Consider the following 111843-nt stretch of genomic DNA (forward strand, 5'->3'; position numbering starts at 1 on the left):
CAGGGTGGCATTCTCCTGCCCTGCGGGAATCACGAAGGCGGTCGGCAGAGGCGCCAAGGTGTAGTCGATCCGCGGCAGCGCCTGATTGCTGCCGTAGCTCACCGAAAGCCCCACTTGCAGGGCCTCCGTCGTGGGCCCGCTGCGGGTCACCCTGAAGGTGCCGGTATTCGCGGTGCCGCGCTGGGCCGTGGCATCCGTGGCTGCGAGAGTGACCACGCTGCTCTGCGATCCCAGGAGGGACAGCTCGGAAGGATCCAAGGCACGTCCGTAGACACGGATCTCATCGAGATAACCTTTGAAGTGATCGACCGCGGGAGCATTCGTGGTTTTGGTCCCGATGTTCAGGGCATTGCTTGTCGTGGGAATCGCACCGCTCGCCGCGACCGTCCCCACGATCTGACCATTCACGTAGAGCCGCATCTCGGTGCCGTCGTAGGTGCCCGCGATATGGGACCATTGTTCGACCGGCGGGAGGTCCACCTCGATCCGACCACGGGTCGCGATCTCCCAGACCAGCGAGCCATTCTCCGCGAGGAGGCGATACTGGTTGTCGTTGTTGCCCTTCTGAACCAAGCGACGGTTGCCGTTCCATTCCAAGGGATAGGCCCAAGCCATCACCGAGATCGCGGCGGTCGGGTTAAAGCCGCTATTCGGCACCACCAATCCCTGATTCTGAACGCCGGTGAATTCGAGCGCGCCGCCGAACTTCCCGTCCGGCTCCCACAGTGGCAGTGGGGCATTCAAGGTGCCCGTGCGGCCGTTGCCGGAACTATCCGCAGCCGTGGTGCCGCTGCCCTCTTCCAGCCGCCACCAGCCGAGGAGTGCCTGAGCCACCGCATTCCCGCTGATGGCGAAGGTGGTCACCGGCTCGCTGGGATCGTTCGAAGGGATCGAAACCGTCGCGCTCTTCGGCCCCGCACTCGAGGGGCTGAAGTTGATCTGGAAGGTGGTGCCGCCCGGACCGGCAAGCCACGCCGACGGCTGCGCCACGATGCTGAACGAAGAAGCTCCCGCTCCGGAGATCGAGATGTGCGGCGCGCCGCCCAGCATGAGCGGGGCATTGCCCAGATTCTCCAGCGTGAAGGTGCGCGAGATCGCAGGACCGCCCGGATCAGCCATGCCGAAGTCGGTGCCATCCGAGTAATCCGTCACGAGATCGCCGCTCTGGATGATGCGGCCATTTCCCGTGATGCGGATCTCCGAGGCCGGAGGGCCGATATCGGTGGTGGCGAAGGCGGTGTTCGAGTAGCCGGAGTAGACGAAGTCACCGAAGGCGGCGACGCGATAGTAGTTCGCCGAGAAAGGATCCGCGGTGGTATCCGTGTAGGTCGTCTCGCCGGGACCGGTCACGCCGATGGCGGTGAAATTGATGCTATCCAGCGAGCGCTCGATCGAGAAGCCGGCCTCATTGTCCGATTGATCGGCCCAGGCGAGTTCCACCTCCGTATTCGAAAGCGCGGTGGCGACCAGACCTGAGGGCGGCAGCACCGTCTCGGGCTCGATCGACTGGATCCACGCGGCGAGCATGGCCACACCTTCCTCATCCACGCGGTTCTTCGCCAGCGGCGGCATCTGCTTGTCGCCCACGGTATTCACCCGCGTGTGCAGGATCGAGCGGGCCAGATCCTGCGGCACGATCACGCGGGCATCGGGATCGCCGAGGTTGTCCACCACCGGACCGTACATGATCCCCTGATCAACGAAGGGCGTCTCGAAGCGGCCATCCCACAACGCCTGCACGCCATCGGGGCGATGGCAGTAGGAGCAGTTCGCATCAATGTAAGAGCGGGCACGATCCTGCAACGAGGCGCTGGTATCGTTGTGGTGCACCAGCTTTTCCAGTGTGGGAATCTCGGCCTCCGCCGGGGCATCATCGAAGAGTCCGACATGACCCCAGGCGCGGAGCTGGTTGTCCGTCACACCACCGGGGAAGAGCATCTCCTTGTTGAACTGCCGCGTGCTGGGCCCAAGCACTCCACCGGCCTGCGGATTGTGGCAGCGCAGGCAATCCTGACGGCTCGGGTAGTACCACGGCTGGCGGCGGCTATCGACATGGAACTTCGCCACCGTGACCGGCGAGGCGGTGTGCGCCGTGACCGCGAGGCCGAAGAAGAGCGTGTCCGGCAGATCCAGCGTGGTGCGGGAGTACTCCGCCCAGGTGAAGCCATCCGAACTGCAGAAGGCGATAAAGGTATCCCCTTCCCGCTTCATGCGCAGCCAGGTGTCCGGGTAGTTCACGCGCGGCTGCGGATCCGCGGGATAGAGCGCCACGGCACCGCCGCCGGTGTTCGCGCGGTACTGGAACTCATAGCCGCCGTCGTTGTTGTTGCGCGCGGCATTGCTGGGGAAGACCAGCGCCATCACATGGCGCGCATTCGCCGCGAGCGTATCGCGAACCATGAGACCGGTCTTGGTATAAAGGTCCGCCTGCACCACGGACTCGATTCGCACGGAGACATCGAAGTCGCCGGTGCGCTGCTGGTGGGCGAAGTGGAATTGATCGCTCGTCCCCCAGATGTCCGTGCCGCCCGCGGTGATGGTGATGACGCTGCCATCCCGCACGGTGGAGCCTGCCAAGGCAGGGCTGCCGATATCCTGGCTGGTGAAGGAGCCCACCGGAGCGGTCGCGATCGGGATGCTTTCGGTGAGTCCGGCATCCAGCAGATCCGCATCGCTCTGGTCCGCACGCCACTTGTAGGTGGCGCCATACACATTGCCATCCGGCTGTTTCACGATCACGCGTGTCTCGAGGCGGCGCTTCGCATTCGGGTCCACGTCGCTGGAGGGGAAGTCGAAGTGCTTCACTAGCACGCTGCCGCTCGGGAAGTTCCACTGCCCGCTCGGCTCGAAGCCCACCGTGCTATTGTTCGGCACGGCGGCGAAGCGGGTCTTGATCGCCCCGTCCGACCAGAAGGGCGCATTCAGCGCGTAGGGGATCAGGCGCTCGCTCGGCGTGAGCGTGGCGAGATTACTGAAAAGACCGGTGGCGCTCAGGGTGCCGGGCAGCGGCGTGCCGGGAGCCGGGCCACCACGGTTCAGCTTGTAGATCTTCCCCTGCGTGGTGCCCATCTGGCAGAGGTAGAGCTCGTTGTTCGCATCCACGCCGAAGGACGAGAGGCCGCGGTAATCGTTGCCGGAGTTGTCCCCCTGGCCATCGGGCATCTGGGCGAGGAAGACCTTGGTGGCGGGCACGGTGGATTCATCGAGGTACCAGACAAAGCCGGTCATGTTATCGCCGAAGATGTATTTGCCATTCAGCTCCGGGAACTCGCTGCCGCGGTAGACATAGCCGCCGACGACGCAACTCCCGACGCCCTCGCTATGGCGGTAGTCGATGATCGGACGCTTGTTGGTGCCGATGAAGGGCGCGGTCAGGTCGCCGTTGTTGCCCTCGATGTCGTTCCACTGGAAATTCAGCCCGGGAGGGTCGCTCGGCTCGATCACGCTGATCTCTTCCCGTGAACCCTGACCCACATCACCGATGAAGATGCGGCCGGTCACCGGATCGATGGTCATGCGGTGGGGACTGCGCAGGCCGAGCGCGTAGATTTCCTCCAGAGCATTAGGCTGGCCCACGAAGGGATTGTCATTCGGCACGTAGTAGCGCGGCCAGGTCGGGCTTACCTCGTTCGCCGGGCGCTTGGTCGGGGCGTGGCTGATGCTGCCGCCGCGCAGGTCGGTATCGATGCGGATCACGCAGGAGAAGAGCGAGAGATCGATGCGCTGCGTGTGCAGGCCGCCGTTCTGGTCATCCCCGTTCGTCATGTAGAGGAAGCCATTCTGCGGGTGGAAGAACAGGCCGCCGCCATTGTGCCAGACGGTGCCGTCCTTCTGGTCGATCACGACGTATTCGCCTGCTTGGGTGGTCTGATAGTTCGTATCCAGAATGAAGCGGGAGAGCCGGTTGCGGGTGGGAGTGGCGGTGGGCGGGCGGTTCTCGGAATCGCCGATCACCGGGCCGAGGTCCCCGGTGCCGCCGACTTGGCCGCCGCGCCAGTTGTACCAGATCCACATCTGACGGTTGTTGGCGAAGTCCGGATGCAGGGCCAGGCCGAGCATGCCGGAGTCATCCCAGCCTTGGGTATTGGCGGAAAGGTCGATCACCAGCGTCTTCGTGCTGACGGTGGGATTGTTCTCGAAGCTCCAGATCTTGCCCTCGCGTTCCCACACGATCAGGCGGTTCGTGCCGGGAATCGCGGTAAGCCCGACCGGACAGACGAAGCTTAGATTCGGAAAGGCCTGTATGGTCGACCAGTTGGCCGGGATCGACGGCGCTTCCTCCGGGAAGGTGCCGTCGTAGAAGGCATCCACATCCGGGCGCTCGGTCAGGCCGTAGCCTTGGGCGTGGGAGCGGGAGCTGAGGAGGAGCAGGGCCGGAAGCAGAAGCACGGCGGCTGCTGCCAATCGCAGGAAGTGGATTGGATTCATGTGGGCGGCGGGGCGGCTGGATGCCTGTTGGGTTTTTGCGGACGCCACGAACCGGAGCCTCGGGCTTCCGTAGATCACTCACCGAAAGACTCCCCGCTTCGCCATGGCGGGAGGACTTGTCGGAGAATCTTGGGAACAAGAAGACAGGGGCAGGGAAATGGGCCGACGGGAAACGTCCGGCAGGGGGCTCCGGGTTTAGTGCATGCTTATGTGACAATCTCGCCCCCTAGGCCAGCCAAGAAGCTATGCGTTTTGCATCCTGCGACTCCGGTTCATGCAATCTTTCAAACGCCAAGCACCGTTCTTACAGACCCACACACCATGCATTAACCATTGGAATCAAACAAGTCACAGCACGATAGAAACCTGAGGCACATGCCATGCTCGACTAAAAGAGGACAACCCCAAATCCCATGAAGACGAGTTCCCGAATCATTACTGCCGTTGGCGTGGCCGCCTTTGTCGTCACCACCACTTCGTGTATGACCACTTATGATGCCTATGGGCGTCCGGTGCAGAGCGTCGATCCAGGCGCGGCTGCTGCCGGTGCCGTCGCGGCCGGAGCACTGGGTTATGCGATCGGTCAGAACAACGATGATCGCCACTACCACCACTATCATGGCGGATACCGCCGGCCCTATTACGGTGGCTACCGACGCGGCTACGGTCGCTGGCGCTAAGCCCGGGTAAGCATCCCCGGGATCTTTATCGAACCCCGAACCTCCGCCGCGGGCAACCGCGGCGGATTTCTTCTTTCATGGAATCAGCTCCAAGCGAATGCCCCGCGCTTCCAGCTTGCTACGATGTCTCTCGTAGATTTCCGTCATGTCGCGGTTGTAGCGGTCCTTGTCTACCTCCCGCGAGATGTTCCGGTCGTGCAGGCGGTGGAGATGGCTGACCATGGGGACATAGACGGGCAGGCCCGCCTCGAGGATGAAGCGCGTGTAGAGCTCCAGATCCTCCGCGGTCGTCATGTCCTCCGCATAGGCGCCCGCCCGCTCGAAGAGCTGGCGGCTGAAACAGACATTCCCTTGGATATAGTGCCGTCCCGAGAAGATCGCCTGCAGCATTTCCTCCGCCGTGCCGAAGCGCCATGCGTAGTAGTCCTTGCCCGGGATGTAGCGGCCCTCATGGTCGATCGAGAGGAAGTCGCTCACCGCCCACTCCGCCTCCGAGGTGGTGAGGGCGTGGACGAAGTGATGCGCGCTGCGCTGCAGCAGTAAATCATCGTCATCCAGCGGCATGATGAAGTCACCGGGAGCCGAGGCTGCCGCGATATTGCGGGCTAGGCCGGGTGGCATGGCATGGGCGGAGAGCGTGATCTGCAAGCGCGGATCATCCCGCTGCGAGGCCAGCCACTCGGCGGTGCCATCGTCCGAGCCGCAGTCGTGGAGGGCTTGCCATAGCTGGATATCCAGCGGGTCCAAGCTGCTCATGCGGACGCTTTCGACATTCTCGCGCAGGTAGCCAAGGCGGTTCCGGGTGGGGGTGAGGATGAGAAGTTGCAAGTTTCCAACAGAGCGCCGCTTTCGCCCGCGTCAACTGCGTGCTATGAAGGAAGATGGCTCAGTTTCCGGACGAATCGAAAGACGGTGCCTTCGAGCGGCAGGAGGATGCCTTCCGGCGCATCGTGGGAAAGGACGAGGATCTCCCGGCGATTCCCGGGCGCTACCATCTTTACGTCTCGCTGGCCTGCCCTTGGGCTCATCGCACGCTGATCGTTCGCTCGCTGCTAGGGCTGAAGGACGCGATCGGCATCAGCATCGCCGACCCGGTGCGGGACGAGCGCGGCTGGGCCTTCCATGAGGGCGCGGGACACGGCCCCGATGAGGCCGAGGGATTCCGCTTCCTGATGGAGGCCTACCGTGCGAGCGATCCGACTTTCGACGGCCGCGTGACCGTGCCGGTGCTGTGGGATCGGCTGGAGAAGCGGATCGTGAACAACTCTGAGGACGACATCTGCCGGATGTTCCAAGACTCCTTCGCCGGACCGGAGGCTCCGAATCTTTTTCCCGCCCAGCTCGCCGCGGAGCAGGAAGCGCTGAGCCGCTATCTCTACGAGAACGTGAACAACGGCGTGTATGAGGCGGGCTTCGCGACGCGGCAGGACGTGTACGAAATGGCGGCCCGTCAGGTTTTCGCCGCACTGGATGAACTGGAGAAGCGGCTGCAAGGATCCAAGTATCTGCTCGGCGAGGTGCCGGTGGAGAGCGACTGGCGGCTATTCTGCACGCTGGTCCGCTTCGACGCGGTGTATCACGGCCACTTCAAGTGCAACCTGCGGCGGATCCTCGACTACCCCGCACTGAGCCGACACCTGAACGATCTCCACGGACTGCCGGGCATCGCGGAAACGGTGAATCTCGACCACATCAAGCGGCACTACTACGTGACGCATGACGACATCAACCCGACGCGGATCGTGCCGGTGGGCCCGGCGGTGGTGTTTGCGGGATGAGTCTCGCCAGAGAGAGGAGCGCCTGCTTGGATGTCGCCGTGTCCGGCACCACGACAGAGCGCCTGTTTCCCGCAGGCGAATGGTCGGAGCGGTCCGCCGCCCATCGCGCGCGGGCCGAGCGCTGGACCGTGCCGGCGAGGGATCGCCGCGCGGCGAACAAGCCGCACCCTGTGGATGATTTCCTCTTCACCTACTATCGCTTCTCCTATGCGAAGATCGAGGAGTGGCACCCGCCGGTCGGCACGGCGCTGGAGAGCGTAAATCCCCTGCCCTCTCATCTGGCGAAGGAACCCTACCGTGCCGATGGCGGGGCTTTGATCGCGGATCCCGCACTGCTTTCGGACAAGGAGCGGGCGCGTTTGCGCTGGATGCGCGAGCTGCTTGTTGCCACGCGGGATCGCCCGGCGGTTTTCTCCTGCCACGGCCTGCACGAGTGGGCGATGGTATACCGCGGCGACGAGATCCGGCATGCCGGGACTGCAACGCTGCGGCTGCCGCAGGCGGAGGTGGATGCGCTGGTGGAATCCCGCCCGCTGCGCTGCACGCACTTCGATGCCTTCCGCTTTTTCCACAGCGCTGCCCAGCCGCTGAATCGCGTGCAGCCGACGCTGGAGGGTCGACCCGGCTTCGAGCAAGCGGGCTGCATCCATGCGAACATGGACCTCTACAAGTGGGCCTTCAAGGCGATGCCATGGCCGGGCTCGGAGCTGCTGCTGGATTGCTTCGAGCTCGCGCTCGAGCTGCGCGATCTCGACATGCGCGCGAGCCCCTATGATCTCTGGACTTTCGGCTTCGAGCCGGTGCGGATCGAGACCGCAGAGGGGCGGAAGGAATATGAAAGGGAGCAGGCACGCCTGGCGGAGAAGGCGGTGCCGCTGCGCGGGAGATTGATCGCGGCGCTAGAGGAGACGCTGGGGATCTGATCTAAATGGGCCCCGGAGGGGTTTGGAGCTTCGCCGGTACACAAGCGCAGCGCAGCCACTGGTTAGTCAGGCTACACCTTGAGCGTCCCGGAGGGCCGCGGGTGGGAAGCGGTTCTCCAATCCATCCTCTAACAGCGACACTTCCGGGGGCCTCCGGGACGCCAATCCTTCGTTCACACCTACCGGTGGTTTCACCACCGGCTAAGCTCCGATGCCCCTCCGGGGCGGGGAGGACAGATCAGAATCACATCCCCACCAGATTCTCGAAATACCACTGCGCTACCCGCCAGCCGCCGAAGAGCCAGACGAAGGAGCCGAGGATCAGGAAGGGTCCGAAGGGCAAGGGCCGGCCGAAACCGATCCGGCCCAGCACCGCGGCGAGGATCGCCAGCAGCGAAGCGGCAAAGATGCTGAAGAACACGCCCGTCCAGCCGAAGAAAGCGCCGATCGACCCCATCAGGTGGACATCGCCGAAGCCCATCGCCTCGCGCGGGATCACCGCCTTGGCGGACTTCCCGTCGAGCGCCTTCACCTCCTCGATGCCGAGCTTGCGGCCGTCCGGCAGTTCGATGCCGTCCTCGCGAATCGTCAGCGTGCCGGTCTTCACTTCCGCGTCATTCAGCCGCAGCTCGCTGCACTCGATGATCAGACGATCGGTCTTGCGGTAGAAGATATCCCACCAGGCGATCTTCTCCTCGCCGATCTCGAAGAGGATCGGATCCTCATCACCCTCCGGCTCGATCAAGCGCCAGGCGACGGGTTCCGTGAACTCCATCTTCTTGTTGCCGAAGGCCATCTTGCCAAGGCGGACGACGACCCAAAGCCCGCAGAAACCGATGATCCAACCGATCACCGATTGCTTGATGCCCGCCAACCAGTCCGGCCGCATCCGGCCCGCCGTGGCCCACTCCGCGAGATCCGGAAGCTGCGGCCAAAGCGCGGCTGCCACCAAGCCCGCGACGGTCCCGGCCCAGGTGAGCGACAGCGGGATCACCATGTGCTCGGCGTCGATGAAGGTGATCGAAACGAAAAGCGCGACCATGACCCACAGCGGTAGCAGGGTGGCCAATTGCAGGCTCGGGTTGCTCAGGGATTCCAGATTGCCCCGCAGGAACCACCAGATCGCCGCGAAAAGCAGGCCGGTAAGCAACTCCACGCCGAAGTAGCGAAAGGAGATCGGAGCCCGGCAGTTCGCGCACTTCCCCCGCAGCCAGAGCCAGCTGACCAGCGGGACATTCAGCCGCATCGGGATCTCCGCCTTGCACTTCGGGCAGAAAGACCGTTTCGGCTCGTTCACGGAGAGCCCGAGCGGAACCCGATAGATCACCACGTTCAGGAAGGACCCGATGCATGCCCCGATCAGGAAGGCAGGCAGGAACCAGATGGAATGTGCCAGAGAAGGGTAGATCAAGGTGAACGCATTCAAGCGGATGAAAGGCATTTCGGAAATCCGAAATTTCGGGGCCATTCGCTGGAGGAAAGAGGGTCCCGGCGCTTATTGCTCCCCGGCTGACAAATCGCGGAGTTCGGACTCGGCCTGCGACAGTGCCCTGCGATCCAGCGCAATCCGGTCTTGGAGATCTATAATCGTGCGCAGATGTGGAGAGCCCAACCGACGCTGTTCTGCCAGCTGGTTCGAGAAAGTCTCTATGCGCTCCCTCAGCCGGGGAATCTTTTCTTCAAGACGATCCTTACGTCTGCGCAGGTTTGCTTCATTGATGATTTCCAAGTCCTGATCGATTTCTCGCTCGAACTCCGCCACCTGCCCTCTCTCCTCTGTCAGAAACTCAGCCGCCTCTTCTTCGCTGAATTGAAACCTCTGGCGGACCGAGAAAGGCAGATCCTTCACCGGCACCCGCACGATGCCCGCGCTGTAGCGGAGCTGCAACCCGGCCGGGGTGACTTTGATGATCCGGGGAGATTCGAGCACGCGACCGTCTGTCAAATTCATCGTAGGCAAGGTTTCGCCCACCGCCTTTGCCCGGATGTGTTCGCGATAGGCCTCGGCATGGCGGGCCCGGCGGGACTGGATCCGGTCCAGCGACTTCCCGGCATCTTCGATCTGCCGTGATAGGTCGGCCGAGCGCGCGCTGAAATCCGCCGCTTGCTTCAGATAGCCAGCCAAGGTTGTGGCTTGCGACTTCCGCTGCTGGTAGCTCTCGAATCTCGTTTCCATCATTGCCACCTCGCGCGTCAAGCGGACGATCTCCCGTTCTTGCCGGGCGATGAGCCCTGCGGATGATTCGATCGAGCCATTGAATCTGGGATCGAGAACCAGCACGGAAAGGAGCAGGAAGGAGACCAACACGAAACCCGCAAGGAAGGTCGCAATGGTGCTCGCACCCCGGTAGCTGGTCAGCATGTCGTCGAAAAGAGGCATGGCTCAGCGCGGGGCTTTCCCGGAAATCTTGTGCTTGCGCTCGAAGTCCGCGAGTTCCTGCTCCGCCCTTTGAACGGCGGACTCCAGCAGGGCCAACTCCTGTTCTTTCTCCCTCACCCCCTCCTGCGCGACTTCCGACGCACGACGGGCGGCTTCCAGCCCGGAGCTATTGTCTGGCACGGGAGTTCGCATCCTTTCGCGCAGCACTGCGATCCGTGCCTCCATCTCCACAATCCGACGTGTCTGCGTCTCTCGTCGCAGCTTCAACTCCGGATCTTCGCCGCAGGAGACCAGCAGCGAGGATAGCCCGAGAGTTAACATGACGGGCAGGAGCCTCATGCCGCCAACAACTTTGCCGCGATGGTGTGCGCGGCGTCAAGCGACGAGGACCGAGCCCAAGCCCACTATCCTTAATGCACCCGCAGCGCCTTGAGGCGCGCGAGCTCCAGCTCGGCCTTGCGGATGGCTTTCTCATCGCTGTCCACCTGGCGGATGAGCGAGACGAGCGTGCGGTAGTTCCCGGTGGGGTTCGGGCGGAGCCGGGCATACTGCTGGGCGGCGACCCGCACGCGATCCTTGAGCGCGGCGATGTCGCCTTCGAGCTGCTGGATCTTCGCTTCGTGCAGGGCTTTCTTTTCCTTGAGCTTATCTTCCTTGCCTTCCGCCAGCGCCTTCTCGACACCCTTTTCGTAGTTCTCGGCGAGGTTCTCCTCGCGATCGATGAAGGCGGCCATCTCCTCATCGTCGAACTGGAAGCGCTCCCACATTTCCTCCGGCAGATCCTTCGCGGAGACGCGGACGATCCCATTCGCATAGCGGAGCTGGATGCCCGCGGGGTTCACCTCCACCACCTGGGGATTCTCCAGGGTGCGGCCGTCCTTGGTGACGATCGTGGGCAGGATCTCGCCCTTGGCCTGTCCGCGTGCCTGCTTGCGATAGGCGGCGACATAGCCCTCATGGCTCTCCTTCAGCGCGGCGCGTTTGGCATCGAGCTTCGCGATCTGCTCGTCCACTTCCTTGAGACGCGTGTCGGTGGATTCCTGGCGCAGCGTGTTCGCCTTCACCGCGTCGCGGAATTTCTTCGACTCACGATAAACATCGTACTTCTCCTGTGCTTGCTCGACCTGCCGGCTCAGCACGCCGATCTCCCGCTGCTGGCGGGCGACCATGGCGCTGCCGGATTCCCACATGCCATTCAGGCTGGGATCGAAGGCGAACAGGGAGAGCCCGACCATCGACACGAGGATGAAGAAGGCCAGGCAGGTGCCGATCACGCCGGCACCGCGATAACTGGTGAGCAGGTCATCGAGGAGTCTCATGGCTTGCCCCCTTGCTTGTAATCTTTCACCACATATTTGCGGCGGTACTCCTGCCCGCTCTTTTCCGCCGCGGCAAGATCCGCCTCCAGTTTCAAAAGCTCATCTTCCTTCTCCTTCAGGAAGGCCTCGGCGTCATCGGCGCTCTGCTTCGAGGTCTCGACGTCCTTGGCGGTTTCTTTCACATCCTCCCGCATCGCGGCCTGCATCGAAGCGAGCTTGGCATCCAGTTCCACGATCTTCTTGGACTGGGCCTCGCGCCGATACTTCAAATCCAGATCTTCCCCGCAGGACGCAAGCAAGAGCGCGCCCATGGAGGAGATGAGCATGACATGGAGGAGTCTCATGTCCCTGAAGTATGTTCCGGCGCGCGGGCGGGGTCAATGGAGGCATGATGAAAAGCCCGTGAAGCAGCCTTGTCCGGGACCGCAGCCTCCCCTAGCAACTGGGGTGTGCCCACCGCCCGCCAGACTGCCACGGACTTTGCCCGCCGCCTGAAAAAGGCCGGGCATGTGGCGTACTTCGCCGGCGGCTGCGTGCGGGATGGCCTGCGCGGCAAGGAGCCGAAGGACTACGACATCGCCACCTCCGCCACCCCGGCGCAGGTCACGAAGCTTTTCCCCGGATCGAACGAGGTCGGTGCGCACTTCGGCGTGGTGATCGCCAAGCAACACGGCACCACCGTGGAGATCGCCACCTTCCGGACGGACGGCTCCTACAAGGACGGACGGCGGCCGGACACGGTGACCTTCTCCACGCCGGAGGAGGACGCGCAGCGCCGCGATTTCACCATCAATGGGCTTTTCGAGGATCCGGACAGCGGCGAGGTGATCGACTTCGTGGGCGGGCAGGCCGACCTGGCGGCTGGCGTGCTCCGCGCGATCGGGAACCCGGCCGACCGCTTCGCGGAGGATTCGCTGCGGCTGCTGCGGGCGGTGCGCTTCGCGACCACGCTGGGCTTCGAGATCGAGCCCGGCACTTGGCAGGCGATGAAGGATCACGCGGCCGGGCTGCTGCGCATTTCCCCGGAACGCATCCGCGATGAGTTCTCCCGCATCATCATGCTGCCGGCGCGGCGGCGCGGGCTGGAGCTGCTGGTGGATTCCGGGCTGATCGAGCACTTCATGCCGGAGGTGCTACCGCTGATCGGCTGCGACCAACCGCCGCAGTGGCACCCGGAGGGCGACGTCTATATCCACACGCGGATCATGCTAGAGATGATCGGCGACGATGCACCGCTGGAGCTCTGCCTAGCCGTGCTGCTGCACGACATCGCCAAGCCGCCGACGCGCACCTACGACGTGGCGGACGACCGGATCCGCTTCAACGGCCACGACTCGCTGGGGGCGACGATGGCGGAGGAGATCCTGCGCCGCCTGAAGTATCCGAACCATGTCATCGAGGATGTGGCCTTCATGGTCTCCCGGCACATGCAGTTCATGAACGTGCAGCAGATGAAGATCTCCAAGCTGAAGCGCTTCATGGCGGCTCCGACCTTTCCCCAGGAGCTGGAGCTGCATCGGGTGGACTGCGCTTCCTCGAACGGCTTCACCGACAATTTGGAATATCTCATCGCGAAGGGTGAGGAATTCGCCGCCCAGCCGCTGATCCCGAAGCCGCTGGTGACGGGGCACGACCTGATCCAGATGGGCCTCCGGCCGAGCCCGCGCTTCAGCGAGATCCTGGAAGCGGTGCAGACCGAGCAGCTTGAGGGCAGGCTGACGGAGCGGGAGAGCGCGCTTGAGTGGGTGAAGGGACTCGCCAGTTGAACCATGGCCGCGATCGAAATCACCGAACGCGTCCACGCCTTCCGCGAGGCCGCCCGGCATCTGTGGAATACATGGTTCCGCATGAACCCGGAGAGCGGTCAGGACTGGGATCTCCGAGATGCCTATAGCGAGGTCTACGTGGCGCTTTTCAATGCGATGGTGAAACATCACCTGCCAGCGGAGGCGGCTTCAATTCCCCATCTCTGGAGCAAGGAATCAGAGATGACCGCCCAATATTGGGTGGAGACCGCTCTCGAGGATCTTCCGATCCTGATCAATCGCGACCTCAACGCTGGGGGCTATTGGGATCACCCGACGAAACGGGTCCGGAGTGACTCAACCAAGCTGGGCCTGGTCGGGATCTTCGATTGGGATGAAGTGGGATTCCGGGATCTCCGATACTTCCGCGTCACGATCCTGGAAGCGGAGGATCAGGAGTTGGTCGGACGGGATGCGCTGGTGGAAGCCAGCGATTGCCGGGTGATTTTTGATAACGGGATCTCCTAGCGACCCGCTGAAAGCCCTGGCAGGGGCAACCGAAATTAGCCGGTGGCGTGAGCCACCGGAATGGCATCGCCAGATATTAAGTCCCGGAGGGACGGCACGGAGGTATTCGTCTGGCGTGGACGCGTCTCCGTCCGGGCCGACATGATCCCTGATCTACTCCGTGTCGTCCCTGCCGGGACTTCCGCGTTCGCGATTGCTGGTCCGGTGGCTCACGCCACCGGCTAATTTCGGTCGCCCCTGCCGGGGCTTGATGACCGGACCATGCAAACGGTGGCTCACGCCATCGGCTAATCTCGGTCGCCCCCGCCCGGGGCTTTCGGCTCACTTCCCTGCGGAAATCCCGCACAATTTCCCGCAAATTCGGCGTGGCGGGTTCGTATTCAGACCCCTACCCTTTCGCCCATGCAGACCGTACCCGTCGAACACAGCGACCCGATCAACGCGAAGATCCTGGCCATTTCCGAGGACCTGGTCTCGGGCTTCCAGCGCCAGCCCTTCCATGTGATCGCGGAGCAGAGCGGCGTGCCGCTGGAGACGGTGCTGGAGCGGATCAAGGCGATGCTGGAGGCGGGAATCGTTCGCCGGGTGCGCCAGACCCTGCTTTCCACCAAGCTGGCCCACGGCGCGCTGGTCGCGTGGAATGTGCCGGAGGAAAAACTGAATGCGGCCTTCGATTTCATGGCGAAGGAGGACCCCTTCTCCGGTCACGTGGTGATCCGCTCGACGGACACGGAAGTCTCCGGTTCCGGCTACCGCCTGTGGACCACGCTAAAGGTGCCGGTGGGCGAGTCGCTGGACCAGCACGCCACCGCCCTGCTGCGCCTGACGGGTGCCGTGGAATACCTGCTGATGCCCGCCAACGGCGTCTTCGCGCTCGGCGTGGGTCACGTGCGCCGCCGCACGCTGGAACCCGGCGACAAGGCCGACGAGCCCGCCGAGATGATGACCACCGCGACCGTGGACCTGACCCCGGAGGAGTGGGAGGTGCTGCTCTGCCTGAAGGAGGAACTAACGCCCGAGGAGATCGTGGCGAACCCGTGGGACGGCCGCGCCGCCAAGCTGGGCATGAGCACGGAGCGCTTCTGCGAGGTGGCCGAGGGCCTGAATGCGAAGAAGGTCATCGGCCGTTTCTCCACTTTCCTCGAGCACGTGAAGCCCTCGTCCACCGGCGAGCGTGTCACCCGTTTCAACGGCCTCTTCCACTGGGCGGTGCCGAAGGGCCGCGAGATCGAGGCCGGGGCCGAGGTGGGCCGCCACTTCTGCATGACCCACTGCTACTGGCGCGAGGGTGGCCCGCAGTTCGGCGACGTGAACATCATGGGCGTGGTGCACGGCACCGAGAAGCCGCGCGTGATGGAGCACAAGGCCGCGATCGACCGCCACTTGGAGTCCATCGGCATCCCCGTCTCCTACACGAATGTCTTCTGGGGCGGCCGCTCGGAGATCAAGCCGTCCGAAATCTCGCCGGTGGTCTACAAGGAGTGGCACCGGAAGCACGCCGCAGGAGCCTGAGAGCACCAGGGGACGAATTCCAAGTCCCTCGCAATCTGCTGCTTGCGGCCGGGCGATCCAAGATGACAATTTCGTCACAAGCGCTCCGTTCCCGGCGGGATGGGGTGCCCCTAAACCTCAGCCCGCATGCAGAAAATCCTGATCGTCGAGGATGAACGCGACATCGCGGACTTGGTGGGCTTCAACCTGGAGCGCGCCGGATTCGAGGTAATGAAGGCACATGACGGCATCACCGGTGCCGACATGGCCATCAACCAGCGTCCCGATCTAGTCATCCTCGACCTGATGCTTCCAGGCAAAGATGGTTACGGAGTCTTCAAAGAACTCCGCCGGGATTCGCGCAGCCGGGACATCCCGGTGATCATGCTGACCGCCCGGGCGCAGACGGAGGACCGGATCCAAGGCCTCGAAGCCGGAGCGGACGATTACCTGACCAAACCTTTCTCCCCGAAGGAGCTGATGCTCCGGGTGCAGGCCGTGCTGAAGCGCAGCGATGGCCCGCCGGGGGCGGTGGAAGTGAGCTACGGGCCCTTCCGCTTTGACAAGAATTCGCTCAAGTTCTACCTCGACGGCCAGCCGGTCGAGCTGACCTCCACGGAGTTCAAGCTGCTGCTCTTCCTCACCGAGCGTGCGGGCCGGGCACAGGACCGGAACGATCTGCTCCGCACGGTGTGGGGATACAGCGATGAGGTGCACAGCCGCACCCTCGACACCCACATGAAGCGTCTCCGTCAGAAATTGGGCGATCATGCAGCGATGGTTGAAACCGTGCGTGGCATCGGGTACTGCGTGTCGTCCCTCTGAGGATGACCGACCCGCTTGTCATTGCCCCGATCCTCGCGGCGCTGTGTGCCTTCGTGGCGCTCGGCGTCACATGGCTGCGGCTGCGGCGCGCGCGGCAGGACTTTTCCGAGGAAGTTTCATCATGGAAGATGAAGCTGGATCTCGACCTGCGGAACGCCCGGAAAGAACGCGACCAGCTGCTGGATGCGCTGGGCGATGCCTTCATGCTGGTGGATGCGGATGCCCGCGTGCTCTTCGCGAACAAGGCGGCGCGCACCCTCTTCCGGGGGCGCGACCTGACCGGACGCACGGTGCACGAGGCCTTCCTCGACCAGCGCTTGGCAGCCGCGCTGATGCGCTGCCTGGAAACCGGCGAGGCCACCGTGACCCGCGCGGTGCTCGGCCAACAGTCCTCCCCCCTCGGCGATCAAGAGCGCCGCGGTATGAACGCCTGGGTGATCGATGCCGCAAGGCTCTCCGACAGCCCGGCGGAAGACCCCACCACCCGAGTCGTGATCCGTGACGTGACCAGCGAATATCAGACCGAGCAGATCCGGAAGGACTTCGTGGCGAATGCCTCCCACGAACTGCGCACCCCGCTCGCCATCATCAATGGCTATCTGGAGAACCTCATCGATGACGACCTCGTCGATGACAAGGAGCTGACGCGCCGCTTCCTGAAGGTGATGCGCAAGCATACCGAGCGCATCTCGCGGATCGTGGAGGACATGCTGGTGATCTCGCGATTGGAATCCGGCGAGGCGGCGGCGTTGAAGGTGAAACCTTTCCGTCTGCGCTCCTGCGTGAGCGACGTGCTGGAGCGGCTGGAGTCCGTGATCCACAACCAGCAGGCGACGATCAAAATCGACATGCCGGATGTGGACATCACGCTGGCCGGCGACCGCTTCTACTGGACGCAGGTGCTCTTCAATCTGGTGGAGAACGCGCTGAAGCAGAACCCGCGCAAGGGCCTGACCGTGACGGTCGGGTGTAGCCGCGATGAAACGATGACGCGGATCTGGGTGAGCGACGATGGCGTGGGCATCCCCAGCGCCGACCTGCCGCACATCTTCCGCCGCTTCTACCGCGTGGAGAAACACCACTCGCAGGAGGAGATCAAGGGCACCGGTCTGGGACTTTCGATCGTGAAGCGGGCCATCGAAGCCCATGGCGGCACCATCCGCGTGACTTCGATCCCCGGCCAGGACACGCGCTTCACCATGGAGGTACCGCGTGAAGCGGAGGCGCGCCTGCAAGCCGAGGCGGAGGCGAATGCCCTTCCGGAGTTGAGCGGTGCGGGTGAGTGAGGACGGGCGCTACAATAGCTTCATCATCGCCTCCGAAGCCGCAGTCCCCTTGCCCTTCTGGCAGGCGAAGACGTGCGTGATCTTCGGTGATCCGCTCAAGCCGATCACGCTGACCGCCTCCCCCATCAATCCCGCGATGGCGGCGGGCAAGATCGCGATACCCGACCCCGCCGCAACCATCAGCGCGACAGCCTGCGCGCGTGGTGACTCCAGGATGATGCGGGGACGAAAGCCCGCGTTGCGGCATAGCTCCCGCACATGACTGGCGAAGGCCGGTGCCGATTCGCTGGAGACGGCGATGAAGGATTCATCCGCCAGTGCCTTGAGCGAAACCGTTTTCCGCCCGGCGAGCTCGTGACCGGCCGGGACGTAGAGCATGAGCGACTCGCGGTGCCAGTTCACGAAGCGGATGCCCGCGGGCCGGTCGGGAGGCTCCAGACCGACGAAGCCGCCATCGAGCCGCCCGTCCGCGATCGCCCGGAGCTGCTCCTGCGGGGAGACATCGTGCAGCATGATCTGCACGCCCGGGTGCTCCTCGCGGAAGCGCCGTAGCGTGCTGACCAGTGCCTCATTCATCACCGCGCTCACGAAGCCGATCCGAAGGCGGGTGACTTCCCCCTGCGCGCAGCGGCGTGCCGCATCCCCGGCGCGCACGATCCGCCGCGGGATGTTGCGGACCTCATCGTAGAAGAGGCTGCCCGCCGCAGTCATCGAGACGCCGCGGGGCTCACGGGTGAAGAGTTCCGCGCCGAGCTTTTCCTCCAAGGTCCGCACGTGCCGGGACAGCGGCGGCTGCGCGAGGTGCAGGCGCTTCGCGGCCCGGGTGAAGGACAGCTCCTCCGCCACAGCGATGAAGCATTCGATCTCACGCAGCGAATAATCCATACCGGATCGGTATCACAATCCGACCAAACGGGTAATTTTAATATGGCTCATCTGAAGGCAGGATTCTCTCATGGCCATCAGCGACACCATCAAGAAAGGCGCGATCCGAGCACCGCACCGCAGCCTGCTGCGCGCCACGGGCGCGATCCAGTCCGAGGCGGATTGGGACAAGCCCTTCATCGCAATCGCGAATTCCTTCGTACAGATCATTCCCGGCCACGCGCATCTGGACGTGGTGGGGCGCAAGGTGCGGGAGGCCGTGCGTGCGGCAGGCGGCGTGCCCTTCGAGTTCAACTGCATCGGCGTGGATGACGGCATCGCGATGGGCCACGGCGGCATGAAATACTCCCTGGCCTCGCGCGAACTGATCGCCGACAGCCTGGAGACGATGCTGCGGGCCCACTGCTTCGACGGCGTGGTGTGCATTCCGAACTGCGACAAGATCGTGCCCGGCATGATGATGGGCGCAGCGCGGGTGAATATCCCCACGGTCTTCGTGTCCGGCGGCCCAATGCGCTCCGGGAAAAATCCGAGCACCGGCCAATCGCTCGACCTTGCCTCCGTGTTCGAAGCGGTGGGGCAACTCTCTTCTCAGGCGATCACCGAGCAGCAGCTTGAAGAGATCGAGCGCAATGCCTGCCCGACCTGCGGGTCCTGCTCGGGCATGTTCACCGCGAACTCGATGAACTGCCTCTGCGAGGCGCTGGGTCTGGCCCTCCCCGGCAATGGCTCGATCCTAGCCACCGATCCCGCCCGCGACGCGCTCTTCCAACGCGCGGGACGAACCATCGTGAGATTGGTGCGCGATGATGTGCGTCCCTCCGACATCCTCACCCGAGAGGCCTTCGAGAACGCGCTGGCGCTGGATATGGCGATGGGCGGTTCCTCGAACACCATCCTGCATACCATCGCCGTGGCGCACGAGGCGGGCATCGACCTGAAGATGGAGGACTTCAACACCATCTCCGCGCAGGTGCCGCATCTGTGCAAGGTGGCACCCTCCGGCAAATACTACATGGAGGACGTGGACCGCGCGGGCGGCATCTCCGCGATCCTGAAGACGCTGGCGACCAAGCCCGGCATCCTGCATGAGGACGCACTGACCGTGAGCGGCCTGACGCTGGGCGAGACGATCTCCACCGCCGAGGTGAAGGATGCGGACGTGATCCGCCCGATCGACAAGGCCTACTCCGCGCAAGGCGGGCTGGCCGTGCTCTTCGGGAATCTCGCGCCGGACGGCTGCGTGGTGAAGAGTGCGGGGGTGAGCCCGGCGATGATGCAGTTCACCGGCACCGCGGTGATCTTCGAATCGCAGGAGGAGGCGAACACGGGCATCCTGACCGGCAGGGTGAAGCCGGGCGACGTGGTGGTGATCCGCTATGAGGGACCGAAGGGCGGGCCCGGCATGCAGGAGATGCTCGCGCCCACCGCTGCGATCGCGGGGCGCGGTCTAGGAGACTCGGTGGCGCTCGTCACGGATGGCCGCTTCTCCGGGGCCACACGTGGCGGGGCGATCGGTCACGTGTCTCCGGAAGCTGCGGCAGGCGGACCGATCGCGCTCGTGGAAGCGGGTGACCGGATCGAGATCGATATCCCGGCACGAAGCCTGAACCTGCTGGTGAGCGATCAGGAACTGGCAGCACGCAGAAGCCGCTGGACCCCTCCCGCCCCGAAGACCCGCAGCGGGTACTTGGCCCGCTACGCGGCGATGGTGACCAGCGCGGATACCGGCGCGATCCTGCAGGTGCCGGTGTGAGGAACCATGGATGAACACGGATCGACAAGCCGATGCGGATGCTCACTCCGCTTTCAGCTCCCGTAGGTTCATCGCATCGATCGCCACCGCCATGCCGGAGCTGTGGACGACGCAGCCGAGTTCACCCACGGAGGGATCGACCGGCAAGCGCAGGCAGGGCACACCATCGATCACGACCTCGGCCTCATTGCCATAGCGGACGAGCTGGACCGTGAAGCCGCCCTTTCGTCCCGCGGTGGCTTCCGCCTTGCCTTCCCTCACCTGCTTCACCAGCTCGGCGGTCGCGCTTTCGCCCAGCCGGGTGAAGCTGCGCTTGGTGGGGATCTCGATCTCGTTGATGCCGGCGCTCAGATAGAGCGTGCGGCCATACTTTACATCATTGCGGATGCGGAAGCCCGCCACGGTCCACAGAGGGGTCCAGTAGCTCATGCGCTCCGCCGCCGTCTTGCGCCGCTTGAGATCCACGAGGTAGAAGGCGATCTCATTGAAAACACCCGGTGACTGGATGTCTCCGTAGCCGCCGTGGATCTCCCATAGCAGGTTCTTCACCGGCTTCTCCGGGGCGAAGCAGTAGTCGTCGTAATCCGGCGGTGACTTCGCGGCGAAGTGGGTGCCATCGCGCAGCACCGCGGGATCATCGATGCGGTAGAACTTCTCCCAGCCATCCTTCACAGTGACGATGCCCGGCAAGAGGTTCGCTCCTTCCTTACCCTTCGCCCGCATGATCAAGGACTCCTTCAGCGCGGTCTTCGCCCAAGTCTCCCACGGCTCCAGCATCTCCGCCTGAAGTTCCTCTTGGAAGCCTTCCTGCTCCGCGATCGCCTTCCGCAGCAGGCCGTAGTCGCCCACGCCCAAGGCCAGCGTGCGAAAGCCGGGGCGGTAGAAGCGCGGCACCACGCCGTCCTTCCCGACATGCGCCAGCACCCGATCCAGAAGGATCTTCGCCTGCGCCTTGTCGCCACGATCCAGCGAGACAATCGCGGCATAGTAGTGGGAGATCGGACCCGGCGGCATGCCGTGTGCCACGCAGCGGTGGAGCGCGGTCTCCAGCAGCTCGTGGTCGTTGTCGTGCCATGCTTGGACCGCGACCAACAACTCTAGGCTCCAAGCACCGATCGGGGTATTGCGTAGCACATACTGCTCGGGGCGGTGGGCGTTGCTGGTGTTGATCCCCAGCTTGCCCGGGCCGAAGCGGAAGGTCTTGCGCTCTCCCTCCGGCGATACCGCCTCGATTTCGCGGAGAGCGTCGTCGTTATCGCCCTGCGCCCGCATTCCTTGGTGATGGTTCCAGTAGTCATCGCCCTTGTAGCGGTCGATGATCCAGCCTTTCAGCAGTCCCGCCTTCGCGGCGGGCCCGTCGGGGGTCGCATCGTTCACGATCACGCCGAAGTCCGGCAGCTTCGACTCCTGAACCTTGTCCACGGCAAGCCGGGATGGATCGAAGCGGCTGATACGGCGTTCGTATTCGGCGTCATCAAGGCGGGATCGGAAGGGATTGTTCTCCTGCTTGGCAGCCTCGGGCTTCGAGGCTTCTTGAGCGATGCTCACGGGGCTACACCAGCACATGGCGAAGGCGAGAAGCGCCGCAGGGGGAGTGATTCGGGTTTCTCCGGGCATATCCCCGAGTTATAGGAATCGATCTGGAGACACCAGCAAAAGGGCGGCACGCTTGCGTCACGAAGCCGGCCGGTGCCGGCGGATCCATTCCGCTCCTTCGCCCGGAATGGATAGCACCATCCGCTTGCCACCGGCTTCGATCGGGACCGAATAATAGCGGACGATGAATCTGCCCTCCTCCATCGGCCCGACACAACTCCACGGGATGAGGATCGGCTTGTGCCCGATGCGAAAGATCGCCCAAGGAAGCATGTAGATGCCTGCCGGGGACAGGGTGACATCGAGGCAGCCATTGTAGTTCGTGAACGGCCGGAGCCGAAGGCTGCGACCGGTGAGATGGAGCCATCCGGTCGGGCGGCGGCAGGATACTTCCCGGCGATCCCCGACCAGCCGCCGAGGCGCGAGATGAGCCAGAGCACGAAGCACCACAACGCCGCGAAGGCAGCCAGGAATCCCAAGCCCATCGCGATGATCGAGAGCTGATGCAAGGCCTCCTTCATATCGTGGCCCGATACTGTCAGGCAGATCGCCGAAATCCAGAGCCTTGAGGTCGGAATCAATCGATCACGCCGACCGGCTCCTCAAGTAGTCCGCTCAGTCCTCTGAGCGGGCGAACGGCCCTTCCCGCCGGTCAGCTCTATCAGGGACAAATCGCCTTGGCGGCTGCGACCCTTTCCCACCAGCAGGCCGCTATGGATCGTTCATCCGCTCAGAGGACTGAGCGAACTACCTTCTCTGCCATAAGACGTATTCTCCCTCCCTGAGTTTCGCTTTGGCCGGATTGTCCGAGATATAGCGGCGAAACCTCTCGAACGCAGACTGACTTCGCACCAAGTGATCGAAGCTCTCTGTCTGCCAGAGCCGTCCCTCTCTTCCCGTCCGTCGATTGATCTCAAGCGAAGTCCATCTCTTCCAAGAAGTCACCTGAAGCTGCATCGACCCCCGATCCATGCCACCCACCAGCACGTGGACGTGATTGGGCATCACCACGAAATCTCCGAGAAGGTAACGCTCCCCGTCGAAGTGATGGAGCGAGTCGGCGACGACCCGAGACAAGTCAGGATCGCGCAACAGGCACTCGCCGTGACAGGAGTCCATTTCGTCGTCTAAGAACCGGGAGAAACGACGCAGCTCGCGCCGGAGATCTTCCGATAGGTTTTCCACCTTTTTTCTCCAATCCGGGTCAGTGGGATTGATCGCATGGGTCCGGAGCCATTGCTCACGCTGCCGAGTCCAGTATTGCGCCTTCTCGCGAGGAATCGAATCGGCGGTCCGCCAAGTGATGAAATAGGTGGAGTTCTCTTGCTCCCAGTGGGGCAGGTGTCCGTTCGTGACCGTGGCCGGATTGGACGGGTCGTAGAAGCGGAATTCCATGGGGAGAAAGTAGTCCGCTCAGTCCTCTGAGCGGGCGAACGGTCCAACAACGCCGGAAGCTATCGCGCAGAGTAGCGGCCTTGGAAGCCTCTATGCGGAAAGAATAACACGGCCGCGGGGGACCATTCATCCGCCCAGAGGACTGGGCGGACTACAAAAAAGGCGGCTCCCTCTCGGAAGCCGCCTTTGTGATTTGTTACCGGGATCAGACCCCCGCGCTGTCGGGCTGGGCCTTCTCGCCGATGGTCTCGAAGACCAGCTCTTCCTTCCCTTCCGGGCAGGAGACCTTGGCAGTATCGCCGGGCTTCACGTCGCCGCGGAGCAGGGCTTCGGCCAGCGGGTCTTCCAAGTAGCGCTCCACCGCACGGCGCATCGGACGCGCGCCGTAGGCCGGATCGAAGCCCTTCTTGACCAGCAGATCGCGGGCGCTGGTTTCGAGCGTGAGCGAGATCTCCTTCTCGCGCAGGCGCTTGAGCAGCTTGTCGATTTCGAGATCCACGATCTGGTCGAGGTCCTTCTTCTCCAGCATGTGGAAGACCACAAGGTCATCCAGACGGTTGAGAAACTCCGGTTTGAAGTAGCGCTTCGACTCTTCCAGGATCTTCTCCTTCATCCCTTCGAAATCCGCGTTGTCCTCCGACATAGCACCGAAACCGAGCGAGGTCTGGCGCTTGATGGTGGAGGCACCCACGTTCGAGGTGAGGATGATGATGGTATTCCGGAAGTCGATCTTGCGACCGAGCGAGTCAGTGACCATGCCTTCCTCCAAGATCTGGAGCAGCAGGTTCATCACGTCCGGGTGAGCCTTCTCGATCTCGTCGAAGAGCACCACGGAGTAAGGCCGGCGGCGGACCGCTTCGGAAAGCTGGCCGCCTTCCTCGTAACCGACGTAACCGGGAGGCGACCCGATCAGGCGGCTGGAGGTGAACTTCTCCATGTACTCGGACATGTCGATCTGGATGAGCGCATCCGCATCGCCGAACATGAACTCGGCAAGGTTGCGGGCGAGATAGGTCTTACCGACACCGGTGGGGCCGAGGAAGAGGAAGGAACCGATCGGACGGCGCGGATCCTTCAGGTCCGCACGCGAGCGGCGCAGGGCCTTCGAGATGGCTTTCACCGCCTCGTCCTGACCGATCACGCGACCTTCCAGCTCGCTCTCCATCTTGAGCAGCTTCTCGGCTTCCTTCTCCTCCATGCGGCGGAGCGGGACGCCGGTCCACTTGGAGACCACGGCCATGATGTCTTCATCGCCGACTTCCACGACGGTTTCCTCCGACTTGGCGCGCCAGTTCTTGAGCGTTTCGTCGAGCGTCTTCTTGATCTGCTTCTCCTTGTCGCGGAGCGAAGCAGCCTTCTCGAAGTCCTGCTCGCCGATGGCACCGATCTTCTCGCGGTTCACCTGTTCGATGTCCCCTTCGAGCTGCTTGATTTCCGGCGGGCGGGTCATCTGGCCGATGCGCGCGCGGGCGCCGGCTTCATCGAGCACGTCGATGGCCTTGTCCGGCAGGTAACGACCGGTGAGGTAGCGGGAGGTGAGCTTCACCGAGGCCTCCACCGCTTCCGGTGTGAACTTCGCCTTGTGGTGGGTCTCGTATTTCTCCTGCAGGCCCTGCATGATCTTGATCGCATCTTCCACGGAAGGCTCGTCCACCTTCACTTGCTGGAAGCGGCGCTCGAGGGCGGCATCCTTCTCGATGTACTTGCGGTACTCGTTCAACGTGGTCGCACCCACCACCTGCAGCTCGGAACGCGAGAGCGCCGGCTTGATGATGTTGGAAGCGTCCATGGCGCCTTCTGCCGAACCGGCACCCACAATGGTGTGCAGCTCGTCGATGAAAAGGATCACGTTCTTCACCTTGCGGATCTCGTCCATCACGGCCTTGATCCGCTCCTCGAATTGGCCGCGGTACTTTGTCCCGGCGACCATCAGCGCGAGGTCGAGGGTGATAACCTTCTTGTCGCGCAGGATCTCCGGCACGTTGCCCGAGGCAATCTCTTGGGCGAGGCCTTCCACGATGGCGGTCTTGCCGACACCGGCTTCACCGATCAGCACCGGGTTGTTCTTGGTGCGGCGGCACAGGATCTGGATCACGCGCTCGATCTCGCTCTCGCGCCCGATCACCGGGTCGAGGTCGTTGTCGCGGGCGAGCTTCGTCAGGTCGCGGCCGAAGGCACGCAGCGCGGGGGTCTTGGTCTTGCCCTCGGCTTCGGTTTCCTCGGTTTCGCCGCCTTCGTCCTCGAAGTTTTCGTCCTCTTCCTCGGTCTCCTCGTCATCGTCGTCGTCCGGAGTGAAGTTCGGGTCGATCTCGGCGAGGATCTCGTTGCGGGTGCGCTGGATGTCCACATCCATGCGGCGCAGGACGCGGGCGGCCACGCCCTCACCCTCGCGCAGCAGGCCGAGCAGGATGTGCTCGGTGCCCACGTAGGAGTGGTTCAGGGCCTTCGCCTCCTTGTTGGCGAGCGCCAGCACCTTCTTCACGCGCGGCGTGTAGGGGATGCTGCCGGAAATCTTTTGTCCGGTGCCGGTGCCGACTTCTTTTTCGACTTCCATCCGGACACTTTCCAGATCCAGCCCCATGCGCTCCAGAACGTTGACCGCCACCCCCTGCCCCAGCTTGATGAGACCGAGCAGAAGATGCTCGGTGCCCACATAACTGTGGTTGAAGCGGTCGGCCTCCTTTCGGGCGAGGGCCAGCACCTGTTGGGCTCTGGGTGTGAAATTGTTCATAGAATTTCAGGATCTGGGTCGTTTCCGTTCTTTTTCCTTGTTGAACGAATATCAGGGGCTTCGAGGGTTTGCAACCGGGAGCGGACGATTTCCGCCCGGATTTGGTCGCGTTCCTCGGGGGTAAGCTTACGGCCGCTGTGTAGCTGGAGGTGTGCCGGTTGGATGTCCATTAGGAGGGCATCACAGGATTTTACGGTTTCCTGAGGTAAAAAGCCCAGATCACCGCCCAGACGCAACAAGGAAAGATGGTTCAGAGCTTCCTTGGAATCAATGATCCACGCATGGCGGAGGACCCCGTAGGCGCGACCGATCTTGTCGCTCACCATCTCCGGATCGTCCTCCAACAACTTGTCGCGGGCATTGCGCTCATGTGTCGCAACCTGGGCGATTACGCGCTCCAACCTGCGTAAAATTGTCTCTTCGCTCTCGCCCAAGGTGGACTGGTTGGAGATCTGGAAAAGATTTCCCAGCGACTCGGTCCCCTCGCCGTAGAGCCCGCGCACGGCCAAGCCGATCTTGTTCACCGCTTGAAGCACCTGACCGATCTGGTCGCTCAGGACCAAAGCGGGCAGATGGAGCATGGAAGACGCTCGCAGGCCCGTGCCCAGATTCGTCGGGCAGGTGGTGAGGTAGCCCAGATCGTGATCGAAGGCGAGCTCCAGCGATTGCTCCAGCTCCTCATCCACGGCGGCCAGCGACTCGTAAGCAGCGCGCAGCGACATGCCCGGGCGGATCGCCTGCATGCGCAGGTGATCCTCCTCGTTCAACATCAGGGCGATCGACTGGCGGCGCTCGATGACGGCGGCACTCCCCTCCCCGCGGGCGGCGTGCTCGCGGCTGATAAGGTGGCGCTCTACCAGCACCTGCTTCTGCACCGAGCTCAGGTCGTCCAGCTCCTGCGAGAAGGCATCCTTCATGCAGGGCAGGTTTTCCACCGCGGGCCGCAGGATCTCCAGCGTCTGGCGGCGTTGCTCCTTCTTCGCCCAGCCGGGGAAGGGCTCGCCCCTGAGATTCCGCGCCAGGCGGATGCGGGAGGTCAGCACGACGGCATTGTCGGCGCCCTCACCGGTCATCCAGTCGGCGGGGTTCTTGATCAGTGTGGTGAATCGCATCATGGCCGTTCGGTGCTGCGGGTGCTGGTCTTGATTTCGATCTGGCGGATCTCGTCGCGCAGGCCGGCGGCTTCTTCGTAATTCTCGGAGGTGATCGCTTGGTCGAGACGGCCGCGCAGTTCCTCCAGCCGCTGGGTGCGTTCGTGGAGTTCCATCAGCCCGGCGGGCACCTTGCCGCAGTGCTTGGAGCCCTTATGCATGCCGCGCAGCATCTGGTTCACCTCCTCCTTGAAGGTGGTGTAGCAGCCCGCGCAGCCGAAGCGGCGGATGCGCCGGAGGTCATCCAGCGTGAACCCGCACTCCGGGCAACGGCGGCCGAAGCCCTGCACCACGGGAGGCACGGGAGCCACCACCTTGCCCGGCGTTTTGCCCAGCAGCATCTCCGCCAGCGCGAAGCCGGTGGGATCGGTCACCCCCTTCTCCTTGGCGCAGTCGTCGCAAAGGGCGATTTTCTTGATTTGCCCGCCCACCAGTTGGGTGAGGTGCACCTTTGCTTTCTTGCCGCAGATGTCGCAGTCCATTGACACCCCAAGCTAAGAGTGCCCGCGCGGAATGCGAAATGAAATCTCCCGGGAAAATCCCGATTTTCTGGCATTAGATTCACGAGCTCCGAAAGCACCAGCGGGAGAGGACTGCCTTTCGCGGCCTAACTGCGGGCATCGCGCACTTGGCCGCGGACGCGTTCCACAGCGGCGATACTCGCCGCACTCCGAAAGAGCCTGCGGCTCCAAGCTACAGGTCCTGAGAACAAAAAAGCCGGGCCGGCGCCGCGAGGCACAGACCCGGCTTTGAGAAAAAATCCGAGCCTCAATCAATCGGCGTGCCGGTGCTGCCGGCCAGTTCCTTGAAGGCCGCGATGAAGCGCTGGGTGACCGGGCCGGGCTTGCCGGTGCCGATCTTGCGGCGGTCGAGTTCCACGGCGGGGATGACCTCCGCAGCGGTGCCGGTCAGGAAGCATTCATCCGCGATGTAAATGTCGTAGCGGGTGAGCTGTCGCTCCAGGACCGGCACGCCCAGTTGGTCGGCCAGCTCCAGGATCACGCGGCGGGTCACCCCGTCCAGCGCGCCATCGCTCACCTGCGGGGTGTGCATCACGTTGTCGCGGATGAGGAAGATGTTGTCGCCGGTGCACTCGGCCACGTAGCCCTGCTCGTTCAGCATCACGGCCTCGAGAGCGCCAGCCTGGATGGCCTCCACCTTCGCCATGATGTTGTTCAGGTAGTTCAGCGACTTCACCTGCGGCATGAGCGCGGCGGGCGCGGGGCGGCGGGTGGCACAGGTGATCACGGCGAGGCCGTTCTCGTAGTGCTCCTGCGGATAGAGGCTGATGGTCGAGGCGATGATGAACATGCTCGCCCGCTTGCAGAGATACGGGTTCAGGCCCAGGCCGCCGGAACCGCGGGTCACCACCAGGCGGATGTAACCGTCATCCAGGCCATTGGCCGCGACAGTCTCCACCACGAACTTGCAGACCTCTTCCTGCGTCCAGGGGATCTCCAAAACGATGGCGCGGGCGGAATCGAAAAGACGGCGGATGTGCTCCTCTAGGCGGAAGACGCGGCGATTGTAAAAGCGGATGCCCTCGAAGACGCCGTCGCCGTAGAGCAAGCCGTGATCGAACACGGACACCTTCGCTTCGGATTCATCCACCAATTCGCCGTCCAGCCAGATTTTCATGGGTAAGGAGGGCGGAGCCTAGGCGGTGGACGGCGGCTGGCAAGCCCGTCGTGAGGCGAACCGGGAATGCACGTCAAACTCTGCCCGCATGGACAAAATCCGTAAAATCCCGCTAGAACCGTTCCAGTGAATCTTGCCGCCTACCAAAGATTGATCGTCGGTTATCATGGATGTGACGCCTCGGTTGCAAAGAAAGCCATCGAGAAAGGCGAGGCGCTGTTGCCCAGCGAGAAGGACTACGATTGGCTCGGAAGCGAGATCTATTTTTGGGAGCATGGACCGGACCGGGCCTTGGCGTGGGCGAAGCAACGGTGCTCCCAAGGAAAACTGAAAAATCCCGCAGTCGTAGGCGCCCTGATCCAACTCGGAAATTGCTTCGATCTCCTCGATACCCGCTACACCGGAATCCTCGCGCCTGCGTTCGAGGAATTGCAGAAACGCCTTAAATTTGACGGAAGGGACCTCCCTCGAAACCACGGGGGTGACGATCTTCTCAGGCGGGATCGCGACTGCATGCTTCTCAATTGGCTGCTACCCCAACTTGAGAAAGAAGCGGGGTCACAACGATTCCAGACGGTCCGCGGGATGTTTCAGGAAGGAGGGGCCGCCTTCGAGGGATCTGGAATCAGATTCAAATCCCATATCCAGATCGCCGTCCGGGATCCGTCTTGCATTATAGGGTATTTCAGACCAGCCTAAAGGGGTGAACCGGGAAAGGAAAGCTGAAGGCGTCGAAGAGCTCTGGAAGAACGCTTCGAAGCGTCTGGAAAAAATGACGCCGGCGCAAGGGAGGCGCACGCTTATCGATTCCGGGATTCTCACCGAGAAAGGCAAGATCGCGCCACCTTACAAACGGGTGGTGGTGGACAAGAAGAAATAACGAGACGCTCGTGTCAGAGGGAATCAAGGCATCTCCCCTTTTTCCGCGCCCTGTTTCTCAGGTTCCGCCCTCGCTTTCACGTCCGTGAGTGCGTTCCAATTCACGCCGCCATAGTCGAGCCGCTGGATCTCGCTGGCATAGACCGCGTCATCGTTCTTCGGGTCGATCTCCGCGGAGAGCTCGGTGAAGATCCGGGACATCAGGATATTCTCCGCACCGGCCTGTTTCTTGAGCTCCTGGCCGCGCTCGAAGAGCAGGCGGGCCAGCACGTCCGGCTGGAAATCCGGGCCCGCCGCTTCCGGCAAGACGCCGCGGGAAAGCTGGAAGCTCAGCACCAGCGCCTTCTTGTTGCGGGTGGAGAGATTCAGGGAAAGCGCCACGATCCGGCGGGCATCCGCCAGCGAGGCGGCACTGGCCTTCGCGGTCGCCACGCGGTTCGACGCATAGGTGGCCAGGTGATCCGCATACTCCTCCCGCTCGCGGTCGAGCATGCCGAGCGCATCGGTGAAGAGCCCCGCGCCCACCTTCGGCGGATCCCAATTGAACTTGGCCGCAGCCGCCTCGTCCGCCCCCGGTGAAAGGGCGGGAATCGCCAGCGCGATCAGGGCAGCTTGCCAAGTTCGGATCATCGGCCATAGGTTTCCGTCCCACTCCGGCCATTGCAAGTGACAAGTCCCCGCGATGATTCGAAACCCGCCCTGCGCCGGGTCCTCCGGGCCTCGCGCCCGGATGAGGCGGGCCAGATCGCCCAGTCCGCTGAGATCCGCACCCATCTGCTGGAGTGGCTGCGGCACCGCGAAGAAAAGGTCATCGCCAGTTTCTTCGCCCTGCCGGGCGAGGCCCTGCTGCTGCCGCTGATGGTGGAGCTGCCGCAGTTCCGCTGGGTGCTGCCGCGGATCACCGGGGACGGGCTCATGGAGTTCCATCACGTTGATCCCGGGTTGAAGGACATCGTGACCGGTCCCTACGGGATCTCCGAGCCCACACCGGAATCCCCGGTATGCCCGCTGGAGGAGGTCGAGATTTTTCTTTGTCCGGGGATTGCCTTTACGCGGAGCGGCAAGCGACTGGGACGCGGCAAGGGCTTCTACGATCGCGCTCTGGCGCAGGCGGATCCCGAGGCAGTGCGGGTGGCAGTGTGCTACCGGGAGCAAGTTCATCCCGAGCTACCAACCGAAGAGCATGATGCGCGGATGCATTGCCTGGCGACGGCGGACGGGGTGGCGGAGTGCTCGCGATCATAGTGAAAGCACCCTCGGTGATTCAATAAAGTGACTTTCCGGTGCTTCGGGCAGTAACGACGGATTTACGGATTCCAACGGATTTACGGATTTCTGCGGGCAAGGAGGCCCGCATTACCCGAAAGTCACATGAACTATTGGAGATGGTATTAGAAGGAGACAAGAGTGCCTACTTCCGGGCCGCAGGCATGAAGACCAGCGATCCTGCCGCGATCGAACTGAGCATGATCAGGCCGACCCTCAAAGTGGCATCCTCCGCCGGGGCCTTCACGAAGCAGTAGAGGTAGAAGCCGAAAACCAGCAGCACCACGAAGGCGCTCACCCGCTTCGCCAAGGTCGTGCGACCGGCGCGGAAGAGGAAGGAAGCGGCGATCGCGGTCAGTCCCATGACGAGGCAGAACCAGAGGGAATTCGCCTTGTAAGCGCGGGCGTTGATCCCGCTCTGGAATCCGGTCCAGACAAGGTGCAGCCCGTAGAGGAACATGAAGAGCCAGCGATGTGCCATATCCCCTACCCCTAACCAAACTTCGTAGGCCTGCAACAACGCTTCTTCATCCGCATTTCACCGCCTGCTCGTAGCCCCTTCATGCCCGGGGACGAGCTTGGCTCCCATGACAAGCGCCGCCGGGGTGGAATCCCTGCCCAAGTATCTCCTCCGATCGGTCACCGAGATTATCTCCGCCCTGCTCGCCATCGCATCCGGGTGCTACGGACTTCTTCTCACCATCTACCTCTTCGTCATGTGGATGAACCTGAGACTGAATTTTCTCCCGCATGCCACGATTGCGCTGCTGGGACTGATCGCGATCGCGGGCTGCTTCCTTGCCTTGCATCTACTGCTGCGCAATTCATCCGTGGCCAGGCTTGGATGGTTCGCCCTCGTGGCGCTTCTCACCGAAATCTTTCTGCGCTCGCCCGAATTCTTCGGGGTAAAAGGATTGATTCACTGAGACTTGTTTAAGCGGATCGGCCGCCGACTCCGACGCCCTCTTCGCACCGCACCGATGAGACCCTTTACTTCTCCGGCGCGGACTGCGGGTCGAACTTGATCGCCGCGAGCCAGAACATCACCGCCCAGGCCCCGCCGAGCGCCCAGCCCGCTGCGACATCCGTGGGCCAGTGCACGCCCAGATAGACCCGGCTCACGCCCACCAGCACCGTGACCAGCATGGAGATCGCCACGATGAAGGTGCGCACCCGCTTCCGCGACTGCGTGCGCGCCAGCAGAATGCCCAGCGTGAGATAGACCAGCGCCGCCATCATCGAGTGACCGCTGGGGAAGCTGGAGTGATGCGTGACGGTGGCATGCTCGACCAGATCCGGTCGCGGGCGATCGAAGCCGTGCTTGAGCAGATTCATCACCACCGAGCCGAGAATCACCGAGCTCAGCCCGAGCAAGGCAAGGCGCCGTCTGCCCGCGAAGAGCGCCACCCCGGTCGCCACCAAGGTCACGCCGGTTAGCAAAGTCATGCCGCCGAGCGCGGTGAGATCCCGCGCCATCTCCTCGATCCGGTCCGAGCCGATGGGATCCGCGGGATTCCCCGGCTTGCGCATCATCAGGAGCAGCTTCTCGTCCAGCTCCCGCGTCTCGTTCTCCCGCACCTCCACGGCGATCTCCAGGAAGGCACCGATCCCCGCGAGTATCAGCAGGATCAGCAAGGGCACCTGAGCCCGCTTGATCCATGGCAACAATGGCAAGATCCGCAGCACCTGTTAGACCCAGCCCGGGACTTTCAATTCAAACTCCGGGATGCGGGCGAAAATCCACTCGCCATCCTCCGTCTCGCCGAAGAAGGCACCCTCCGCTTTCCCGTCGCCGCGGGTCACGTGATAGCTGTTGTAGGAGAAATTCTCGCCGGGCGCGATCACCGGGCTCTGGCCGACGACGCCGTCGCCTTCCACCACCGTGACCTCGCCATCGTCCTCGCGCACGATCCACTTGCGGCCGCGGATGGTGACCCTCTCCAGCGACTCGTTCTTGATCGAGATGAAGTACACGAAGGGGTGCGGACGCTCGTCCGGAGCATCCAGGCTGGGCATGTAGATCACGTCGTCCACCCGGACGGTGAGACCTTCGAGTTGCCTCAAGAGCGGGGTCATGTCCTGCGAACATGCCCGATGCCCGCGGGGCTTGCCAAGGCCCAATCGCGGCCCCGGAGAGCGGCGGGGAATGTCACGTTTTGCTCACGCGTCCTTGGTCCGAGCGGCAGCGATGTCCCTCCCCAATGCCTCACGCGAAGGCCGATGCAACTTGCACGTAGCGGGTTACGCAGCACCCGACTACTACCCCGGCGATCAATGCCTCTTCCGTGACGATAGCGTCGGGAAACCTTTTTAAACCCCGGACCGTTTGTGCCCGCCGCAAATCCCCCAAGGAGGAGCGGCGGACCAAATCAAACCATGAACAAGTATCGCAGAACCCTGCCTCCCGTCCTCGCGCTGAACGCGCTCCTGGCTGCTTCCGCCGCGGCCCAGGTCACCTATCAGCACTACCGCTTCGAGCCGACCCGCATGTATGCGAACGGCACCATCATCCAGTTGTCCGAGTTCGTGCTCTCGAACGGCGGCACCCGCCTGAACCTGGTGGCGAACAATCCCGAGGCGGTGCCCGCGCCGACCGTGGGGCAGAACGGCACGGCCGTGAACATGGTGCCCGTGACCGTGACCGGCGGATCCCGCGCACTCACGGATGCGGAGGGCGCGCTCAAGATCATCGACGGTGCGCTGGGCACCAAGTGGCTCACCGGCATCAATGACAACGGTGGTGCCGCCAAGTTCCTCTACTTCGACTTCACCACACCGGTGACGATCGACTCCTACAGCTTCGCCACCGGTGGTGATACCGCCACCTTCCCGAACCGCAACCCGATCGACTGGAAAGTCTGGGGCCGCAATTCCACCACGGAGGAATGGGTGCTGATCGACCGCATCATCGGCCACCCGAGCAACCCGGCGAACCAGGTCTTCCAACAAAGCTTCCCGGTCACCGGCGAGATCGCACCGACCATCGCCTACTTCGACTATGCCTTCGAGAACTACCCGATCGTCAAGAACGGCACGCCGGTGAGCATCGAGTGGGATGCCTACGACTTCGAACTCGGCGACGAGCCGCAAACGCTTACCCTCAGCCCGGCTTCCAGTCCCGCACCGCAGGTGACGGAAACCCGTGAAGTCACGCCGCCGGCCAATGCCGAGACCGTTTACACGCTCACCGCGGCGAATGGTACGCGCTCCTCTAACAAGAAGCTGACCCTCCGCTCGGTGGCGGGCGGCACGGCGAACCGCCGCTTCTACCGGTTCACCCCGGTCGCCACGCGTCCCGGATCGGACGGGCACCAGCTCTCGGAGTTCTCCTTCTTCCGCAATGGCACCGAGCTGAACCTCTTCGCCACGAACGCCGCAGTCACGCAAGCCACGGGCAGCAACGGCACCAATGACAACCTGCTCAACGTGATCGTGACCAACCCGGGCGGCATGACGCCCGTGGCGGAGGCGGCCCCTCTGCTGGTGGACGGCCTCACCACCACCAAGATGCTGGACCGCCGGATCAAGCCGGTGGTGTTCGAGTTCGAGCAAGCCGTCGAGATCGACTCCTACCGCTTCACCACGGCAAACGATGCCGACCTGCGCGACCCGGTGAAGTGGACCCTCGAAGGCAGCGCGGACGGCATCACTTGGGAGCTGATCGATAACGTCACTTCCTTCAGCTATCCGACCAGCACCCTGCGCTCTCAGCAGAGCCAGGTCTTCCCGCTGCCGGGCACCTCGCTCGACACCAACGTGATCGTGTCCCCCGCCTTCACTTGGACCGGCGCGTTGAACAACGGCTTCGACTGGGGCTACAACTGGTCCGGTGACCGCGTCCCCGGCCTCTCGGAGGATTTCACCATCGCCAGCAGCGCCGCAGTGCGCGGTGCCAACTTGGAGCGTTACGGCCGCACGGTCGTATCGGGGACCGGCTCGCTGACGGTGAACGGACGCGTGCTGAACAACGGCGAATTCACGGTCAGCGGCGGAACGCTGAAGCAGACCGGGAACTACTTCATCGCCGGGGTGAGCCTGCCGGGCACCTTTACCCACACGGGTGGCACGGTGGATCTCACGCTGGACCGCGGCTTCTTCAGCGCGGATACGGCGGCGGCCGGCGGATCGAAGTATCTGCTCTCCGGCACCGGCCAGCTGATCGTGAAGTCCACGGGCAATGGCAACACCAGCGTGGGCGGCAGCATCCTGCACAACGTGCACGTGGGCAAGGCGGGCACGGGCGATCTTTTCGAGATCTCCGGCGGCAGCGCGAGCTTCACCAGCTCGAACAACAACTTCGTCTACCTCTCCCGCACCGGCACCATGCGCGTGACGGGCGGCAGCGCCAGCTTCGCGAACTACAATACCTTCCTGATCGGCTTCGAAGGCGCGGGGAACAACCTGCTGGATATCTCTGGCGGCAGCCTCGCGATCACCGGCAGCACCCCGCTGATGGTCGGCGGCGGTTCCACCGGCGCTGTCACACTCTCCGGCGGCAGCCTGAGCGTGGAGCAAGCGGTGAACCTGGGGCAGAGCAATGCCAACGGCTCCTTCACCATGAGCGGCGGCACCCTGACGGCGGCGAACATCACCTCGACCGTTCGCGGCACCTTCAACTTCGAAGGCGGCGAGATCCGGCTGACGGGCGACCGTCGCGCAATCCTCACGGAGGCATGGTTCCACGGTGCCACCGGCACCACCGCCAGCTTCGATTCCACGCTGAACCGCACGACGATCCGCGTGAGCACGGGCGGCACGCCCTTCTCGCTCTGGGCCGCCGCCGCGGGAATTGCGGAAGGCCAGCGCGGCGCGGAGCAAGACCCGGATCAGGATGGCGTTCCTAACATTCTGGAATTCGCACTCGGCGGCTTGCCGGGAGATTCCGGATCGCGCGGGATTCACTCGCCGGTGGCCACCACCACGGGTGCGGTCATCACGGTGGCCGTTCGCGCCGGTGCCAGTTTCTCGGTGCAGAGCGGTCGTCTCGCGGCCACCATCGATGGCGTGCGCTACGAGATCCAAGGCTCGACGAACCTCGGCAACTGGGACGCCCCGGTGGAAGAAGTCACCCCGGCGCTGACGCAAGGTGTGGACCCGGCACCCTCCGCCGAGTGGGAGCTGCGCAGCTTCCGTCTCGCGGGCACGGCCGGTGAATCCGGCTTCCTTCGTGTGGCAGCCACCGAGGCGAATTGATTTCCAGCCACGCTCATGGCGCTCCAGCCGGTCCCGGTTTCCACCGGGGCCGGCTTTTTGCTGCGGAGTCATACCCCTATCTTGCCCTTGTGTGACGAATTGCTCGCCCTATCTCCCGGCCTCTGCTACCCCCCGCGACGAGACTTTCTCCCCCGGCCCTTCACCCATGTCCCACCCACCCTCAGCCATGAAATCCGGGCCTCTGCGGACCCTCTACCTCACCCTCGCCGTTCTCGTCTTGCTCGCCATCGTTTGCAGTCCGGTATTCACCATCTGGATGATCCGCAAGGAAGCGGCCCGCATCGTCTCCGATCCGCTCCAGGGACTCGCCACCAGCAGTCTGGCCACCATGCAAGCCTCCGAGGGCTTCCTTGAAACCGCCCGCTCCGTGGATGGCAACGGACTCCCCGCGGATGACCTGAGAGCCCTGCTCGAGAAAAGCAGCGGCATCGTCGATTCCCAATATGCCACCCATCAGGAAACGCTAAAGACGGATGAGGAGCGCGCGATCTTCGCCCGGCTGAACGAGCGTAAGGAGAGCTATCGCGCCACACGCCGCTATGTGGTGACCCTGCTCGCGGAAGGCAAGATGGGGGACGCCAACAAGCTTTTCGACACCGAGTGCGTGCCGAAATTCCACGCCTATGCCAACAGCTTGGGCGATCTGGTGAAGCACAACGCCGAGGAGTCCCGGGCTGGTGGTGCGGAGATCATCCGGCTCTGCCACATCCTGCTCGTGGTGCAGGGTCTCCTGCTGGTCTTCTTCTTCGTCTACGGCTTCTTCGTTCCCTTCACGGCGGTGCTCGAAAGGCTCAGCCGCAATCCGATCGAGATCCGGAACTGAATCTCTCCATCACTGACAAGCTCCCCCTTGATCATGGATCTCGCCGACGAATCACCACGCGCCATCGCCGCCTACGCCCCGGAGGAAGAGGGGCGCGGGATGAGCCTGCTCAATGCGATGTACTATGTCTTCAAGCCCTTCCTGCCGCAGGCCGCGCGCTACACCATGCGGAGGCTGCGGGCGAACTACAAGCTGCAGAAGGCGAAAGACTGGCCGATCATGGAATCCGCGGGTGAAACCCCGCCGGGATGGCGTGGTTGGCCGCAGGGCAAGAAATTCGCGCTGGTGCTGACCCACGATGTGGAGGGCCCGGTGGGTCTGGAGCGCTGCAAGCAGCTCGCGGAGATGGAACGCAAGCATGGCTTCCGCTCCTCCTTCAACCTGATCCCCGAGGGCGGCTACGAGGTCACCCCGGAATTCCGGCAGCACTTCACCGATGCCGGCTTCGAGATCGGCGTGCATGACCTGCGCCACGACGGCTCGCTGTACCGCTCGCGCAAGTCCTTCGACGAATGCGCGGTGGCCATCAATTCACACCTGCGGGAGTGGAGCGCGGTCGGTTTCCGCGCCGGCTTCATGTTCCACAATCTGGAATGGCTGAAGACGCTGGATATCCAGTACGATGCCTCGACTTTCGATACCGATCCCTTCGAGCCGCAGCCGGATGGCGCGGGGACCATCTTCCCCTTCGTGGTGAAAGGTCGTCGCCCGGAGGACCGCTATGTGGAGCTACCCTACACCCTGCCGCAGGACGCCACCCTCTACCTGATCCTGCGCGAGCAGACGAACCGCATTTGGAAGGGCAAGACCGACTGGCTGGCCAAGCGCGGCGGCATGGTGCTGGTGAATGTCCACCCGGACTACCTCGCCTTCGACGGCCGCAAGCCGACCATCAGCGAATTCGACGCGAACCTCTACGAGGACTTCCTCTGCTACGTGAAGGAGACCTACGCCGGGCAATACTGGAATCCCCTGCCGCGGGAGATGAGCCAGTTCATCGCGGGCCGGGAGGCGGGTGAATGACGAATGCCGAATTCCCGAATGTCGAATGAGGTGCCTATAAGAATTGAGGCTCCCGCCCGACCGTCGATCGCTCGTTCCACCTTTTCACACGACATTCGTCATTCGGAAATTCCTCATTCGTCATTCTCCGAGCTTTTCTGCCGCTTGCCATGGGCGGACCCGGCCCCTAGGCTGCGCCCCCCGTGACTCCGGAAGAACAGCTCCAGATCCTGACCGCCGGCACCGCCAAGGTCCTCTCCGAAAAGGAACTCCTCGAAAAGCTCCGCCTCGGCAGGCCCCTGCGGATCAAGCTCGGCGTGGACCCCACCGCCCCGGATATCCACCTGGGTCACACGGTCGCGCTGGAAAAGCTGCGCCAATTCCAGCTCCTCGGCCACCAGGCGGTGATGCTGATCGGCGATTTCACCGCGACCATCGGCGATCCCTCCGGCCGCTCGGTGACCCGACCGCCGCTCACCCGTGACGAGGTGCTGGTGAATGCCGCGACCTACACCGAGCAGGCTTTCAAGATTCTCGACAAGGAGAAGACCGAGATCGTCTACAATGGCGATTGGTTCCGTAAGATGTCCTACGAGGACATCCTGCGCCTGAACTCCCGCGTGACGCTCCAGCAGATGCTGCAGCGCGAGGACTTCCGCAACCGCATCGAGTCCGGGCAGGAAGTGCGCCTGCACGAACTGCAATACCCGGTGATGCAGGGCTGGGACTCCGTGGAGATCCGCGCCGATGTGGAGATCGGCGGCACCGACCAGCTTTTCAACATCCTCGTGGGCCGCGACCTGCAGAAGGAAGAAGGCCAGCCGCAGCAGGTGGTGATGGTCGTGCCGCTGCTCGAGGGCCTCGACGGCGTGAAGAAGATGTCGAAGTCCTACGGCAACTACGTGGGCGTGAGCGATGCGCCGAACGACATGTTCGGCAAGATCATGAGCGTGTCCGACACGCTGATGGTGCGCTACTACCTGGTGTTGCTCGGCGAGACGCTCGATCCCGCCGCACACCCGATGGAGGCGAAGAAGGCGCTGGCGGAAAAGATCACGGCGCGCTTCCACGGTGCGGAGGCGGGTGTCGCTGCACGGACGGATTGGGACACGCGCTTCTCGAAGAAGGACCTGGCCGCTGCGGAGCTGCCGGAGCTCGCCATCGCGGAGCTCCCTGCCGAGCTGAACGTGCTCTCCCTCACCGCGCATGGCTTCAAGGCCGCCTTCGATCTGGAGAAGTCGAACGGGGAATTGCGCAAGCAGTTCATCACGACGGGATCCGTGCAGTTGAATGGCGAGAAGCTCGTCGATCCGAATGCCGCCGTGGCAGTGAAAGCGGGCGATGTGCTGAAGCTCTCGAAGAAGCACGCAGTGCGCTTCGTGTAAGTGCTGGAGTGCGAAATCAAGGGTAGCGGAAGGACTCTCGTCCTTCCGGCTGAGGGCGTCTGCGAGCAAGATCCCCCGTTCCGATCTTCGGGGAGACCCTCCCCACCGGAAGCACGAAGTGCTTTCGCTGCGGCCCAGCCGATGCGAAGCTCTCGCATGAATCCGCGCCAGATTCTTGTCGCCGCGATGCTCTTGGGCAGCGTCGCCTCCGCCGATCTCACGGTGATCCTCCCCGACCCCGAGATCTATGCCGACACCTCGGAGGGCTTTCTTATCGAAACGACGCTTCCCGGCACTTTCAAGACCCCGGAAGGAGTGATCGCCGCACTCCTCACCCTAGGTGACCAAGCAAAGAACAAGAAGCTGGAGAACCCCTTCACGCCCGAAGCCCTCCGCGGCAGCTCCCACTTCGAGGGGGCCAAGCCACTTGCCGCCTACTACCGCGGAGCCAGAATCAAAGACAAGGAGTTCATCGTCTCCTTCTCCGGGGAAGCAATGCGCTATCTGAACAACACTGCCGGGATTCAGGAGTTCGTAAAGGGTTCTCTGGTTGCCACCGTCGTGAAGAACTTCCCCGCCGTGAAAACCGTCCAATACGAGATCGACGGCGAGATCGTGACCGATTGGGATGCGTGAGCTCCCCCGCATCCCCCACCTTTTCTCCGTATGATTCTCATGATTCGTGCACTCTCGCCGATCGCGGCGCTGGCGACGCTCACCTTGTCGTCGTGCAATCAAGCCGCAAACTTCTCCGGCCCGGATCCCTTGGGCCCGGACCACCGCCCGGTCGTGGTGCGGGGCAATACCGCGGAGGCCCATCTGGAACGCCACATGCATCTCGACCACTACAACGAGATCGAAGACGCGCCGCCGATCATCAAGGTCGCGGGCGCGAATGCCTCCGCCACCTGGTGACTTAGCTCGCTATCCCTCGAACACCCCGACAATCTCCGCCGCGGAAAGCGCCCGCCATCCTCCTTCCGGAAGATCCGCGGGCAGGGCGATCCCGCCGATGCTCTCGCGGTGCAGGGCGGTCACGAGATTGCCGGTGCGGTGGAACATGCGCTTGATCTGGTGGTAGCGCCCCTCGTGAAGCGTCAGGCGTGCCTCTCTCTCGCCAATGATCTCCAGCTCCGCGGGGAGGGTCGTCAGGTCCTCCGTGTGGAAGTAGAAGCCGCGGGCGAAATCATCCACGGCTTGTTGCAAAATCGGATCGCGCGTCTGCACCCGGTAAACCTTCGCCACTTTGGCCTCCGGTGCCATCAGGCGCTTCGACCAGCGACCGTCGTTGGTAAGCAGGACGAGACCCGTGGTGCCCCGATCAAGACGTCCCGCAATATGCAGAAGGTGGCGATCCGGATCATCCAACAGATCGATCACCGTGCGATGCTCCGGATCGCGGGTGGCGCTGAGGATCCCCGGCGGCTTGTTCACCATGAAGTGCAGCAGTCGCTCGGCTTGACGCAGAGGCTGCCCGTCCAACTCCACGCGGGCGAAGCGATCCACCTCCAGATCGTGGACCAGTGTCACCCGGCCATCCACCCTCACCCGCCCGGCGAGGATGCGCTGCCGCGCCTGCCTGCGGCCCATCGAGTCGTGTTTGGCCAGCAGGCGCTCCAACTTCATCCGCGCAGAGTATGACTGCGGAGCAAAGCCCCGGGAAGCCTGCGATCGCACCGAGCAGCTCTAAGCTAGCGTCCTTTCCTTCACCGCTTCCTCGCCGCGCGCGAAGCGCGAGATGCTATCCAGCGTGATACCCGCGATCGCCGACAGCGCCTCCTCCGTGAGGAATGCTTGGTGCGAGGTGATCAGCACGTTCGGGAAAGTCAGCAGGCGCGAGAGCACGTCATCCTGCAGTGCCGCGCCGGAGTGATCCTCGAAGAAGACGCCCTCTTCCTCCTCATACACGTCCAGCGCCACGCCGCCGAGCTGCCCGCTCTTCAGCGCGGCGATGACGGCGGCGCTATCCACCAGCTTGCCGCGGCTGGTATTCACCAGATAGGCGCCCGGCTTCATCCGCGCGATCGATTCCGGCCCGATGAGATGGAAAGTTTCCGGCGTGAGCGGCAGGTGCAGGCTCACCACCTCGCTCGCGCCCAGCAATTCATCCAGAGTCACGTAGCGCACGCCGAAGTCGCTGGCCCATTCCTCGGAGGGATAGGGATCGTAGGCACACACATCGCAGCCGAAGCCACGGAAGATCTGCGCCGCCGCACGACCGATCTTGCCGGTGCCGACGATCCCGACGGTCCTGCCATGCAGGTCGAAGCCGACCAGACCGCCGAGCGAGAAGTTCAGCTCGCGCACCCGGTTGAAGGCGCGGTGGATCTTGCGGTTCAGGGTCATCAACAGGGCCACCGCATGCTCGGCGACGGCATGCGGCGAATAAGCCGGGACCCGCACGACGCCGAGTCCCAACTCCTTCGCCGCAGCGAGGTCCACGTTGTTGAAGCCCGCACAGCGCAGGGCGATCAGCTTCACCCCGCCATCCGCGAGCACCTGCAGGCACTCGCGATCCAGCCGGTCATTCACGAACACGCAGACCACCCGCGCCCCTGCGGCAGATGACGCATTGCTCGCCGCGAGACGGAACTCATGGAAGTGCAGCTCGGCTCCTGCCTGCTCCGCCGCGCGGCTGAAGTATTCGCGGTCATAGGGCTTCGTATCGTAGAAAGCGACGGTGACGACATCCATGGACCTAGCATGCGGACCCGGATGAGATGTCACAAGGATTCGCATTCCATGATCGCGGATTCAGAATCCATGCGGCATCTTCTGCGGCAATCATGATGCGCTCGCTACTTCTCGCGCTGGCCCTGAGCTCATCCGCACTGGCAGAGGATAGTCCTTGGGGCATCGCGCTGGGCGCGGAGTGGTCGGGCGATTACCCGAAGTTCAATCCCCTGCTGCAGGAGGCGGGAGTGACTTGGGTCCGCTACTTCCCGGAGTGGCACTCCATGCAGCCGGAGCCGGGCAAGTGGTCCTTCGAGCGCGCCGATGCCTTTCTCGCCTCCGCCACCGCGCACAAGATCCGCATCGCGGGCGGCTTCTGGTATGCCGCGCCCTGGTCCACCACCGATGGCGGGACCCGCCGCGTGCCGCTGAAGGACATGCAGCACTGGCGGGACTACGTGAAAGGCATGGTCACCCGCTACGGCAAGGAGGTGCAGTGGTGGGAGGTCTGGAACGAATTCAACGGCAGCTTCTCCGAAGGCGGCACGCCCGCGATCTATGCCGAGCTGACGCGCGAGGCCTACAAGACGGCGAAGGCCATCAACCCGGAGGTGAAGATCGGCTTGAGTGTCGCGAACTTCGATATCGGTTTCCTCGATGCCACCATCAAGGCCGGGGCCGCGGATCACTTCGACTACGTCTGCGTCCACCCCTACGAGAATCTCGGAGCCCTCGCGAATGGCGGGGAACGCGGCTATCTCAGCCTGGCCGCCAGTCTGCGCCAGATGCTAAAAGCGAATGGCCAGAAGGAGGACACACCGCTCTGGATCACCGAGTTCGGCGTGCAGTCGAACATCGCTCCGGACGAGAAGGCGGACGCGAGGCAGGCGGAGATCTTCACGAGGGGCTACGTGCTCTCGCTGGCACAGGGCTTCGACAAGATCTTCTGGTTCGAGGCCCGCGGCCCCGCGTATGGCAAGGGCACCGACCACGGCATCCTGCGCGAGGATTGGAGCAAGCGCCCGGTCTACGACGCCTATCGTACCTTGACCGCGGAGCTGGGAGTCGAGCCACGCTACCTCGGCTGGCTGGATCTGGGAGGCGCCTTCGGCTTCGTGTTCGCGAAAGGGCAGGAGCACCGCCTCGTCGCTTGGGCGAATGAGGAGAAGGCAGTGAAGCTCGGGGGCAAGGAAGTCCCATTAGGCCGGAAGCCGGTCTTCGTCGCCGATCTTCCTACGGAGACGATCGCTTTGGCCAAGGCCAATGCCGCCAAGCCCTTCCCTTGGGGCAAGGACTACGCCAGCGTGAAAAGCGTGAGCTGCCAACTCGGTGCGACCAACCGCGACGAAGGCATCACCCAGACGAGCCCGGAGACCACCAGCGTGGTGCACGGACTCGACCACAGCTACCGCCGCGCGGATGTCGCGAAGGGCGGCGAATCTCTCTACGCCTACTTCCGGGTTGATCCCACCTTCGTGCCCTTCGGCACCAAGGAGCTGGAAGTCACCGTCGTGGCCAAGCGCCTGCCCGGCGGCGGGAACGCGGGAATGAATCTCACCTACGAATCGCTCAGCGGCTACAAGGGCGCGGGCGAATGGTGGTCCATCCCGGAAGGCGAGGGATGGCAGGAGCACATCTGGAAGCTGGGCGATGCCAACTTCGCCGGGGGTTGGGGCTGGAACTTCCGCACCGATGCCGCCGGATCAGGAGCCGACTTCTTCATCCGCGAAGTGCGGGTGAAGAAACCCTAGCACCGGGGAAAATTCCTAGCTCCATGATCTGGCCCTGCATTCTCCGGTGCTGAGAATGCCATAGCCCGGCGCGCTTGGGAAGCCCGCTGATTTCCGTCACTCCCTCATCCTCAGATTGCCATACCCCCCACCGCTTGCTATACGCCGCACCGATGCCTGCGTCCTCCCCCTGCCGGATCCGCGCCTGCCCGAACTGCGGGGCAGTGCCGGAGGCATTCCACGATCACCTCTGGAAGGATCCTCTCGGCGAGGCTGGCAACACCGGCGAGCTCTGCCCGGCCTGTGGTGCATGGTACGATGAAAACCGTACTTCCTGGCAGGATTTCGTCACGCGCCCCCGCACCTACCGCCGCCTGCGCCTGATCGCCCGCGTGCTGGCAGGCACGGGCATGATCCTCGGCGGCTGCGCCCTGCTCGCCTCCATGCTCTTCGACGAGATTCCCCTGCCCGGCTGGCCTTTCGCGGCGGTAATCACGACGATCTCCCTGCTCTACCTATTGGTCAGCAGGAAGAAGAGAAAGCGCGTCGCCCGCGTCCGGAAATCCTTCACGAGGTCGGTCGCCGTGCCCGCCTCTCCGCCGGAGCGAAGCGTACTGCCCCCAGCCAAAGCCGGTCCGGCTCCCCCGCCTACACCCGCCGTCCGACCTCAGAAGGAAACAGGCCCGGAGCCTTCACTCGAAACCCTCGCTCGCGCCTGGCTGGATCGTGATCTCTCCGGCATCCCCGGCATCGAAGTATCGGCCCGGCGCACCTGCCGCTGGCAGCCGATGCGGGCCGGGGAGGCGGAGCGGAAGTTCGGCACGCCCGTGCTCGTCTCCGCCGACGAACGCCGCGTCTACACCAGCAGCGGCAGCGGCGGCAGGATCCTGCTCACCCTGCTGGAGCGGGACGGCACCGAGCACACCGCACGCGTCATCCGGACCGTTCAGCGCAACTGCGACACATAGCCCGCCTTCACCAGCCGCTCGTAGGCGGCCATCGCTTCCGGAGGGACCGGCTGTTCGCTGGCGAATCCCATCGCGGGATATTCCAGGACGCGCTGGAAATCCCCCGTCACCGCGGAGATCACCAGATCCGGCGGCAGCGTCTCGCTGCAATAGTCGGCAAACTCCATGTCCGGCGAGGCCGCGATGCAGGACAGCTCCGGCCACTGCACTTCCAGCGCCGCGTGCGTGCGGCGTTCCATGTAGGGCTTTTGTACGACGATCGCCGTACGTGGCAGCAAGCCGTGGGATTCCAGCAGCTCCCGGCTGAAGCGGATGTTCTCCCCGGTATTCGAGGCCATCTCCTCCAGAATGATCCGGCCCTCCGGCACCCCCGCCTCGCGCGCGATCTTCCCCATCGCCGCCGCCTCGGTGTCGGCCCAGGCCTGGGTCATCCGCCCGCGCCCGCCGGAGAAAAGGATCCGCGGCGCATAGCCCTCATGCCACAGCTCCGCCGCATGCGCTGCCACCCGCAGATCGCTGCTGCCGAAGACGAGGATGATATCCGCCGGCTCCAGCACGTGGTTCATCCGGTGGTAGTCCCACAAGGTCTCTACGGCGGCCCGGATCTCCGGGGCGAGTGCATCGGTCATGGCGGCAGGATGGCCTGCCACCATGCGTAGCGGAAGCACTTCGTGCTTCCGGCGGGGTCGCTCTCCTTAGTTCCGGTTCAGGCGCAGCAGCCCGGTCGGCGGAGGCTCGGCGCGCTGCGCCCCTTCGCATTCCGGCGTGATCGGCGGCAACACGGCCAACTCGATCACGATCCGCGATCCATTCGGAAGCAGGTCGAAGCAATCCAAGCTGCACACGTCCTCCGCGCTACCGCCACCGGCGGTACTGCCGACGTGATCCATGAATTCCATCGCCGCCGCCACCAGCTTGCGCTTCAGGTCGACGAGTTGCGGGTCCTCCTCCACCTCCACGGTGCGATAGGCGGACGAGATCGCCTCCGTGACCGCCGGATTAGGTCGGTCCGAAGAAGGAAAGCGTGATTGACCGAGGGACGAGGGCATAGCCGCGGGGGTTTTTCGGTTCATGACATTCACTGGAAAAAGCGACGCCGGAGAAATGAGCGGTGTTACAATCTTGTCCGCAATTTACCGCCACAGGAAAAGCTGAAAACGCCTCTCAGCGTTTTTTCGTAAACCGAGTTGGGATTTCGACGTTAGCGCGCCGCACCTTTCACGCGCACTGCTCCGCGGCCACACGGCGCGCCCATGCATCCGCCGCGATCACGCTTTCCAGCGAGTCCGCCGCCGCCACTTCGTGGCGCTGCATGGTTTCTCCCACCACCCGCCAGATATCCGGGAAGCCGATGCGGCCCGCGACGAAGGCATCCACCGCGATCTCGTTCGCGGCATTCAGTACCGCAGGCAGCGTACCTCCCTTCAGCCCGGCCTCGCGGGCCAGATCCAGCGCCGGGAAGTCCGCATGCCGCGGCTCCTCGAAGTCCAGCTTCGCGAGCTTGGCGAAGTCCAGCGGCTTCAAGCCCCCCGCCACGCGGTCCGGCCAGGTGAGCGCATACTGGATGGGGAAGCACATGTCGGTCGTGCTCAACTGCGCCAGCACCGAGCCATCCACGAACTCGACCATCGAATGAACGATGCTCTGCGGATGCACCACCACGTCCACACGCTCCATGCCGATATCGAAGAGCCAGCGCGCCTCGATCATCTCAAGCCCCTTGTTGAAGAGCGTGGCGGAATCGATCGTGATCTTGCGGCCCATTTCCCAGGTGGGATGCTTGAGCGCCTGCGCCAGGGTCACCCCGGCGAGTTGATCCGCGGGCAGGCAGCGGAAAGGCCCGCCGGAAGCCGTGAGGATCAGGCGCGAGACTTCCTTCTCGCCGCCGCGATGACCGTCGAGGCACTGGAAGATCGCGTTGTGCTCGCTATCCACCGGCAGGAGCTTCACGCCCTTGCGCCGTGCGGCGGCGGTCACGATCTCGCCCGCCATTACCAGAATCTCCTTCGAGGCCACGGCGAGGTCCTTGCCCGCCTCGATCGCGGCGAGCGCCGGGTGCAGGCCCGCCGTGCCGATGATGGCGACCAGCACCATCTCCGCATCCGCCAGCGTGGCCAGCTCCACCAGACCCTCCGGCCCGGGATAGATCGTCACATCCGCAGGAATCAGCGCGCGCAGTTCCTCCACACGGGAGGCTTCGTGCAGTGCCACGTGCTTCACGCCGGTGGCATGCACCTGCTTGGCCAGCGACTCGACGCTGCCATTCGCCGCCAGACCGATCAGCTCGATCCGCTCCGGCAGCAGGCGCGCCACTTCCAGCGTCGAGCAGCCGATCGATCCGGTCGATCCCAGCAGCACCACTTTCTTGCGCCGTGGCGCTTCCTTCAGACCGGCATCCATTTGAGATAGAAATACAGGACCGGCGCGGTGAAGCAGAGGCTATCGATCAGATCGAGGCCACCGCCGATGCCCGGGAGCATCTGGCCGGAATCCTTCACACTGAGACTGCGCTTCACGATGCTCTCCGCCAGATCTCCCACCACCGCCAGCAGGCAGAGCACGATGCTCAGCACGATGACATGCGGCCAGCCGCCCAGCACGTGCAGACCGGTGGCGAAGCTCGGCATGTCCTCCTTGCACAGCGCATACAGGCCGCAACCGGCGAGCAGCGCGAAGAAGATCGCCCCGCCGAAGCCCTGCCAGGTCTTCCCCGGGCTCACGTGCGGGATCATCTTATGCTTCCCGATCATCGAGCCCACGATGTAGGCGCCCATGTCGGAGAACTTCGTCACCGCGATCATCCACAGCAGCAGCATCGCGCCCGGGACTTGGCCGGGGCCCGGTGTGAGGAAGACGAGTTTCGCCGCGAAGTTGAAGAGAAACGGGATATAGATGAAACCGAGGACGTTACTGGCGACCGCCTGCAGGGGCTCAAGACCTCGGATCGGATGACGGAGCTGCAGGGTGAAGGCGCCGGCGATGGCTGCAAAGATCGACAGACCGTCGATCCAGTCAGGCAGGTAAACCACGCTTTTCAGGACGGTAGTGACCGCGCCGACCCCGGGCTCTACCAATTCAGAAGCTTCGGCAATCGGGGGGACTTGATAGCCCGGGATCGGCACCAGAGTCCAATATAAGACGGCTGAATAAACCACCGTCAGCAGCATGCCGTAGCGCGGGAAACACTTCACCCCGCCTGTCTTCAGCATCTGGAAGTACTCCCGGCTGGAGATCAGCGTGAGGAGGCCCACCAGCCCGACATAAGCCCAGGCCTGCCGGCTCCAGAGGGCTCCACCCACCACCGCCCAGAGCCCCAGGGTGCTCGCGCTGCGCCGTAGGAAGGTGGTTTTCTTTGAGTTATCGGGCGCGGGGTTCGGCATCCGCGCGAATCCAAGACGGCGGCGCGCCCCAGCGCAATTTCATTCCGCCGCGCAACCTTCCCCGAACCCGTGTGTTTTCCCTCCCAACAACGGATTGGCCACCCGTCGGACCCTAGAATCAATCCAACAACCGATTAGACCGATGAAGAAGAACATCACTTGGATCGCGCTCGCCCTCGCCGTTTCCGGCACCGCCCTGACCCATGCCCAGGAAGACGGCGGACGCCCGAACCGCGGCGGCCAACGCCAGATCCCGGAAGCCGTGCTCAAGGAATTCGACAAGGACGGCGACGGCAAGCTCAACGACGACGAGCGCAAGGCGCTGCAGGAAGCCCGCCGTGCCCGCGAGGAAGAAGCCCGCAAGAAGGAGCTCGAGGAATTCGACAAGGACAAGGACGGCAAGCTCAACGAAGAAGAGCAGAAGGCCGCCAACGAAGCCCGCGAAGCCAAGCGCAAGGCGATCGTCGAAAAGTATGACGCGGACAAGGACGGCCGCCTCAACCGCGAAGAGATCCAAGCTGCCGTGAAGGCCGGCGAGGAACTCCGCTTCCTCCGCCCCGGTGGCCCGCGTGAAGGCGGTCGCCGCGGTGGCGAGGGCGGCCCGCGTCGCCAGCGCGACCAGCAAGGCGAGAAGAAGGACGAGGCCAAGCCGGCCGAAGACAAGCCCGGCAACTGAGCCGATCCGGATTTACCGGCTTTTCTCAGGCACACATTCCCCTAAAGCCCGGAGGCACCCGCCCCCGGGCTTTTTCTTTGCCCCTCCCCGAGATTCCCTTCCCGCCATTGATACCCCCCTTCGCGGCACAGCCGCTGTGGAGTGCGGCGGGCATCGCCGCTTTTGGGGTTGATGCCGGTGGGAACAGCCCGTGAGGAGATCCCGCGGACGTCTTCTCTCACCGGATACCCCATCACTCTCATCACCACGCCCCGACCCGCGAACCCGTCCAAAAGCGGCGATCCCCGCCGCACTCCGAAAGAGCCTCCGGCTCCAAAGGCATCACGCTCCGGTCTAGCCAGCACGGTAAGAAAAGGGCAAGACTCCCCGCGTGGAGCAGGAAGCGGACGACTTCATCCTTTATCTCGCGACGGAGCGCGGGCTGTCTCCGGCCTATCAGCTTTCCGTGCGTCAGACCTTGGATGCCTTCGCCGCTTGGCTGCGCAAGAAGCCGCTGACCGATGTCGGCACGGACGAACTCACCACCTTCCTCGGCACGCGGAAGGATGCCGGGCTCGCGGCCTCTTCGCTGCGCATCACCACCGTCCACCTGAAGGTCTTCTTCCGCTGGCTCGCCGCGCGCGGCAAGCTGCCGATGGATCCCGCCGAGCCCCTGCTCTCCCCGCGCCCGGAGAAGACCCTGCCGGAAACACTCCACGGCAGGCAGGTGGCACAGATGCTCGACTCGATCGATACCACGCAGTTCCTCGGCAAGCGTGATCGCGCCATGCTGGAGCTCTTCTACGCCTCCGGCCTGCGCCTCTCCGAGCTCTGCACCGCGCGGCTGGAGAATCTCGATCGCGACGAGCACTTCATCCGCGTGACCGGCAAGGGCAACAAGACCCGCATTGTCCCCGTGGGCCGCACCGCGGAGGAGATGCTCGACCAGTATCTGGCCAGCGAGCGCAAGGAGCTGGTGAATAAGAAAAGCAGCTCGCACATCTTCCTCAGCGTACGCGGCGGCAAGCTCTCGCCGGACCGCGTGCGGCAGGTGGTGAAGGAACGCGCGGCGATGGCCGGGATCGACCAGAACGTCTATCCGCACCTGCTGCGGCATTCCTTCGCCACCCACTTGTTAGAAGGCGGGGCCGACCTCCGCGTGATCCAGGAGCTGCTCGGCCATGCGGACATCGCCACCACCCAGATCTACACCCACGTGGACAGCGCGCGGCTGAAGGCGGTGCACAAGAAATTCCACCCGCGGGGCTGAGGGAAGGCCTTCACCGGAATTTCACGATCGGTCATCCTGCCTGCCTTGACTGTCATCCGCGGCCTGATCGGATGAGCTGAGATCGATGAAACCCGCTTCCCTTATCCTCCGATATATCTTCCCCGCCCTCGCGGGAGTAGCGGTGGGAAGCCTGCTGGTGCCCGGAAGCCCGTCCAGCGAGGACAGGGCCGCCGCCAGCAAGGCGAGCGCCCGCGGAGATCGGGAGGCCGCCCTCCCTCCCCTAGCAGATGATTTCCACACGATCGAATTGGCCGCCCTCGGCGGGAGAACCACGGAAGCGAAACGCAAGGTGGCCGAGCTGCTGGAAGAGGGCGCGACCGATCAGGACATTGTCACATGGCTCACGCCGATCCTGCTCTCCGACCCGGGCTGGATGGAGCACTTCGTCTCGATGGTCCCGGATGGCCTGCGTCCCTTGCTCGTCCGGGAAGCGATGAAAGAGCTCTCGGATCATCACCTCGATGCACCCTGGGAAGTGCTGAAACATTCGCCCTCGGTCATGGCGATGACTCGCCCTCCCGGTGGAGGGCTAGGGCAATTCCTCACCTATGGGGCCTATCAATCGCCCCACGCCGCGGCCTTCCTTCTCGATCCTGCCAACGGCTACACCGCTCAAGAAATCCGCCAAGCCCTGCAGTCCGCCCGGTACAACCCGGCCAATGCACGGACCATGCTGGAGGCGTGGAAAAGCGGGCGCCTTCCCGCCGGATTCGAGAAGGATATCCTGCCTTCCGCATGGCTCAGCCTGAAGCATCAGGCCCCGGACACCGCGGAAGCCCTGATGAAGAATCTGAGCCCGGACCAAGAAGCATGGTTCGCAATCCGCCAGCAGGATAGCGCGGACTCGTCACGCTACAGCGAGCAACTGAAACACCCGGAATCCACGCGACTGGAAGATTTCTCGGAGACTCATATCGCCTCTTACATCTTGGAATTGGAAGAAAGCGGCCGGCGCGTTTCCTTGGAACAGCTCGGCCGCTTGCCGGAGAATCTCCGCAAGCAGGCTGCGAAGGATTATCTCCGCTACACCTACCCTTACCACAGCGAGGGCGTGATGGAAGATCTCCGGACCCTGCCCTCGCTCGGCTTTAGCGAGAAGGAGCAACTCCAGATCCTCGAGCGCGGCATCGACGGCGAGTGGAGCGATAGCGGGAACTTCGCGAACGCCATCGAACTGGCGGGGATGATTCCCGATGCCGGGAAGCGCGAGGAGAAGCGCCGGGCGCTGCTGGAAGATCTGGCCAAGTATGATCCGGAGGCAGCACTGGAATATGCCGCGACGCTTCCCGACGGGGAAGACCGCAGCCGCCTGGAACAACAAGCCCGCGAGAACCAGCGATGAAGCCCTCCAACCTGATCAGCCCCGTCGCCGTCTTCGCTGCGGCCCTGATGATCACGGCATCGCTCTCGTCCTATCGGTTCGGCGCACCGCTTCTAACAGGATCCCGGAAGCAGACCAGTGTTGCTGTTCACGCCGGAAGCAAGCGCGACTCCGCGGAAAGCATCCGCACCCTGCTCCGGGCAGGCGACATCGCGGGCGCACGGCGCTTGATGGAAGAGCTGGCCGGGCGCGATCCCGTGGCATTCTTCCAGGTGCTCGCGAAGCTCCCCCTCATCAAGGAATTCGATTCTGCCGTGACCACCGCCGCCGGCAAGCTGACTTGGGACGATCCCGAGGCCATCAAAACCCTCGAGCTCACCGCCTGCCCGCACTGGCGACACCTCGCATGGGATTCCTACACCGCCGCCCAAATCGGCAGGGTGCCTGATGAGGAGATCCTTCGCGTCGCGGACGAGGCGAACTGCTTCGCCTCACTCCAAGAGATCCGCACGCTACTGGAACGGGCCGCGAAGGAACGACCGCTGGAGTTCGCCCACGCGCTGAAGGGCATGGAGACGAGCGGGATCCGCTCACAGTTCCTGGTGGAGGTTGCTTTGAAAAACCCGGAGCTCACCGATGAGATCTTTGCGCTGGTCTTCGCGGAACCCACCGACGCATCCACGCGCTTCGAGATGATGCAGTACGGCATGCGCGGGAAACCGAGCGCCGAAAACCTGATCGCCATGCTGAACAAGTCGGCCCCGAACGGGGTCTTCTCCCACAATCTCGCACCGATCGCCTTGTCGAGCGCTTGCCAGAACTCCAGCCCGGAAATGCGGGAGCAGTACTACGCAGAGATCGAGCAACTACCGCCGCTCGCCCGCAACCGCATGATCGAGGCCATCCGCTACGGATCCAGCGAGTGGAAGCAATCGCCCGAAGAATTCTGCCGTGCCCTCGCCATCTCCAGCTCCCGCTCCAGCCAGATGGACATCCTGCGGGACTGGATCAAGGGTGCGAAGCATCTGGAGGGAGACACTTGGATCGATGGCCTGCCCGGCGAGGATCTGAAAGCCGCAGCGCGGAAGCTGATGGCGGAGAAAGCGCAGGAGTGAGATCGAGCCGGTAACTCAAGGGTCATCCAGACCCTCGAGCTCGCGGATCGCCGTGCCTCGCGAAGCCTCGTCCCGGTATTCGATGATGACTTGGTCCACCGCCAGGTGATCCACGTCATGCTGGCGGAGTGCGAATAAGGCCTCTTGCACCCTGACTTCGAGGATCTGCAAGCGCTTCTCGAGTTCGGCGAACTTCGCGGTCGTCTTACCGCTCGCGCGATTCTCATCCATCGCGGCGAGGGACTCGGAGAAGACCACCTTGCGTTGCTCCAGCAGTTCGCGGAAGGCGCCGAGCGCAGCCTCGTGATCCGCTCCCTCCAGCGCCTTCTCAAGCTGTCGCAAGCCGCTGCCGCCGGATGAGGGAAGATCAGCCCTCGGCTCGGTCGTCTTCCGATCCTGACTCGCCGTGGATGCCTCCTGAGGCGATGCCGATGGCGAGGAATCATCGCAGGACAGCAAGGCCAGGCACATGAGGACGAGCACTCTCATTCGTTCACCTCCCATGAAAGCAGCATTCACCCCGTAGGTAAAGCTCGCGCAATCCACCGGTCAGCCCCCTTTGGCGGCGCAGCCGCTATGGAGTGCGCGCGAGCATCGCCGCTTTGGGGTTGATGTCGGATGGACATTCACGTGAGGAGATCCCGGAAGCACATCCCCCTACCCGGAGACTTCATCACTCTCCACACCAGCCCCCCACCCGAGGATCCGCTCAAAAGCGGCGATCCTCGCCGCACTCCACAGCGGCTATGCCGCCAAAAGGATCACGCTCACACCGCATACACCGTCCCCTCGCCGCCTACCCAAGGTGCTTTCCGCCAACCCTCATCCCGCAACGTGAGATCCACGATGAACCGCGCCACCTCCGTGCCGCTGTAGTCGCGGTGATTCCTCTCCCAGCCTTTCCTTGCGACCGCGATCCGCTCGGCATCCTGCGACGAGAAGTACCGTACTTTCTCCGCGAGGTCCTCCACCCCGTCGAAATAGACCAGCTCGTCCTCCGCATACAACCCTTCCAATCCGGCGCCGCGCGGGGTGAGCGTGAGGATGCCATTCCCCATCAGCTCCGCGATGCGGGAGGACGAATAGAGCGCCACATCCGTGCGGCGGGAAAGGTTCAGCGCCATCTTCGAGCGGCGGATGATCTGCTCCTTCTCCCAGCCGAAGATCCCCGGCTGATCGAGACAGCCATAGTAGCCGATGTGGAGTTCCGGCAGCGCTTGCTTCAGCTCCAACAGGAAGGCCCGGCGTCCCGGCTCGCCCTTGTCCCGACCGAAAAACAGCAGGTCGTGCTGCAACTCATCCGCCGGCGTCTCGAAGGCGCGGTGACACTCGATCCCCGCATCCACCGCGCTCGGGATGAAGCCCGCCGCGCAGGTGGCCGTGGCGAGTCCCTCCAGCAAGGATCCGCCGGTCGAACAGAAAAGCGCATCCAGCACCTCCAGCCGGTCGCGCAGGTGGCGGATCTCCTCCTCATCCCAGAGCGGGTCCACATACCACAGGCCGATCCGGATCTGCGGCAAGATCCGGCGGATCTCCCGCAGCGTCTCCGCCGTGATGTACTGCGCGTGCCCGAGGATCAGCAGGTCCGGGTGGACGTTCTTGCAGGTCTCGATCAGCGCCTTGTTCGCCCGACCCTTGCCGAAGGTCTTGCTCTTCGTCGGCGAGAGCATCCGCGCCCGGTCGTTGATCGAGAAGGGATACACGAAGTGCCCCAGCCGGATCAGGCCGTGGTGGATCTTCTGATCCTGGTTCCACAGGTGCGCGCCATCCTTGTCGAGCTGGAGGTTCGCGGCGTGGACGATGCGCATGGCGAAATTCCAAACTCGAAACTTCAAATTCCAAGTCTCAAATCCCCGGCCGGACATTTCCCGCATTTGGAGTTTGGAATTTAGAGTTTGGAATTTGAACCTCCCGTCGTGATCAAGGTCTGTCACGTCCTCGCCAGTGTCGGTGAAAAGGGCGGCTTAGAGAAAAACGTCATCGAGCTCGCCAACCGGCAGGCCGCGCTGGGTCATGCCGTGAGCGCGGTGGCGGACCCCACCATGCGCGAGCACTTCGCGCCGGAGGTGAATTTCACCCCGCATGCGATGGGCGGCGGACGGCTGAATCCCTTCAACCTGCTTGCCCTGCGCGCCAAGATCCTTTCAGCCAAGCCGCAGATCGTCCACGCCCATGCGAACAAGGCCGGGGGCATGGTCCGCTCGCTGCGCCGCTTCCTACCCGGGATCAAGCGGGTGGCCACGGTGCAGAACATCAAGAGCAGCAGCCGCCCCTTCCGCGACTACGATGCGGTCATCACCGCCTCCGCGCAGGTGAAGGATTCGCTCGGAGGCATCCCGGCGACGGTGATCTGGAACTCGATCGCTCCCCCGCCCCCGGGCACCAAGGAAGCGGCTCTCGCGACCAAGCCGCCCTTCCTCGGCCAAGGCGAACCCGTCTTCAGCACCGTCGGTCGACTGGTTCCGGCGAAGGGTATGGACCTTCTGTTAGAGGCGATGGCCCAGGTCCCCGGCTTCAAGCTCTGGCTCATCGGCGAAGGCCTCCAGCGGCCCCTGCTGGAAGAGCTGATCGCCAAGCACGCCCTTGCCGAACGCGTCTGGATGGCCGGGCATCGCGACGATGCGGTGGGCCTGATGGGTTGCTCGGATCTGTTCATCGTCGCCTCCCGCAATGAAGGCGGCCCCTACACGCTGGCCGAAGCCCTGCACATGCGCGTGCCGAGCATCGCCACCAAGGTCGGCTTCTCCCCCGAGTTCCTGCCGGCGGAAGCACTGATGGAAACGCACTCCGTGCCGGAACTCGTGCGCGGCCTGAAGCTCGCCCTCGCCGACCTGCCCGGCCTCAGGCAAAGGCTCGAGCCCTCTTTCGAGCTCATGTCCCGCGAGGTCACCTTGGAAGCGATGACCGACAAGATTCTCGGCGTTTACCGACTTGTTTTGGGGCAGTAAGCCCTGCCTTAAAAGCCCCGGCAGGGGCGGCAGACATTAGCCGGTGGCGTGAGCCACCGGAACAGCACGGGCAAGGCATGAAGTCCCGGCAGGGACGACACGGAGTCCATCGGAGTTGGCCCACGCATCACCCCGGGATGAGTTGACCCCGGCACTCGCGACTCTCTATCTCTATTTGCCGACTTCATGCCCTCCACCCATCTCTCACTTCACTTCCACGTGGTCTTCAGCACCAAGGACCGCATGCCTCAAATCTCCTCCGAGTGGCGGGAGAAACTCCATTCCTATATCGGCGGCGTGGTGAAGAATGCCGGAGCAATCCCCGAGGCTATCGGCGGCGTGGCCGATCACGTGCATCTTCTTCTCGGGCTCCCTGCGACACTCGCGTTGGCGGATATCATCCGCACCATCAAAGCGAACCTCTCGAAATGGATCCACGAAGAGATCGGTTTGGAGAAGTTCGCATGGCAGGAGGGATACGGTGCGTTCACCGTAAGCCCGGGCAATCGCGAGGCGGTCTCAAATTATATCGGGAATCAGGAAGAACATCATCGCACCCGCGGCTTTCAGGAAGAGTATTTGGAGTTCCTGAGGAAGGCCAAGGTGGGGTATGACGAACGCTTTCTCTGGTGAACTCCGTGCCGTCCCTGCCGGGACTCAGGAACCACCTCCTTCGATTCCGGTGGCTCACGCAACCGGCTAATATCTGCCGCCCCTGCCGGGGCTTGGACGTCCCTCTCCGGGACAATGAGGCCCTAGACCAGATGCGCCCCTTGCGCCGGACGTGACGCCAATATCTGCGGCTTGATGCCGGTGGCTTCCTCGTACTTCGCGGCCATGGTGGCGGCGATGTCGGAGGCGTGGCGGGATTCGCAGAGGGTCACGGTCGAGCCGCCGAAGCCGCCGCCGGTCATGCGCGCGCCGATCACGCCGCCGCTGCGACCGATCGCACGGGCGATCTCCACCATCAGATCAAGCTCCTTGCAGGAGACTTCGAAATCATCGCGCAGGGAGTCATGGCTGGCGGCCATCAAGGGACCGAGCGCTTCGTAATCGTTCTTCGAGAGAGCTTCCGCGGCGGCAACCGTGCGGGCGATCTCGCCGACGACGTGACGTGAGCGGCGGTTCACCGGATCGCCGAGCTGATCCCAGATCGCTTCGACATCGCCGGGGTTCACGTCGCGCCAGGACTTCTTGCCGAGCGCGGCCAGGCCGTCCTCGGTGTTCTTGCGGCGGGCGGCGTAGCCACCGTCGGAGAGTTCGTGGTGCACCATCGTGTTCGCGATCAGCACCGTGAGATCCGGATTCTCGAAGGGCACCAGCTCCGGCTCGCCCGTCATGCAGTCGATCAGGATCAGGCGGTTCGGCTTGCCGAAGGCGGAGGCGAATTGATCCATGATGCCGCAGGGCACGCCGGCGTAGTCATGCTCCGCCTTCTGGCACAGCAGCGCCTTCTCCTTCGTGTCGAGCACGGTATCGAGCAGGCCTTCCAGCAGGGTGGCCACGCAGCACTCCAGCGCCGCGGAGGAAGAGAGACCGGCACCGCGCGGCAGGGAAGAAAGCACGTAGGCATCGAAGCCCGGCAGGTGATGGCCGCGGTCCTGAAAACCCTGGAACACCCCGCGGATGTAGTTCGCCCACTTCGGCTCGGTGACTTGCTGCGGCACGTTCAATGGCAGCACCGCCGGCTCGCCACCGAGGGCGGTCACGACGCGGGCCTCGTTCGTTCCATTCAGGCTCGCGGCGATCACGATGTAGCGGTCGATCGCGAAAGGCATCACGAAGCCATCGCAGTAGTCGATGTGCTCGCCGATCAGGTTCACACGGCCGGGTGCCGCGGCGGTCACCGTGGCGTCGGTGCCGAAGTGTTCCTTCAGGCCGGCGGCGGCGTCGGCAGCAAGGTCGGAAAGCGAGGTGGCGATATCGATGGACATGGAAGCAGTGGGCAGATGCCCCGGGCCGGAAAGAAGTTCGCCGGAGCGCCCGAATGATGGGCGGTCCGGCGAAAATGGCAAAGCGTGATTGAGTCTGCGGGTAAGCTCCTTACCAGAAGATCACGTAGAGCAGGATGGTGGCGACGATGACGATTCCGCCCCAAACCTTCGCGGTTTTGGAGGATTCCAGCTGGATCAGGTCCGTCACCGGCAGTTTCACCGGCTCGCGCAGCGGATTCGCCAGCGTGAGGATGAAGCCGAGAACCACCACCGTCAGGAAGCAGAGGCCCATACGATCCACGTAGGACACGCTTGGTGCGAACCAGAGACCGTTATCCGCCAGCGCAGGCCCGATCCACTGCTTGATGGCGTAGTAAAGGACGGCATTCGTGAGGATACCCACCCAGCCGAAGTAGCGCGGGGTGCGCGGCGAGAGGAAACCGAAAAGGAAGACCGCCAGCACGCCCGGGCTGATGAAGCCCTGGAACTCCTGGATGAAGGTGAAGATGCCGCCGAACTTCGGATCGCCGAGCTGCGGCGCGATCAGGCAGGAGATCAGCACGAAGAGCAGGGTGAAGAACTGGCCCGCATACACGGTGGCCTTGTCGCTCATGTCCTTCTTCACCAGGTGGGTCAGGTCCATGGTCGCGATGGTGGCCGCGGAGTTCAGCATGGAAGCGAGCGAGGACACCACCGCACCGAAGATCGCAGCCAGCACGAACCAGGTCAGACCCGGGCGCATCAGGTTCCGCATCAGCGTCGGGAAGGCGGCATCGTAGTCGTAGCCGATCAGCTTGGTACCGGTCGGGATCAGCTTGGCTTGGGCGGCGGCCAGAGTGCCTTCGTTCAGAGCCAGCAGCTCCTTGGCACCGGCTCCGGCAGGGATATCGGTCGGAGCATCGGCCACGGCCGCATTGTGGGTGATGACCGCGGCGGCCTGTGCCGGGTCCGCAGCGGCGAAGTTCTCCGTGAAGGGATAGACCTTGTTGTTGGTGGAGCCCACCTCGGCCATCGTGGTGGCGTTCTTCTTCACCGCCTCGGCGCGCAGATCCTTGCTATAGAGGTTGAAGCAAAGCATTCCCGGGATCACCACCAGGAAAGGGATGATCAGCTTGAGCCCCGCGGCGAAGACGATGCCCTTCTGACCCTCCGCCAACGACTTCGATCCCAGCGTGCGCTGGACGATGTACTGGTTCAGGCCCCAGTAGAAACAGACCGGCACCCAGATGCCGAGCAGTAGCACGGTCCACGGCAATTCGGGGTCCTTGATCGGGCGCACCATGTGCAGCTTGCCGCCCGCCATGTTTTCTCCCTCGCGTGCTTCGCCTTCCCCGTTCTTCCCTTCATTGAGCAGCGTGAAGCGCTCCCAGGCACTGGCATTTTGCAGATCTTCCACCGTGGCGCTGGAGTTCGAGACCTTGGTGCCGATCAGTTCGTTCGGGTCGGCGCTTTTCAGGGCACCGAAGGCAAGCGACATCACGACGGCGCCGCCCACGATCAGACCAGCACCCCAGATCAGGTCGGTCCAGGCGCAGGCTTTCAGGCCGCCCACCAGCACGTATACGGCGGCGGAGATGCCGATGATCCAGCAGCCGATGGTGATGTCACCGAGATCGGCGCCCATCATCATGCGGCCTTGGAAGAAGACCGAGATCACCTTCGCACCGGAGTAGATCACGGAAGCGGTGGGCACGCCCACCAGGATGATCAGGGTGGCCACCGCCATCACGATCCGCGAGAAGAGCCCGTAGCGATACTCCAGGAACTCCGGGATGGTGTAGATGCCGCAGCGCAGCAGCTTCGGTAGGAAGACGAAGGCCACCAGCACCAACGCGATCGAGGACAACCACTCCCAGGAAGACACCGCCAGGCCCAGCCAGTTCGCGGCCTGACCCGACATGCCCACGAATTGCTCGGTAGAGATGTTTGCCGCGATCAGCGAGAAGCCGACCAGCCACCAGGTGAGGCCGCGACCGGCGAGGAAGTAGCCAGCGGCACCGCCCGACTCCGCGGCATCCGCGGATTCCTTCCGCCCCTGCCAGATGCCGAAGGCGATCACGCCGACGACGGCAACGAGGAAGAGGACCAGGTCCAAGGTGCCCATCTTACCGGCCTCCAGGCTGGTCTGGGCGAGCAGTGATAGCTGCGGGATCATTTGATATGAGGAATGGGTTTGCTAGGCGAAAAGAATTCTCGATACGAAAGCGGGGCTACCTTTCATGCGCGAAATGCGCGGAAAAGCAGCCCCGGTGGAATCTGGCGGGAGATCAGGCGCCCTTGCCCGCTCTCTTCGCGAAGAACAGCATCACGAGGCCGAAGATCAGCATGACCACGCCCCAGATCGTATTGACGGGGATGTTCAGCGATTTCTCGTACATCGCGTCACCCTTGGTGAAGAGGCCGTAGCCCGTGAGCATCACGCCGTAGATCGTGAAGACGTAGCCGATAGGAAGTCGGAGATCCATGGTAGGTAGGGTTTCGGGGTTCTTACCAGAAGATGTAGTTCAGGACGATCACGGCGACCATCACGAAGGAACCGAGAACGGCGGGACGCAGGATCCAGGTCTCGTTCTCGTCACGATGTTTCGGCGTGAGCGAGTAGACCAGGCCGCGGAGTTCGTCGTCGCTCTTCTCGCGCTTGGTGACGAGCGAGAGCACGGCGTTCACGATGAAGGTCACGCTGAAGGCCACGATGGCGATCCAGAAGTTCTGGGACATCTCCTTCGGGAATACGATCTCCGAGGCGATCCAGCCGCCCTTCACGCCCGGAGGATTTCCGGCCGCGATGCTCATGCCGTGGAAGACCACCGCCGCGGTCGTGCCGACCACCAGACCCCAGAAGGAGCCGGTGCTGTTCGACCGCTTGGTGAACATGCCGAGCAGGAAGGTCGCGAACAACGGCGCATTCACGAAGCCGAACACGAGTTGCAGGATCGACATGATGTTGTTGTACTTCGACGCCACCAGCGCGAAGCCCATCGAGGCGATGATGCCGAAGATCGTCGCATACTTGCCCATGCTGAGCAGCTGCTTGTCGGTCTGGTCCGGCTTCATGGTCTTGTAGAGGTCGTAGGTCCAGACCGTGTTGAAGGCCGTGACGTTCGCCGCCATACCGGACATGAAGGAGGCCATGAGCGCCGTCAGCGCGAGACCCAGCAGACCGTTCGGGAAGTAGTGGAAGATCATCGAAGGCAGCACCTGGTTGTAGTTATACACCGTGGCGCCCGCGTCGTTGAGCTTGGTCGGGATCGAGTAGCCGGGGGCAGGATCGCTGGTCAGAGCGTAGGCGATCAGGCCGGGCAGGATGACCACCGCCGGGAAGAGCATCTTGGGGATGGCGCCGATGATCGGCGTGCGGCGGGCCGCACCCATCGAGTTCGCGGCCAGCGCGCGCTGCACTTCCGCGAAGTTCGTGGTCCAGTAGCCGAAGGAGAGCACGAAGCCGAGGCCGAAGAGGATGCCGTACCACGGCACGCCCATGGGGTTCTCGGTGCCGCCGGTCTGTGCCCAGGAGTGCAGGGCGCCCTGGCCTTGCTCGGAGGCTTGCAGCTTCGCCACCAGGCCGTCCCAGCCGCCCACGTTCTTCAGGGCGATGTAGGCCAGCGGGGCGATACCGAAGACGATCATGAAGAACTGCAGCACTTCATTGTAGATGGCGGAGCTCAGACCGCCCTTCAGCACGTAGGCCAGCACGATCACCGAGGTACCGATCAGGCAGAGCGAGTAGTCCCAGCCGAGCAGCGCGTGCATCAGGTCCGCCAGCGCGTGCATCGAGATGCCGGAGGAGGCCACCGTCATGAAGGCGAAGGAGACCGAGTTGAAGACGCGCGTCGGTTCATTGTAGCGCATCTTCAGGTATTCCGGCACCGACTTGGCCTTGGAGCCGTAGTACATCGGCATCATGAAGACACCGAGGAAGACCATCGCGGGAATCGCGCCGACCCAGTAGAAGTGGGTGGTCATCACCCCGTATTCCGCACCGGAGGCGGCCATACCGATCAACTCCTGTGCGCCGAGGTTGGCCGAGATGAAGGCGAGTCCGCAGACCCAGCCCGGGATGGAACGGCCGGAGAGGAAGAAGTCCTCCGCGCTGTTCATGTATTTCTTCAGTGCGAAGCCGATGCCGAGGACAAAGGCCAGGTAGATCGCCATGATCGACCAGTCGATGAGGTGCAGGTCGGGTTTGGCCATCCCTTCGGTGGAAATGGCGCCGCCGGCGGCGGCAAGCAGCGGGACGAATTCGGATAACATCTTGGGTAGGGCGGGTTTCGCGGAGCGAGCGGCAGTTGAAGCGGGAGGGGCGCTTCCTATCAAGAGACGAGTGCGTGCGCCTCCCGGGAGGAAGGCGCACGCGGATGAATCGGATCGAGGGCTTATTCAGCCAGGAACTTGTGGACCATCGTGTGAGTGTAGGTCTCGCCGGGCTTCAGCACGGCGGAGGGGAACTCGGGATGGTTCGGAGCGTCCGGGAAGTTCTCGGTTTCCAGGCAGCAGGCGGTGCGGAAGGCGTATTTCTCGCCCTTCTTGCCGGCCACCTTGCCGTCCAGGAAGTTGCCGCCGTAGAATTGCACGGCGGGCTTGTCGGTGGAGATCTCCAAGACGCGGCCGCTCTTCGGATCCTTCAGGCGGGCAGCCAGGCGGATGCCCTTCTTCGGCGTGAGCACCCAGGCGTGGTCGTAACCGCCGCCGAGCTTGAGCGCTTCGAACTTGGTTTCCACGCGGTCACCGATCGCGGTCGGCTTGGTGAAATCCATCGGCGTGTCCTTCACCGGGTCCAGCTTGCCGGTCGGGATCAGGCCCGCGTCGGTCGGCAGATACTTGTCCGCATCCAGCATCAGGATGTGGTCGTTGATCGTGGTCTTCGGGTCGCCGCTGAGGTTCCAGTAGCTGTGGTGCACGATATTGAGCACCGTCGGCGCGTCGGTGGTGGCGGAGACTTCCCACTTCAGCTCGTTGGCCTCGGTGAGGGTGTAGGTCACCTTGGTGGTCAGGGTGCCGGGATAGCCTTCCTCGCCATCCGGAGAGACGTAGGTGAAGGCCACGGCATTCGCCTTCTCATCGGGCTCGGCCTTCCACATGCGCTTGTTGAAGCCGACCTTGCCGCCGTGGAGGTGACAGGGGATGCCGCCGGGCTCGTTGTTCGTGGCCAGGGTGTATTCCTTGCCGTTCAGGGAGAAGACGCCCTTCGCGATGCGGTTGCCGAAGCGGCCGACCGTGGCGCCGAAGTAGGGATTGCCCTCGGAGAGATAGCCCTCGGCGCTGTCGAAGCCGTGGGTCACGTCGGCGACCTTGCCGGCCTTGTCCGGCACTTCCATGGCCACCAGCGTGGCACCGAGGTCGGAAAGCTTGGCGCGCAGGCCGTTTTTGTTGGTCAGCGTATAGACCTTGGCCTCTTTGCCATCCGGGGTTTTTCCGAAGGATTCCATGGCGATTTTCTCAGCGGAAGCGGTTCCAATTTGGGCGGCTCCAGTAAGGGCGGCGGCGGCCATCAGCGTCATCAAAGGCTTGGTTTTCATGGGTTGCTCAAACGGGGTTGAAGGGTGGAACCGGTTAGGGATCGGTGTAAATGCCAAATCCCGTCCTCATCCTAGGTTCCTCCCATCCTCCGCTGAGGCCCGGGGACAAGCAAGGATTCCCTGTGTAAACAAGGCTGCCGCGTTTGGACCGGGAGCGGCACGATGGGAGGAAAGTGCGGATTCCGTCTTGTCGCCTTTTCGGGCGGTCTGACCTTCCTTTCTCAGGGAAGATTTCCTTGTCTCCCGGCGAGCCGGGGCGAGAAAGACGGCATGAGCCTCGACTTCCAGACCAGTCCGGACCCGGCCGCATGGCTCGATGATGTCCTCGCCGCCTTCAACTGCCAGACCGGCACCCTGCACAAGGCGGACGGCGGGTTCCTCGATCTGGTGGTGGCGAAGGGCGTGCCGGATTTCCTGCTGCCGAAGATCAGCCGCATCCCCTTCGGCAAGGGCATCGCCGGGGCCGCGGCGGAGCGCCGGGAGCCGGTGGAGCTCTGCAACCTGCAGGAGGACCTGGGCGATGTGGCCCGGCCGGATGCCCGCCAGACCCAAGTCTCCGGATCGCTCGCGGTGCCGGTTTTCGCCCCGGATGGTGAGCGTGTGCTCGGCACGCTGGGCGTGGGCATGCATGCGCCTCATGATTTCAGCGCGGATGAAAAAGCGCGGCTCGCGGCCATTGCTACCCAAGTCGGTGCGGTATGGAGTGCAAATTGAGCGCCGACATTGACCAGCGGGCTCTTCGCTCGTTAGATAGGGGCCATGACACCCGTCGGGGCCGCGAAGAAGATACTCGACACGATGCTGGGTCACCTCGGTTTCCACCCGGAAATCGAGGTCATCGACAGTGACGACGAGCCGTGCCTCCAGATCCATACCCCCCGCAGCGAGCTACTCATCGGCAAGGACGGGGAACGGCTGGACGACCTGCAGTACCTGGTGAACCGGGTGCTAAAGAAACACTTCCCGAAAGCGCCCCGCGTGCGGATCGACTGCGAACACTACCGCGCGATCCAGGAGGACAAGCTCGCCGCCGAAGTGCGCGGCGCGGCGGAAGCGGTGAAGGCCAGCGGCAAACCTTTCAAGATGCGTCCGCTGAACGCCTACTACCGCCGCCTGGTGCACAACGCGCTGGTGGATGAGACGGAAGTGGAGAGCGTTTCGCCCGGCGGCGACGAGCGGCTGAAGCGCATCATCATCCGCCCCCGCGGCTCCGGCCCGGCGGAGGGCGAGGGCGAGAGCACCACTTCCGAATGAAACGCTTCCTTTTCGACTGCGGCACCCGCGATCCCCTTGCCTCCACCGGTCTCCTCGTCCTGCGCGCGAGCTTCGGGCTCATGATGCTGTTCGGCCACGGCATCGTGAAGTGGCAGAACTACCCGGAGATGCTGAAGATGTGGAATGTGACCCCGGCGATCTGGCCGCTCAGCACGATGAGCGCGCCGATGAGCTTGATGGCCACCATCGGCGCGGAGGTCTTCGCCTCGGCCCTGCTCGTGCTCGGCCTGATGACCCGCCCGGCGGCCTTCATCCTCGGCTTCGCGATGTGCGTGGCAGCCTTCCAGGTGCATGCGCTGGATCCCTTCTTCTCGAAGGGCGGCGCGGCCAAGGAGATGGCGGTGCTCTACCTCATCCCGGCCTTCGTGCTGATCATCACCGGCGGCGGCCAATGGTCGCTGGATGCCGCGCTCCACAACGACGACAAGCGCCGCCGCAGGCGGTGAGCGATGAGCAAGGAGCAGAGAGCATGGAGATAGAGTTCTTGGCTTCAGCCTCTTTCTCTCCGCTCCAAGCTCCAAGCTCCAAGCTCCAAGCTCCGAGCTCTCCGCTCCTCATGGAAACCCATCGACTCGTCCTGCCGGAGGACCTGAACCACTTCGGGTTCCTCTTCGGCGGGCGGCTGCTAGCATGGGTCGATGAAGCCTGCTGGATCGCCGCCTCGCTGGATTACCCGCACTGCCAGTTCGTCACCATCGGCATGGACAAGGTGGAGTTCCACTACTCCGTGCGGCAGGGCACGATCCTGAACATCCGTTGCGAGAAGCAGCGCGAGGGGAATACCTCCGTGAGCTATCGCGTGGACGTCTTCGACCGCCGGAATCTCCACGCCCCGCCGATCTTCAGCACGGGCATCACCTATGTGAGCGTGGATGACGCGGGCCGGAAACGTCCGATCCGGTAAGGGCACCGGCAGGAGGCTCCCCCCTGTCCTTTCCACGGACTTGATCCGGATAGGGAACCATCGATGCTCTTGGTGTCGATATGGGTCACTGCGTTACAGCCCTCATTGCGAATCAGAACATCTCCGCCTATCTCCGCGAGAATCACTCGCTGGCAGCTGTGGACTTGGGGAAGGGTTGGCATCTGGTGCCGTTGGATGACGATGATCTCGACAATCTGGGTCTGGATTTCAGCACGGTCCTAGACGGGTTTAATTACCTTTCTCCAAGTCTGAGGGACTTCATGATCGAGCTCTCGGGCCTCGGGGCTCTCGCCTACGTCGAAACGGAGTATTTCGGCGGGGAAGGTGGTCAGGCGGCAGCTGCCTTCAAGGAGGGCAGGCTGCTCGCCACCCCCTCTGCCGAAGAGCGGGCTATCAACCGTGCTTTGCGGTCCATCGGGATCTTCGCGCCGGAAGGGCTCGACGAATTTGATCACATCGGTCTTTCCCGCCATCGCCACACCTCCGACTGGAAAGAGGCTGCCAGCGAGGCAAAGGCATGAGTGAGTTCACAGACAGGGGACCAGCAGTTAATGGATCGGCTGAAGGCTAATGCCGTTAAGGACTCATTTTTGAAGAGCAGTCCGTAAGGAGCTTCGGACAAATTGACCACGGATTATACGGATTATACGGATCTAGCGGATTACGCGGATGAGGCTGTGTTGGCTCCGCGCAAAGAGACTCCCATTCGAGATCCTTCAGATCCTGTCTTTGAATCCGTCCAATCCTCTAAATCCGTATAATCCGTGGTAAATGGGGTCTACCAGCCCTTAACGGCATTGGGCTGAAGGCGGTGCTTGCTGACCGAAGCGGACGACGCGAGTATTCATTCGATTGTGAAAAGACTCCTCCCCATTGCAGCAGGTTTCTGGGTCCTCGCCGCGCAGGTGTCGGCCGGTGGTCCGGTGATCCGGACGAACGATCTTCCGGCGGGCTCGGAACTTCGTAAGGACCTGTCTTGGGAGACGGAGAACAAGCAGTTGGAGGCGAGGATTCTCAAGCTGATCCCACTGGGGACCGCGGAAGGCGATGCCAAAGAGTTCTTCAAGAAGCACATGCCTCCGAAGACACAAAGGTCTTCGACGAGGGTGGAATCGCCAAGGATCTCCCGGAAAACCTGCTCAACAGGCCTTATACCTCGTATCGCATCTACAGCGAATACCACCCGCTCAATTTAAGTTTGCAGTGGATCGTGGTTCTCTTCTTCTTCGAGCAAGGGAAGCTGGATCAAATCCACATCGCGCGGTGCGCGGTGTCTGCATAGACTCGGTCGAGCTCGCTGCCTTGGACGCGGCGCGAGCTACCGGATCGAGGCGTCCGAAGACCTCGAAACTTGGACCACCATCGAGAGGGGGATCAGCGGCAGCGGGGTCCTGGCCAGCCGCCTCTACAGCTTGAAGGAACACGGGAAGCGCTATTTTCGGGCGAAGCGGGAGTGAGGCAGTTATCTTCCGCCCCATTGGCACTGAAGATCACGCTGCACGTTCAAAACATTGAAAGTCCGCGCAGTTTCGGGACGTTTTAGGGTCGCCTCGTGTCGTATTCCCGCGTCATTCTCCTGAGCCTTGCCAGCGCCCTGCCGGGTGCGGCGGATTCGTTTTCAGACAAGGCCACGCCCTTGCTCTCAAGATATTGCTACGACTGCCACGGCGAGAAGAAGCAGAAGGGCGGGATCGAGGTGCATCACCTGACCTCGCAGGAGGCGGCCTTCAAGCAGCACCGCTTCCTCGAAAACATCGCGAAGCAGGTGGAGGACGGCGACATGCCGCCGGATGACGAGGACTTACTGCCCACCCCGGAGGAACGCGCCGCGCTGGTCGATGAGATCCGCGGCGTGCTGAAGAAGCTGGAGAGCGGCAGCTTCCCGCGCAATCCGGGGCGCACCACCGTGCGCCGGCTGAACCGGAACGAGTATAACAACACCGTCCGTGATCTCTTCGGCATCGATTTCCAACCCGGGAAGGACTTCCCCTCGGATGGCGCGGGCGGCGAGGGATTCGACAACGTGGGCGATGCGCTCTTCGTGCAGCCCTCGCTGATGGAGAAATACCTGTCCGCATCGAAGCGGATCATCACGGCGATCTACGAGGACCCGAAGAAGCGCGAGCGGGTGATCCTGGCGAAGCCGGGCGACAAGACGACGCCGGAACAAGCGGCACGCACGGTGCTGCTCACGCATGCCTCGCTGGCCTTCCGCCGACGTGTGACGGATGAGGATCTCGCGCCGCTGCTCGCGGTCTTCGGCAAGAAGCTCTCGGAAGGTGCCGCCTATGAGGATGCGCTGCGCCCGCCGCTGCAATCGCTGCTGCTGCACCCCGCCTTCCTGTTCCGCATGGAGGACGATCAAGCGGGCAAGGCAGAGTGGAAGGTGAACGACTTCGAGCTGGCCACCCGGCTCTCCTATTTCCTCTGGGCCTCGATGCCCGACAAGCCGCTGCTGAAGCTGGCGAGCGAGGGCAAGATCTCCGATCCTGCGGTGCTGCGCGCGGAGACGCTGCGCATGCTGGCCGACAAGCGCTCGGAGACGCTGGCGCGGCACTTCGCCGGGCAGTGGCTGGGCTTCGAGGAACTGCGCGAGGTGGCGGAGCCGGATCCGAAGCGCTTCCCCACCTTCACCCAGAGCCTGCGCGTGGCGATGTATCGCGAGTCGGTGGAGTTCTTCAATCACCTGATCCAGGCGAACCGCCCGGTGAGCGACTTGATCCATGCCGACTACACCTTCGCGAACGACGAATTGGCGAAACACTATGGCATCGGCGGCGTGAGCGGATCGCAGATGCAAAAGGTGTCGCTCACCGATGCGAACCGCGGTGGCGTGATCGGCCAAGCCTCCATCCTCACGGCCACCTCGCTGCCGCTGCGCACCAGCCCGGTGAAGCGCGGCAAGTGGATCCTGGACAACCTGCTCGGCACGCCCCCTCCCCCGCCGCCACCGGATGCAGGCGTGCTGCCCGGCGATGACAAGTCGCCGCAGGGACTGTCCTTCCGCGAGACGTTGGAATTGCACCGGCAGAAGGCGAGCTGCGCCGGCTGCCACGCGAAGATCGATCCGCTGGGCTTCGGCTTGGAGAACTTCGATGCGATCGGCCGCTGGCGCACGACCGACGCGAACGGTGCGCCGATCGACTCGAAGGCGACCATGGAGGGCGGCATCAGCTTCTCCACCCCGGCGGAGCTGAAGAAGTTGCTGCAGGGATCGGACGAGCTTTTCCTTCGAAACCTCGCCCGCAAGATGCTAGCCTATTCGCTAGGCCGGCCGCTGGAGTATTACGATGAGCCGGTCGTGAGCGACCTCGTCGGCAAGCTCCGCAAGGATGACCTGAAGATGCAGTCGCTGATCCTGGCGATCGTCGAGTCCCACCCCTTCCAGAACCGCAGCGCGAAGAGATGATCCCGCTAAGACGCCACCTCCTGCGACCGCTGCGGCATCCCGAGTTCACGGGACCGGGCATGCTGTGTCTGGCTGTCGGGAGCGCGTTTATCGGCTACGCATGGGCGATCCAACCCGTGGCCGAGGCCTTGTGGATCGGAGGCCTGCTGCTTGTCACCGGAGCGGCTCTCCTGCTCCAGACTTGGGTGGGCACGGCGTTGTTCATAGCGGTCTTGGCGCTCTGCTTGATCGACGGGAACGGACGCATCGAATGGACAGGAATGGGAGTGATTCGCCTCGCGTCAGGATTGGTCTTCGTCGCTTCCATGGTCCATTGTGTGATCGAACAGATCACTTACCTTCGTTTCCGCAGGAAGCATCGCATCGCTGAGATTTGAGTTCATAACCCTATTCATCATGGCCAATATCCAATCCCAGAAGTGGCTGATGCCGCGCCGCAGCTTTCTCCGCGGTGCGGGGGCCACGCTCGCGCTGCCTTTCCTTGATGCGATGCGGCCGCTGATGGCGGCGGGTTCATCGGCCTCGCTGCCGGTGCGGATCGCGCTGCTCTATATGCCGAACGGCGTGCGCGCGGATCGCTGGACGCCGGAAGGCAAGGGCAAGGGATTCAAGCTTTCCCCCATCCTCTCGCCGCTGGAGAAGCACAAGCAGGACCTGCTGGTGCTGACCGGCCTGCAGAACAAGGCCTCCTTCACCGGCGACGGCCACTATGTGAAGACCGGCGGCTGGCTGACCGGCACCACGATCACCAAGACCACCGGATCGGACATCGCCGCGGGCGGGATCTCGATGGACCAGATCGCCGCGCAGCATCTGGGCCGCGATACCAAGCTGCCTTCGCTGGAGCTCGGCACGGAGCCGGTGGCCACCGGCATCGACACGAACGTGAATTACACGCGGCTCTACGCCTCGCACATCTCGTGGAAGACCTCGACCGTGCCCCTACCCTGCGAGATCAACCCGCGCGTGGCCTTCGACCGCCTCTTCCGCAGCCGCTCGAAGGGTGGCGAGAAGCAGGCCGCCGATGACAAGTCGGTGCTGGATCTGGTGAGCACGGATGCCAAGCGCCTGCAGGCGAAGCTCGGCCAGGCGGACAAGAACAAGCTGGAGCAGTATCTGGAGTCCATCCGCGAGGTGGAGCGCCGGATCGAGGCGGAAGCCGCATCGCTCGGAGCGGGTGAGAACCTGCCGCCGGAGCTGCTCAAAAAGCTGGACGAACTCGACAAGCGGATCTCGAAAGGCATGGGCAAGGCGACCCGCGAGGAGGAGCTGAACTCCCGCCCGCGCTTCGACCACGGCGAGCACTGCCGGATCATGATGGACCTGATGGTGCTGGCCTTCTGGTCGGACTCCACGCGGGTATCTTCCTTCATGTTCGGCAACGACGTGACCGGCCGGAACTTCTCCTTCCTGGAAGGCGTGAACGGCGGCCACCACGATCTCTCCCACCACAGCAACGATCCCGGCAAGCTGGACCAGTACGAGAAGATCAACCGCTGGCACGTGGAGCAGTATAGCTACATGTTGGACCGCATGAAGGAGATCAAGGAGGGCGACGGCAACCTGCTGGAGCGCTCGATGGTCGCCTTCGGCTCACCGATCCGCGACGGCAACGCGCACGATCCGAAGAACGTGCCGATCGTCATCGCCGGGGGCTCGAAGCTCGGCCTGAACAACGGCACTCACGAAGTCTATGATGAAGGCACCCCGCTGTGCTCGCTGTGGCTGGGCATGCTCGACAAGGCCGGGGTAAAGGCGAAGGAGCTGGGTGATGCGAGTAGCGCCCTTAGAGGAATCGGCTGACGCGCCAGCGCCCGGGAGCGCGGAGCCTCCGGCCCGCAGAAGCTACCTCGAACTTCGTCTACTCCCAGGCCCTTGAGGCGATCTCGAGCTCCTCAGTAGGGATACGCAGCAAGGGCTCCTTCTGCGGGCCGGAGGCTCCGCGCTCCCGGGATGGCAATTGACCGTCAATCCGCGTTTCAAACCTCAATTTCTCCCAAGATTCCAGAGGGGAACTCGTTAGGGTGCCGCACGCTCTTCTCCGGGGCTGCGCGACTCTAACAGAAATTACCGATGCCCCTGCGCGACCCGCTCCCCCTAATCCCCTCAATCCTAGCAGCTTCCTTCATCACCGCCCCCCTACTGGCCCAATCCACCGAACCCGATGCTCTCAAAGAGATCGTGGTGAAGGCCCGGGACGATCGCGGCGCGGTCGCACAAATTGCGGAAGCACCGACAAAAACAGACACCCCGCTGATTGAAACGCCGCAATCCGTGTCCGTGGTGAGCCGGGCGGAGATCGAGCGCCGCGGGGCGCAGAGCGTGGCGGAGGCCTTGGGCTACACGCCCGGCGTGGTGATCGGCGTGGGCGGCGAGGACAGCCGTTTCGACGACATCCTGATCCGCGGCTACGATGCGGGCAGTACTTCCACCAACATGTATCGCGACGGCCTGCGAGTGCCGGCCGGCGGCCAGTGGACGCGCACGCAGTTCGATATCTTCGGGCTGGAAAGCATCGAGGTGCTGAAGGGTCCCTCCGCCGTGCTCTTCGGCCAGGTGGCGCCGGGTGGCTTGGTGAACATGACCAGCAAGCGCCCGACCGCGGAGCATCGCGGGATGGTCTCCACCCAGTACGGCAGCTTCGATACCTGGCAGGCGGCGGCGGATATCAGCGGCCCGATCGATGGCGATGGCCAGTTCCTCTACCGCATCGCCGGCCTCTATCGCGATGGCGGCTCGCAGATCGATCACACCGACTTGGAGCGCAAGTTCATCGCGCCCTCCTTCACCTGGAACATCAGCGAGGACACCTCGCTCACCGTCCTGGCAGCGTATCAAGAGGACCGCGGCGGCTCGACCTTCCAATTCCTGCCGGTGGCGGGCACGCTCTACCCTGCGCCGCTTGGCTACATCCGCCGCGAGAACTTCCTGGGCGAGCCGACTCACAACACCTACGAGCGGGACCAATGGTCGCTGGGCTACGAGCTGAAGCACCGCTTCAACGAGCACCTGAGCTTCGTCCAGAATGCGCGCTTCTCCGATAACAGCACCTTCTACGAAGGGGTGGTGGGCGGCACCCGCGGGGCGGCGCTGCTGCCGAATGCCGCCGGAGTGTGGACCCGCCGCGCCGTGCGGGGCATCGGCGATGCGCACAACTTCACGATCGACTCGCGGCTGCAGGCGGACTTCAGCACCGGACCGATCGAGCACACGCTCATCGGCGGCTTCGATTACCTCCGCACCGGCTGGACGCACCTGCGCACCGGCCGCACGACGACGCCGATCAATATCTTCCTGCCGATCTACACCGGCGTGACCGGCCCCTTCACCGCGCAGGTGGGGCAGGACACGGTAGAGAGCCAGCACGGCATCTACATCCAGGACCAGCTCAAGTGGGGCGGCTGGCATCTCACGCTCGGCGGGCGGCGCGATAGCTCGGACATCGAGCTGCACAATACCCTGACCAATGCAGTGAGCCGCACCAGCAGCCACGCGGATACCGGTCGCGCGGGCCTGCTCTACCTCTTCGATAACGGCATCGCGCCCTATGCGAGCTATGCCACCTCCTTTGAGCCGGTGGCCGGCACGGATGCGAATGACGTTCCCTTCGATCCCTCCGAGGGCGAGCAGGTGGAGATCGGTGTGAAGTACCAGCCGAAGAATTTCAACGCGCTCTTCACCGCTTCCGCTTTCCAGTTGAACCAGGAGAATGTGCTGACGCTGGATCCGAACGATCCGCTCTTCCAGACGCAGACCGGCGAGATCGAGCTCCGCGGCATCGAGCTGGAAGCGAAGGTCGCGCTGACGGAAGGACTGGCCGTGACCGGCGGCTGGACCTTCATGGAGTCCGAGATCCTGCGGAACAACGACGGCAACCAGGGCAACGACTTCATGAACGTGCCCTCGAACACCGGCTCGATGTGGGTGGACTACACCTTCCAAGGCGGCCCCCTCGAAGGCCTCGGCATCGGCACCGGCGTGCGCTACGTGGGCGACCGCTTCGGCGACAATGCGAACACCTACCGCATCCCTTCCTACACGCTGATCGATGCGGGCATCCGCTACGATCTGGGCAAGCTCTCCGGTGCGCTGGAAGGCGCACGCATCGCGCTGACCGGCACGAATCTGGCCGACAAGGTCTACGTGGCGAAGGCCGAGACCAACATCTCCGCGAACTACGGTCCGGGCCGTGCGCTGAACCTGAACCTGAGCTATCACTGGTAATGATCCGACATCTCATCCCGCTTCTCCTGCTCTCCACCACCCCGCTGCTGCATGCCGCGGAGGAGCCGGTGGTGAAGCCCTACGAACTCGCGCGAAGCGAGGAATTCACCCTGAAGTCCGCCGCGGGTAAGGAATACCGCATCATGGTCTCCCTGCCTGAGGGCAAGGCACCGGAAGGCGGCCACGCGATCACCTACCTGCTGGATGGCGACGATCTCTTCCCGGTGGTGACCAGCGTGCTGCGCCTGCAGGCAGGCACGGGGAAGCTCTCAAAGCACAACGGCATTGTGCCCGGCATCGTGGTGGGCATCGGCTACAACGGCGAGTCGCGGCGCGACTTCGACTACACGCTGGATGCACCGCTCGGCCCGCCGGAGACCTATGTGAATGGCAAGCCCTACCCGCCGCGCCCCGGTGGCGGTGCGGAGGAGTTCTACAAGTTCCTGAACGACGAGCTGCGCCCGCTGATCACGAAGCGCTACACGCCGGACCCGCAGCAGCAGACGCTGATGGGGAATGGCTATGGCGGGCTCTTCGCGCTGCACGTGCTTTTCACACGACCGGAGGCCTTCCAGACCTACATCGCCTCCAGCCCCTCGATCTGGTGGAACAACCGCTACATCTTGGAGGAGGAGAAAGCCTTCACGGAGAAGCTGGCGGGCAAGCCGGTGAACGCGAAGCTGGTGATGACCGTGGGCGAACTGGAGCAATCGCTCACGCAGATCGAACACGCCTGGCCGGAGAGCGAGCGCGAGGAGCATCGCCTGAAGGTCACGCGGCGGAAGATGGTGGATAACACCCGCGAGCTTTCCTGGCGTCTCGGTGCCTTGTCCGACAGGGGGCTGAAGACGGAGATGAAAGTGTTCTCCGGCGAGAGCCACAAGTCGGTCATCCCGATGGCCGTGAGCTACGTGCTGCCTTTCGCTTTTCCCCCGGCGGGATAGTCCGCAGCGCTCTGGTAGCGTGTGCGGAGGAAGCGACCCTCGCGGGCCTACGGGGCATCGCGAGGGTCGCTTCGGATTTTATGAGGGCCTCTTGCTACTACGGGGTGGCATCAGAAGCCCCGGCAGGGGCGGAAGATATTAGCCGGTGGCGTGAGCCACCGGAAAGGAAGGGCTGAATCATTGAGTCCCGGAGGGACGACACGGAGCCACGTTAGGAAAGCGGTCCCCAATCCCCTTCCGCATCGACCGGCTCGCGTCACAGCTGGGCTAAACGGGACAGATTGACTCGATTCCTGTCGATCCACTATTTCTCATTCACCCGCCTCGATGCCTTCGACCCATCTTTCACTACATTTCCACGTGGTCTTCAGCACGAAGGATCGGATGCCACAAATCTCCCCGGAATGGAGGGATCGCTTCCACTCTTACATCGGGGGCTTGGCAAAGAATGCAGGTGTTGTCCCGGAATCCGTGGGAGGCGTGGCGGACCATGTGCATCTCCTCTTGGGATTGCCGGCAACAGTCGCATTGTCCGACTTGATCCGGGCGATCAAAGCCAACTCCTCGAAGTGGGTCCACGAAGAGATCGGGATGGAAAAGTTTGCGTGGCAGGAGGGCTACGGGGCATTCACCGTAAGCCCGGGGAATTGCGAGTCGGTGGCGAACTACATCGCGAACCAAGAGGAGCATCATCGCACGCGCGGGTTTCAGGACGAGTATCTCGAATTCTTGAAGAAGGCGGGCGTGGCATATGACGAACGCTTCCTCTGGTGAACTCCGTGTCGTCCCTCCGGGACTCGGTGATCCTGTCCTTCCTTTCCGGTGGCTCACGCTACCGGCTAATCTCGGCCGTCCCTGCCGGGACTTGATGAGCGGAACAGAAGCCAGTGCTTCCATCGCCCGCCGCAAGCTGCCAGCATCGTCACCCATGAAACCTGTCTGCTACGCCCTCCTTCTCGCTCTCGCCGCTCTTTCTACCGGCTGCATCGTCCGCGAGACCGTGACGGAGCATGGCGAGGTGGTGTCCGACAAACTGAAGGTGGAGGAGCCATTCGAGAAAAAAGAGGTGCCGACGCTCTAGAACCGTGGGCTCAGCTAAAGAGTTCCCGCATTACCTTCGCCATCCCGGCCCGGTCGAGGCGATGGGCGGAGATATCGATCATCGGTTGGTAAAGCTTCATAGGGTCGATTCGGGTGGTATCGACACCATTGCACTCCAAGAAGATCAGGGCACTAGCGGCGGCAGTCCGTTTGTTGCCATCGATGCAGGCTTGGGCCTCGGCGATGTGGAAGGCATACGCGGCAGCAATCTCGAACAGGTCGCCTCGGAGGTAATGATAAACATTGCGTGCCTGCATCGCCGCAGATTCGAGGCCGCCGGGATCCGCGATTCCTGCGGCACCGCCATGCTCCGCCAAAGATCGACGGTGGATCGCCTCGACGTGGTCCAAGCTCAGGAAAAAGGGTTCCTCCGCCATCGCGACTAGCGGGCGAGCTTATCAAGGAGTGGCGCGTGGTGGTCGAAGACCTTGTCCATCGCCTCGCGGACCCTGCTAGCCGGGATCTCGCGCTCGCCCCGGCGCGCGTCCATCCAAGCGGCGAGTTCGGAGAACTCCTCCGGACGCAGCTTCTCGATCGCGGCTTCGATTTCGGCCAATGTGCTCATGGAACGCGGGAAGCTAGCATGGCGGGGCCCGGCTTTCAATCCCCGCTTCCCATGCCATGAGGAAGCTCGGGGGGCAAATGGAGGGCCCGGGCCCCGGGTCCCGGCCCCCTGCGACATCTCCCCCCCTCCCCACCTTTGACACTTGCCACCCTGCCGGGGGGTTTTCACAGTCCGCCCGTTCATGAGCGACTCGCCTTCTTCGCACCAGGTCTGCATTGCCGGGACCGGGAGCTACGTGCCGGAAAAGATCCTGACCAACGAGGACCTCGCCAAAATCGTGGATACCTCGGACGAGTGGATCCTCAGCCGCACGGGCATCCGCGAGCGGCGGATCGCGGCGGAGGGCGAATTCACCTCCCACATGGCGGCCAAGGCCGGGATGAAGGCGCTGGAGCAGGCGGGCATCACGGCGGACGAGGTGGAACTCATCATCGTGGCCACGATCACGCCGGACACCCTGACCCCTGCGACGGCTTGCTACGTGCAGCAGCAGATCGGGGCGCTGGGCGCGGTAGCCTTCGACATTTCGGCGGCCTGCTCGGGCTTCCTCTACGCGATGAAGATCGCCAAGCGGCTGATCTCCGACGGCGCTTTCTCGAACGCGCTGATCATCGGCGCGGAAAAGCTTTCCACCTTCGTCAATTGGGATGACCGCACCACCTGCGTGCTCTTCGGCGATGGCGCGGGCGCGGCAGTGCTGCGTCGTGCGGAGCCGGAGGAGGGCTCGATCCTGGCCACGGAGATGGGCACGGACGGTCGCCTGACCCACCTGCTGAATATTCCCGGCGGTGGCTCGGCCTGCCCGATCACGAAGGAGAACGTGGGCCAGCACCTGGCCGCGCTGACGATGATGGGCAAGGAAGTCTTCAAGCACGCGGTGAACCGCATGAAGGAATCCGCCGAGAAGGTGATCGAGCGCGCCGGCCTGAAGCCGGAAGACATCGCGCTGGTGGTGCCGCATCAGGCGAACCTGCGGATCATCGATGCGATCGCGGACCGTCTGGCGGTGCCGCAGGAGCGGGTCTTCGTGAATCTGGAGAAGTATGGCAATACCTCCGCGGCGGCAGTGGCCATCGCGCTGGATGAGGCGAACCGCTCCGGGCTGATCAAGCGCGGCGACAATGTCGTGATGGTGGTCTTCGGTGCCGGCCTGACCTGGGCTGCGGCGGCGGTGAGGTGGTGAGGTAGGCAGGCGCAGCCTGCTGCCGTGAAGCCGTAGGGCGAGTTGCGGGCTTCTCTCCGGAGAGGTGTAGGACTACTCGGAGCTCGCTTGGTGTGGAGGCACGGCACATCGGGGCTAGGGATGATCGAGAATGTGAAGGGCATCCACCCTTGCGCCGCAGCAGGCTGCGTTCGCGAAAGCGGCAGCAGGCTGCACGCAGTCCAAGGCGGCTGCGCCGCGATGGAACCAAGCCCACCAAAAACCAATCCCCGGCCCGGCTCCTGCTTACCGCGCGGCTCCGTGTCATTTCCCGGGTTGATTCCCGTGCTTTACGGCGCGGACACAGCTCCCTAGCTTCCGCGCCAAGCTCCGGTCTCCCGTCCTGATAAAACCATCATGTCCACCTACCGCACCTCCGCCATCGACACCGACAAGATGCCGCCCGGCATCCCCTACATCATCGGCAACGAAGCGGCGGAGCGCTTCTCCTTCTACGGGATGCGGACGATCCTGGTGGTATTCATGGTGCAGTACCTGCACCTGATGGATGGCGCGGAGTTGAAGGGCATGTCGAAGGCGGAGGCGATGGTGTACTACCACAACTTCACCGGCTGGGTTTACTTCACGCCCCTCATCGGCGCGCTGATCGCGGATATCTTCATCGGTAAATACAGCACGATCTTCTGGCTCTCCCTCGCCTACTGCATCGGCCACGGCTGCCTGGCGCTGATGGGCACCACCGGGGATGCCGTGACCTGGATGATCGCCGGTCTCATCTTCATCTGCATCGGCGCGGGGGGGATCAAATCCTGCGTGGCGGCCCACGTGGGCGACCAATTCGGGAAGAACAACCAGCACCTGCTGACGCGAATCTACAATTGGTTCTACTTCTCGATCAACTTCGGCTCCTTCTTCTCGACCGCGCTCACCCCCTGGCTGCTGGTGAAGCACGGCCCGCACTGGGCCTTCGGCGTGCCCGGCGTGCTGATGGCGATCGCCACGCTGATGTTCTGGCTGGGCCGGAACAAGTTCGTGCACATCCCGCCGGCCCGTTCGCGCTTTTTCGATGAGGCCTTCTCCCGCGATGGCCTGGTGGCGCTGGGCAAGCTGATCCCGCTCTTCCTCTTCATCGCCGTCTTCTGGGGCCTCTACGATCAGACCGGCTCCTCCTGGGTGCTTCAGGCGCAGCAGCTCGACCTGCAGCCGCTGCCTTTCTTGGATTGGAAGTTCGAGGCCTCCGCGGTGCAGGCGGTGAATCCGATCCTGATCCTGCTCTACATCCCACTCTTCAATTACCTGATCTATCCGGCGGTCGACCGCGTCTTCAAGCTGACGCCGCTGCGCAAGCTGGCGATCGGCCTCTTCCTGATGGCGATCTCCTTCTGGCTGGTGGGCTGGGTGCAGGGCCGGATCGATGCGGGCGAAAGCCCCTCGGTGCGCTGGCAGATCGCCTGCTTCATAATCATCACCGCCTCGGAGGTCATGGTCTCGATCGTGGGCCTGGAGTTCGCCTACACGCAGGCACCCAAGACGATGAAGTCCTGGGTGGTGGCGCTCTTCTACATGGCGGTGTGGGCAGGCAATCTGGTGACGGCGAAGATCAATCACTACATCCAGATCCCGAGCGCCGCGAGTGCGCAGCTCACCACCGCGATCAAGAGCCTTCCCGCCGATTGGAAGGACTCGCCGCGCAATGTCGTGCTGCCGGGCTTCGACGGCCAGACCGGCACGGATGACGATTTCATCCAGCACCTCACCTCCGGCAAGCCGGACACGCTGGAGATCCCGGGGCAGGCCGCCTATGCCAGCGCCGCCGCCACGATCGAAGCGGAAGCACGCGCGAGCGGCGACAAGCTGCCGGCCGAGGATGCGCCCCGCACGCTGGGCAAGGACCCCTGGGGCAATCCGATCCAATACAAGATCATCGACTCCACCCACTTCCGCCTGATGAGCGATGGCCCGGAGAAGAAGGCAAACAACCAGTGGAACCAAGGCGTGATCGTGACGGTGAAGAAGCCGGAGGCGGCCGGCACCGGCGATACCTGGCTGGAGCGCCGCAAGAAGGAGCTCGGCATCCCGGAAGAGAAAGCCACCACGGAAACACTCTATAGCAGCGAGACCTTCTCCGGCGGGCAGACGAAGCTGGAGGGCCAGGACTACTTCCAATTCTTCACTTGGCTCATGCTCGGCACCGCGATTGTCTTCGTGCCCTTCGCGCTGGCCTACCGGCCGAAGACCTACCTGCACGACTGAGCCTCTCCGTGATCACCGATTCCCACTGCCACCTCGCGAGCCACAAGTTCTCCACCGCGGAAGTCCCAGAACTGATCGCCCGCGCGCAGGCGGCAGGCGTGACGAAGATGGTGAGCCTGGTGACCGGGCTGGATGACTTGGATGCGAATCTCGCGATCGCCGCGGCACATCCGGAAGTGTCGGTCTGCATCGGCATCCATCCCTGCGAGGTTCACGAAGCGCCGGACGATGCGGTCGAGCAACTGCGGCCGCATGCCGCGGACCCGCGGGTGTGCGGGATCGGCGAGACCGGGCTCGATTACTATCACCCCGCTCCGGAGGGCTGGGAGACGGAGGCCTATCGCCAGCGCCAGCGGGATTTCCTGGAGCAGCACTTCCAACTCGCGGCGGAATGCGGGCTGAACGTGGTGATCCACACGCGCGATAGCAGCGGCGATGCTTCCTTCCAGGATGCGCTGGCGATCTACAAGAGACATGCCGGGCAAGTGCGCGCGGTCTTCCACTGCTTCATCGGGCCGGAAGCGAATGCGCGCGAGGTGATCGCGCTCGGCGGGCTGGTATCCTTCGGCGGCGTGGCCACTTTCAAGAACGCGGCGGACGTGCTGGCCACCGCGCTGGCACTGCCTGCGGAGAGCTTCATGCTGGAAACGGACTCGCCCTACCTCGCGCCGATGCCGCACCGCGGGAAGCGCAACGAGCCTGCCTATGTACGGCACGTGGCGGAGCATCTCGCATCGCATCGCGGGGTCGACTTGGAACAACTTGCGGTTGAAACCAGCGCGACCGCGCGCAAGTTCTTCCGTTTCCGCGATTGACCGCGGGGCGCAAGAGGATTTGAACGAAGCGAGGACACGGCCTCGTTTTCATAGCGAAGCGCCGGAGCTACCTGTCCCGCCGGTTCCTGCTAAATCCCTGCACACCAAATCCATGACTTCCACACGCTACCTCGCACTTGCCGCACTCGCCTTCGCCCTGCCGTCTTGCTCGATGTTCAAGAAGGGCGGTGGCGATGAGAACTACGACACCGGTGGTGAAGCCGGCTACGATACCTCGAATCCCTACGGCGTGCCGGACGGCGGCTCGGGCGAGTCCGTGCCGTACCAACCGGTGAATCCGCCCGCCGCGGAGAACCCGACCTACGGTCAAGCCGCCTACGAATCGAACACCACCACGCCCGCTCCCCACACTCCGGAGCCTTCCGCACCCGCAGCTCCACGCGCCGCCGCAGCCGCCAGCACCAGCCACACCGTGGTACGCGGCGACACGCTCGGCGCGATCGCCCGCAAGTACGGCACCACCGCCGCCGCGATCAAGCAGGCGAACGGCATGACCAGCGATACCGTGGTGCTCGGCAAGACGCTCGCGATCCCCGGCTCCTCCGGCCCGGTCGCACGCCCGGCTGCAAGCGCCGGCGGCGGCGGCAAGACCTACGTGGTGGTGCGCGGCGACACGCTCAGCAGCATCGCCCGCAAGAACGGCACCACCGTGGCCGCCATCAAGAAGGCGAACGGCATGTCCTCCGACACCGTCGTCCTCGGTGCCAAGCTCCGCATTCCCTGAATCCACTACCTATGAAATCCTCCGCGCTGCTCCGCTTCATCGCGCCGCTCGTCATCGCCACGGCCGCGCTCGCGCATGAAGGCCACGAAGGAGCCGCGGAGGATGATCCCTACGCCGGGATGCCGCCGAAACGTGCCGCGCTCGAGCGGATGATGTCCGAGCGCGGCGATGTGGCCGCCTTCGAGAAGGCGGCCAAGCAGGCGAAGGAAGTGGGCGTGGGCGACCAGGCGATCCTGGAAGCCACCTTCCTCTATCACGTCGATCGCCGCGACGATGCAAGGCTGGCGGCGATGCTGCCGCAGTTCCTCCAACGCAAGGAGACTTTCAAGATCGAGGAGTCCGAGATCTTCGGCGTGCAGGAGGACTGGCTGGCCGTGGTGGAATACGTGCAGGCCATCGCCGCACTGCAGAAGAGCGATCGCGACGGCTTCAAGAAGCACATCACGGAAGCCTTCTGGCTGAGCCCGCGGCAAGGCACCGCCTTCGCGCCGCACATCGACCGCCTGCGCATGGAGGATGCGATGCGCTCGGTGACGGTGGACTTCACCGCGAAGCTCGCATCGATCCAAGGCGGCGAACCGGTGCTGCTCTCGAAGCTCATGGAGAAGAAGAAGGGCATGCTCTTCCACTTCTGGTCACCGTGGAGCCGCGAGTGCGAGACCAGCATGCCGGACTTCAAAGTGACCGCGCTGGAGCTCGAGAAGCACGGCATCGCGGTCGTCTCGCTGATGGCCGACAGCGAGGAACAAGCGGTGGCGGACGCGAAAAAGATCGCCGGCGCGCTCGGTGCGAAGCCTCCGGGTGCATGGTTGATCGATCGCGAAACGGACACGATCTCGCGCACACTGCGCATCCAGAGCGTGCCCGCGATGGCTCTCATCTCCGCCGAAGGAAAGGTGCTCTTCAACGGTCACCCATCCGAAGATGCCTTGTGGGAAGCGCTTTCCAAGCTCGCTCCGGAGGCGAAGCGACCGAAGCTGGAGGAGAAGTGAGAGCCTCCCTTTAACTACGACGTACATCGTAGATAAGAAAACGACGCGCGGAGGAGCCTCGTAATTTATTTAAGTGTTCCGAAAAATCCGTCAATTTGAACTTGACGGATTTATGAACTACTAGCTTTATGGTGACACCAATCCGGCGATCACAACGATCATGGCGAGAGTCACACAACCCTCCAATCTCGAGCTGCAAGCACTGTCGGTATTGTGGCATGAAGGTCCATCTACGGTAACCGCCGTACTTGAGTTCCTCCCCGACGGGAAGGACCGGGCCTACACCACGGTACTGTCCGTCCTGCAGAGTCTCGAGCGCAAGAAGCTGGTGAAGCGGGTGCGCGTCGGACGGGCGCATGTCTACGAAGCCGCGTATCCCCAGGACACGATTGTCCAACGTGCAGCGCACGATTTTCTTACCAACGCTTTCGGGGGCCGTCTCGGTGAGGCGATCCTCGCACTACTCTCCGCCGGCACGTTAACGCCGGATGAGAAAACCAACATCGAACGCGAACTCAAACGACACAAAGCCATGGCTGCAAAGAAAACAGCGAAGAAGGCTGCCAAGAAGGCACCTGCCAAGAAGGTCGCCAAGAAGGCACCTGCGAAGAAGGCCGCCAAGAAGGCCGCTCCGGCAAAGAAGGCTGCCAAGAAGGTAGCGAAGAAGGTAGCGAAGAAGGCCGCTAAGAAGACTGCCAAGAAGGCACCTGCGAAGTCCGCCAAGAAGGCTGCCAAGAAAGCCGCCAAGAAGACCGTAGCGAAGAAGGCTGCCAAGAAGGCCGCCAAGAAGGCTCCGGCGAAGAAGGCTGCGAAGAAGGCACCTGCCAAGAAGGCCGCCAAGAAAGCCGCTCCGGCAAAGAAGGCCGCCAAGAAGGCTGCCAAGAAGGCCGCGAAAAAAGGCTAAGGTTTCAATCTCAGCTACAGCAGCGGCCTGACCGTCTGCTCGTGTTGAGTCCAACTGTCTCAAACGGCGGGGAGTTTCGGCTCCCCGCCCTTTTTGTTTCCCCGGATCGACCCTCGCAATCCCTTGGATCTGCGGGCTCCACGGCGGCTCCCCCACCCCGCAGCGGAAGAGAATCCCGGGATCGAAAAAAAGGGGTTGCATCCGCGGGAAGCGCCGCCCATTCTCCCGCCCCGCCCGAGGCGGGACACAAAAAAAACGCGCGGTTAGCTCAGTGGTAGAGCACCACCTTGACACGGTGGGGGTCACTGGTTCGATACCAGTATCGCGCACCATCTCTCTTTCAACGATTTAGCCCGCTTCGGCGGGCTTTTTCGTGCTTGGGTTTGTGTCCAAATAGTGCCCATTAGTGCCCGAAAACTCCTCGCATTCGGGCTCGTTTGCGACTCATTGCTTGTCCGTGCCCCGATCCCCCAAGCTTGCACCTTACTATGATAACACCCGCGGTAAGTGGGTGGTTAACGTGTCCGCTACGATATCCGCGTCGGGTAAGCGGGAGCGGGTATTCTTCGATAGAGGAGCCGAAGACGAGGCCAAGGAGTACGCTCGCCGGCTGAAAGCGGGCCGCGAGCACTTCAGAGAGAAAGCCAAGGGCATCAAGCCTGGGCTCATGGAAGCCGCGGTGAAGTGGGAGGAGCTCGCCATCGAGTATGGCTTCCGGGGCTTCGATCATTTCTGCACGGAAAAGTTCGCGGAGTTGGAGAAAGGCGCGAAGTCTCCGAAGCTCTCGGTGCTGCTGAATGCCTTTGTATCGGACAACCGGAAGAACTGGTCCGACCAATACCTCGGCAAGCGATGGAAGCCGTTCCGCCGCCGGCTGCTGGATCTCGAAGACGAAACGATCTCGCACATGAACGAGGAGTTCTGGCGCGCGTGGATGGCAGCTTGGGCGGAAGAGATCAAGCCGAGCTCCGAGACCTACAACCAACAGTTGGGCATGGTGCGTTCTCTCTTCGAGCTATCGCTCGCGAAGAAAGTCTTCCAGGTGAACCCGCTCGAGAACCTTGTCGGCGCGAAGGAGCGAGTGAAGAGAGCGGTGCCGGTATCGAGCCCGGAAGACGTGCTGAAGCTTCTGCTCGCGGCATGGGAGCACGATCGCGAACTGGTGCCGTACTTCGCGACCTGCTACTTCGCAGGAGTGCGGCCGGACTCGGAGGCGAAAGAGCTTCGCTTCGAACACTACGATTGGAAGGAAGGACACCTGAAGGTCGGCATCACGAAGACCAATCACCTGCCCCATCGCTACGTGCCGATCGAGGATGCGTTGCGTGCCTGGATGCAACCGTTCATGAGGAAGAAGGGCTCTATCATTCCAAGCAACTTCAAGAAGCGTCGCCGCAGACTGATCTACGGCGGCTACACGACACCGGGCGCGAAGCTCTCGAACGAAGCGACATGGAAGCCGCTGGTGATTTGGGGCCACGACATCACGCGCCACAGCTACGGCAGCTATTGGGAAGGGCTCCACCGCGGCGAAGCAGGCTCGCGCGAGAAGATCGTCGCGAACATGGGCCACGAGGACTTCAAGACCTTCGATCGCTACTACAAGAACACCCGCACGAGAAAAGAGGCTGAAGCCTACTGGGACATCCGACCACCTGCCTCTGCATCTAAGGTGATCTCCATTGCTTGATGCGCCAACCGCTGGCCCGGTCCCTTGGGGGGCAGGGACCGGACCTGATGGTGCAACCCTGGACCATCAGCACGGAAATCAGTCCAACCGCGCCCACACGTATTGAAGGGCATTGTTCTCCACCTGCCGGGCAACGTAGTGACCGACGAGTTTGATCTCCTCGGTGTCGCCAGGCTGTTCCCACTCCGACATCTTCATTACGACAGGGATGACGCTGCGGTCATCGGCCGGGATACCTTGGCGGATCTCACTCAGTACATCGGGGCTGATGATGCGACCGTCCTCGGGCCCACCGATAAAATGGACTTCAGAGTATGGCGGGGACGTCATCCATCCCTGATCGCATGATGTGTGCCGCAGCGGGAGACACGAATTCCTAGGCTCACCGAAAGCTTTCTCGCCATAGCGTGGGCATTCCGCGCGATGCAGGGGAATGCTGCACTCGCTGGCGGGGGCCCGAGGGCTTTGTAGCATTCATCTACCCCACTCTGCAGTTGGGCACGAGCGCTGCGAACCGCCAGCCATGGCCTCACCAAAATATCTGCGCAAAGAGCGCTCCGCCAGAACAGCCGCAATAATTTTCATGATCCTCGCGTTCCTGATTGCGATCATTGTCATCGGTCTTTTGAGAAAGCAGCCCCCGCGCGAGAAATCGTTGGAACGCGGGGGGGCTGAAGGCGTGTCCGAGTCAACCTCACCTGCAGCACGTGACGATTGACGAAATCGAAGGGTTCCTAGAACTCGGCCTTTTTGAGGACGCCTACGGGATGCTCCGGGATCTCCCCTTGCATGACCAACGGGATCCGAGGGCGCTTCGCGTTCTGATGTTCTGTGCTCTCGACATGCAATCGTTTCCCGCCGCCGAGCGGCTTGCTCGATACCTAGCCGGCACCGACGGACATCCACGAATTTCAGCGGGCATCGTTCTTCATCAGCTCGCGGCCATCCATATCACGTGTGGGATGGTCGCGCATGGAGCAAAGCTAATCGCCGCGGCGATCCGAGCTGACCCGAATCAGCGGGAACTCCTGAGGTGTGATGAGCGGATCCCCGGCAGCCTGATCCCGACCGAAAGCAAAAAGGGGCGAGGAAAGTGATCTCCCAGCCCCTTCTTTCGGCAAGTCCGCCGTGGTAGGGCAGCTATTGACCGTTACCCGCCCAGGCACGCGATGTGCGAACGCTTCAGTCTATGAAACCTCCAACTGATCCCGGCCCTCCGCGTCAACCATCGAGCGGTGCCGCCATTGCTATCCTCGGCGCGCTCGTCATCGTAGTCATCATCGCCATCGCGATCATCAAGGGAAGCCGGCCCTCTGCCGACAATCCGCCGAACGGCATGCCTCAAAACATTCGGGGTTCGCCCTGAGTTGCGAGCGGCTCCACTGAGATTCGCCTGCCCAAGCATCTCCGAGAGATAGTCCGCGTAGATCCCGTTCATGCACGCCCGGTCACCTAAACTGCATCCGGGAAAGGCCCACTGTCGGCCAGTTGTTTGGGGCTGAACAGCTCAAGGCCCAAGCTCCGTCTTAAATGCCTGCCGGAGTGGCCTTAAACATTACTCGTTTTACGACACGGGGGCGACTATGAGCATCCGGAAATCTTTATAGGATCTCCGGATGCAAATCACACTCACCTTGGAACTAAGCCAAGAGCAGGTCGAAGAGCTCATTGCTGCCCGCGAAGACTCCAGGCGCTCCATCATCAGCATCAAGTCCAATTCCATCTTCGCGCCTTCGCCGGACGCGAAGCTGCTTCCTCCCAGATGGCTCAGCCTCCGCACCGCGAAAGACTATTGCAGCCTGTCCACGGGCACCTTGCAGCGTGCTTGTGCTCTGGGTTTAATCGTCTCCCACATGGTGGGCCTGAAGGAGCAAGGTGGTGGCCGGCGCCTGATCGACCGCCTGAGCCTTGATGCTTGGATCATGGCCGACTATCCCGGGTGGAGGGATTCGGACTACCGAAAGCGGAAACGAAAGAAGGAGAAGGAACTCGTGCCAGAGCGTTTTCCGCTATTACCCCCGGTCAACATCACCGAACTGGCACGGGAGATCGTGCGGGTGATGGAGGAGAAATAAGGAATTTGCTGGTCCGATGATTACGGGGCTGACGTGAGGAGCGATTACTCTTCCTAGCAGGCATCATACTGCCGGCCGACCGATCATGATCGGGCAGGACTGGCTGATCCAATGCCGCGGCCCGGTCCTTTCGCGACCATGCCGAGGACCGTTTAGTGGGTGAGGACCACCACAAGCGCGCTAACAATGTCGTCGCGGATCTTGCGCACCAAGGTCTCGTCGATAAGCCGACCAGTTTCGTGAACTACACCATTGAGGCGAGGCAGATGCCCTTTGAAATTGTCGCATCCACGATGGCAGGTGTTCTCGTGCCCTGGTGGCCAAATCGATTTGTTGTTGAGAACCCAGGTCATGGTCTGATCGAGCGTTACGCTGAAGTTTTTAATCTGATCAGCGTTGAGCGTCCTAGTCTTCTGGATTTCCACGAGCCAGTGATCTCTAATTGCTCTCACATGCTTGTGCCGTCTAAGGTAATCGTTGAGGGATTGCTCGAAAAGGCTCCGGATCATGAAGGCCGCCCGATATGGGAAGTCCTGAATCGGCGTATTGGCCGCCTCAATGACCAGCGAGGAAATCTTCGGCAGCCTCGTGATTACTTCGCAGTCAAAGAAAATATTGTCGAGCTGCGAGCTATGAGGCAGTCGATTCGAAGGTGGGGGGATGGGTGTTCCGGGCCTCGCCGGAGTTCCCGATGGGCCTTGGGGATGCGGCCCTGGCTTCGCGCCGGGGTTACCGGGCGGGGTAGGAGGCCCCGCATTCTTGTTCAGCTTCCGGTTTTTCGCTCGGAAGGAGTCGGCGGCTTGCTTCAACTTTCCGACGGTCTCCACGTGTGCCGGGCTGTGCGTGTTGATTGAGGTCTTCTTGCTGTCCCACGGCAGCTTGGAAGGATCTTCGCTCACATAGTAAGCCCACCCGATAAACCCGCTGTATTCATTGTGCCAAACCGTCGTCCAGCCTGTTTCCATCGAACGATTCGCAACTAAGATGATTCGGTCATTGCACACGACGTACCACCCATATTCGGGGGCGATTTTCCGGTTTGCGGTCATACCACCCTTGGAGAGCTGGTAGCTGCTGTGCATGCCAGCCTCTAGATAGAACTTCACGCCATCTTTGAGATTGAGTTTCTCCTCGATGACTGGGAATGATCCGTCCTTGCGGATTTTCGGCCCGAAGCTGTCAATGTCATCACCATCAATATCGATGACGAGTCCCTTGCTGACAAATCGGCCATAGCGTTCTGTGACGGACTTAATTACCACCTTACGCCATCGTTCGTTGGCGAGATCATTTTCAACTTCTGGCCGAATATCGGATATTTTTAGCAAGTTGAACTTTGCGCCCTTCGTGGTGCCAATGGAAGCTACGATGGGCTTTTTCTTCAAGTTCCGGACGTCCGACTCGGTGAATTCCAAGTGGCTGAAGGTTTTCCCATCGTCAGTCGTCAGCTCCACAGAGGAGCCCATTTTGAAGATGGAGCGATTCAGTCCTACACCAAAATGGCCGATCCCGTAGCGATGGCTGGACCGTAAGCCGGTGCGAAACGAGCGATTGGCTAAATCATCCTCACTGATCCCGCTGCAGTTATCCTCAATTTCAAAGCTGCTTCCAGAGAATCGAATCTTGATCTCGTAAGGGAAATAGGACGACGGCAGACCGAAATGATCCTTTTTAACAGAACGCCGGCTGAGGATCTCATTTCTCGCTGCATCAATTGCGTTATCAATCAGATCGTATACACACTCAATCGTGCTCACGTCTGAGGTGAGACCCCTAATCAAGAAGTCGGGATCGACGCTGAAATCGACTGGGACCTGTCGGGAGCGAGGAGTCTTAGCCATTGCACCCCGGATTTCGAGGGACTAACAGCGAAGCGTCAAGCTGCAATTCGCGTGGCCAATTTAGCCATCATTTTGGAAAGTATATGATAGGACACTGGTGGGGAAACGCTGTTTCCGATCATCCGAAAGCTATGCCACTTCGAAGGATGAAAGACAAACCAGTCCGGGAACCCTTGAAGCCTAGCCCCCTCACGCACTGTTATCACCCTCGCTTCCGACGGATGGATGGGACGCATTGCCTGGTATGATCCCCGCTCGTTGCCAGTGCCGGCACGTAAGGTGGGACAGAAGCCATCCCATCGAAGCCTTGGATATCGGCTCACCGCCTCAATCTCTCCTGGCGGGGTATCGGCAAACCGCCGCTTCACAATCTCAGTGTGTTTGGTTTCTAGAAGACCAGAAATCGACCCGTGGGCGAGTTTGGTCACTGATGTATCCCAACCAAGATTCTCGGGCATCATTCGCATTCGAGCTGCGTAGTCGGAGAGGCGAGTGGGCCTGCGCGGATACCTCGCCCAGCCGAAATCAAGAGGGTCTCTCGGATCGGCAATCGGGCTGGGAAGATCGGAAATTGCATCTCGAATCGTTGTAGGATTCGCGACCGAGGCCGCCGTTATGTCAGCCTCAGAGATTGGCGATACCTCCGCCGGATCGTAGCCTATCACTACCACACGCTTGCGCTTGGTGGGTGCGCCGTGCTCGGCGGCATTAACTATGAGCGGTCCCAAGATCACATAATCTTCCGGCACTTGGCCAAGCGCTTTGAAGAGATGCTCCCTCGATCCTTCGTCAAGAAGCCCGACGACGTTCTCCATAACGAAGAATTTCGGCTTGAGCATCCGGACGTGACGGTAGAAGTGGCCGATCAGAGAATTGCGAGGGTCGTCCGCAGCTTTCTTCCCTATTCTGCTGAAGCCTTGGCATGGAGGCCCGCCGATCAGCCCATCGAGGCGCTGCCTCCCGATAGTCTTCTTCCAAAAGCCGGCCTCGAGTTGAGAGACATCACCGTTGATGACTCGGGCGGTGGGGAAGTTCAGCCCATAGGCGGATTGCAGCGTTGAGTCAATGTCCACTGCGGCCACCGATTCAAAGCCCGCCAGTTCGGCTCCAAGTCCGAAGCCGCCGCAACCGCTGAAAAGGTCAACTATTCGAGGCTTTGTTAGCATAACTACAAGGTCAATGCGATATCTTTCAGGGTTTGAGCAGCGTTGTCGATCGCAATTTGCGAGTGTCACACCACCTCCACCAGCACCGCATCAATCCGGCCGCCCTCCAAGGGCTCGACGTCCGGAAACTCAGGGTTGATCGACCTCAGAACTGGGATCTTGCCGTTCCGAGCGTGCTCTTCATCGCCTTGGGCCGGTGCGTAATCGAACATCTTGAGCGTGGTACCTAAACCATCGTTGTACACCACGATGCTCCCCTTTCGAGGGAACCCTTGGTCCTTGAAAGCCTTCACGATGATGGTCGAACCATCCGGGATAGTAGGCTCCATAGAGCGCCCTGAGACCCGGAGGGCATAATGGTCGGCTTTGTAGGCCTTGCTCACCGGGATCTCCGTCTCCTCAACGTCGGCGGAGCTTCTACCGCCGGCGGCTATGGATCCGCGTCTCATGATCGTGAATCCCCCAGCCGCCGTGGAAGTTGTAGACAGTTCCACAATCTTTTCCCGCGCATCCATAATCCGCTGGGCATTGGCCACCACTGCATCTCGAACGAAGTCCTGCAAGCTGCTGTAGCCTTCTTGAACCATGGCTCTCCGAATGACCGCGGCCTCTGCGTATGAGTAGTTTGGCGCTCCCAGCAGATCGTCGCACATGAGGCGCTCGATCAGCTTAAGCGTTGGGATAGGAATTGGCCTAGGTTTCCCTGGTGCGAGCCAGCCCGCAACGGTGCCCGGATGCGTTCCCGTTTGGTCTGCAAGCCATTCACGAGAGTGGCCTGCACTATCGAGCCATTTACTAATTTCGGAGGCTGAAATTTCGGATTCGTTAGGCATCGGATGAGGTGACATTAACAGTTTGCGATCCACGAGCAAATAATTTCCGCAATTTGTATTTTGCAGTTGCGAATAAACACAAATTGCGACTCATTCGGCTTATGCGAACGCAGTTTGCGATAACCCCCGCGCTTCCGGAGTGGGCCGAGGGCCTTCCTGCCGAAATCGTCACTACGGTCCGTCAAGAGGCGATCCGCCGGAACATGAAGCCCAAGGACCTCGTGAAGGAATGGACCGTCCGAGCGGCCAAAGATCTCACCGCCCAACCCCAAGAAGTCACCACTCCATGACAACCGCCCTCACCATCCCGGATCTCTCCCGGCTGATCCGAGACACCACCGCCCGTGCTTGGGAGCCGGTTGCTCACCGCCTCTCCGGCGAGACTGACGATGTGCTCCTCGGCAAGCTCACCATGCTCGATGTGATCGGCGACATGCTCTTCACCTCCGACCGGACCTTGGACCCTGCCGAAGAGCGGGAGTTCCAAGCCGCCAAGGATGCCCTTGGGCGCGGCTGGGACCATCTGAGCCGAAAGTCCCTCGCCCCTCGTCGCCGGACTTCAAAGCGAACCGCCTCTCCCCTTCCCGCATGAACTTCGCTAACTTACCACCCGGCGACCGCTGGGCGATCCTTGATCGCGAGTTGCCCCGCATGATCGCCAATCACGTGGCGGCAGCCTCCGTTGATCCGTCCGATGAGGTGCCGGTCGCGGAGATCGCTGCAAGGCATGGGATCGGGGAGCGGGCAATGGTCAATCGGCTCCGCGTCCTTGGAGGCAAGCCCTACCAGCTCGGAACAAATTGGTTCATCCGAAGGAAGTCCCTCGTGACCGTCCTTGAATCCGCCGAGCAGACCACAACCTGAGAATCTCGGGGAGCCGGAGACTTCACCTTCCGGCCCCCCATTTGGAGAAACCGCCCCACACGGGGCAGCCATAGACGAAATGACAACTACCATTCAAACCGCTCCCGACAAGGGAGAAGTCACCGGCCAAACGCTCGCCGGTATCGCAGCCCAGACCGGCTTGCCCGAATCCGAGATCAGGAATCTCGCCGAGAAAGCCGGTATCGCCGCACTGGAGGCGCACCTCGAAGTCTACGAAGAGATCACGATCCCGCTGTCGCTGGTCGTTGTCTCCTCGGGATGCCTCCCGGTCTTTCTGAATGAGCGGACAGTTCGCTACGTCCGCGAGTGCGCCGAGATCTGCAACGTGGATCCGGACGAATGGGTCGAGGGCTGGATCGGACAGGCACAAGTGGACGACGGCCTTTGCGGTCGTAACGATGTGAACTTCGGCGGCATCACCTACGACATGGTGAACGAGCACCACGACGTGGGTTCCCCGCGATCGAAAGAGGAGAAGGAAGAACTCTATGAGAAGCTTCGGGGGGTGGCGTTTCGCTACCAGCAGGAGCTAAAGCAGGAAGCAGCAGCTTCCGTAGAGGGAGGTGCCGAGTGAGCGACACGAGCCCTTTCATTCCGACGTCGTGCTTTCTCCTCAGGACGAAGGCGGAGACGCTTGGCAAGGCCTTCATCGCATCCTGCTATGAGTCGGGGCAGGCTTCCGACGAGGACATGGAGGATCGCTGTGTCACGCTTCTCAATGCTGCGCTCGACGCCGTGATCGAAGCAGAGATTCCGATCCGCGAGGGCATCAAACTCGCGGTAGTGCCGGCTCAACCCCAACAGCGCTCTGCAGCGCGTGGAAAGCGGGGTGGCCGATGAAGATGCCTTGCAAGGAACCGCGCTACCACACCGGGGGCATCTGCGGCCCGGATGGCAAGGGGCTGGCTGAACTTCGGGTCATGGTCATCCCGGATACCTACAAGCGCGATGCTCCCCGCTGGGTCAAAGCACAGGCCAGAGGTATCAGCGTGACCACCCGCAGTGAGTTTGCTGCGAAGCTCCGCGACATGCGGGCCTCCGGGTACAAGGCAAACCACCGCTACAGCGTCCTCTCGAACCTCATCCACTTCCGGGTGCTTCAGGAGATCGGCGAGTTCCGGAAATCAAAGCGCCGCAGGGGTAGGAAGGCGGTGGCCGCGTGAAGGGCCTTCACTCGCTTGAGGCCTTCGAACGTGGCCTCCGTGCGGATAGCGCGGAGGTGTTCGGAGCGCAGTCTTCGGGGAAGCGACCGTATCGCAAGCGGGACGTCGCGGCGCCGCCTCCACCTTGGAACGTGGTGAAGCTGCCGGACGAACTGGCCGCCCAGGTGGAGGCCATCGCGGGGGCGCTCGACTTAAACCGCACCGGCCTTGCCCGCATGGTCATCGCCGCCGGCACGGAAGCGGTGCTGCGGCAGTTGGAGTCGGGCGAGGGCCTGACTCTCCCGCTTCGTCTCAACGTCCAGACCGAGAAGCCCGGCTTCTATCACCAGCACCTCCGCACCGTCACGCCGCTGCGCTTTGAAGCGCTCCGTGCCCGCTACCCGTGGCCCCTCCAGAAGTGGAAGGGCCTTCACAAGGGCGATGCCACGGGCACGCCCATGCCCCCGCCTGAATCCAACTCATCAACCTCCATCCAAGCATGATCATTCTTTTCATCCCCGGCTTCGCCGCATCCATCCAACCTCGCCCGCGCGCCACACCTCTCCCCGACCCGGCACCCGAAAAGGTCACGTCCGGGTCCGACGTGCTGCCCAACACTGCGCCCTACACCGTCAACCAGACGAACCTCATCTACTCCGCCTCCGTTTCGCTCGCCGCGGCGATGGAGGATGCCAGAGGTATCGAAAAGAACGAGCATCCCCTTTGGCTGATCGAAGCGATCAACGGACGCGCCCTGCACTTCGGCAGGTCGCACGGGCATCCTTGCGAACTTGTGATCGAGGCGCTTCGGGTCATCGAGGCCTCGGTGCGGGAAAATCCGCTCCGGAGTAAGGACAAGATCTCCGCTTCCTGGCGGCTGGCCGATGCCGAGTTTGTGGAGCGTGCGCTGCCGATCGTGTTCCTGCTCGCCGACACGGCAATCGGACGCGGCCCGCAGCCGCAGCCCGGTGCTGTCGGAGAAGGCAGCATGGATGTCGGCCAGGAGATCGAGTTCCCGGAAGGCCAACTGGCGCTCCTGCGGGACGGGTGGCTTCACCTCAAGAGCGGACCCTCGTCCTATGACATCGAGCTCACCCGCATCCCGAATGCGGAGGCGCTGTTAGGCTGGATCGACCACCTCGGTGGCAAGACCTGGGTGACGAGCCAGCACCTCCATCAACTTGTCCGCAGCGTGGCCGGATCCCGCGGCTGGCGGCTTCACCCCGTCCCCTCCGGCACCACCACCTGAGCCTTGCCGATCGACCTCCATGCCCGGCCTGAAGCTGGGGCCGCGATGCTCCGGGGACCGAACCCGGAGTATCTGGCCTTCGCTCTGGAAATGAGCCTGGGCGCCCCGGCCGATCTGTTCACCCCCGTCATGCAGCGGATCGCCGCAGTATGGCGGGGGCCTTGGTCGGGCGCCACCGCTTTCGAGGACCGGCTCTTCGCTACCATGCGCGCCGCAGAGTCCGAATGCCCCGGCCTCTGGCTGGCGATCACCCAGTCGGTCGTGGAGCAGCTCGATTATCAAGACGCCCTCTACCGCCGCCACTTCTCGCGGGCCGTCGGGGAGGTAGAAGCCCTCGACTCTGAGACGCTCCGAACCGCCCGTCGCAGGACTCTCGCCCGCCAGATCCACGCCTACCACCGACTACCTTCCTGAACCCCTTCGCATCCATGTCCAAGAACCGATGGATCACCTTGCGCTGCAGCGCCGAGATCGACGACTTCCAACGCGATCACCCCAATGCATTTCTTCTGCTATGCCAGATCGCCCGGCGGGCCCGGTGGGACCGCAAGCCCTGTGAAATCAGCGGCCTGAAGTTCGGCGAGGCATTCATCGGCGACTTCGCTTCGGCGGGCCTGAAATCCGAGAAGATCTATCGCGGTGCGAAAGGGGCGATCAAACGGTCAGGTTACGCGGCGTTTAGGGCGGCGACCACGGGGGCGACCAAGGCGGCGGACGGCAGGGCGAGACGGGGAACGATCGCAACGCTCTTGAGTACAAAGATTTTCAAGATCGCAGTCGAGGACAAGGGCGGGTCAAAGGGCGACAAGAAAGACGAGAGAACGGGCGATACTCGGGGCGATATCGAGGGCAGCCAGAGGGCGACAAAACAGACAGACCATAATAAAGACAGTACGTCATCGGTCGATGACGGCGACGGACTGCCTGACGAAGTCGAGTTTTGGAACACGCACCCCGAACTCCCGCGGGTGCTCTCGATGAACCCCGGTCGCTGGCGAAAACTCCGGGCGATCCGCGAAGTGCCGGAGTGGCCCGAGGGTTGGCGCAGGGCCATCGGCAAACTCGCCGCGTCGGAATTCGCCACCGGCAAGCGCAACGGCTGGAAAGCCAACTTCGATTTCCTGATCCGCCCCGACAAGTTCGCCGCGATCCTCGACGGGGCCTACGACGACCACGCTCCCCGCAACCCGGTCCGCAAGCCTGCCGGTGTCTCCGCAGCAGCCTTCAGCCTCAACACCCCCGTTTCCGTCGATGACCTCTGAGATGCCCCACCTGCCGCTCGTGGAGCGCTCCGTGCTGAGCCTCATGATCCGCGACGACCGCTTCCGCCGGAGGGCTCTCGGCGAGGGCCTGAAGGCCGAGCACTTCTGGTCATTGCGACCGCTCTGGGAGGCGATCGCCGCTCTCGCCCGCAGCGGCCATCCGGTGGACGTGGCCACGCTCTCGACCTTCCTTGCTCGGGATGGCCGGATCCTCGAAATTGGCGGTCACGAAGCGCTGCAGGCAATCGCGGAGCAATCGGTGCCGGGCGACAACTGGACGCAGTGGGTGCGGGATCTCGGCTCCGCACGGGCCCGACGCGTGGCCGTGGAATCCGCGAAGTGGATGGCCGAGGCTGCCGACGGAGAAGAGGCCTTGGAAGCCGCGGCAGCGGCCGAGAAGGCGATCAAAGAAGCGATCGCCGGACCCACCCGAGCCAAGCCGATGAAGCAGGTCATGGCCGAGGTTCTGGCAGAGCTTCAGGATCTCGTAAATGCGGGGCCGCTTCCAGGCGTTCCCACCGGGATCGACGAACTCGATGCGATCAGCGGCGGCATGCGGGCAGGAGAGCTCTGGGTCATTCTCGCGCAGACCAGCGGCGGCAAATCCGTTCTCATGAACCAGCTCGGATTGTCCGGCCTAAAGGCCAAGAAGCGCGGGGCGTTCTTCAGCGTCGAGATGCTAGCCGGCGTTGTAGGTGCCCGCCTGATCTCCAGCCATGGCGTGATCCCGCTGGAGAAGCTCACGCAGCCCAAGACCAACACGAAACGCGACTGGAACCTCATCGAGGCACAGATGAAGGAGTTGGCAGCGATGGAGGCCTGGGTGGACGACACGCCGAAGATGTCGCTCTCGCACGTGGAGGCGGAAGCACAGCGCCTCACGGACGCCCACGGCCCGCTGGGCATCATCGTGGTCGACTACATCCAGATCCTGAAAGGCGAGCGGGCCAAGAATTCCAACCGCGAGGAGGTCGTCGCCATGATCTCCAGCGGGCTCAAGCAACTTGCCAAGGCGATGAAGTGCCCCGTGGTCACCGGCGCCCAGGTGAACCGCAGCATGATCGTCCGCGAGTCCGACGCGATCTCCTTCGATGCCGACGCCATGCTGATGATCGCCGACGACGGCATTAAAGTGGCCAAGATGCGCAACGGACGGAAGAACGACATTCTCCGCTATCGCCTCAACGGGCAGTACCAACGCTTCGAGCGGATCTCGCAGCGAGAGATCGACGCATTGGAGAAGGCTGAGAAAGAAGCCGCAGATGAAGCTGCCGACAAGGCCGTAGCCTCCAGAGGCTACGGGGCCGGGCGCAACAAGCAGTTCAAATGATGAAGCCCATACGTCTACCTCGCCCCCTCAAAGGAAAGCTCCCGTTGCGGGAATCCATTGCGCTTGCTCGACTGTCCGCATGGGACCAAAGCGCCGATGCTATCTGCGCCAACGATTCGGACCAAGTAGCTGCAGCACTCGGGATATCCGCGGATGAAGCAGGCGATTTGCTCTCCTCGCTACTTGCTCGCCGCCACATCTTGCTAGTTTCTAAACACTTCGCCATCTGCTCGCGACTTTCCAAGAAACTGAAGCAAGAGCGGGATCGGAACCGCCTGCGCAGCCGTGGTAGGACTGCGCCTGACTGGTCGACGCATCAACGGACGCTTCGCATTTTCCCCGTCCTCCGCGGACCTGTGGAGCGGCCGGCATCTTACAATCGCCCTGCATCCTTCGAGTCCCTGCTCAAAAGCTACGACCACTTCCACAAGCGGCAGTGCCCTGCCGACGTTGAGATCCTCACCGAGGCCTGTTATCCTGGCGAACTGTCCACCGTTCTCACCTTCATCGAAGAGCAGAAGTCGGCGAACCGCACCCCAGTCCTGCTTTACACCCGGAAGGCCGTCTACGTGGGCGTCCGTCGCGTTCCGAAGAGATAGGTATCAACAAACCTCCAGCTTGAAGTCGACCCGACCATCAGCGGATTGCTGGATTCCATCCACACCCGCCGGCGGTACGATAATCAAGTAGTCGCTCAAACTGGACACCATCACCCAATCGTTCGGCTGCTGCTTTCCATCGATCGTAAGTTCTTCGTCCCACTCCGAGACATCGATGGCAAGTCGGGCCAAATCGGGTTTCTCAAGGACTCCCCGTGTCACCCGGAACGTTCCGACGCCTCTGCATTTCTTTCGATTGCGGCTCTCGGTATCGTAAATCAGACATGCGAACCCGACAGACTTACCGTTGAGATTGGCTTCGCGCTCCGGCGAGAGAGGTAGATGGTCGGCGCTCATGTCGGACGCTAGTCCCATCCTGACCGCGGTCAACTTGACGTGAGATCTCGCGGCGAATGTCTTCAATCCGACCCCTGCGCCCTCAAGTGTAGCACCCCGGCCAAGCATCCTGTCGCGGTATGAAAACCATTCTTACCGCCGCATTCGGCATATCGCTCGCCTTGAGTTCCTGCAGCGCGCCGTCCTCCTGGCAGGGTACGCCGAACCCTCTGGATTCTCCGGCGGAGACAGACCGGACCAATTGGCACGGTGAGGCAATGGGGCACTTCGGCCCCTTCGGCAATGGGTTCAACAGCTATGCGCCGTGAAGCCGTTCAAGTTCGGCTTCAACTACATCTTCCGTCCCCACACCCCCCGCGTATGGCTACCAATCCCCATCCGATTCAAGGCGAGAACTTCGACCAGTGGTTCGCCCGCCAGAAGTTCGAGCACTTCAGCGCCGACGAGTTCACCAGCTACTTCGAGGTGACCCGCCGCGGTGTCAGCAACGACTACCCCGCCCGCGACCTGTGGGCGAACATCGTGCCGACGCTCCGGATCGTCGTTGCCCTGCGCAAGCACTTCGGGCGCGCGGTCACCATCCTCTCCAGCTACCGCAGCCCGGCCTACAATGCCGCGATCTCCGGGGCGGCCACGAAGAGCTATCACATGCGCTTTCTCGCGCTGGACTTCGCGGTCGCAGGCCACAGCCCCAAGGTAGTATTCGAGCTTTTGAAGAAGTGGCGGAACGAGGGTAAGTTCAAGGGTGGGCTCGGGCTCTACTCGACCTTCGTCCACATCGACACCCGCGGAACCAACGCCACCTGGTAATGCCATGACTGCCGACTCTCCATCCCTGCCGCTCGCCCCTGACCCTTCACCACCCAAATCCATGCCGCCCTGGCTCATCCATGTTGCGAAATACTACGGCCCTGTGGGCATTCTCTGCGCCTTCGCCATCGTCTGGGGCAACAACATCGACGAGGAGCGCAAGGCTCAGGCAGAACGCTCCTACCTCGACCAGAAGGCCTTCACCACGGAGATCCTGCGTGTCACCACCGAGCAGACCCGCGTGACAGGCTCGACGGCGGAGGCGATCCGGCAGTTCGCCGAGCGGCTGGAGCTGCAGACCGAGGTTATCGAGGCTCAGGGCCGGATCCTCGAAGGTGTGGCGCGGGATTTACCGCGGCAGCCCATCAGCAGGTGACACATCTCCCTCGCTTCGGCCCTCTTCTATTACACTGAGCCGCGTATTCAAGTCGTGGAGGCAGGTCAGGAGGCCCCTTAGGATGTTGCAAATTTTAGCGGCACCCTCGCCGGATAGGGCATCAAGATCGCGAGCGATCTCCTCTTCGAGCTTTTGGGTAGTGTACATGGGAGGTTTTGTTTGGGTGATCCCGCTGCCGCCGGTGGAGCAGCGGGATCGAGCACGGGGCTCGCTGGGGGGAGGTGTATCAAGCGGGGGGAAGCTTGACCACTACACGAATACGTACCTTCGATTACTTGGCTAGAGGGTTTTTTACTACAGAAATGTAGGTATTCAACTGACAGCGTTTCTTGACGTCTCGTAAAATGGGCTTAGCGGTTCAGGCGTTCACTCCCATGAACCCCAGACACTACTTCAAGGTCGGCATCCGCGATGACTTCGCGCTCGATATGGTGGTCGAGCTGCGCCCTTCAGCGTACAACGGACAGGCTCCGGCCACCGAGTCCGAACGGATCGCCCGCGACATGCTGGTGAACTTCATGCGCCACGAGTGGGATTGGAACGGGGAGGACAAGGAGATCAGGCCCGTACAGGTCCGCTTGGAAGTGCCCAAGCCGCTCAACGCCTACCACATGGCCCATGGCGCTCTGTGGTGCTCGCGGTTCTAGCTTTAGAGGTAAACTAGGGGTGCCGGAGGAGTGGCTGGTGGGGGCGTGAGGGGGCGGCTAGGCCTCAATAACCTTTGGTGCCACAGCTTCTATTGCAAGAGCTGCTACAGCCGCAGGAAGCGCCTTTCCTTTCACCTGTGAATTGAGGTAGGCGGCAAACTTTTGAGCGAAATACGTTTCCCGCATCCAGCGGCGGAACTCAGGTAAGGCGCACTCAGGGTAGGCCCACGGCTCATGAGGGTTAGAGGCGGCTTGAGGAAAATGCTCAGGATAGTCCTGCTCAAACTTCACCCTTTGCCCGTAGACTTCATCGAAATTGTTAGAGCGCCAGTGATTCCCCCAATGAATCCCTACGCTGATGTCTGGAACGGTCTTGTCACCCACAGGGACGCCGCTTTGAATCATGGTTACCACCATGTCTGCGATCTCCTTAAATATGCTGAAATAGCCTACTGGAACCTTACAGTAGGATAAAGAAACGCGATCCTGAAATGACTGCCATGCTGCTGGAACCAGACTCTTTGCATCATACCCAACCTGCGTATAGACAAAGACACGCAGGGAGGATCTTGCGAGCCAGCGGAAGTTCCGCAAGGCCTGCTCCTTAATGTTTGGGCCAGCATCGAAAGAATAGTATTCCAAGAAGGCCATGCAGACCTGCTCCGGGAACGCGTGGTGGGTCGATCCGTCAATGACCACAGGGTGAAACAGCGCCGCCAGATCGTAACCCTGCACATTAAGGAGGTCTGCAATTCTCCTGCCTCTCGGGCGAAACTGCTCAGCGGCCCAATCGTTTGCCGCGGCAAGAACCACAGTGATCAATACCACACATTCTCGCTAGACCTCGGGCGGTAAGGTAGGCAGTGCCGTCCGAGAGGATACCCATACCAATGCCGTCGATCTCCTTCTCGGCGACGGCACTAAGATTCATTAGAGTCTGAACCTGAACAGGGCTGGTGGGCGATTTGGAATTATTTTCCATAAGAATCTGATTATTAGGGGTAATGGCCGGTGGGCAATTTATCCCGACAACGCCTCAAGCCCTCTGACCGCGCGGGGATTCAAACGCTATCCTGCGGTGAAGTCCAGTCAGCCTTTCACCTCCACGGCGGCCCCGTCGTCACCCTGCCCTTTTCCACCCGCCGTAGCACCTCCTTGACCCCTCTGCTACCCTGCAGCCGCGGGCCGGGGAAAGTATCGTGGGTGCTGGTTACCCCACGGGGTAAGCTCCCCCGGTCCGCGCTCACTCCATCATTTTCGCAATGGCAGGATCTTTCAACAGCTCCTCGTGTCCCTCCGGCAGGGCCATCACGCAGTCCTGGACAGCCCGCCTTGCACCTTCCCACTCCTCGTTCTCGATATAGAGCCTCGCCAACTCGAGGTAGAAGTGAGCGGCAGCCAGGCGGTTCTCTGCTGTTCCGTCCCGGAGAAGCTTTGCGATCTCCATACCCTCGAGCCAAGCGTTCATGTGAGGGCAGCAATCGAGGCGGATTCTCAACGCTGGCGGCATGATCCGGTCCAAGGCAGAAAGCTCGTCGAGCGTCTCCCAGGCCTCCTCCCAAAGTCCTAGTTCGGCGAGACCCTCAGCTTGCTTGATGGTGGGCATTTCTCTGGGGGTGAAATTCGACACCACAATCAAGGTGACACGCCCCAACAGGAAATCCATTTAATCCCGTAAAATACGCAATACGTTGACTGCCCCGAAACGGATTGCTTCCTTCCGAAATGCCCGATTCATCAACGCTTCGACTGTGGCCGGACGATTGCAAAGTGGGGGACTGGATCCTTTGCGACTGCGTTCCGGAGTGGGACGAGGAGCAAAGTCATTACCACCTGCAGCAAGACGGGACCACTGCGTCGTGGATTTTCGCGCGTGGCCTGAGAAACCTTCGGGGATTCGAGCGGCGGGCGTGGGTGAGGATCGAGTGATCGATGCCGCCTTCCATGGCCCGGCAATTGCAAGGGATATCGAATGGATGAGGAGGTCGAAGTTCTCTCGGCGATAGTGACCTCGTTGTGGGGCGGCAATTACACCCACTGCGGCGTGGACGAGGTGCAGGATGCCAAGGGCACCCACCACGTTCACCTCTTCGCCGTCGAAGGACTCGCTGGTGCCACTGAGATCTACGCTTGGTGCAGCCCGCAGCGTGGTAGGCGACAGTGCTACGCGGCTCTCCGCGTGCCACCCATACAGAATGCAGTCGACGCTGTTAAGCTCGCAGGCGATCCGGAGCTTCCCCAGTCGATCCGCAATTTCATCCGATGCATGACAGTGCACGACACAAGGGCTCCAAGTGCGGAGTGTGACTGCTGAGCTGACTGCAAGGTGCGTTGCACGGTCGCCGAGTTGTCGCTATTTTTCACCATGGCAGGCACCCGACCGATTCATCCGCTCCCTGGCATGGAGGGTTGGACCTGCGCGCGTCAGAACTACCCGCTACCCGATGGTATGCCCGACAGGGCCCGGTGTCGGATCGTGGACCAGCCAGAGCCCCAGAGGCTGGTGGTCGAGGTCGATGGACAGTGCTGGGAGGTCCCATGGTGGAACATCGAGATCGGCGAGGAGTACCAGACTAGTTCGGGGAAATGGATCAGAGAGCCGGACGAGCGGGTGCGGCGCTATGTGCAGAAGCGTCTGGCGTGGGCTCGCGGGCTCAGCCCTCGGATCCCTGAGCGCGACAAGAGCTATTGGGAAGACCACTACGAATGGATCCTGCGGCGAAACGGGTGGGAGGTGCCTAAGCGCCCCGCCTAAGGTATGCTAAGTGGGCTGTTCTATCGATTAATTGAATGTAACGGCAAGGGTGAAGTCCCGCCCTCATGAGAGCACGCACGTATATCGAAAATGAGCACGAGAATCGGTGCCGTGGGAGGCTGTTGCATGCCGCCCGTGACTACCTCCTCGCCATCGAAAGCCCCGCGGCTCGTCTCGACGAAGAGGGTTTCGGCAACGTGATCGTTGACATTTTCCTCCGGCACCGAACTCCGGGTCTGGACATTGAGCCGGGCGAAGCACTTCCACCCTCATAGCTTCGACTCCGCCCGGCCCGGTGTCGCTCGTGACGCACGTAAATTCCCGGATAGCGGCGGGATATGGCAAGGCAATTTGGCGCTAGTCACCGCGCATCTTGCATGTAAAGGCCCGCACGGATTTTCCCAGCGGGCTGGGTACACGAGTTGCTCCGCATGGGCCGCTTCGTTCAACGGGACATCCCTAAAACCTGCAAAGTTTGCAATTCGACGGGTTGTTAAACGTTCAACCTTGAACGCTCATTGATCTTTGTTAAGCGACGGGCGCTTACCCTTACATGAACGCACTAACACACATAGTACTTGCCGCTGCTCTGGCTTTCCCGGCCTCAGCGGCAGTCGTCTTCCAGAACCCTGGACTTGATGGAACACCCGGCTACGGGAGCGCACCAACAAGCTGGAACGCAGTCCCGTTGGGAACCCCCTATTCGGAGGCCACCTCTGCCGACGGAGCGGCCTCCATTTTGATGGGGCCAACAGGCCCAAACGTCTCAAACGGATACTTCGGCACACCCCATTCCGGAGACACTTTTGCCGGAGGGATCTATCGGATCATCAGCGGCAACCAGTATCAGCAAGGTATCCAGCAATCGGTCTCGGGTTTCACCGTGGGCCAAGAGTACAGCTTTAGCTTCTATCAAGCAGTAGTGGGCTACAGTGGAGCGCAGGACGATTCCGGAAGCTGGCGGGTTTTCGCCAACGGCGTCTTGATCGAAACCACCGATCCAAGCACCACAACGGTGGCTTGGAACACGCCGGGCAAACCTCTTGAATGGCAAGAGCGCGTTATCACTTTCACCGCTACTTCCGAAACCATCAATTGGGCGTTCCTCTCCTTCGACCCTGAGGGAAGCGGCCTGACGGCCGAAGATGGCGTCATGATGGGCATCGACTCATTTTCGGCGATCAACCCGGTCCCCGAAACAAGCACAGCACTTCTCGGAGCCTTTGGCATGATCGCTCTTCTTCGCCGTCGTCGCAACTGAGCGATTTTGACTTCGCGCTGCCCTCCAGCTAGCAGTGGATGCTGTAGCGCACAGGGCAGCGCTAGTTTGTGAGAGTCCGGGTCCGCATGTGCCGGCCCGGACTCTTTTCCTAGCACCCGCTGTAAGCGTGGGTCGGCCCCTGGGAGGGTGGCCGGCCCGCTAATCCTGCTTCTGTTTAGAAATAGTCGATCGGAAGGGAACCCTTTTGGGAACGTCGGGGCGTGGGACGAAGGCCCGCTTTTCGAACTTCACTCCGCGGATCTCCGCGAAGCGGAAGAAGCCCCACTTGTTGCTTTTCGTCACCCATGCAGCGAGGACAAAGGCGGACGACCGATTCGCTTGAAGAAGCGCGTGAGGCTCCACGGTGACGACTTCACCGTGGTAGCTGATTGTGAGATCCCTGCCGGCCGCAACCGCGGATCGAAGGATCTGCAGGGTAGGGCGGTGCGTTAACTTTTCCATGTGTTCTCATTGTCTGAAGTATCGATCCGCTGCCACGCGGTGAAGAGGCGGCTGCCCATGCAGCCCACCAGGCGGAAAACGATCTCCTGCTCGCCGAGTCCGGGGCACTTGAATACGCGGGGCTTCAGGCACCATCCCCAATCGGGCACGGAATCCGGGAGGATCCAATCACCGGGCAAACAAGCCTCGGGAGACGTACGTAGTACGCCAGTGTAAGTTTTTTCCATACCGACGAGGGCAAGAGGTGGACCACCGCCAAAGAGAGCGCCGGAGAGGACGGGCTCAGGGGAAGAGGAGCAAAACGTGCAAGAAGCTAAGACTCGCACAGTGCTCCTCTATTCCGATGAGGACAACATTTTTCGAGAGTTTAAGTATACCGCTTAGATGGTGTCCTATAATGCGACACAGTCCGCTTAACTGCGCAGCATGTTTGCTTGCGAGCTGCGATACTCCGCCTAGCAAGAGAGGCTGTGTCAACGCACGGCCGCGGGAGGCGGTTCTGAGGAGTGCCCCTCCCGCGTCATTCTTATTTGCTACCGGGAGCCGCTCTCAGCCTCTGGGGCTCCTCGAAACGGCTCCCGATCGCGTATCGCTCATGACATTGTTAGAATCGCGCGCGATTCGAATTCGTTACTCATGATTTTTCCCGAATCTCGCCGCGCTGAAGTGTCTCAATCCGGCCAATCCCTCTCCCTCTGACTCTCCGCACCTGCCGTCGAGCTGCACGCTCGCCCCATGGCACTTCTCGGCACGCTGCAGGTCCGCATGAGACTCGACACCGCGGCATTCGGCCAGAAGTTCAACAGCTTCACGAAGGACCTTGAGAAGCGCGCCAAGGGATTCTCCCGCGGCCTATCCGGCCTGACAGACTTCGGATCGCTGGTCGGCAGCGCGGGCATCGGCGCCGCCCTCACGCAGGGGATCTCAGCGGCGGGCAACTTCGAGTCGACCATCAACCAAGTCGCCGCGGCGGCAGACCTCGGAAAAAGCGCCATCACTGGACTTACCGAATCCGCCCTCGCCATGAGCAAGGGCACGGTATTCTCGGCTAACCAGACCGCCGAGGCGATGCTCGCACTTGCCAAGGCGGGCATGTCGCCTGCAGATCAAGCGGCCGGCGGCCTTGTGGCCACGATGCAACTAGCAGCGTCGGAGGGGCTCGATCTCGCGTTCTCAGCAGAGCGCATCGCCGAAGCCATGGGCGCATTCAAGCTCCAAGCAGCAGACGCATCGTCGATTGCCGATGCCCTCGCCGGCGCGTCGGTCGCTTCAACGGCATCGGTGGAGGGCCTTGCACAAGCGCTGCAACAAGTGGGCACGGTCGCGAAGCAGAAGGGTGTTTCCCTGCAAGATACCAGTGCAGCGCTCGCTCTCTTCGCTCAAAACGGACTCAAGGGATCGGATGCCGGCACATCTCTCAAGACGATGCTCTCGCGACTAATTCCGGAGACGGACAAGGCCGCCGATGCGATGGAGAAGTATGGCCTTAAGTTCATCAATTCGGAGGGAGCGTTTCTGAGCCTCTCCGAGGTTTCGGAGCAACTTCGGCAGAAGCTCGGAGGGCTGTCGGCGGCCCAGCAATCATCAGCACTGCAAACCATCTTCGGTAGCGATGCCATCCGTGCAGCTGCAATTCTCACCCAAGAGGGTGCCGGAGGCCTGCAAGCATACATCGATGCCACCAAGGACAAGAACGCGGCCGAGAAACTCTCCGAGGCCCGCACCCAAGGTTTCAACGGAGCGATGCTCCGGCTCCGCAATACCTTCGAGCAAATCGCCATCGGGATCTCCCGCGGCGGGTTCCTTGAGGCCCTCACCAAAATTGCCACCAAGGGTGCCGAGTTCGTCACCCGTCTCTCCACCCTCCCGGATTGGGTAAAGAATATCGGCATCGGCTTCGCCGTCGCTGGCGCTCTCATTCCGCCCTTTGCTCTGGCCATTTCGCAACTCGTCCTCGCTGGCCCGGCTCTTCTTACCGGTTTAGGCGCGGTGACCGGATTCCTTCTCGGTCCCTGGGGACTCGCCATCATGGGCGCGATCGGGGCCGGCATCCTCTTCAAGGATGAACTCATTTCCGCTTGCGAAGGCCTGAAGTCCTGGTTCGCGGGTTGGCTCGATGAGAACCAGCTTCTCCTTGCCGAGTTCGGTGTCGCGTGGGAAGGGCTCGTCACCGCCCTACAGCCCCTGTGGGAAGCAATCAAGACGGGGTTCTCCCTTATTGGACAGGCCATCCTCTCCGCCTTCGGTGCCAACGGGGCGAACGTCATGCAGGCCTTCGGTTCCCAAGCCGGATCCGTTCTCCAAGGATTGGTGATGCTCGGCACCCGCGTCGTCCAGGAACTCACGACCGTCGTCAACTGGATTGCGACCTACGTCCCTCTCGCCGCGGGAAAGCTCCACGAGCTCTACACCACGATCAGCAAGTGGCTTTCGGATACGAGGGCCATGTGGGTCGATATCTGGAACGGTTTGGTTCAGGACCTCGAGAATGCATGGATCGAGATCAAGACCACGCTCCGCGCCTCCGCCGATGCAATCATGGAGTTCTGGCGCAATTACGATTGGCTCGAACTCGGCCAAGCGATCATCGACGGCATCGTCCACGGCCTCAAGGCGGGGGCTTCCACGGTGATCCAAGCTGCCAAGGATCTGGGGCAATCCGTGATCGACGGGGCCAAGGGTATCCTCCGGTCCAATTCGCCCTCCAAGGTCTTCATCGGCATCGGCGAGGACGTCGGCAACGGCTTCGTGATCGGTATCCGCAAAAAGATCTCCGAAGCAGGGAAGGCGGTGCAGCAACTTGTCTCCACCAACCCCGGCAGCTTCGGCGCGTCCTTCATGGCCAGCGCAACGCGAAACATCGTGGGGCCGGATGCCGACAAGCAGTTCAAGGCCTGGACCGAGAGCATCAGCAAGGGCGCGATCCAAGTGCAGTCCGCCTGGTCCTCGGCCATGACCCACGTCGGCAGCGCGATCGATGAGTTCGTGAAAACCGGCAAGCTCAACTTCTCCGACCTCGTCCGCTCGATCATTGCCGACCTTGCCAGCACCGCCCTCAAGAGCGCCTTCAACGGCCTCCTGCAGGGCATCCTCGGCGCCACCGGCGGCATGTTTGGCGGCAGCACCGGCAGCACGGGCGGCGGCATCCTCTCCGGGCTCGGCAGCATCTTCGGGGGAATCTTCGGCGGCATGGCCAGCTTCGAGGGTGGCGGCTACACCGGCACCGGTTCCCGCTCCGGCGGCCTCGACGGCCGGGGCGGTCGCCTTGCCCTGCTTCACCCTAAGGAAACCGTCATCGACCACGCCGCGATCAAGCGCGATGCCCGCGGGTCGCAGCGCCCGCAGGTGCATGCGCCCATATCGATAGTCCTGCAACCCGGCGTCTCGCACGAGGAACTCGCCCGCATCATGCCCACCGTTCAGCAGGGCATCATCAAGACCCTGCTCGAAACCATCCCCCGCGGCGGTCGCTTCGCCTCGGCCTTCGGCCAGTAATCATGCCCGCCACCATCGATCTCCCGGAAGTGCTCAAGCGCGTCGTCCGCCTCTCGTGGACGATGGAGAGCAATCATGGCCTCGCGGAGTCCGCCTTCACCGGCGCCGTGCAAGCCCAGCGCGGTCAACTCGAGCGCTGGTCCTTCACCATGGAGTTCCGCAAGATGAACCGAGCCGAGGCTCAGGCAGCCATCGCTTTCTTCATGCGGCTCGAAGGCCAGCTCAACCGCTTCCGCATGGCCGACCCCGCCGCCCTCAAGCCGCTCGGCAAAGGCACCGGCAATCCCGTCGCCTCCACCGCCACCACCGCGGGATCCCGTACGCTCGCCACCACCGGCTGGCTCCCGAATGTCCCTGGCCAACTCCGCGAGGGCGATTGGGTCCAGATCGGCGACCAACTCTCGCGCGTCCGCGAGGATGTCGACAGCGATGCCGCCGGTGCCGCCGCGCTCGACCTCTGGCCCAAGCTGATGCTCGCCGTGCCCGAGGGCACCCCGATCATCCTGCGCCCTGCCAAGGGCATCTTCCGCTTCACCAGCGAGGCCCCGAGCTTCGACCTCACCGCCGCCGATACCAACAAGCCCTTCAGCTTCCGCATGAGCGGCGTGCAGGAAGTGCTTTTGCCCTGAAGCCATGCGCGATCTCTCCCCCGAATTCCTCGCCGCCATCCGCGCCGATAGCGTGGTGCCCGCCCTCCTCGTCTACCTCGACTTCGCGGGCGATCCCTTCCGCGCCTGGACCGGCCTCGGCCCGGTCGAGGGGCTCGGCCACACCTGGCAAGGCGTAGGCAATCTAGGCGAAGTCGGCGGCATCGAGGAATACTCGGAGATCCGCGCAGGCACCGTTGAACTCCGCCTCTCGCGCATTCCCGGTACCGCCCTCGCCGATGCCTTCACGCTTACCTACAAGCGCCGCGCCGCGGAGATCCACCTGGTGCTGCTTGATGAAGAGAGTGACGCACCGGCCGTCCTCCACAGCGCGCTGCTTTTTCGCGGTTCCATGGACACCCTCGAACTGGACCGCCAGCCCGGCGAATCCTCCTTCACACTCGTCCTTGCCAACGAGCTTGCCCGCCTCAAGGACTCATGGGGCCTCCTCTACACCGACAGCGACCAGCAGCGGCTTTTCCCCGGCGATACGTCGCTGCGCTTCGTCCCCTCCCTTCAAGACAAGAAGGTCCGCCTATGAACCGCTCCGAGCTCCTCGCCGCCTACCTCGCCGAAGTCTGGGGCCGCCCTTACCGGATTGGCCAGTGGGACTGCATCCTTTTTATCGCGGAATGGGCCGATCGGCTCCAAGGTTCCGAAACCTTTGCCAGAAAGCTTCGCGGGCACTACAGCACCGAACGAGAAGGCCTCGCCACCTTCACTTCGAGCACCGGCGTCAACCCTGCGATTGTCACTGCTCTGGGAATTCACGACTGGCAAGCGGTTCCCTTCAGGACAAAAACCTTACTGGATCCTCTCAGCTTTCAGCCGGGCGATATCATCCTCACGGATTTTCATCACCCGGGAATATGGGATGGCGCAGCGATCGTTGCGCAGCCGGCTCGGTCAACTGGAGTGCTCAGAATTCATTTTGATCACGCTACATTCGCACTTCGCTTTCCCGCTGAACCTCACCAATCCCAAGACGTCCCCATCTCCTGATCACCCGCTCCGGGTCACGCTCCCCCCATGGGCGTCATCGGCGGCATCGTAGCGGGCATCGCATCCTTCCTCGGCGCGTCCGGTGCCGTCGCCTCTGCCATCGGCTTCGCGGTCAATCTTGGCATCGCCGCCTTCTCCATCTCTTCCTCCCTCGGCGCCGCCAAGGAACAACGCCAAGCCGCCGAACGCGCGCGGCTCGATAGCATCCAGCGCAACGCCTTCCGCAACTTCCGCCAGCCGCTCACCCCGCGTCGCATTGTCTTCGGCACCTGCCGCGTCGCTGGACCCCTCGTCTTCGCTCACAACCGCAAGCTCCACGGCACCCACCTCGTCGTCGCCCTCGCCGGGCACGAGGTCGAGGAGATCGTCTCGGTCTGGCTCCTCGAGGACGAGCTGGTCTACCAAAAGACCGGCCCCAACCTCGGCGCCGTCGCGGGCAAATATGGCAAGGCCGTCCTCATCCAGACCTTCCGCGGCACGGCCACGCAGGAGATCGGCAACGCGATGATCGCCGCGCAGGACAACCGCCCCGGGGTTCCCGCCGCTTCCCTCGATCCCGGCATCATCGTCCCCTCCGACCAGTTCCGCGGCATCGCCGCCATCTATGCCATCTGCCGCGCCTGGTCGCAGCTCTTCGAGGGCGAGACCCCGGAATTCGCCGCGATCGTGAAGGGCAATAACCAGATCTTCGACCCGCGCGACGATTCCACCGGCTACACCGCCAATCCCGCGCTCTGCACCGCTTGGTATCTCTCCGCCATCATGGGTTTCCCCTGGTCCACCATCGACAGCGAGGCCCTGATCGCCGCGGCCGATCACTGCGACGAGGAGGTCGAGCTCAAGGCCGGCGGCACCGAGAAGCGCTACGAATGCCACGGCGTCATCACCGCGGACATGCAGCACCGCGAGGTCCTCTCCCTGCTCGAGCGCTCGATGGCCGGGCGCGTCCGCTATGCCTCGGGCAAGTGGTTCATCACCGCCGGCGCCGCGCCTGTCGCGGATCCCGTCGACTTCACCGAGGCCAGCGCGCAGGCCGGTTACAAGGTCCTCTACGATCCGCCCGACCGCTCGCTGCCGAATGCCGTGCGCGGCTCCTACGTCGACACCAAGTCATGGCAGCCCCGCGCCTACCCGCAGCGCGAGCTTCCCGCCGCCATCACCGCGGAGGGCGGCCCCTGGTGGCTCGACATCGATCTCCCGCTCACCGTCTCGCCCTCGATGGCCCAGCGCATCGCGAAGATCGAACTCCTGCGCGCGCGTTCACGCCGCCGTTTCTCGATCGAGCTCGATCTCCGCGGCCTCGCCGCCCAACCCGGCAGCATCGTCACCTGGTCCGCTCCCGATATCGGCATGGCCGCCGCCCCCTTCGAGGTCGATGCCTTCGGCTTCACCCGCCGCGATGGCAAGCGCGGCGGCAAGGTCCTCGGCACTCGCCTCGACCTGGTCGAGTGGGGCGAAAGCATCTTCGCGTGGAATCCGGCCACCGATGAGAAGGAAGGCACCGACGGCGTCGCGAATCCGGGCGGCATCACCCCGCTCGCGCCGACCGATTCCTGTTACCTCGAAGCGAACCTCGAGGCCGCGGGCGCGGACTTCTACGCCGAGTATCACATCTCCTGGACCGATCCCGAAATCGACGAGGCGACCCTGCAGCACGTACGCTCTGTGGTCACCGTTACGATCAAGTGGGACAATGCCGGTAGCGAGGAAACCACCGTGGCCACCGCCACCGAGGACGTGCTCCCGAACGTCGAAACGCTGATGAAGCCGATCGAGGCAAGCGAGACCGGCTGGACCTACGTCTCGCACGAAATCAGCGTCACCCTCGCCGCCCACTACTCCAGCGGCCTCGCCAGTGGTCCGGCCACCCTCGGCCTCTGCGAAATCCCGCCCTCGACCTACTTCGGCAGCAGCAGCGCGGGCACCTTCCCGGACCAGTTCTTCTACGAGCTCGAAGGCGAGAGCGATCCCACTTGGTATGGCTCCGCGAACGAGGATCATCTTGTCCAGTTCCTCGTCGGGCCCGACCTCTCGATCCTCTACGATGTCGACGGCCAGCCCATCGCCGAGCTCGCATCCGGCGGCCCCGCGGGCGTCTACACCGCAACAAGCGTCGGAGAAGCCCGCTTTAATGACGGCAACCCCTGGACATTCACGTTCACCCTTGTTTAGCAGACGGGACCTTCTCGCTCAGGCATTCGCGATCCTTCGATCCGTCGCAGCTTCAAAGCTCGATCCAGTTCCCGAACGGCCGCTTCGAACTCATCGGGGGTTAGCCCCGTGAAGTGAGGAATGACTCTTCCGTCATTCATGAGGATAAGAGCATCGGTTGCCCTTCCTCCGAAATGGCGGCTGCCGATCCCGGTGGGCCAACTGCCTTGGGGCGACACCTCAAGAGCCTTTGCCACGGCAGCAAAAAGGGCATCGGAATCACGGCAAGATGGAGAGGTCGAGATCACGGTCCGCCATACAATGTTTTCATGCAAGAAGTCAACGTCGGATTGGCTATCAAGTGATCTCAATCCTCCCAATCCTTCGCCCTCTCGCTACCCGCGATTCGCTACTCGCTCCTATATTCGGACCATGCCGTCCGCCGCCGTCCGCCTGCTCTGCGAGGCCCGCAACTCGTCCCGCACCATCCGCGATGCCGCCACGCAGGAACGCCCATTCTACTGGCGCGGATCCTCGGTCGCCTTCGAACTTGCGCTGACCAATCGCGGCGCCCATCTCCTCTCTGCCGGCGTCGGTTCGATCATCGTGGAGGTAAAACGCCTCGACGCCTTCCCGCTCGACGACGCCCTGATGCGGAAAGAATTCGTCGAAGGGGACTGCGACGCCGCCTTCACGGCTGCCGATTGGGACGGAGGCACCAAGGCCCTCCTCACCGCGAACTTCACAGTCAACGAGGCCGCCATCCTCCCGGGCACCTACCGATTGATCGTCACCCACGTGGACGCGCAGGGGAACGTTAACATCCACCTTTCCAGCGAGCTGGCGGTACTAGATCCACAGACCGGCAGCGAGGGCATCGACCCGCCGCCGATCGCTTGGACCTATCTCGACAGCGTCCCGATGGTCCGCACCGACGGCGACCAGAACCTCTCCGACGCCCAAGCCCTCCAAGCCCTCGAAAACCTCCGCCTGCGGCATGTCGCTTCCGGCCTCAAGATCGTCCTTAACTCCAACGGCGGCCTCGACCTCGCCATTTGGAACCAAAGCACCAACTCCTATCGCGTCCTTCGCCTAGAGGGAAACCCCGGCGATCTCACAGAGGGCTTCATCTTCTCCGATCCGGAGTAACCCACGCTTTCCACACACCATGAACTGCACGATCAAGCTCCTCGCTCTCAGCTCTATCCTCTTCGCTACCGCCCTCGCCGATCCTCCGCCGCCCGCTCCTCCCGCCACCACGCCCACGGGTGGCACCCCCACGCGCGCGGAACTGAATGGCAAGGCTAACAAACCCCTCGGCCCCTTCGCGGGCGACATCCAAGCCGCGGCCGCGGGCGTCGCCTTCGATGAAATCTACCGCAAGTCGGACGGCTCGATCGCCTGGCTGCGCAAGCCGGTGATCACCACGGTCGCCACCGTCGGCGATTCCATCACCGAGCAGAACTCGAACGATCTGAACCGGCTCAATGGCTACGGCTATGCGACCTGCGCCCGCATGTTGAGCGGCAGCAAATATGACTTCGAGGCGAATGGCAGCGTGCTCGAGTTCGCCACCGGGGGCAGGAAGTCCGCCGCGGTGCTTGCCACCCACATTCCCCAGGTCATCGCCAGCGGGGCCGATGCCGCCATCATCCTCGCCGGCACGAATGACGTTGCCGGCAGCCCGGTCGAGCCAGCCAGCGTGACCGTTGCGAACCTCGAGGCGATGGTCGACCAACTCCGCGCCGCGGGGATCTGGCCGATCGTCTGCGAGATCCCTCCGATCGGCCTCGCACTCTCCGGCGGTTCGAACTCCGCCGGCGTCGTCAGCGCGCGCG

Annotated in this window: 117 protein-coding genes and 1 tRNA gene (1 of these 118 running past the window's edge); 75 read left to right on the plus strand and 43 right to left on the minus strand. The window is 62.7% G+C overall.

Going from position 1 to position 111843, the window contains the following annotated elements; genetic code table 11:
- Window positions 1-4428: the 5' portion of a LamG-like jellyroll fold domain-containing protein gene (locus tag OJ996_RS20010; protein WP_264515445.1), read on the minus strand. The gene continues 540 nt to the left of window position 1, outside the view; only the first 4428 of its 4968 coding nucleotides appear in the window; its start codon is at window positions 4426-4428; its stop codon lies beyond the left edge, outside the window.
- A gap of 482 nt (window positions 4429-4910) precedes the next feature.
- Here OJ996_RS20010 and OJ996_RS20015 point away from each other — a divergent pair, with 482 nt between their 5' ends.
- Complete coding sequence (locus OJ996_RS20015) at window positions 4911-5108, plus strand: hypothetical protein (protein ID WP_264515446.1); 198 nt, start codon at window positions 4911-4913, stop codon at window positions 5106-5108.
- 75 nt (window positions 5109-5183) lie between these two features.
- Here the strand turns inward: OJ996_RS20015 and OJ996_RS20020 are convergent, their stop codons facing one another.
- Window positions 5184-5936: a glycosyltransferase family 2 protein gene (locus OJ996_RS20020; protein WP_264515447.1), complete on the minus strand. Its 753-nt coding sequence runs from the start codon at window positions 5934-5936 to the stop codon at window positions 5184-5186.
- 53 nt (window positions 5937-5989) lie between these two features.
- On the opposite strand from OJ996_RS20020, the gene OJ996_RS20025 reads away from it, so the two are divergent.
- Both OJ996_RS20025 and OJ996_RS20030 read left to right on the plus strand, forming a co-directional pair.
- Window positions 5990-6886: a glutathione S-transferase family protein gene (locus tag OJ996_RS20025; RefSeq protein WP_264515448.1), complete on the plus strand. Its 897-nt coding sequence runs from the start codon at window positions 5990-5992 to the stop codon at window positions 6884-6886.
- Window positions 6883-7809 (plus strand): hypothetical protein, encoded by a 927-nt coding sequence (locus OJ996_RS20030; RefSeq protein ID WP_264515449.1) that lies wholly within the window; start codon window positions 6883-6885, stop codon window positions 7807-7809. The genes OJ996_RS20025 and OJ996_RS20030 overlap by 4 nt, the downstream gene beginning before the upstream one ends.
- 244 nt (window positions 7810-8053) lie before the next feature.
- On the opposite strand, the gene OJ996_RS20035 is transcribed toward OJ996_RS20030, so the two are convergent.
- The 5 genes from OJ996_RS20035 to OJ996_RS20055 all read right to left on the minus strand — a co-directional run bounded on the left by OJ996_RS20035 (window position 8054) and on the right by OJ996_RS20055 (window position 11852).
- Window positions 8054-9250 (minus strand): prepilin peptidase, encoded by a 1197-nt coding sequence (locus OJ996_RS20035; protein WP_264515450.1) that lies wholly within the window; start codon window positions 9248-9250, stop codon window positions 8054-8056.
- Between the two features lie 54 nt (window positions 9251-9304).
- Window positions 9305-10090 (minus strand): coiled-coil domain-containing protein, encoded by a 786-nt coding sequence (locus OJ996_RS20040; RefSeq protein WP_264515451.1) that lies wholly within the window; start codon window positions 10088-10090, stop codon window positions 9305-9307.
- A 102-nt stretch (window positions 10091-10192) separates the two neighbouring features.
- Entirely contained in the window at window positions 10193-10510 is a 318-nt protein-coding gene (locus tag OJ996_RS20045; protein ID WP_264515452.1) for a hypothetical protein, read from the minus strand.
- An 89-nt stretch (window positions 10511-10599) separates the two neighbouring features.
- Complete coding sequence (locus OJ996_RS20050) at window positions 10600-11508, minus strand: heat shock 70 family protein (RefSeq protein WP_264515453.1); 909 nt, start codon at window positions 11506-11508, stop codon at window positions 10600-10602.
- The gene (locus tag OJ996_RS20055; RefSeq protein ID WP_264515454.1) at window positions 11505-11852 is read right to left on the minus strand and encodes a hypothetical protein; all 348 of its coding nucleotides are present in this window, start codon (window positions 11850-11852) and stop codon (window positions 11505-11507) included. Before OJ996_RS20055 ends, OJ996_RS20050 begins: the two co-directional genes overlap by 4 nt.
- 105 nt (window positions 11853-11957) lie before the next feature.
- On the opposite strand from OJ996_RS20055, the gene OJ996_RS20060 reads away from it, so the two are divergent.
- The 5 genes from OJ996_RS20060 (at window position 11958) to OJ996_RS20080 (ending at window position 17383) form a co-directional block, all read left to right on the plus strand.
- Window positions 11958-13274: a CCA tRNA nucleotidyltransferase gene (locus OJ996_RS20060; protein WP_264515455.1), complete on the plus strand. Its 1317-nt coding sequence runs from the start codon at window positions 11958-11960 to the stop codon at window positions 13272-13274.
- A 3-nt stretch (window positions 13275-13277) separates the two neighbouring features.
- Window positions 13278-13781: a hypothetical protein gene (locus OJ996_RS20065; RefSeq protein WP_264515456.1), complete on the plus strand. Its 504-nt coding sequence runs from the start codon at window positions 13278-13280 to the stop codon at window positions 13779-13781.
- A 402-nt stretch (window positions 13782-14183) separates the two neighbouring features.
- Entirely contained in the window at window positions 14184-15293 is a 1110-nt protein-coding gene (locus OJ996_RS20070) for an Lrp/AsnC family transcriptional regulator (protein WP_264515457.1), read from the plus strand.
- Between the two features lie 126 nt (window positions 15294-15419).
- A complete protein-coding gene (locus tag OJ996_RS20075; protein ID WP_264515458.1) occupies window positions 15420-16097 on the plus strand; it encodes a response regulator transcription factor in 678 nt (225 codons plus the stop codon).
- 2 nt (window positions 16098-16099) lie between these two features.
- A complete protein-coding gene (locus tag OJ996_RS20080) occupies window positions 16100-17383 on the plus strand; it encodes a sensor histidine kinase (RefSeq protein WP_264515459.1) in 1284 nt (427 codons plus the stop codon).
- A gap of 9 nt (window positions 17384-17392) precedes the next feature.
- Here OJ996_RS20080 and OJ996_RS20085 read toward each other — a convergent pair whose 3' ends face one another.
- Window positions 17393-18268 carry a LysR substrate-binding domain-containing protein gene (locus OJ996_RS20085; protein ID WP_264515460.1) on the minus strand — a complete coding sequence of 292 codons (876 nt, stop codon included), beginning with the start codon at window positions 18266-18268 and terminating at the stop codon, window positions 17393-17395.
- Window positions 18269-18338: 70 nt separating this feature from the next.
- Here OJ996_RS20085 and ilvD point away from each other — a divergent pair, with 70 nt between their 5' ends.
- Window positions 18339-20024: a dihydroxy-acid dehydratase gene (gene ilvD / locus OJ996_RS20090; RefSeq protein WP_264515461.1), complete on the plus strand. Its 1686-nt coding sequence runs from the start codon at window positions 18339-18341 to the stop codon at window positions 20022-20024.
- Between the two features lie 42 nt (window positions 20025-20066).
- On the opposite strand, the gene OJ996_RS20095 is transcribed toward ilvD, so the two are convergent.
- The 7 genes from OJ996_RS20095 to ilvE all read right to left on the minus strand — a co-directional run bounded on the left by OJ996_RS20095 (window position 20067) and on the right by ilvE (window position 28535).
- Window positions 20067-21572: a hypothetical protein gene (locus tag OJ996_RS20095; RefSeq protein WP_264515462.1), complete on the minus strand. Its 1506-nt coding sequence runs from the start codon at window positions 21570-21572 to the stop codon at window positions 20067-20069.
- A 126-nt stretch (window positions 21573-21698) separates the two neighbouring features.
- Entirely contained in the window at window positions 21699-22070 is a 372-nt protein-coding gene (locus tag OJ996_RS20100) for a hypothetical protein (RefSeq protein WP_264515463.1), read from the minus strand.
- Window positions 22071-22367: 297 nt separating this feature from the next.
- Window positions 22368-23015 carry a transposase gene (locus tag OJ996_RS20105; protein WP_264515464.1) on the minus strand — a complete coding sequence of 216 codons (648 nt, stop codon included), beginning with the start codon at window positions 23013-23015 and terminating at the stop codon, window positions 22368-22370.
- 205 nt (window positions 23016-23220) lie between these two features.
- Window positions 23221-25746: an ATP-dependent Clp protease ATP-binding subunit gene (locus OJ996_RS20110; RefSeq protein WP_264515465.1), complete on the minus strand. Its 2526-nt coding sequence runs from the start codon at window positions 25744-25746 to the stop codon at window positions 23221-23223.
- Window positions 25743-26861: a protein arginine kinase gene (locus OJ996_RS20115; protein ID WP_264515466.1), complete on the minus strand. Its 1119-nt coding sequence runs from the start codon at window positions 26859-26861 to the stop codon at window positions 25743-25745. The genes OJ996_RS20110 and OJ996_RS20115 overlap by 4 nt, the downstream gene beginning before the upstream one ends.
- On the minus strand, window positions 26858-27379 hold the full coding sequence (locus tag OJ996_RS20120; RefSeq protein ID WP_264515467.1) for a UvrB/UvrC motif-containing protein: 522 nt from the start codon (window positions 27377-27379) through the stop codon (window positions 26858-26860). Before OJ996_RS20120 ends, OJ996_RS20115 begins: the two co-directional genes overlap by 4 nt.
- A 286-nt stretch (window positions 27380-27665) precedes the next feature.
- Window positions 27666-28535 carry a branched-chain-amino-acid transaminase gene (gene ilvE / locus OJ996_RS20125; protein WP_264515468.1) on the minus strand — a complete coding sequence of 290 codons (870 nt, stop codon included), beginning with the start codon at window positions 28533-28535 and terminating at the stop codon, window positions 27666-27668.
- A gap of 126 nt (window positions 28536-28661) precedes the next feature.
- Between ilvE and OJ996_RS20130 the strand changes: the two genes are divergently transcribed.
- Together OJ996_RS20130 and OJ996_RS20135 are read left to right on the plus strand one after the other, a co-directional pair.
- Window positions 28662-29234: a hypothetical protein gene (locus tag OJ996_RS20130; RefSeq protein WP_264515469.1), complete on the plus strand. Its 573-nt coding sequence runs from the start codon at window positions 28662-28664 to the stop codon at window positions 29232-29234.
- A gap of 4 nt (window positions 29235-29238) precedes the next feature.
- Window positions 29239-29415: a hypothetical protein gene (locus OJ996_RS20135; protein ID WP_264515470.1), complete on the plus strand. Its 177-nt coding sequence runs from the start codon at window positions 29239-29241 to the stop codon at window positions 29413-29415.
- A 23-nt stretch (window positions 29416-29438) separates the two neighbouring features.
- On the opposite strand, the gene OJ996_RS20140 is transcribed toward OJ996_RS20135, so the two are convergent.
- Window positions 29439-30044 carry a hypothetical protein gene (locus tag OJ996_RS20140; protein WP_264515471.1) on the minus strand — a complete coding sequence of 202 codons (606 nt, stop codon included), beginning with the start codon at window positions 30042-30044 and terminating at the stop codon, window positions 29439-29441.
- Between the two features lie 36 nt (window positions 30045-30080).
- Here OJ996_RS20140 and OJ996_RS20145 point away from each other — a divergent pair, with 36 nt between their 5' ends.
- Entirely contained in the window at window positions 30081-30659 is a 579-nt protein-coding gene (locus OJ996_RS20145; protein ID WP_264515472.1) for a 5-formyltetrahydrofolate cyclo-ligase, read from the plus strand.
- Window positions 30660-30825: 166 nt separating this feature from the next.
- Here the strand turns inward: OJ996_RS20145 and OJ996_RS20150 are convergent, their stop codons facing one another.
- The gene (locus tag OJ996_RS20150; protein ID WP_264515473.1) at window positions 30826-31161 is read right to left on the minus strand and encodes a hypothetical protein; all 336 of its coding nucleotides are present in this window, start codon (window positions 31159-31161) and stop codon (window positions 30826-30828) included.
- A gap of 106 nt (window positions 31162-31267) precedes the next feature.
- On the opposite strand from OJ996_RS20150, the gene OJ996_RS20155 reads away from it, so the two are divergent.
- On the plus strand, window positions 31268-31606 hold the full coding sequence (locus OJ996_RS20155; RefSeq protein ID WP_264515474.1) for a hypothetical protein: 339 nt from the start codon (window positions 31268-31270) through the stop codon (window positions 31604-31606).
- 64 nt (window positions 31607-31670) lie between these two features.
- Here OJ996_RS20155 and OJ996_RS20160 read toward each other — a convergent pair whose 3' ends face one another.
- Both OJ996_RS20160 and OJ996_RS20165 read right to left on the minus strand, forming a co-directional pair.
- Complete coding sequence (locus tag OJ996_RS20160) at window positions 31671-32354, minus strand: phosphatase PAP2 family protein (protein WP_264515475.1); 684 nt, start codon at window positions 32352-32354, stop codon at window positions 31671-31673.
- 15 nt (window positions 32355-32369) lie between these two features.
- Window positions 32370-32756 carry a Co(2+)/Mg(2+) efflux protein ApaG gene (locus OJ996_RS20165; RefSeq protein ID WP_264515476.1) on the minus strand — a complete coding sequence of 129 codons (387 nt, stop codon included), beginning with the start codon at window positions 32754-32756 and terminating at the stop codon, window positions 32370-32372.
- Window positions 32757-33056: 300 nt separating this feature from the next.
- On the opposite strand from OJ996_RS20165, the gene OJ996_RS20170 reads away from it, so the two are divergent.
- From OJ996_RS20170 to OJ996_RS20195, 6 genes are all read left to right on the plus strand, one after another.
- Window positions 33057-35873 (plus strand): hypothetical protein, encoded by a 2817-nt coding sequence (locus tag OJ996_RS20170; protein ID WP_264515477.1) that lies wholly within the window; start codon window positions 33057-33059, stop codon window positions 35871-35873.
- A 187-nt stretch (window positions 35874-36060) separates the two neighbouring features.
- Window positions 36061-36717 (plus strand): MCP four helix bundle domain-containing protein, encoded by a 657-nt coding sequence (locus tag OJ996_RS20175; protein WP_264515478.1) that lies wholly within the window; start codon window positions 36061-36063, stop codon window positions 36715-36717.
- A gap of 33 nt (window positions 36718-36750) precedes the next feature.
- Window positions 36751-37740, plus strand: coding sequence for a polysaccharide deacetylase family protein (locus tag OJ996_RS20180; RefSeq protein WP_264515479.1), 990 nt, complete (start codon window positions 36751-36753; stop codon window positions 37738-37740).
- 182 nt (window positions 37741-37922) lie between these two features.
- The gene (gene tyrS, locus OJ996_RS20185) at window positions 37923-39104 is read left to right on the plus strand and encodes a tyrosine--tRNA ligase (RefSeq protein WP_264515480.1); all 1182 of its coding nucleotides are present in this window, start codon (window positions 37923-37925) and stop codon (window positions 39102-39104) included.
- Between the two features lie 156 nt (window positions 39105-39260).
- The gene (locus OJ996_RS20190) at window positions 39261-39740 is read left to right on the plus strand and encodes a hypothetical protein (protein WP_264515481.1); all 480 of its coding nucleotides are present in this window, start codon (window positions 39261-39263) and stop codon (window positions 39738-39740) included.
- A gap of 39 nt (window positions 39741-39779) precedes the next feature.
- Window positions 39780-40019: a hypothetical protein gene (locus OJ996_RS20195; RefSeq protein ID WP_264515482.1), complete on the plus strand. Its 240-nt coding sequence runs from the start codon at window positions 39780-39782 to the stop codon at window positions 40017-40019.
- A 9-nt stretch (window positions 40020-40028) separates the two neighbouring features.
- On the opposite strand, the gene OJ996_RS20200 is transcribed toward OJ996_RS20195, so the two are convergent.
- Window positions 40029-40730 (minus strand): pseudouridine synthase, encoded by a 702-nt coding sequence (locus OJ996_RS20200; protein ID WP_264515484.1) that lies wholly within the window; start codon window positions 40728-40730, stop codon window positions 40029-40031.
- Window positions 40731-40790: 60 nt separating this feature from the next.
- Window positions 40791-41798 carry a 2-hydroxyacid dehydrogenase gene (locus OJ996_RS20205; RefSeq protein WP_264515485.1) on the minus strand — a complete coding sequence of 336 codons (1008 nt, stop codon included), beginning with the start codon at window positions 41796-41798 and terminating at the stop codon, window positions 40791-40793.
- Window positions 41799-41893: 95 nt separating this feature from the next.
- Between OJ996_RS20205 and OJ996_RS20210 the strand changes: the two genes are divergently transcribed.
- Both OJ996_RS20210 and OJ996_RS20215 read left to right on the plus strand, forming a co-directional pair.
- Window positions 41894-43528: an endo-1,4-beta-xylanase gene (locus tag OJ996_RS20210; protein ID WP_264515486.1), complete on the plus strand. Its 1635-nt coding sequence runs from the start codon at window positions 41894-41896 to the stop codon at window positions 43526-43528.
- Window positions 43529-43680: 152 nt separating this feature from the next.
- The gene (locus tag OJ996_RS20215; protein WP_264515487.1) at window positions 43681-44475 is read left to right on the plus strand and encodes a hypothetical protein; all 795 of its coding nucleotides are present in this window, start codon (window positions 43681-43683) and stop codon (window positions 44473-44475) included.
- Here OJ996_RS20215 and OJ996_RS20220 read toward each other — a convergent pair.
- The 4 genes from OJ996_RS20220 to OJ996_RS20235 form a co-directional block, all read right to left on the minus strand.
- Window positions 44454-45104 (minus strand): YdcF family protein, encoded by a 651-nt coding sequence (locus OJ996_RS20220; RefSeq protein WP_264515488.1) that lies wholly within the window; start codon window positions 45102-45104, stop codon window positions 44454-44456. The two genes, OJ996_RS20215 and OJ996_RS20220, sit on opposite strands and share 22 nt — an antisense overlap.
- 66 nt (window positions 45105-45170) lie before the next feature.
- Entirely contained in the window at window positions 45171-45548 is a 378-nt protein-coding gene (locus OJ996_RS20225; protein WP_264515489.1) for a hypothetical protein, read from the minus strand.
- A 145-nt stretch (window positions 45549-45693) separates the two neighbouring features.
- Complete coding sequence (locus OJ996_RS20230) at window positions 45694-46875, minus strand: 1-deoxy-D-xylulose-5-phosphate reductoisomerase (protein ID WP_264515490.1); 1182 nt, start codon at window positions 46873-46875, stop codon at window positions 45694-45696.
- Window positions 46860-47855: a phosphatidate cytidylyltransferase gene (locus OJ996_RS20235; RefSeq protein ID WP_264515491.1), complete on the minus strand. Its 996-nt coding sequence runs from the start codon at window positions 47853-47855 to the stop codon at window positions 46860-46862. The genes OJ996_RS20230 and OJ996_RS20235 overlap by 16 nt, the downstream gene beginning before the upstream one ends.
- A gap of 142 nt (window positions 47856-47997) precedes the next feature.
- On the opposite strand from OJ996_RS20235, the gene OJ996_RS20240 reads away from it, so the two are divergent.
- The 4 genes from OJ996_RS20240 (at window position 47998) to OJ996_RS20255 (ending at window position 52237) form a co-directional block, all read left to right on the plus strand.
- A complete protein-coding gene (locus OJ996_RS20240; RefSeq protein WP_264515492.1) occupies window positions 47998-48531 on the plus strand; it encodes an EF-hand domain-containing protein in 534 nt (177 codons plus the stop codon).
- A 370-nt stretch (window positions 48532-48901) separates the two neighbouring features.
- Window positions 48902-49780, plus strand: a complete 879-nt coding sequence (locus OJ996_RS20245) for a tyrosine recombinase (RefSeq protein ID WP_264515493.1) — start codon at window positions 48902-48904, stop codon at window positions 49778-49780.
- Window positions 49781-49865: 85 nt separating this feature from the next.
- Window positions 49866-51143 carry a hypothetical protein gene (locus OJ996_RS20250; RefSeq protein WP_264515494.1) on the plus strand — a complete coding sequence of 426 codons (1278 nt, stop codon included), beginning with the start codon at window positions 49866-49868 and terminating at the stop codon, window positions 51141-51143.
- A complete protein-coding gene (locus tag OJ996_RS20255; RefSeq protein WP_264515495.1) occupies window positions 51140-52237 on the plus strand; it encodes a hypothetical protein in 1098 nt (365 codons plus the stop codon). The genes OJ996_RS20250 and OJ996_RS20255 overlap by 4 nt, the downstream gene beginning before the upstream one ends.
- 15 nt (window positions 52238-52252) lie before the next feature.
- Here the strand turns inward: OJ996_RS20255 and OJ996_RS20260 are convergent, their stop codons facing one another.
- Window positions 52253-52726, minus strand: a complete 474-nt coding sequence (locus tag OJ996_RS20260) for a hypothetical protein (RefSeq protein WP_264515496.1) — start codon at window positions 52724-52726, stop codon at window positions 52253-52255.
- Window positions 52727-53004: 278 nt separating this feature from the next.
- Window positions 53005-54045: a glycosyltransferase family protein gene (locus OJ996_RS20265; RefSeq protein ID WP_264515497.1), complete on the minus strand. Its 1041-nt coding sequence runs from the start codon at window positions 54043-54045 to the stop codon at window positions 53005-53007.
- A gap of 108 nt (window positions 54046-54153) precedes the next feature.
- Between OJ996_RS20265 and OJ996_RS20270 the strand changes: the two genes are divergently transcribed.
- Both OJ996_RS20270 and tnpA (OJ996_RS20275) read left to right on the plus strand, forming a co-directional pair.
- Complete coding sequence (locus tag OJ996_RS20270; RefSeq protein ID WP_264515498.1) at window positions 54154-55185, plus strand: glycosyltransferase; 1032 nt, start codon at window positions 54154-54156, stop codon at window positions 55183-55185.
- A gap of 186 nt (window positions 55186-55371) precedes the next feature.
- On the plus strand, window positions 55372-55818 hold the full coding sequence (gene tnpA / locus OJ996_RS20275) for an IS200/IS605 family transposase (protein ID WP_264515499.1): 447 nt from the start codon (window positions 55372-55374) through the stop codon (window positions 55816-55818).
- Window positions 55819-55940: 122 nt separating this feature from the next.
- Here the strand turns inward: tnpA (OJ996_RS20275) and galK are convergent, their stop codons facing one another.
- The 5 genes from galK to OJ996_RS20300 all read right to left on the minus strand — a co-directional run bounded on the left by galK (window position 55941) and on the right by OJ996_RS20300 (window position 62635).
- On the minus strand, window positions 55941-57119 hold the full coding sequence (galK, locus tag OJ996_RS20280) for a galactokinase (RefSeq protein WP_264515500.1): 1179 nt from the start codon (window positions 57117-57119) through the stop codon (window positions 55941-55943).
- A 109-nt stretch (window positions 57120-57228) separates the two neighbouring features.
- Window positions 57229-59223: a sodium:solute symporter family transporter gene (locus tag OJ996_RS20285; RefSeq protein WP_425605571.1), complete on the minus strand. Its 1995-nt coding sequence runs from the start codon at window positions 59221-59223 to the stop codon at window positions 57229-57231.
- A gap of 163 nt (window positions 59224-59386) precedes the next feature.
- Window positions 59387-59584, minus strand: coding sequence for a hypothetical protein (locus tag OJ996_RS20290; RefSeq protein ID WP_264515502.1), 198 nt, complete (start codon window positions 59582-59584; stop codon window positions 59387-59389).
- A gap of 22 nt (window positions 59585-59606) precedes the next feature.
- Window positions 59607-61370: a sodium:solute symporter family protein gene (locus OJ996_RS20295; RefSeq protein WP_264515503.1), complete on the minus strand. Its 1764-nt coding sequence runs from the start codon at window positions 61368-61370 to the stop codon at window positions 59607-59609.
- Window positions 61371-61492: 122 nt separating this feature from the next.
- On the minus strand, window positions 61493-62635 hold the full coding sequence (locus tag OJ996_RS20300; protein ID WP_264515504.1) for an aldose epimerase family protein: 1143 nt from the start codon (window positions 62633-62635) through the stop codon (window positions 61493-61495).
- A 270-nt stretch (window positions 62636-62905) separates the two neighbouring features.
- On the opposite strand from OJ996_RS20300, the gene OJ996_RS20305 reads away from it, so the two are divergent.
- The 12 genes from OJ996_RS20305 (at window position 62906) to OJ996_RS20360 (ending at window position 74493) form a co-directional block, all read left to right on the plus strand.
- Entirely contained in the window at window positions 62906-63349 is a 444-nt protein-coding gene (locus OJ996_RS20305) for a GAF domain-containing protein (protein ID WP_264515505.1), read from the plus strand.
- Between the two features lie 45 nt (window positions 63350-63394).
- Complete coding sequence (locus OJ996_RS20310; protein ID WP_264515506.1) at window positions 63395-63889, plus strand: Jag family protein; 495 nt, start codon at window positions 63395-63397, stop codon at window positions 63887-63889.
- Window positions 63886-64356 carry a DoxX family protein gene (locus OJ996_RS20315; RefSeq protein WP_264515507.1) on the plus strand — a complete coding sequence of 157 codons (471 nt, stop codon included), beginning with the start codon at window positions 63886-63888 and terminating at the stop codon, window positions 64354-64356. The genes OJ996_RS20310 and OJ996_RS20315 overlap by 4 nt, the downstream gene beginning before the upstream one ends.
- A 110-nt stretch (window positions 64357-64466) precedes the next feature.
- A complete protein-coding gene (locus OJ996_RS20320; RefSeq protein WP_264515508.1) occupies window positions 64467-64814 on the plus strand; it encodes an acyl-CoA thioesterase in 348 nt (115 codons plus the stop codon).
- Between the two features lie 80 nt (window positions 64815-64894).
- Complete coding sequence (locus OJ996_RS20325; protein WP_264515509.1) at window positions 64895-65356, plus strand: hypothetical protein; 462 nt, start codon at window positions 64895-64897, stop codon at window positions 65354-65356.
- A gap of 1031 nt (window positions 65357-66387) precedes the next feature.
- Window positions 66388-68244, plus strand: a complete 1857-nt coding sequence (locus OJ996_RS20330) for a DUF1592 domain-containing protein (RefSeq protein ID WP_264515510.1) — start codon at window positions 66388-66390, stop codon at window positions 68242-68244.
- The gene (locus OJ996_RS20335) at window positions 68241-68621 is read left to right on the plus strand and encodes a hypothetical protein (protein ID WP_264515511.1); all 381 of its coding nucleotides are present in this window, start codon (window positions 68241-68243) and stop codon (window positions 68619-68621) included. The genes OJ996_RS20330 and OJ996_RS20335 overlap by 4 nt, the downstream gene beginning before the upstream one ends.
- 19 nt (window positions 68622-68640) lie before the next feature.
- Entirely contained in the window at window positions 68641-70047 is a 1407-nt protein-coding gene (locus OJ996_RS20340; protein ID WP_264515512.1) for a DUF1552 domain-containing protein, read from the plus strand.
- 270 nt (window positions 70048-70317) lie between these two features.
- Window positions 70318-72468: a TonB-dependent siderophore receptor gene (locus OJ996_RS20345; protein ID WP_264515513.1), complete on the plus strand. Its 2151-nt coding sequence runs from the start codon at window positions 70318-70320 to the stop codon at window positions 72466-72468.
- Complete coding sequence (locus OJ996_RS20350; protein ID WP_264515514.1) at window positions 72468-73412, plus strand: alpha/beta hydrolase; 945 nt, start codon at window positions 72468-72470, stop codon at window positions 73410-73412. Before OJ996_RS20345 ends, OJ996_RS20350 begins: the two co-directional genes overlap by 1 nt.
- 327 nt (window positions 73413-73739) lie before the next feature.
- The gene (tnpA, locus tag OJ996_RS20355) at window positions 73740-74186 is read left to right on the plus strand and encodes an IS200/IS605 family transposase (RefSeq protein ID WP_264515515.1); all 447 of its coding nucleotides are present in this window, start codon (window positions 73740-73742) and stop codon (window positions 74184-74186) included.
- Between the two features lie 154 nt (window positions 74187-74340).
- Window positions 74341-74493, plus strand: coding sequence for a hypothetical protein (locus OJ996_RS20360; RefSeq protein ID WP_264515516.1), 153 nt, complete (start codon window positions 74341-74343; stop codon window positions 74491-74493).
- A gap of 10 nt (window positions 74494-74503) precedes the next feature.
- Here OJ996_RS20360 and OJ996_RS20365 read toward each other — a convergent pair whose 3' ends face one another.
- Window positions 74504-74890, minus strand: a complete 387-nt coding sequence (locus OJ996_RS20365; RefSeq protein ID WP_264515517.1) for a type II toxin-antitoxin system death-on-curing family toxin — start codon at window positions 74888-74890, stop codon at window positions 74504-74506.
- A 5-nt stretch (window positions 74891-74895) separates the two neighbouring features.
- Window positions 74896-75078 carry a hypothetical protein gene (locus tag OJ996_RS20370; RefSeq protein ID WP_264515518.1) on the minus strand — a complete coding sequence of 61 codons (183 nt, stop codon included), beginning with the start codon at window positions 75076-75078 and terminating at the stop codon, window positions 74896-74898.
- A 181-nt stretch (window positions 75079-75259) separates the two neighbouring features.
- On the opposite strand from OJ996_RS20370, the gene OJ996_RS20375 reads away from it, so the two are divergent.
- The 8 genes from OJ996_RS20375 (at window position 75260) to OJ996_RS20410 (ending at window position 83639) form a co-directional block, all read left to right on the plus strand.
- Complete coding sequence (locus tag OJ996_RS20375; protein WP_264515519.1) at window positions 75260-76261, plus strand: beta-ketoacyl-ACP synthase III; 1002 nt, start codon at window positions 75260-75262, stop codon at window positions 76259-76261.
- A 375-nt stretch (window positions 76262-76636) separates the two neighbouring features.
- Window positions 76637-78493 (plus strand): POT family MFS transporter, encoded by a 1857-nt coding sequence (locus OJ996_RS20380; protein ID WP_264515520.1) that lies wholly within the window; start codon window positions 76637-76639, stop codon window positions 78491-78493.
- Between the two features lie 8 nt (window positions 78494-78501).
- Window positions 78502-79308: a TatD family hydrolase gene (locus OJ996_RS20385; protein ID WP_264515521.1), complete on the plus strand. Its 807-nt coding sequence runs from the start codon at window positions 78502-78504 to the stop codon at window positions 79306-79308.
- 112 nt (window positions 79309-79420) lie between these two features.
- On the plus strand, window positions 79421-80053 hold the full coding sequence (locus OJ996_RS20390) for a LysM peptidoglycan-binding domain-containing protein (protein WP_264515522.1): 633 nt from the start codon (window positions 79421-79423) through the stop codon (window positions 80051-80053).
- A gap of 11 nt (window positions 80054-80064) precedes the next feature.
- On the plus strand, window positions 80065-81045 hold the full coding sequence (locus OJ996_RS20395; protein WP_264515523.1) for a TlpA family protein disulfide reductase: 981 nt from the start codon (window positions 80065-80067) through the stop codon (window positions 81043-81045).
- 160 nt (window positions 81046-81205) lie between these two features.
- Complete coding sequence (locus OJ996_RS20400) at window positions 81206-81949, plus strand: BlaI/MecI/CopY family transcriptional regulator (protein WP_264515524.1); 744 nt, start codon at window positions 81206-81208, stop codon at window positions 81947-81949.
- Between the two features lie 257 nt (window positions 81950-82206).
- Window positions 82207-82281, plus strand: a tRNA-Val gene (locus tag OJ996_RS20405).
- Between the two features lie 335 nt (window positions 82282-82616).
- Window positions 82617-83639 (plus strand): tyrosine-type recombinase/integrase, encoded by a 1023-nt coding sequence (locus tag OJ996_RS20410; protein ID WP_264515526.1) that lies wholly within the window; start codon window positions 82617-82619, stop codon window positions 83637-83639.
- A 78-nt stretch (window positions 83640-83717) separates the two neighbouring features.
- On the opposite strand, the gene OJ996_RS20415 is transcribed toward OJ996_RS20410, so the two are convergent.
- A complete protein-coding gene (locus OJ996_RS20415) occupies window positions 83718-83969 on the minus strand; it encodes a hypothetical protein (RefSeq protein WP_264515527.1) in 252 nt (83 codons plus the stop codon).
- A gap of 193 nt (window positions 83970-84162) precedes the next feature.
- Here OJ996_RS20415 and OJ996_RS20420 point away from each other — a divergent pair, with 193 nt between their 5' ends.
- The 4 genes from OJ996_RS20420 (at window position 84163) to OJ996_RS20435 (ending at window position 85714) form a co-directional block, all read left to right on the plus strand.
- Window positions 84163-84357: a hypothetical protein gene (locus OJ996_RS20420; RefSeq protein ID WP_264515528.1), complete on the plus strand. Its 195-nt coding sequence runs from the start codon at window positions 84163-84165 to the stop codon at window positions 84355-84357.
- The gene (locus OJ996_RS20425) at window positions 84347-84736 is read left to right on the plus strand and encodes a hypothetical protein (RefSeq protein ID WP_264515529.1); all 390 of its coding nucleotides are present in this window, start codon (window positions 84347-84349) and stop codon (window positions 84734-84736) included. The genes OJ996_RS20420 and OJ996_RS20425 overlap by 11 nt, the downstream gene beginning before the upstream one ends.
- Before the next feature lie 92 nt (window positions 84737-84828).
- Window positions 84829-85005: a hypothetical protein gene (locus tag OJ996_RS20430; RefSeq protein ID WP_264515530.1), complete on the plus strand. Its 177-nt coding sequence runs from the start codon at window positions 84829-84831 to the stop codon at window positions 85003-85005.
- A gap of 250 nt (window positions 85006-85255) precedes the next feature.
- Window positions 85256-85714 carry a hypothetical protein gene (locus OJ996_RS20435; protein WP_264515531.1) on the plus strand — a complete coding sequence of 153 codons (459 nt, stop codon included), beginning with the start codon at window positions 85256-85258 and terminating at the stop codon, window positions 85712-85714.
- A 152-nt stretch (window positions 85715-85866) separates the two neighbouring features.
- On the opposite strand, the gene OJ996_RS20440 is transcribed toward OJ996_RS20435, so the two are convergent.
- The 3 genes from OJ996_RS20440 to OJ996_RS20450 all read right to left on the minus strand — a co-directional run bounded on the left by OJ996_RS20440 (window position 85867) and on the right by OJ996_RS20450 (window position 89587).
- On the minus strand, window positions 85867-87471 hold the full coding sequence (locus tag OJ996_RS20440; RefSeq protein WP_264515532.1) for an ATP-binding protein: 1605 nt from the start codon (window positions 87469-87471) through the stop codon (window positions 85867-85869).
- A 119-nt stretch (window positions 87472-87590) separates the two neighbouring features.
- Entirely contained in the window at window positions 87591-88721 is a 1131-nt protein-coding gene (locus tag OJ996_RS20445) for a DNA cytosine methyltransferase (RefSeq protein ID WP_264515533.1), read from the minus strand.
- A 65-nt stretch (window positions 88722-88786) separates the two neighbouring features.
- The gene (locus OJ996_RS20450; RefSeq protein ID WP_264515534.1) at window positions 88787-89587 is read right to left on the minus strand and encodes a S24 family peptidase; all 801 of its coding nucleotides are present in this window, start codon (window positions 89585-89587) and stop codon (window positions 88787-88789) included.
- 253 nt (window positions 89588-89840) lie between these two features.
- Between OJ996_RS20450 and OJ996_RS20455 the strand changes: the two genes are divergently transcribed.
- From OJ996_RS20455 to OJ996_RS20505, 11 genes are all read left to right on the plus strand, one after another.
- On the plus strand, window positions 89841-90146 hold the full coding sequence (locus tag OJ996_RS20455; RefSeq protein WP_264515535.1) for a hypothetical protein: 306 nt from the start codon (window positions 89841-89843) through the stop codon (window positions 90144-90146).
- Window positions 90143-90418 carry a hypothetical protein gene (locus tag OJ996_RS20460; protein WP_264515536.1) on the plus strand — a complete coding sequence of 92 codons (276 nt, stop codon included), beginning with the start codon at window positions 90143-90145 and terminating at the stop codon, window positions 90416-90418. Before OJ996_RS20455 ends, OJ996_RS20460 begins: the two co-directional genes overlap by 4 nt.
- Before the next feature lie 79 nt (window positions 90419-90497).
- Window positions 90498-91013, plus strand: a complete 516-nt coding sequence (locus tag OJ996_RS20465; protein WP_264515537.1) for a hypothetical protein — start codon at window positions 90498-90500, stop codon at window positions 91011-91013.
- A complete protein-coding gene (locus OJ996_RS20470; protein ID WP_264515538.1) occupies window positions 91010-91279 on the plus strand; it encodes a hypothetical protein in 270 nt (89 codons plus the stop codon). The genes OJ996_RS20465 and OJ996_RS20470 overlap by 4 nt, the downstream gene beginning before the upstream one ends.
- A complete protein-coding gene (locus OJ996_RS20475) occupies window positions 91276-91602 on the plus strand; it encodes a hypothetical protein (protein WP_264515539.1) in 327 nt (108 codons plus the stop codon). The genes OJ996_RS20470 and OJ996_RS20475 overlap by 4 nt, the downstream gene beginning before the upstream one ends.
- Complete coding sequence (locus OJ996_RS20480; RefSeq protein ID WP_264515540.1) at window positions 91599-92084, plus strand: hypothetical protein; 486 nt, start codon at window positions 91599-91601, stop codon at window positions 92082-92084. Before OJ996_RS20475 ends, OJ996_RS20480 begins: the two co-directional genes overlap by 4 nt.
- Window positions 92081-92830, plus strand: coding sequence for a hypothetical protein (locus OJ996_RS20485; protein ID WP_264515541.1), 750 nt, complete (start codon window positions 92081-92083; stop codon window positions 92828-92830). The genes OJ996_RS20480 and OJ996_RS20485 overlap by 4 nt, the downstream gene beginning before the upstream one ends.
- Before the next feature lie 3 nt (window positions 92831-92833).
- A complete protein-coding gene (locus OJ996_RS20490; RefSeq protein ID WP_264515542.1) occupies window positions 92834-93244 on the plus strand; it encodes a hypothetical protein in 411 nt (136 codons plus the stop codon).
- Between the two features lie 14 nt (window positions 93245-93258).
- Window positions 93259-94092 (plus strand): hypothetical protein, encoded by an 834-nt coding sequence (locus OJ996_RS20495; RefSeq protein WP_264515543.1) that lies wholly within the window; start codon window positions 93259-93261, stop codon window positions 94090-94092.
- A gap of 1 nt (window position 94093) precedes the next feature.
- Entirely contained in the window at window positions 94094-95422 is a 1329-nt protein-coding gene (locus OJ996_RS20500) for a replicative DNA helicase (protein WP_264515544.1), read from the plus strand.
- A 356-nt stretch (window positions 95423-95778) separates the two neighbouring features.
- Window positions 95779-96021 (plus strand): hypothetical protein, encoded by a 243-nt coding sequence (locus OJ996_RS20505; RefSeq protein WP_264515545.1) that lies wholly within the window; start codon window positions 95779-95781, stop codon window positions 96019-96021.
- A 3-nt stretch (window positions 96022-96024) separates the two neighbouring features.
- Here the strand turns inward: OJ996_RS20505 and OJ996_RS20510 are convergent, their stop codons facing one another.
- The gene (locus OJ996_RS20510) at window positions 96025-96378 is read right to left on the minus strand and encodes a hypothetical protein (RefSeq protein ID WP_264515546.1); all 354 of its coding nucleotides are present in this window, start codon (window positions 96376-96378) and stop codon (window positions 96025-96027) included.
- 119 nt (window positions 96379-96497) lie between these two features.
- On the opposite strand from OJ996_RS20510, the gene OJ996_RS20515 reads away from it, so the two are divergent.
- The 4 genes from OJ996_RS20515 to OJ996_RS20530 all read left to right on the plus strand — a co-directional run bounded on the left by OJ996_RS20515 (window position 96498) and on the right by OJ996_RS20530 (window position 98232).
- Window positions 96498-96686, plus strand: coding sequence for a hypothetical protein (locus tag OJ996_RS20515; RefSeq protein WP_264515547.1), 189 nt, complete (start codon window positions 96498-96500; stop codon window positions 96684-96686).
- 52 nt (window positions 96687-96738) lie between these two features.
- Window positions 96739-97188 carry a YcbK family protein gene (locus OJ996_RS20520; RefSeq protein WP_264515548.1) on the plus strand — a complete coding sequence of 150 codons (450 nt, stop codon included), beginning with the start codon at window positions 96739-96741 and terminating at the stop codon, window positions 97186-97188.
- Between the two features lie 61 nt (window positions 97189-97249).
- A complete protein-coding gene (locus OJ996_RS20525) occupies window positions 97250-97564 on the plus strand; it encodes a hypothetical protein (RefSeq protein WP_264515549.1) in 315 nt (104 codons plus the stop codon).
- A 395-nt stretch (window positions 97565-97959) separates the two neighbouring features.
- A complete protein-coding gene (locus OJ996_RS20530; protein ID WP_264515550.1) occupies window positions 97960-98232 on the plus strand; it encodes a hypothetical protein in 273 nt (90 codons plus the stop codon).
- Window positions 98233-98289: 57 nt separating this feature from the next.
- Here the strand turns inward: OJ996_RS20530 and OJ996_RS20535 are convergent, their stop codons facing one another.
- Together OJ996_RS20535 and OJ996_RS20540 are read right to left on the minus strand one after the other, a co-directional pair.
- Window positions 98290-99060, minus strand: a complete 771-nt coding sequence (locus tag OJ996_RS20535; RefSeq protein WP_264515551.1) for a BstA C-terminal domain-containing protein — start codon at window positions 99058-99060, stop codon at window positions 98290-98292.
- A gap of 415 nt (window positions 99061-99475) precedes the next feature.
- Window positions 99476-99898: a tetratricopeptide repeat protein gene (locus OJ996_RS20540; protein WP_264515552.1), complete on the minus strand. Its 423-nt coding sequence runs from the start codon at window positions 99896-99898 to the stop codon at window positions 99476-99478.
- Between the two features lie 810 nt (window positions 99899-100708).
- On the opposite strand from OJ996_RS20540, the gene OJ996_RS20545 reads away from it, so the two are divergent.
- Together OJ996_RS20545 and OJ996_RS20550 are read left to right on the plus strand one after the other, a co-directional pair.
- Window positions 100709-100987, plus strand: a complete 279-nt coding sequence (locus OJ996_RS20545; RefSeq protein ID WP_264515553.1) for a hypothetical protein — start codon at window positions 100709-100711, stop codon at window positions 100985-100987.
- 553 nt (window positions 100988-101540) lie between these two features.
- Window positions 101541-102248 carry a hypothetical protein gene (locus OJ996_RS20550; protein ID WP_264515554.1) on the plus strand — a complete coding sequence of 236 codons (708 nt, stop codon included), beginning with the start codon at window positions 101541-101543 and terminating at the stop codon, window positions 102246-102248.
- Between the two features lie 159 nt (window positions 102249-102407).
- On the opposite strand, the gene OJ996_RS26590 is transcribed toward OJ996_RS20550, so the two are convergent.
- Together OJ996_RS26590 and OJ996_RS20555 are read right to left on the minus strand one after the other, a co-directional pair.
- Window positions 102408-102710, minus strand: coding sequence for a WYL domain-containing protein (locus tag OJ996_RS26590; RefSeq protein WP_425605570.1), 303 nt, complete (start codon window positions 102708-102710; stop codon window positions 102408-102410).
- On the minus strand, window positions 102698-102859 hold the full coding sequence (locus tag OJ996_RS20555) for a hypothetical protein (RefSeq protein ID WP_264515555.1): 162 nt from the start codon (window positions 102857-102859) through the stop codon (window positions 102698-102700). Before OJ996_RS20555 ends, OJ996_RS26590 begins: the two co-directional genes overlap by 13 nt.
- A gap of 586 nt (window positions 102860-103445) precedes the next feature.
- On the opposite strand from OJ996_RS20555, the gene OJ996_RS20560 reads away from it, so the two are divergent.
- From OJ996_RS20560 to OJ996_RS20590, 7 genes are all read left to right on the plus strand, one after another.
- Window positions 103446-106205, plus strand: a complete 2760-nt coding sequence (locus OJ996_RS20560; RefSeq protein WP_264515556.1) for a phage tail tape measure protein — start codon at window positions 103446-103448, stop codon at window positions 106203-106205.
- Window positions 106206-106207: 2 nt separating this feature from the next.
- Window positions 106208-106834, plus strand: coding sequence for a hypothetical protein (locus OJ996_RS20565; RefSeq protein ID WP_264515557.1), 627 nt, complete (start codon window positions 106208-106210; stop codon window positions 106832-106834).
- Between the two features lie 4 nt (window positions 106835-106838).
- Window positions 106839-107393, plus strand: a complete 555-nt coding sequence (locus tag OJ996_RS20570; RefSeq protein WP_264515558.1) for a hypothetical protein — start codon at window positions 106839-106841, stop codon at window positions 107391-107393.
- Window positions 107390-107854: a DUF6950 family protein gene (locus tag OJ996_RS20575; RefSeq protein WP_264515559.1), complete on the plus strand. Its 465-nt coding sequence runs from the start codon at window positions 107390-107392 to the stop codon at window positions 107852-107854. Before OJ996_RS20570 ends, OJ996_RS20575 begins: the two co-directional genes overlap by 4 nt.
- Before the next feature lie 27 nt (window positions 107855-107881).
- Window positions 107882-110026: a phage tail protein gene (locus OJ996_RS20580; RefSeq protein WP_264515560.1), complete on the plus strand. Its 2145-nt coding sequence runs from the start codon at window positions 107882-107884 to the stop codon at window positions 110024-110026.
- Window positions 110027-110437: 411 nt separating this feature from the next.
- Window positions 110438-111154 carry a hypothetical protein gene (locus OJ996_RS20585; RefSeq protein ID WP_264515561.1) on the plus strand — a complete coding sequence of 239 codons (717 nt, stop codon included), beginning with the start codon at window positions 110438-110440 and terminating at the stop codon, window positions 111152-111154.
- Window positions 111155-111173: 19 nt separating this feature from the next.
- Window positions 111174-111843 (plus strand): SGNH/GDSL hydrolase family protein (locus tag OJ996_RS20590; protein ID WP_264515562.1); only part of this gene is annotated, 670 nt, incomplete at its 3' end.

The organism is Luteolibacter rhizosphaerae, assembly GCF_025950095.1.
In the GTDB taxonomy this organism is placed as follows: domain Bacteria; phylum Verrucomicrobiota; class Verrucomicrobiia; order Verrucomicrobiales; family Akkermansiaceae; genus Haloferula; species Haloferula rhizosphaerae.

Bases quoted from the DNA above. Each gene is read 5' to 3' on its own strand.
- OJ996_RS20015 (WP_264515446.1), top strand. From the start codon at position 4,911: ATGACCACTTATGATGCCTATGGGCGTCCGGTGCAGAGCGTCGATCCA.
- OJ996_RS20025 (WP_264515448.1), top strand. From the start codon at position 5,990: ATGGCTCAGTTTCCGGACGAATCGAAAGACGGTGCCTTCGAGCGGCAG.
- OJ996_RS20030 (WP_264515449.1), top strand. From the start codon at position 6,883: ATGAGTCTCGCCAGAGAGAGGAGCGCCTGCTTGGATGTCGCCGTGTCC.
- OJ996_RS20035 (WP_264515450.1), bottom strand. From the start codon at position 9,250: ATGCCTTTCATCCGCTTGAATGCGTTCACCTTGATCTACCCTTCTCTG.
- OJ996_RS20045 (WP_264515452.1), bottom strand. From the start codon at position 10,510: ATGTTAACTCTCGGGCTATCCTCGCTGCTGGTCTCCTGCGGCGAAGAT.
- OJ996_RS20050 (WP_264515453.1), bottom strand. From the start codon at position 11,508: ATGAGACTCCTCGATGACCTGCTCACCAGTTATCGCGGTGCCGGCGTG.
- OJ996_RS20055 (WP_264515454.1), bottom strand. From the start codon at position 11,852: ATGAGACTCCTCCATGTCATGCTCATCTCCTCCATGGGCGCGCTCTTG.
- OJ996_RS20065 (WP_264515456.1), top strand. From the start codon at position 13,278: ATGGCCGCGATCGAAATCACCGAACGCGTCCACGCCTTCCGCGAGGCC.
- OJ996_RS20070 (WP_264515457.1), top strand. From the start codon at position 14,184: ATGCAGACCGTACCCGTCGAACACAGCGACCCGATCAACGCGAAGATC.
- OJ996_RS20075 (WP_264515458.1), top strand. From the start codon at position 15,420: ATGCAGAAAATCCTGATCGTCGAGGATGAACGCGACATCGCGGACTTG.
- OJ996_RS20080 (WP_264515459.1), top strand. From the start codon at position 16,100: ATGACCGACCCGCTTGTCATTGCCCCGATCCTCGCGGCGCTGTGTGCC.
- OJ996_RS20085 (WP_264515460.1), bottom strand. From the start codon at position 18,268: ATGGATTATTCGCTGCGTGAGATCGAATGCTTCATCGCTGTGGCGGAG.
- ilvD (WP_264515461.1), top strand. From the start codon at position 18,339: ATGGCCATCAGCGACACCATCAAGAAAGGCGCGATCCGAGCACCGCAC.
- OJ996_RS20105 (WP_264515464.1), bottom strand. From the start codon at position 23,015: ATGGAATTCCGCTTCTACGACCCGTCCAATCCGGCCACGGTCACGAAC.
- OJ996_RS20110 (WP_264515465.1), bottom strand. From the start codon at position 25,746: ATGAACAATTTCACACCCAGAGCCCAACAGGTGCTGGCCCTCGCCCGA.
- OJ996_RS20115 (WP_264515466.1), bottom strand. From the start codon at position 26,861: ATGATGCGATTCACCACACTGATCAAGAACCCCGCCGACTGGATGACC.
- OJ996_RS20120 (WP_264515467.1), bottom strand. From the start codon at position 27,379: ATGGACTGCGACATCTGCGGCAAGAAAGCAAAGGTGCACCTCACCCAA.
- ilvE (WP_264515468.1), bottom strand. From the start codon at position 28,535: ATGAAAATCTGGCTGGACGGCGAATTGGTGGATGAATCCGAAGCGAAG.
- OJ996_RS20140 (WP_264515471.1), bottom strand. From the start codon at position 30,044: ATGATCCGAACTTGGCAAGCTGCCCTGATCGCGCTGGCGATTCCCGCC.
- OJ996_RS20150 (WP_264515473.1), bottom strand. From the start codon at position 31,161: ATGGCACATCGCTGGCTCTTCATGTTCCTCTACGGGCTGCACCTTGTC.
- OJ996_RS20155 (WP_264515474.1), top strand. From the start codon at position 31,268: ATGACAAGCGCCGCCGGGGTGGAATCCCTGCCCAAGTATCTCCTCCGA.
- OJ996_RS20165 (WP_264515476.1), bottom strand. From the start codon at position 32,756: ATGACCCCGCTCTTGAGGCAACTCGAAGGTCTCACCGTCCGGGTGGAC.
- OJ996_RS20170 (WP_264515477.1), top strand. From the start codon at position 33,057: ATGAACAAGTATCGCAGAACCCTGCCTCCCGTCCTCGCGCTGAACGCG.
- OJ996_RS20175 (WP_264515478.1), top strand. From the start codon at position 36,061: ATGAAATCCGGGCCTCTGCGGACCCTCTACCTCACCCTCGCCGTTCTC.
- OJ996_RS20180 (WP_264515479.1), top strand. From the start codon at position 36,751: ATGGATCTCGCCGACGAATCACCACGCGCCATCGCCGCCTACGCCCCG.
- OJ996_RS20190 (WP_264515481.1), top strand. From the start codon at position 39,261: ATGAATCCGCGCCAGATTCTTGTCGCCGCGATGCTCTTGGGCAGCGTC.
- OJ996_RS20195 (WP_264515482.1), top strand. From the start codon at position 39,780: ATGATTCGTGCACTCTCGCCGATCGCGGCGCTGGCGACGCTCACCTTG.
- OJ996_RS20200 (WP_264515484.1), bottom strand. From the start codon at position 40,730: ATGAAGTTGGAGCGCCTGCTGGCCAAACACGACTCGATGGGCCGCAGG.
- OJ996_RS20205 (WP_264515485.1), bottom strand. From the start codon at position 41,798: ATGGATGTCGTCACCGTCGCTTTCTACGATACGAAGCCCTATGACCGC.
- OJ996_RS20210 (WP_264515486.1), top strand. From the start codon at position 41,894: ATGCGCTCGCTACTTCTCGCGCTGGCCCTGAGCTCATCCGCACTGGCA.
- OJ996_RS20215 (WP_264515487.1), top strand. From the start codon at position 43,681: ATGCCTGCGTCCTCCCCCTGCCGGATCCGCGCCTGCCCGAACTGCGGG.
- OJ996_RS20220 (WP_264515488.1), bottom strand. From the start codon at position 45,104: ATGACCGATGCACTCGCCCCGGAGATCCGGGCCGCCGTAGAGACCTTG.
- OJ996_RS20225 (WP_264515489.1), bottom strand. From the start codon at position 45,548: ATGAACCGAAAAACCCCCGCGGCTATGCCCTCGTCCCTCGGTCAATCA.
- OJ996_RS20230 (WP_264515490.1), bottom strand. From the start codon at position 46,875: ATGGATGCCGGTCTGAAGGAAGCGCCACGGCGCAAGAAAGTGGTGCTG.
- OJ996_RS20235 (WP_264515491.1), bottom strand. From the start codon at position 47,855: ATGCCGAACCCCGCGCCCGATAACTCAAAGAAAACCACCTTCCTACGG.
- OJ996_RS20240 (WP_264515492.1), top strand. From the start codon at position 47,998: ATGAAGAAGAACATCACTTGGATCGCGCTCGCCCTCGCCGTTTCCGGC.
- OJ996_RS20250 (WP_264515494.1), top strand. From the start codon at position 49,866: ATGAAACCCGCTTCCCTTATCCTCCGATATATCTTCCCCGCCCTCGCG.
- OJ996_RS20255 (WP_264515495.1), top strand. From the start codon at position 51,140: ATGAAGCCCTCCAACCTGATCAGCCCCGTCGCCGTCTTCGCTGCGGCC.
- OJ996_RS20260 (WP_264515496.1), bottom strand. From the start codon at position 52,726: ATGAGAGTGCTCGTCCTCATGTGCCTGGCCTTGCTGTCCTGCGATGAT.
- OJ996_RS20265 (WP_264515497.1), bottom strand. From the start codon at position 54,045: ATGCGCATCGTCCACGCCGCGAACCTCCAGCTCGACAAGGATGGCGCG.
- tnpA (WP_264515499.1), top strand. From the start codon at position 55,372: ATGCCCTCCACCCATCTCTCACTTCACTTCCACGTGGTCTTCAGCACC.
- galK (WP_264515500.1), bottom strand. From the start codon at position 57,119: ATGTCCATCGATATCGCCACCTCGCTTTCCGACCTTGCTGCCGACGCC.
- OJ996_RS20285 (WP_425605571.1), bottom strand. From the start codon at position 59,223: ATGGGCACCTTGGACCTGGTCCTCTTCCTCGTTGCCGTCGTCGGCGTG.
- OJ996_RS20290 (WP_264515502.1), bottom strand. From the start codon at position 59,584: ATGGATCTCCGACTTCCTATCGGCTACGTCTTCACGATCTACGGCGTG.
- OJ996_RS20295 (WP_264515503.1), bottom strand. From the start codon at position 61,370: ATGTTATCCGAATTCGTCCCGCTGCTTGCCGCCGCCGGCGGCGCCATT.
- OJ996_RS20300 (WP_264515504.1), bottom strand. From the start codon at position 62,635: ATGAAAACCAAGCCTTTGATGACGCTGATGGCCGCCGCCGCCCTTACT.
- OJ996_RS20305 (WP_264515505.1), top strand. From the start codon at position 62,906: ATGAGCCTCGACTTCCAGACCAGTCCGGACCCGGCCGCATGGCTCGAT.
- OJ996_RS20310 (WP_264515506.1), top strand. From the start codon at position 63,395: ATGACACCCGTCGGGGCCGCGAAGAAGATACTCGACACGATGCTGGGT.
- OJ996_RS20315 (WP_264515507.1), top strand. From the start codon at position 63,886: ATGAAACGCTTCCTTTTCGACTGCGGCACCCGCGATCCCCTTGCCTCC.
- OJ996_RS20320 (WP_264515508.1), top strand. From the start codon at position 64,467: ATGGAAACCCATCGACTCGTCCTGCCGGAGGACCTGAACCACTTCGGG.
- OJ996_RS20325 (WP_264515509.1), top strand. From the start codon at position 64,895: ATGGGTCACTGCGTTACAGCCCTCATTGCGAATCAGAACATCTCCGCC.
- OJ996_RS20335 (WP_264515511.1), top strand. From the start codon at position 68,241: ATGATCCCGCTAAGACGCCACCTCCTGCGACCGCTGCGGCATCCCGAG.
- OJ996_RS20340 (WP_264515512.1), top strand. From the start codon at position 68,641: ATGGCCAATATCCAATCCCAGAAGTGGCTGATGCCGCGCCGCAGCTTT.
- OJ996_RS20345 (WP_264515513.1), top strand. From the start codon at position 70,318: ATGCCCCTGCGCGACCCGCTCCCCCTAATCCCCTCAATCCTAGCAGCT.
- OJ996_RS20350 (WP_264515514.1), top strand. From the start codon at position 72,468: ATGATCCGACATCTCATCCCGCTTCTCCTGCTCTCCACCACCCCGCTG.
- tnpA (WP_264515515.1), top strand. From the start codon at position 73,740: ATGCCTTCGACCCATCTTTCACTACATTTCCACGTGGTCTTCAGCACG.
- OJ996_RS20360 (WP_264515516.1), top strand. From the start codon at position 74,341: ATGAAACCTGTCTGCTACGCCCTCCTTCTCGCTCTCGCCGCTCTTTCT.
- OJ996_RS20365 (WP_264515517.1), bottom strand. From the start codon at position 74,890: ATGGCGGAGGAACCCTTTTTCCTGAGCTTGGACCACGTCGAGGCGATC.
- OJ996_RS20370 (WP_264515518.1), bottom strand. From the start codon at position 75,078: ATGAGCACATTGGCCGAAATCGAAGCCGCGATCGAGAAGCTGCGTCCG.
- OJ996_RS20375 (WP_264515519.1), top strand. From the start codon at position 75,260: ATGAGCGACTCGCCTTCTTCGCACCAGGTCTGCATTGCCGGGACCGGG.
- OJ996_RS20380 (WP_264515520.1), top strand. From the start codon at position 76,637: ATGTCCACCTACCGCACCTCCGCCATCGACACCGACAAGATGCCGCCC.
- OJ996_RS20390 (WP_264515522.1), top strand. From the start codon at position 79,421: ATGACTTCCACACGCTACCTCGCACTTGCCGCACTCGCCTTCGCCCTG.
- OJ996_RS20395 (WP_264515523.1), top strand. From the start codon at position 80,065: ATGAAATCCTCCGCGCTGCTCCGCTTCATCGCGCCGCTCGTCATCGCC.
- OJ996_RS20400 (WP_264515524.1), top strand. From the start codon at position 81,206: ATGGCGAGAGTCACACAACCCTCCAATCTCGAGCTGCAAGCACTGTCG.
- OJ996_RS20410 (WP_264515526.1), top strand. From the start codon at position 82,617: ATGGAAGCCGCGGTGAAGTGGGAGGAGCTCGCCATCGAGTATGGCTTC.
- OJ996_RS20415 (WP_264515527.1), bottom strand. From the start codon at position 83,969: ATGACGTCCCCGCCATACTCTGAAGTCCATTTTATCGGTGGGCCCGAG.
- OJ996_RS20420 (WP_264515528.1), top strand. From the start codon at position 84,163: ATGGCCTCACCAAAATATCTGCGCAAAGAGCGCTCCGCCAGAACAGCC.
- OJ996_RS20430 (WP_264515530.1), top strand. From the start codon at position 84,829: ATGAAACCTCCAACTGATCCCGGCCCTCCGCGTCAACCATCGAGCGGT.
- OJ996_RS20435 (WP_264515531.1), top strand. From the start codon at position 85,256: ATGCAAATCACACTCACCTTGGAACTAAGCCAAGAGCAGGTCGAAGAG.
- OJ996_RS20445 (WP_264515533.1), bottom strand. From the start codon at position 88,721: ATGCTAACAAAGCCTCGAATAGTTGACCTTTTCAGCGGTTGCGGCGGC.
- OJ996_RS20455 (WP_264515535.1), top strand. From the start codon at position 89,841: ATGACAACCGCCCTCACCATCCCGGATCTCTCCCGGCTGATCCGAGAC.
- OJ996_RS20460 (WP_264515536.1), top strand. From the start codon at position 90,143: ATGAACTTCGCTAACTTACCACCCGGCGACCGCTGGGCGATCCTTGAT.
- OJ996_RS20465 (WP_264515537.1), top strand. From the start codon at position 90,498: ATGACAACTACCATTCAAACCGCTCCCGACAAGGGAGAAGTCACCGGC.
- OJ996_RS20475 (WP_264515539.1), top strand. From the start codon at position 91,276: ATGAAGATGCCTTGCAAGGAACCGCGCTACCACACCGGGGGCATCTGC.
- OJ996_RS20485 (WP_264515541.1), top strand. From the start codon at position 92,081: ATGATCATTCTTTTCATCCCCGGCTTCGCCGCATCCATCCAACCTCGC.
- OJ996_RS20495 (WP_264515543.1), top strand. From the start codon at position 93,259: ATGTCCAAGAACCGATGGATCACCTTGCGCTGCAGCGCCGAGATCGAC.
- OJ996_RS20500 (WP_264515544.1), top strand. From the start codon at position 94,094: ATGCCCCACCTGCCGCTCGTGGAGCGCTCCGTGCTGAGCCTCATGATC.
- OJ996_RS20510 (WP_264515546.1), bottom strand. From the start codon at position 96,378: ATGAGCGCCGACCATCTACCTCTCTCGCCGGAGCGCGAAGCCAATCTC.
- OJ996_RS20515 (WP_264515547.1), top strand. From the start codon at position 96,498: ATGAAAACCATTCTTACCGCCGCATTCGGCATATCGCTCGCCTTGAGT.
- OJ996_RS20520 (WP_264515548.1), top strand. From the start codon at position 96,739: ATGGCTACCAATCCCCATCCGATTCAAGGCGAGAACTTCGACCAGTGG.
- OJ996_RS20525 (WP_264515549.1), top strand. From the start codon at position 97,250: ATGCCGCCCTGGCTCATCCATGTTGCGAAATACTACGGCCCTGTGGGC.
- OJ996_RS20530 (WP_264515550.1), top strand. From the start codon at position 97,960: ATGAACCCCAGACACTACTTCAAGGTCGGCATCCGCGATGACTTCGCG.
- OJ996_RS20540 (WP_264515552.1), bottom strand. From the start codon at position 99,898: ATGGATTTCCTGTTGGGGCGTGTCACCTTGATTGTGGTGTCGAATTTC.
- OJ996_RS20550 (WP_264515554.1), top strand. From the start codon at position 101,541: ATGAACGCACTAACACACATAGTACTTGCCGCTGCTCTGGCTTTCCCG.
- OJ996_RS26590 (WP_425605570.1), bottom strand. From the start codon at position 102,710: ATGGAAAAGTTAACGCACCGCCCTACCCTGCAGATCCTTCGATCCGCG.
- OJ996_RS20560 (WP_264515556.1), top strand. From the start codon at position 103,446: ATGGCACTTCTCGGCACGCTGCAGGTCCGCATGAGACTCGACACCGCG.
- OJ996_RS20565 (WP_264515557.1), top strand. From the start codon at position 106,208: ATGCCCGCCACCATCGATCTCCCGGAAGTGCTCAAGCGCGTCGTCCGC.
- OJ996_RS20570 (WP_264515558.1), top strand. From the start codon at position 106,839: ATGCGCGATCTCTCCCCCGAATTCCTCGCCGCCATCCGCGCCGATAGC.
- OJ996_RS20575 (WP_264515559.1), top strand. From the start codon at position 107,390: ATGAACCGCTCCGAGCTCCTCGCCGCCTACCTCGCCGAAGTCTGGGGC.
- OJ996_RS20580 (WP_264515560.1), top strand. From the start codon at position 107,882: ATGGGCGTCATCGGCGGCATCGTAGCGGGCATCGCATCCTTCCTCGGC.
- OJ996_RS20585 (WP_264515561.1), top strand. From the start codon at position 110,438: ATGCCGTCCGCCGCCGTCCGCCTGCTCTGCGAGGCCCGCAACTCGTCC.